The organism is uncultured Salinisphaera sp., from assembly GCF_964012375.1.
GTDB lineage: Bacteria > Pseudomonadota > Gammaproteobacteria > Nevskiales > Salinisphaeraceae > Salinisphaera.
This window is the reverse complement of record NZ_CAXGSH010000003.1, coordinates 1-99466: the sequence shown is the minus strand read 5'-3', so window position 1 is coordinate 99466 and position 99466 is coordinate 1. Positions and strand designations below refer to the sequence as shown.

Here is a 99466-nt window from a genome sequence, read left to right as displayed (position 1 = left end):
GGCCAGCGACTGGATGGCATCAGCCAGCGCCCGCACCGATTCCGGCGCACAGCCTTCGGCCTTGTTGTTGATGGTGATATACACCGGCTGATCCTGACCGGCCGTTCCGGCCGCCACGCGGGCAACGATCTCGCGCGTATGCGGGTCGGGGTCGACCATCTGGTCGAACGGGGCATAGCTCTCGCGCGCGGCCTCGTAGCCGTAGGCGCCGTGTCGGGGGTTGAGGTTCCATCGGCACACGAAGGGGCCGGGCCAGAGCTGGCGCAGAATGGGCAGTTGGTCGCCCGGAGCCGGCATCTTCGGGTGCAGCCCGAGGCAGTATGTCGCACCACTGTCCTTGAGCGCATCGACGAACGCCGGAGCCAACCACTGCGGGTTACGTACTTCGACCGCGACGACGGCATGGGGCACCCGCGCCTTGACCTGCTGCATGCGGCACAGCACCTCGTGCAGCCGGGCAATCAAGGCATCGAGATCGGCCAGCACGCGCCCCGGCAGCGGGCTGATCTGAAACACCAGCGCGCCGAGCTTTTCGCCCAGGCCCTCGCTCGCGGGCGCGGCGAACTCGTGCCAGGCCAGGTCCGCGTCCAGAAAATCGGGGTTGTCGCGTACGCCCTGGCCGCCGCTTTCACGAATAAGCGCATCGGTCACCCGGGCCGGCGCCTTGACCAGAAAGCGAAACCCGTCCGGGACCTGTTCGGCATAGGCTGCGTACTGGGCAACGCTCAGGGGCCGATAAAAGGCGCGGTCCAGGCTCACCGCCCCGAACAGCGGGTGACGGGCATAGGCCGACAAACCCGCACGCGAGAGCTGTTTTTCGCTGTACAGCCGATCCCACACGCGGTTCGCCCAGCCGGGGAAATGCCAGGACGACGTCCCCAGGCGCAGATGGGCCGGCAGCTGCACCGCCAACCGCTTGAGCGCTTCATCCGGCACGGCCGCGCCCACCCCGGCGTGGGCCGACGCCTCATCGGCAAACAGCGATCCGGTGCGCGCCGGGTCAGACGGGTGATCAGCCACCATCGATCGCCCCTGGCCGGATTCCACTCACCCCGGGCAAGTCGGCGCCCCTACGACTTGTCGCGACCGGTATAACGATCGAAGTTCGCCATGCATTCATCGAAATGGTCTTCGAACATCTTGCGGTACTGGGCCGTGAAGTACTCGATGGCGTTGTCGCGCTCCTCGGCCATATCGTCGCGGGTTTCGGCCGTGGCCGCGACCTGAAAGGCATTGAACCGCGCCGTGGCGTACATCAGCGAAGCACTGACCTGGCCGGCCGACACGCTCTGCGACTGGCGGTTGGCAATATCGATCACTTCGTCCGCGCGGCTGCGAAACGCCGGAGATAGGCTTTTTCCACTCATGGGCGCCTGTCCTGGAAGACATGAATTGGGCCGCACAGGATACCGGAGACGTTCGCTCACGAAACGCGCCCCGGGACGTACACAACAAGATCGGCCCCTGCCCGCGGGTAGCGCACAGGGCGCAGAAGGACTTTTGCGCAATGGCCAATTAAGAACCCGATTCGCGCGCCGACAAAGTAGAAGCAACCCAACCGGCCTGAAAAACCCATGAGCTATCGCTACGGCCTGGAAGATTTTCGTTCGATCGCCGTGGGGGCGGCACTGCTGGGTAGCGGTGGCGGTGGCAGCTATCACGACGCACACAACGTCATCGCCGAGCTGGGCGATAGCGGCTGGACCGGCACCGTCGAGGTGCGCGACTACGACGGCGCGACCGATGCCTGCGTACTCGCCATGATGGGCTCGCCCGACGCGGCCGAGGATCTGGCCCTGGCCGATATCGAACGCGCCATGCACAACACCGTGGACGCCTTCGGCACGCTTTGCGGCATGACGCCGCGCTGCGTGATTCCGGTCGAGATCGGGCCGATCAATTCCACCGTACCCTTGATCGCGGCGGCATTGAACAGCCAAACGATCGCTTGGGTGGTCGACGGCGACGGCGCCGGCCGTGCCGTCCCCCAACTGCCACAGACCGTCTACGGCGGTGCCGCCGGGCTGGCACCCAGCCCCTGCGTGCTGGCCGATGATGCCGCCTCGGCCGGCGCAATCCGGTCGGCCCGTATCGGCGCCGCCAGCGCTGCCGAAGTGGAGTCGTTGGCAGGCAGTCTGGTCAATGCATTTGGCAGCTATGCGGGGATCATGCTCTGGCCATCGACCCGGAGCAACGGGTTCGCATTAAAAAACAATTATTTGCCGGGCACGTTAGAACAAACGCGCAAATTGGGGCAATATCTCATGCAGGGGGACGAAAAACCGGCGACGCAGGCGGTGGTTGAACGCATTACAGCGATCACCGGCCGACGCGCGTCGGCCGCTTTAATCCAGGTTTACATCACCGACGTCAAGCAGGCGACCAGTCTGGCTTCGCTCGACGTGGGCACCATCAGGCTGGACGACCATCCGGATATCGGCCAGAGCCGCAATACGTACTTCATCTACAACATGAACGAGAATCTGATTCTGTATTCTGCGCAGCACGAAGCCCCGCTTGTCGTGGCACCGGACTCGATCTGCTACTACGCCGAGCACACGGGACGCGGCTTCTCGAACGCCTTCGACGACCTCGCGCCCTACTATGATCGAGCCAACGCACGTAGCACCGGCATCGCCCTAAGCGTCATCAAGATCGATGCTGCCCCCGCCTTTCGTCGCGCCGCCGGCGTGGTAGAGAGTTTTACCACCCTGTTGCGCGCGATCGGCTACGGTGGCCGAGTGCCCGGCTGATCACCTCAGACTGCCCGCATGGAAGAAGAAGCGCTCTATAGAAGAAGGCTGGATCTGGCGCTGGAATGTAGCGGGCTCGACCTGTGGGAGAACGACCTGCTCACCGGCGAAGTCATCTTCGGGTTGGACCGGGTCTTTTCCGACCTGGGCTACGACAAGAGCGAAGCGGCAGGCTATATCGACGACATATTCTCCTTGATGCACCCCGACGACAAACCGGCGGTGGAACAGGCCATCGCCGACCATCTCGCCGCGAAGACACAGCGCTACTACAGCGAATTCCGTATTCGAGCCAAGTCCGGCGCCTGGGTCTGGTATGCCAACTACGGCAAGATACTGGACCGCGAAGGCGAGAACCCGGGTCACCGCTTCTGTGGGGTGAGCTTCAACCTCGACATCAAGAAGCGCCAGGAAGAAGAGTTGCAGGCGCTCAACGCCAAACTGCGCGAGCAGAACGCGCTGCTCGAACGCATGAACGCAGAACTGCATGCCCTGGCCACCAGCGATTCGCTCACCGGTCTTCGCAATCGTCGCTATCTGTTGAAAGCCGGCGAAGACGAGTTTCTGCGCGCACGTCGGCTCAGGCACGAGCTGGCGCTACTGCTCATCGATATCGACTGGTTCAAACGCGTCAACGATACGCTGGGCCATGTCGCCGGCGACGAAGTCATTCGGGCGATCGCGCAGCGCTGCAGTGGGGGCACCCGCGCGCATGTGGACACGGTGGGACGGATCGGCGGCGAAGAATTTGCCATTGTATTGCCCGCAGTAGGCCTGGACGAAGCACTGGAACTGGCCGATCGACTACGACTTGAAGTGGCCCGCCAGCCGGTGGCGGTAACCGGCGGGCACAGTATCCATGTAACCATCAGCACGGGCGTCGCGACCCTGGCGCCTGAATGCCAATCGTTTCACGACCTGATGATCCTCTCCGATCGCGCCCTCTACCGTGCCAAGGATGCCGGACGCAACGCGGTCTGCGGCCCGGCGGCCTGACCGACGCCCCGCTAGGGTCAGCCCGCCAGCAGCAGCCACAGCGGTAACGTCAACATCGCGAGGGCTGTCTGCAGCGTAATCACGGCCGCCATGAGTTCACCGTCGCCGCCCAACTGGCGGGCCAGAATATAGGCGGACGTCGCCGTCGATACGCCGGTGAACAACAAAACCACGTCGCGGCTGACCGTATCGAGCCCCATCGCCCAGGCCAGCGTCATGGCAAGCGCTGGCACGAGTCCGAGCTTGACGGCGCTGGTAAGCCAGAGCGTGCGCCCGCCGTGTACGAGATAGCGCGGACGGAGCGCCACCCCGACGGCGATCAGCCCAATCGGCAACGCCGGCCGCCCGACCAGTTCGAGCAGCGGCCCGCTCCAACCCGGCAGGCCGATATGCAGGGCATTGAGCGCGATGCCGACGACGCACGCCAGGATCAGCGGGTTGCGCACCAGTTCAAGCAGGCTGCGAGCCAGGCTCCTGCGGCCCAATGTGCCCACGCCAATGAAACAGGCCACGCTCAACAGATTGACCGTCGGCACGAGCAAGGCGATTACCACCGCTGCGCTCGCCATGCCGGCCTGGCCATGCAGAGCGCCGGCCCCGGCAACCGCAACATAGGTATTGAAGCGCAGTGCGCCCTGGAACACCGAGGTGAAGGCAGCGTCGCCGCGCGCCAGATAGCGGCGCAAACACCACAGGCCGATCGCTACCGCCAATATCGTGCCCAGACACACCAACGCCAGCCGGGCTATCGGCACATCGGCGACATCCGCCGTGGCCAGCGTATGAACCAGCAGAGCCGGAAAGAATACGTAGTAGACCAGCCGCTCCGCACGCGGCCAGAAATCGCCGCCCGGATAGTTGAGGCGCCCCAGTACGGCACCGAATAAAATCAGTGCAAACAAGGGCCCCAGTGCATTCTGAATCGCGAGCATCGCGTCTAGCCTAATTCAAAAAAGGCTCACGGCGGCATAGCTGATCGGCCGCCTGCTGCCTGCCCGCGGTTGTGGCCAGCGGATCGCCATCCGCCCCCGCGCGTGCGCCAGCCAGGTTTATGCCGAGCCCAGCCACTCGCGGGCGAACACGTCGGCGGCAACCGGCATGCCCAGATGAAACCCCTGCACGCAGTGCACGGGGTACTGCTTCAGTGCGGCCAGCTGCGAGGCCTGCTCGACCCCTTCGGCCACCACCTTGAGACCCAGCTCGTGGGCCAGGCCGCTGACCGCCGCCACGATCGCCCGACTGCCGTGGGCGGTCTGCATGCGGGCCACGAAGCTGCGATCGATTTTAAGGGTGGTGACCGGCAGGTCCTGCAGGTAGCGCAGTGATGAATAGCCGGTGCCGAAATCGTCGATCGCCACGCCACAGCCGAGTTCACGCAGGGACTGAAGTATATGGGTTGCCTGCTGGCTTTCATCCAGCAGCGTGCTCTCGGTGAGCTCGACGTCGATCAGGCCGGGCGGCAGCTCGTGCTCGGAGAAAATCGCGGCAAGGCGCGCCGGCAGGTCGTTCTGCCAGAACTGCTTGGCCGACAGATTGACTGCTACCGGCACCACGGCCTGGCCCGCCGCGAGCCAGCGCTGCTGCTGTGCGGCCACCTTGCGGATCAGGCGCCGCCCGAGCGGCAGGATCAGGCCCGAGCGTTCGGCTACCGGTATGAAATCCGCCGGCGCGACGTGGCCAAAGCCGGGATGTTGCCAGCGCAGCAACGCCTCGGCCCCGCGCAGGGCGCCGCTGCGGGTATCGAAAATGGGCTGATAGTGCACGTCGAGCCCGGCGCCGGTTTCCGCGGTATCGCGCAGCGCGCTTTCCATCGCCAGGTGATGGTTTTCCTGCACATGGGTTTTCGAATTGAACAGCCGATAGGTATTGCGGCCTTCCTGTTTGGCCCGATACATGGCCGCATCGGCATTGCGCATCAGGTCGTCGATGGTCGCTGCATCATCGGGATAGAAACTGATCCCCAGGCTGCCGCCCACACGAAACTCGTGGCCGTCGATCTTGAACGGCTCGCTGATGGCCGCGATCAGCCGCCCGGCGATGTGGGTGGCCTCCGCCGGCTCGTCGAGATCGGGCAGCAGGGCAATGAATTCATCGCCGCCCAGGCGCGCGAGCGTGTCGTCCTCGCGCAGGCGTGCGCTCAGGCGCTGGGAGACCTGCAGCAGCAGCTCGTCGCCGATGGCATGGCCCAGCGAATCGTTGACCTGCTTGAAGTGGTCCAGGTCGATGAAGATCACTGCCAGACGCCGGCCGTTGCGATGGGCATGACGCATGGACAACGACAGACGGTCTTCGAGCAGGCGGCGATTGGGCAGGCGCGTCAACGCATCGTAGTAGGCCAGCCGCCGGACCTGTTCTTCGTTTTCCCGAATATGGGTGATGTCGCTGAACAAGGCCGCATAGTTAGTGGTTTCGCCGGCCTCGTCGCGAATCGCGGTCACGGTGAGCAGTTCCAGGTACAGCTGGCCGTTCTTGCGCCGGTTCCATATTTCGCCGCGCCAGTAGCCGTTGCTCTTGAGCGAATGCCACATGCGCGTGTAGAAATCCGCCTCGTGGCGACCGGAAGACAGCAGCGCGGGCGTACGTCCGATCACCTCTTCCGGTCGATAGCCGGTCATATGGGTAAAGGCGGGATTGACGAACTCGATATGGGTCTGCGCATCGGTGATGATAATGCCTTCGAGCGAGGCATCGATGACCCGCTCGGCCAGCTCCAGATTGAAGCGCGATTGCGACAGCGCCTGATCGCGCTGGGCGAGTGCCTGGCGCAGGTCTTCGATATAGAACTGCTCGTTGCCGTCCAGCATCTCGCGAAAACCGAGCAGGCCGACGACCTGCTCGCTTTCATCAATGACCGCCAGATGCCGTACCCGGTTCGCGATCAGCTGATCGCGGGCATGAATCAGCGTATCGCCCGGCGCCACGCTCAACAGCGGTCGGGTGGCCAGTTCGCCCACGCTCACCTGCCCCGGATGTGCGGCCACGAACCGCACGAGATCGCGCTCGGTGATGATGCCCAGAGCCTGCCCGGGCTGCGTGATCACCGCAGCATCGGTGTGGGTAAAGCGCATGCGCGAGGCGAGCTCGCCGAGGGTCAGCGTACCCGGCAACACCAGCGGCGTTTTGCACATGGCATGCCGCACCTCGCGCAGCCGCAGGTAGCTCTCCAGCCCCTGATTGAGCACGGCATCGCTTCGCGAAAGAATGCCCAGCGGCGCCTGGGCCTCATCCACCACCAGAAAATGATGCCGGTTTTCGGCAGCGAAACGCATCGCCGCCTCGCCAAGCGAGGCGTCGGCGGCAATCGTGGCGATGGATTCGATCATCAGGTCGCCGATCGGCTGGCGTAGCGCGCCGGGGTCGGCGAAATCCAGGTAAAGGCAGTCGTGCTCGGTCCATATGCCCACCGGCTCGTCGTTTTCCATTACCAGCATCGAGCTGCAGCGGCGTTCGGCCATGCGTGCTGCGGCCACGTCCAGCGGCGTATGCCGATCGCAGCTGAGCAGACCCGTCTGCATGATGCGTTCTACGGGCAAGTCTTGGTTCATTGGCTGGAACAGGTTGCGGCACGACAGATGACGGATCGCAGGCGGCTGCCCGAATCCTTCGGCGCAAGCGTTGCGGGGCCGATCGGGCGCCCCGCACACTGGAGCGCTTGAGTCCGGGCCGACGAACACGCTGCGCGAGCCGCCATTATCGCCCGACGCGCCTACGTTTGCATGCGCTGCATCAATCGCCAGACCGGCACGCTGCGGCCTGCCAACCAGCCCGGGGCCGCCGCGGTATCGCGATCAACGGTGCACGATGTCCAGCTGTTCGAACGCCCCGCGGGCATGATCTTCGCGGAACATCGCATGATCACGGCGTACCCGATCCGCGGCTTCCATGGCGAACTCCACCATATCGGCGACGAACAGCTCGGGCGGGCCGATCGCGTTGACGATGGCCGGCTCGATGTCGTAATCGATCTTGCCGGACTCGTCGGACAGCGCGTGCACACGGGCCAGCATACGGCCACAGATCTCGGCGTACGCCTTCCACTGACTCTTGGAGAGATCGTCGAGATCGATATCGTCGCGAAACGGGGCGCGCTCGCGGGACATATAGCTCAATCCGTCGAATTCGATATGACCGTAGAACACGTCGCCGCGTACCAGTTGCACGGTCTGGGCATGGCTGACGCGCTCGGCGCGCTCGTCCATTTCGTAGGCCGAGGGCGGCACCAGGCCCGCCAGCGCTGAGCGACGTGCCTGCTTGTATTCGATGATCAGGTCATCGGTGCCGTCGGCCTGCGGGCCTTCGATGAGCACGTAATAGCGGTTGAGACCGAGCGATGCCGTGCCCTGCCCGCGCCGGATCGCCACGTCCTTGACCCGCATGCCTCTCGCCCGCTCGGGCACGGCGATGTCGTTGTTCTTGACCAGACGATCGGTGATCTTCTGAAACTCTTTGCGCCGCGACGAGATCGGCACCAGCTCCTCGGTGGAGCGAAAGCCACGCTTCGTCTCGTCGAGATAATCATCGACCAACCACTCGGCACGTTCTTCGTGGGCCTCCTTGAACAGCTTGCGAATGAGTTTGGGCGCGTTGTCGAAACGCATCTCCTCGTTCTGTTCGGTGCCCTCGCGCGCCAGGCGCTGCATGTCTTCGATATAACCCTTGACGAAGCGACGCACGATCTTGATCTGCTGCTTGCGCTCGAGCTCGCCCTCCGCCTCGGCGGCAATCATGAAGCCGACCGCGCCGCGTTTGATGTCCCAGGTGAACGGGGCGTAATAGGCCTCGTCGAAATCGTTGACCGAAAAGATCGGCACGTTGTTCGCATTCGGCATCACGCCGAAGTTTTCCGGATGCACGTCGCCCAGGGTGAGCACGGTGGGCATCCAGGCGTCCTCGCCGGCCATGTCGCGATAGAACAGCAGGGCCGTACCGCGAAAGAACGAATACAGCGAATCCGACAGTTCGTCGAACTTGATCGCGGCATCCTCGGAGGAATCGGCGATACGTGTCTCGTGGTCCTCGCGCAGGCACTGGCGCACGTGACGGCGCCGATCGTGACCGCTGAGAATACGCGGGCGCAGTACGAACTCGCCGGCCGCCACCGACTCGGCCAGGCGCCGGAACGCATCGAAGCGGGTCGCCACGACCGGCCGCGCGTCTTCGAAGGATTCGCGCTCCAGCGCAGCCGCCAGCTCTGCCTTGCTCATCGAGGATCGCCCGTCGATGCCCTGCTGCTGTGCCTGCTCGTAGAGCGCCTTGCGCGTTTGCTCCGGTTCTTGCGTCATGCCTGCCTCGTCCCTTGGGGTTCGCCCCGATATGGATACCTGTCGCAAACCTCAGCATGCCCGACTCACCGTGCAGGCGCATGCACGCCACGCTTTAAACCCTCGCGGGCGCACCACGGCGACGTTTTGACAGCCTCGATTACTCTGGCTGACTTGCACCACAGCGCATGCAAAATCAGCGATTCTTTTCGAAATCTTCGTAATCGGCGGTTGCGACCACTACACTGACGGTAACAACCATTGCATTGGCGACCGCACCCGTCGGCCGCCCCATGTATCACCGGAGTCTGTTTTGAACGCCACCTCAACCCGACCGTCGACGGCTGGGATTCACCCGCTGCACGGCCTGCTGCTATCCGGCAGCTTTCCGCTGTTTCTCGGCGCGGCACTCAGCGATTACGCCTATGCCACGTCCTATCTCGTGCAGTGGAGCACCTTCGCCTCCTGGCTGATCGCGGGCGCGCTCGTGTTCACCGGTTTTGCCATGCTCTGTGGCTTGATCGGCCTGTTCCGCGCCAGCCATCGCGGGCCGTACATCCTCTATTTCCTGCTACTGCTGGCGACCTGGGTGCTGGGTTTCGTCAACGCGCTGATTCATGCCCGCGACGTCTGGGCCATGATGCCAACCGGCTTCATCCTGTCGATCGTCGTTGCCGTGCTGGCCTGTGCCGCAACGCTACTCGGTTTTGCCCGCCTCGGAGGCCGGTCATGAATACACGCCGCATTGTCTACGTCTGTGCCAGCGCCCTCGCGCTTACCCTGTTTACCGGCGCGGCCACGGCCGCGAATTCCGAGCAGCAGTTCGGCGCCAACCCGAACCTGCCCGAGCCGCAGCGCGGGCTGCTGCCCAACATGACGATTCCCGAGCCCGCCGAGTGGGGCGATACCAAACCCACCGTACCTGCCGGCTACACGATCACCGCCATCGCGACCGACTTGAAGGTGCCGCGCCAGACGCTGGTGCTGCCCAACGGCGATATCCTGGTCGCCGAAGGCAAGGGCGGCAGCAAGGCGCCCAAGAAACGTCCCAAGGACTTCATTGCCGGCGTCATCAAATCGCGGGGCACGACCTCGGTAAAAAGCGGCGACCGGCTCACCCTGCTGCGCGATGCCGACGGCGACGGCAGCTACGAACAGCAGAACGTCTTCGCAGACAACCTCAACGCCCCCTACGGCCTGGCACTGATCGATAACAATCTGTACGTGGCCAATCAGGACGCGCTGGTGCGTTTCGACTACCAGCCCGGCCAGACCGAAGCCAGCGGCGCGCCGGAAGTGGTCACGCCCCTGCCCGCCGAAATCAACCATCACTGGACCAAGGCGATGACCGCCAGCGCCGACGGCGAACATCTCTATGTCGGCATCGGCTCCAACAGCAATATCACCGAACGTGGCATGGAAGCCGAAGTCGACCGAGCCGAGATCTGGGAAATCGACCCGGAAACCGGCGCCCATCGCGCCTATGCCACCGGCCTGCGCAACCCCACCGCCCTGACCATCCAGCCGGGCACCGACCAGCTCTGGGCCGTGGTCAACGAACGTGACGAACTCGGCCCGAACCTGGTGCCGGACTATCTGACTACGGTTGAGGAAGGTGCGTTCTACGGCTGGCCCTACAGCTACTGGGGTCAGAACGTCGATCCGCGCGTACGTCCGAAAAACCCGGAGAAGGTGAAGGCGGCGATTGCGCCGGACTACAGCCTCGGCTCCCACCATGCCCCGCTGGGCGTGGCGTTCTCGAACGAACAGGTGGGCGGCGATTTCGCCAACGGCGTGTTCGTGGGCGAGCACGGCAGCTGGAACCGCGGCGATCCGGTCGGCTATCGGGTGGTGTTCATTCCCTTCGAAAACGACGAACCCGCGGGCGACCCGGTCGATTTCGTCTCCGGCTTTCTAACCGACGACGGCAAGACCCGCGGCCGCCCGGTGGGCGTGAGCGTGACCCCCGACGGCGCGGTGATCGTGGCCGACGATCTCACCAACGCGGTCTGGCGCATCACCCGGGACGACGCCACGTCGCAGCCGGACAACGCCGAAGACGGCACGACCGGCGACTAATCACCTGCCCAAACGATGCCCCGGCGCTGCTCTAGCGTCGGGGCGCTGCACCGCGGCGACTATTCAACGGCTCTCGGATTCCCCCGCGCTGCTCGCTGCCCATGCCTTTGCCTGGAGCGTGGCCAGGCGTACGAGATCGCCCTGGGCCACGTTGATATCGATCAGGTGCAGCCCCCAGCCGGTATTGCCGAAAAAGGCGCCCGGCAGTTTGTCGATCAAGGCATCGCTTTCGGGCGAATCGATCGAAACCGCCAGATAATGGGCGCCACCGCGTTCCACGCAGCGTCCGTGGACCCGCCCGGGCAGCGCATAGAAGGGCGTGTCGATTGCCTCGTTGCGGGCCCGGTCGCGGAACGGACCGGCGTTGGCGTCCGTGGGCTTGAGGATCAGGCGAAACACCGGCGGATAGCCGGTCGGCAGGCGCGCATCGAGGCGCGTGCCGCCGTTGACGAGTTCTGCCGGATTCACGCACAGCGCCTGAGTATTGGCAGCCTCGGTCACACCATACTTGGGCGCATCTCCCAGGGCCGGGTCGTCGCGGCTGAAACTGCTGTAGCCGACCACGCAGTGGATATCGTTCGCCGTGCGGCATGCCGGCGTATGCCGAAAGCTGGTATCCGCCTGGGCCGGTACGCGGGCCACGGCAATGTTCGCTCCCGGAATATGGGCGGCGACGAAATGCCGAGACAGATAGGCATCGGGCTCGATCACGTCGCGAATCAGGCGCATGAGCAGCTCCGAGCCCTGGGAGTGGCCGATCAGGATGAAGCCCCGCCCGTCGTTTTCGCCCACGAACTGCATGAAGGCATCGACCACGTCGGCATAGGCCATGGCATAGGCATCCTGCTTGGCGGGCGACGTCATGCGCTTGACGCCCGGCACCATGTCGAGTGCCATCAGGCTGAGCGTGGACTGCCGATAGACCGGCGCGTACACATCGCAGGCGCGTTGATACAAGGCCGCCTGGATTTTCGTAATCGCCACCGTTTCGTCGTCGGGGGTGAAGTCGGCGTTCGCGCTCATTTCCATGCTGGCGGTCGGGTACACATAGAAACAGGCCACCGCCGACGTGCGTTCAAAATCGGTATCCAGCGGCTTGAGCGTGCCGTTGGCTTCGACCGCGGTCGCCCGCGTATCGCTGCGACACACGTTATCGGCCAGCGGTTGCCCCGGGTGGCAAAGCCAATGCCTCGCCTCGTCGTAGTTGCGGCTGTGATAACCCCGATACGGGTTCTCACCCGGCGAGGCGGCCTTCGCCATAAAACGCGCTGTCGCGCCGGCCTGCTCGGCGAGGGCGGTCTTGGACGGGGCATCGTTGCCGCGTATGCACGCCGCCGGTAGGATAAGCGCCGCCAGCACGAGGGCGAGCAGCGAAGCCGAACGAATCGAGTATGGCGAGATCACGCGCGCAAAACACTCCACGCTAGAATACAAAAATGCAAGCCGCGCCGGCTTGGCTTGCCATGCCGGCATGACGAATTCGCAGCATGCGGAACCCCACCCGGTTCAGCGGGATAGTAAACGGTTATACGATGCGACGCGCTAGCCCCTGCCGTGCGGCGATCGCGCCCGTCATCGCGGGCAAGCCGCTAAAGAAACAATTGTTCCAGCCGATTGCTGTGTGCATGGTAAAACAAGCGAAAGCCGGTTTTCCTGCCGTTGACACGGCTGACCAAACCAGCCGCGGCTCGTAGCTCTGAATCAGCTCATAACGCGTTAATCGAGTCTGCGAACGCAGTATCAGGCGTTTGATCCACCGAGCGCGGAAATGCGTAGCCCGCCGTTAGCCCCGCAGGCCCCAATTGACGCGTCCCAATGCCCAGGTTTGACCCCGACACACCGCAGGCACAGCAACACACCGACATCATACGCGGTCGCCAGATCCATGCCGTGCAGCTGAGTACCCTGCGCGGGCTGGTTAGCTTTCTCGTGCCCGCTATCGTCACGGGCCTGCTGTTTTACGAACAGTGGGGGATGATCGCGATAGCTTGGGTGCTTGCCGTTCTCGTGGTATTCCCTGCCCGGATGTGGATGCTGCGCCGCGCGACGGCACGGGGGCCGGTTCCGCTGCCGCCCCGAAGCATCCGGCCGGTCATCATCGCGACAATAATCAATGCGACGCTGCTCGCAAGCTTTCCTGCCTGGGTCATCGTACACGCGGACGGGCTGGCGCTGGCCTACATACTTTCGCTCTATCTGGGCACGTACTGGTCGGCGTCATTCACGCTCACCGCACTGTTCCCCGCAGCGTTTTCATTCACGATCACGCACTGGTTGGTCACGGTCAGCGTGCTCTGCATCGCGGGCGTGGACTGGGAACGGGCCGCGCTCATCGTGCTGTTTGGCACCGGCGTTATAGCGGCGCTGACCATCACCCGCCAGCAGTCGGCGCTGTTTCGCGAGTCGGTTGTCCAGGAGCTGGAACTGGCGAAAAAAACAGAAACGATCGAGTTATTGCTCAAGGAACACGAAAATCAGTCGAGTGACTGGCTCTGGCAGACCGATGCCGCGCTGCGCGTGGACCAGCCGTCGTCGCGCTTCCTGCAGGCGATGGCGATGGACGAGCAAACCCTCGCCGGCAAAACGATTACCGACCTGTTGAAGCACTCGGGCATCGACTTCAACAGTGAAGCGCTGGCCGACCTGAAAGCCACTCTAGGCCGGCGGCGTTCGTTTCGGGACGTGGTCATCCCGCTGTCGGTGGGCTCGCGCGCGGTGTGGTTTTCGATATCGGGCCGGCCGATCTACGATACAAAGAACCGCTTCGCCGGCTATCGCGGCGTGATGGCGGATATCACGGATACACGGCTTGCCCAGGCGCGTGCAGCACACCTGGCCCAGCACGATGCCCTCACGGATCTGCCCAACAGGGCAAACTTCAGCACCCTGTTGCGCCGCTCGCTGGCACGCGGGCGTGCGTTCTCCCTGCTAAGTATTGATCTGGACGGCTTCAAGGCCATCAACGACAACTTCGGCCATACCGTCGGCGATGCCACGCTCGTCGAAGTCGCGCGCCTGGGCGACGACGAGTTCGTCATCCAGATCTGGTGCCTGGAAATCGAGCAGATTGAAACGCTGTGTCGCCAACTCATCGATGCAGCCTGTCGCCCCATGCTCGTCGATGATCAGACGGTGGTCGTCGGTGCCAGTATCGGCGTGGCCCTGGCTCCGGCCGACGGGGCGACCACCGCGGAGATTCTCAAGAGCGCGGACGCGGCCCTATATCGAGCCAAGAGTGACGGCCGGGGCACATTCCGGTTCTTCTCGCCGGCCCTCGACAGCGAACTCCAGCTTCGACAGCAGGTCATGCAAGAGCTGCGCACAGCGCTCACCCGCGACGAGCTGGTTTTGCACTACCAGCCGGTGTTCGACGCACAAAACGGCGCGATCACCGGCGCCGAAGCGCTCATCCGTTGGCCTCACAGCGAGCGTGGCATGATCTCGCCGGCCGAGTTCATTCCGCTGGCCGAAGAAAGCGGGCTGATCCTCGCACTGGGCAACTGGGTCATCGAACAGGCGTGCCGGGAAGCCGCCAGCTGGCAGAACGAGCGCCGCATATCGATCAACGTATCGCCCAGGCAATTCACCGATACCGACCTGCATACCCGTATCGTTACCGCACTCGAACAAACCGGGCTCGCGCCCAGCCGGCTGGAGATCGAAGTCACCGAGACGGTATTCATCAAGGAGCCACAGGTCGCGCTGGACATGCTGTGTCGACTGCGCGCGCTCGGTGTGCGCGTTGCCCTCGATGACTTCGGCACCGGCTATTCATCATTGAGCTATCTTCGGCTGTTCCCGTTCGACCGCATCAAGATCGACCGTGCCTTTGTACAAGAGATCGGCCAACGCCAGGATGACCAGGTCATCGTCCATGCCATCGTCGATATCGCCACCGGGCTCGGCATGAAGATTACCGCCGAGGGCATCGAGTCCCGCGAACAGGCGGACTACCTTGCAGACATCGGTTGCCACGAATTGCAGGGATTTCTGTTCGCGCGGCCGGCCCCTGCCAGCGAAACGCTACGCGCCGCGGACCGCCACGCCCGCCCGCTCGCGCAGCTCGCCACGCAGCAAACCCTGTTCAACCCGTAATACGAACCGTCAATCGCAGCGTGCTTCAAGAAATCGCTGCACAACCTGTCGGGGCCGCGCCGACGTGCTCGAACCGGCCGGCGACAACAGCCACACCGGCGGCACTGTCGTCATCAACAGCGCCGAGCCCGTGGCGATCGTAGGGCGTCTGACCGTGAACCGCGAAGGCCTGACCGTTGTCATGAATGCCAAGGCCCGTCGGCTGATCGCCACGGATACCGTCTATAACGAGGGCGGCACGCTCACGCTGGATTTCGACAGCGCCAACGCGCCAGCGGCCGGCACCCGGCTGACGTTGCCAAGCGGTGGAAACCTCGCCGGGCGCTTCGCCCGGCTCGACAGCGGCAATACCGCCGTCGGACTCAGCTATAGCGCGGACAGCGTGATCGCGACCATTCAGTAAACGGCTGCACCGCCCCATAAAGCCGGCGACGCGTGCTGCGCTGCCGGCTTTTTTGCGATCAGAACACACGCGGAAGCAGCGGCCACGGCGGGCCGCGCTAGCGCAGCCCGCGGTCGACCTTGAGCAACGCCCGTAGCCGGATGAGGTAGAGCGCAATCATCGCCCCCACCAGCACCAGGCCCACGCGCAGCGATGTCACGCCGTGCAGGGCATGCGCCAGCCCGTGCCCAACGCCGATCAACGCACTCGCCCACAGCGTGGAACCCAGCACCGTGGACACCAAGAATCGACCGAACGGCATTCGGTGCAAACCGGCGGGCACCGAGACCATCGAACGCATGCCCGGGATCAACCGGCCGACGACGATCATCGCATCGCCATAACGACGAAACAGGCCGCCCGAGCGGTCGATATCCGCCGGCTTGATCAGCAGCCAGCGACCCGGCCCGGTCAGGAATCGCTTGAGACGAACCTCGCCGACCACGCGGCCGAGAAAATACAGCGGCAGCGTGCCGAGGACCAGTCCCGCAGCGGCGGCGGCGATGGCCGTCGGCACCCGCAGCGCGTGTTGATCGAAAAGCGCCGCAGCAAACGGAATGGTGGCTTCGGCCGGCAGCGGCGGCATGAGATTGGCCGCCGCCATGACCGCAAGCAGATAGATATAGCCTTCGAGCGAGGCAAGGCCTAAAGCCGTCAAAAGCATGAGCAGAGCGCCTCGCCCGAATGGATAGGGCGCGGATTATGAACCGATTTCCGGCGCGAATCGAACCCGCACGCAGCCGAACCGACGATCGCGAGTCGTATGCCGTACCCGTACACCCTTTCAGGACCATGCACGCTCGAACTTCGCGGCCAAGCCGAGACTGCGCGCAGCAGAAGGTACTCGGTACTCAGTGCGCACGGCGTGGTGAGGTAGGCAGGCCCGATGGGTACGGACACTCATCGGTACTCGATCCGGCACCAGCACAGTCCACCGGCTCAGCCGTTTTCAACGCTATCGATAGATAAACGCCGGCGCCTGTCCGTCTTTCCTTTCAACGCTTTCAAGGCCGCTGGCCTGAGCGCGCGTGATTTCGCACACGCGTCATCAACTGAAAGAAATAATCTATTTTTAGGTCGGTTCGATAAAACACGGCTGCCTGCGGCCGATATGAACACCATCAGTTCTGCCAGCGCGCAGTCGGGGCCGGCTCCGCGTGAATGGCATTCGACGAGGCAATCCCATGGACCTGGTAATGAACGCGCGCCGCACAACCGCGCATCGTGCGTTCTGGTTAATGACCCGGCGCGTGACGATTCTCGCTGCAAGCGTGGATGCCATTTTCTTCGTGTTCTTTCTGTGGTCCGGCCCGGCCTACATGGCCTGGATCAATCTGCTCAGCATCGGGCTGTACATCACGGCCAACCGACTGCTTGCCTATCGATACAACACCCCTGCCCTGTGGCTGATCTGGCTGGAGGTCACGGGCCATGCCGTGATCGGCACGCTCGCGGTGGGCTGGAACGCCGGTTTCCACTATTACCTGGTGATGTTCATCCCGGCGATCATGGTCAGCGGCTATATCTCTCGTATCGTCGTGCCGCTGGCGGCGTTGTTCAGCATCTACGTCGGCATGTATCTGGCCTCCAGCTACTACGGCGCGCTGTCGCCGATCGCCGGCCATGCCCTGCTCATGCTCTACCTGTTCAACGTCACCGTCTTTTTCGCCATGGCCAGCTATACGGCGCGTTTTTTCTACCAGCGCGTGCGCCAAAGCGAAAACCGGCTGCGTGAGTACGCGGCCCGCGACGTACTCACCGGCCTGTTCAACCGCCGTTATCTGCTCGAACTCGCCGGGCGCGAGCAGCGTAGAGCGGAGCGCGAGAACGCGGGCCTGTCGCTGGCGATTGCCGATATCGATCACTTCAAGCAAATCAACGACAGCCACGGGCACGAAACCGGGGATCAGGTGCTGGTACATATCGCCGGCATTCTCGAACGATGCTGTCGGGCCGGCGATACCGTGGCCCGCTGGGGCGGAGAAGAATTTCTGTTCCTGCTGCCCAATACCAACGCCGACGAAGCCGCCCTGTTCGCAACGCGCGTGTGCGAAACCGTGGCCGGGCAGCCGCTGCCACGCAACGGCCAGCCGCCGCTGGCATCCACGCTGTCGCTGGGCGTGGCCTGCCTGAGCACGGATGAAACGCTCACCGAAGCCCTGGCCCGCGCCGATGCCGCGCTCTATCAAAGCAAGGCGGCCGGTCGAAACCGGGTGACCGCCCACGGCCCCGCCAACGCGCAGCCAGCCCGACGGGCATAGTGGGTCGCCGTCGTCCCGGTACCTTCGCGGCGCACGACTGCGGCTTGCAATAGCCTTCTTCCGGCCGGCCAGTACAACGCCGCGCGCCGGCACCCGACCCAGCACAAGCCCCGGCATGTCGCGGCCCGGCGCCGCTGCCAATCTTCAACCTAAGGCAAGCGCCCGTCCGACGCCCAGGCGCGTTAACTGCCACGCGATAACCGATAGTTTATATTCGCGGGCGCTCTCGCCGGCTGCTTACCGCCATGACCATCTCATTGCCTGCCCTGACCCGCACCGTCGTCGCCGGATTTATCGCGCCCGCGGCCTGTATCGTGCTTGGCATCATGGCCTGGCTGTACGCGGCGCCGGCGCCCGACGTCACCCCCGCTGTGGCCGCGAACGGTTTGCACCGCGTCCAGAGCTTGGCGGCCGGCGCGATGACGCTATTTGCCGTTTTCTGGCTGGTATGCAGCCTATATCTGCTGGTCGCCGGGCACCGGCGTGCACTGCAGGCGATGCGTGATCCGGCCCGTCTGATCCCCGCCGCGCGCTGGCTGCGCCAACAGCTGCCCGCCATCCTGGTCACCACCACCACAGCGCTGGCGGCCACGCTGGCGTCGGCCGCCGTATGGCTGGCCATCGCGCTGGGTGTGGCCGACCCGTTGCACGGCGATATGCCCATGTTGCATCACGCCGCGGTCATGGCCTGCGGCGGCCTGGCGCTGTTCGCCGGCGTCGACCTGTTCCGTTTCGTCGCCGGCACCCGTGCGCTGCGCCGAACGCTGGCCGAACAACCCGTCACCCAGCTGCCCGGACAGCTGCTCACGGCGTCGGCCGCGCCGGCACTATGGCAGTTGGTGCGTGATATCGCCAAGGCACAGGACGCACGTGTGCCGGACCAGATCGTCCTCGGTTTCGTGGAAGGCGCATTCGTTACCGCCGCCCCGGTACAGGTACAACCGGCGGGCACCGAACTGCAGGGCTGCACGCTGCATCTGCCGCTGCTTACCCTGGCCCATCTAGACGAAGCCGAGTGCACAGCGCTGATAGCCCACGAGCTGTCGCATGTCGCCAACGCCGACATCGAACAGGCGCTGACGCTGGCCGCCGACCAACGCGCCATCGGCCGCGGCCATGCGGTGCTCGAGCATAGCAGCGCCCGCGCCCAGCTGGAGGGCCTGCTTACACGCCCGGTCGCCTGTATTGCCGAGAGCGTGATGGCCGCCCTGGACCGCGCCGTGGCCCGAGATCGACGCGCGGCGGAATACCGTGCCGACCGGGCCGCCGCCGATGCCAGTTCCGCACAGGTTGCCGCCGCGACCGTGCTGCGCGTGGCGGCCACGCAGAACGTGGCCCAGCAGGCGATCGCGGCGTTTCAGAATGGCGCGATCACGCCCCCGCAGCGGCCGTTCACCGCCGCCGATGCCTGGTTGAGGGCGAATGCCATGCCGGCCGTGGCACAGGATGCCGCCGTGCCCGATCCGCATGCACGCCATCCCGGCTTCAACGAGCGGCTGGCCGCACTCGACGTCGCCAACGACCGCCGCGTATACGCCCGCGCTGAACGCACCATCACGCCGGGCCAGAACGCGCTGGCACGCTATGTCGGCCCGGATGCGCCGGTGATCGAACAGATCGATCGCGACCTCGCCAATCTGCTGACCGACGACTACGCCCGCTGGCTGCACACGCTGGTACGAGACAAACAGAACACGCCCGCCGACAACATCTACTACGCCGATATGCGGGGCGTGATCGCGGTCTGTGTCGTCGTCGGTATCGCCTGCCTGCTGGGCGGGCTGTTCCTGTTCGTCTCCGGCTATGCCACCCACGATCTGTTGCTGCCGGCCATCGTTGCCCCCTGCGTCGGCCTGTTCAGCCTTGGCCTGGCGGCATGGCGACTGCTCGGCAGGCCGCCGGCCGTGGTGCAGGTCACCGACAGCGCGATCCTCAGCCGTGCTCTGCGCGACCCCATTCCGATCGATGCCGTGGACAACGTCAGCTTCGACCGCCGCAATGGCCAGCTCAGCGTTTATCTGCAGCTGCACGAACAGGCGCCGCTGCCGCGCTGTGCACGCATCACGCTCGGGGCCGCCCAGTGCCATCCGTCCTCGCAGCACGTGGTGCTGAGGTTCGGGCCGCTGCGTACGAGTGCCGAACGCCTCACACATGAGCGCTTCGTCGAACGGTTCACCGCCGCTCTGCAGGGCCGGGCCGCAGGCTCCGTGCTCGACGAGCTCGGCGTTGAGGGTCAACAACGGTAATTCGTGATCGGCGCGCGACGATAGTCCGGCGTGCATGGCTCCCTGCAGCGACCCTGCGTCGAGTCCATGAGCGCAATATCGCGGGCCCAGGTTTGGGTGGCGTCGCATATCGTTGGCAACGCCGGTCGACAGGCATCGGATCAGTCGTTGTACAGGCGCGGTACCGGCAAGTGCCAGCCGCGCCGCATCGCCATGTACCGAACGAAAAAGCACAGCGCGGCCGCGCCGATCACGGTGGGCGCGAACGGCCAGTTGAGGGTAACGCCGGTCACGGCGACGCCGGAGCCCAGCAGCGCGGCCGTGGCATACAGTTCGGTCGGCGCCAGCACCATGGGCAGCCGGTCGATAAGCACGTCGCGCATGATGCCGCCACCGATGCCCGTGATCATGCCCATCACTGCCGCCATGACCGGCGAAATGCCGAACTCCAGCGCCCGTATCGAGCCGCCGACGGCGAACAGCGACAGCCCCGCGGCGTCGAAGACGCCCACCGGCCGGGCGATACGATCCACCCACCGATAACCGAAGAACACCACGAGCGCGGCAAGCATCGTAACCAGCCCGTAGCGCACGTCTGCAATCGCCAGCGGCGGCGTGGCGCCGATGAGCAGGTCGCGGGTGATGCCGCCCACCGTACCGGTGGCGAACGCCAGTACCGCCAGCCCGAAGATATCGAGCCGCTTCTGTGCCGCCGCCATCGCGCCACTCAGGGCGAAAACGAACGTGCCTGCCAGTTCCAGCCCGGAAAGTAACAGGTGCATAGCAGTCCAGCCGATCGGTGCATGGCGGGTGTGCAGTGCGCCCATGGTAATCGGCCGGCCCCGCCGAACGCTACGCCGCCGGCAATATCCGGCCCGCCCTGCCGCTGGCCGGGGTGTTCAAGCAAACGCAGGGCCCACCGGCAATGCTCGTGCGCGCGCAGCTCAGGCTAGATACGTAACAGCAGCCCGAACAACAGCGCCGCCGTGAGGCTTGCCACGGCGGTACGCACGATGTTCCAGCCGTTCCAACGCGACTCGAAGGCATGCCGCGCCGCACGCAGCTGCTCTGGCGTCATCGTCTCTAAATCACAGGCCTGGATGCGATTGTTCAACGGGATATTGATCAGGCCCGTGGGTAGCTGCACGCCGACGAGATACAGCGCGGCCGCAGCGGCCAACAAGGCCAGATCTGCGCCGTCTAGCACGGCGAATCCCAACGCCAGGGCTGCCAACAGCGCCACGACCGAACCGACCCACATCAGCATGAACAACGGCGCACGGGCCTGGATCACCCCGTCGATCGCACGAAACGTTTCCAGAAAACTGCGATCGGGTAAGCGGCGAATGCCCGGCATCACCACCACGGCAAACGCAAACAAAAACCCCGCGACGAGCGAACACAGCAAAGTTGAGAGCCATACCGCCGCCGTAAAAACCGCCGCCCCCATCGTGACCTCCCGTGGTCCCAAACGCACCTGATTTATAGCACGCGCTCTTTTAGGGGCCAGAGGGTGAACGCCGCGCATGAGCACTCGGCAGTCGGAAGATCACGATAACGGAGACGTTGCTATCCGCCGGCCCGCACAGACCGGCACGGCGCATGGCCTCGCCGCCGCGGTCGCCGAACGCCGCGGCGGCATCCAAGACGTCCGTTGCTGCGGCCAGATCGCCGCCGTTGACCATACGTCATGCGGGTTAAGGACGGTCGCCTGGTTCGGCGACACGCGCACGCTGCCCAGCCAGATGCCCGCGACTCGGCGGGCTAGAGCACGGGGGCTCAGGAGGCGTCTTCAGCGCTTTGTGCGCCGAGCGGGTTGCGCAGGATGCCAGTGGTGCCGCTGTTCATGGGCGACGCGAAGGCATGGCCTTCGCTGAAAGAGCCGACGCTGTAGAACTGCGGCTCCAAGACCATGCGCCCGTGGGTATCCATGAATCCCCAGCCAAGCCGTTCGAAGTCCTTGCCCTCGTTCAGGCCGCGCGCCAACTCGACGCCAAGCAAGCCTTCGTGGAATACCTGCTTCGCGTCGATCATGAACCGCCCCTCGTCATCCAGAAACGGAATCCGTGCGATGCGTTCGCCGTCGCGATCCAGCACCTCGATATACCCGTCGCTGTTATCGCTGCGTTCGCCGTCCACGGCGAACATCGTCACGCGGTCGCCGTAGCCGCGGGGTTTGTGTTCATAGCGCGCCGGCACCACAACCTCGCCGCTGTCGTCGATAATGCCCCAGCGGCCATCGCGATAGAATTTCGCCCGCCCGGCGATGAACGGGCCGACGCGTTCCATATCGTCGGGAAGTGCGAAACGGATATCGCCCTCGGTATCGATGACGGCCCACTGATAGGTCTTGGGCGTGGGCCCCGGCAGGCTGTCGTAGAGACGACTGAGTTCGTTGTCGCCCTTGGGTTCGGATACGGGCGTGGCCTGGGTGGACACCACCGCGAGCCCGTCGGAGAACGGCCCGGCCGCCGGATACGGCGCGTCGCGCAGTTTGTGCCCGTCGCGGTCGACGAAGTTGCTGCCGCCGCGTTCATCGACGATACGAAGCCAACCGTCGTGAAAATCCCCCAAAGGGTGATGCAGGTTCGGATTGTCCGCATCCACGCCGTGCCAGCGCGGATCGACCTTAAGCACGGGCTGGCCGTCGGTATCGATGAATTGCCAGTCGCCGTCCGGGGTCTTGACCGCGGCCAGACCCTCGGAAAATTCGCGGGCCTCGGCATATTGCAGATCGACCACGCGCTTGCCGTGACGATCGACATAGCCCCAGCGCATGCCGACTTCGCTGCGGTTGAAGTCGCCGACCGGTGCAAGCCCGTCATGAAAATCGCCGGCCTTGTCGTACTGCGGCTCGACGACGTATTCGCCCTGCAGGTCGAGAAAGCCGTAGCCGCCCGTGCCCCGTACGCCCGCCAGCCCCTCGGAGAAGCCGTGCGTTTCGCTCAGGCCGGTACGTGGCGCCACCGCGTAGTCCGGCTCGGCCACCGCAGGCGACGTGATCGCAGCGCAAACGAGTACGAACGTAAACAGGAATAAACGACGGGTGGCTGGCATGCGATCTTCACAGGGCAATGGCACAGGCAACGCCCCCTTACCCGAACACAGGTCAGGCAGGAGGGTCACGCAGACCGACATTATGCCCGTTCACCCACGGCCTCGCCCCGGGTCACGGCGCCGCCCGCACGCTGGGCCGGCTCCCCAAGCCTGGCGGCGCGCCGGGCGAAACCCGATCGCCGCCTTGTCGGTTAGTCGTCTGCCCTTGGCTGGCGCGCTCGGTCGCGGTCGGCGTGGGTGCGTGCCTGGGCTTTCCAACGCGGTTCGGTGGGCCGCTCAGGATCGACCGGCCAGCCTTCCCGCTGGGCGCTGCGATCGCCCTCGCCTGCTTCGGTCTGGTCGTGCCAGAGGGCAACGCGGGTTTCGTAGGGCATATCGATATGGGCTGCGTCGAGCGCCTGCTTGATTGCCCGCACCGCCTGGGCACGCACGCGCACCACGTCCGCCCGACGGCTGTCAGTCCACCAGCGGGCCCGAATGGTCACCCAGCTGGCGGCCAGATCCCAGGTGAACGCTTCGGGCGCCGGCTCGGCCTGAATCTCGTCGACTCCGGCCAGCGCCTCGCGAATGAGTTCGCAGGCCTTGTCCATATCGTCGCCGTAACCGATGCCGATATCGTACTGGCTACGCCGCTTGGCATGGGCGGTCTTGACCAGCACCGCGTTGGTATAGATATCGCTGTTGGGCATCACCACGTTCTGGCCGTCGTAGGTGCGGATGATCGTGGCACGCGTTTCGATGCGTTCCACCGTGCCCTCGTAGCCGTTGATCTCGATCTGATCGTTGATGTTGAACGGCTGGCGCAAAAGGATGAGCAGGCCCGCCAACCAGTTCTGCAGAATGTCCTTGAAGGCGAAACCGATCGCGATCGAGCTCACGCCCAGGCCTGCAATGAGATCGCCCGGGTGCAGCGTAGGCATGACGATAGTGGCCGACAACATGAAGCCGATCACCAACGTCGTCCACTTCAAGAAGCCACCCAACACCTCGCCCAGATTCTCGCGCGAGCGACGTACGCCCTGTCGTACCACCAGGCGCCGTGCAACCGAGGCCAGCACCATGAACAGCAGGAACACGATGACCGCGACCACGACATTCGGCAGCAACCGTATCGCCCCGTCGAGCCAGGTATCGAGCCGCTCCACGAGCATGCCGGGATCAATATCCAGCGTCTGCGGCTGATCGTTCGAGGAAACTTCGGGCATTGCCATAGGCGACTCGGTTGAAAAACAAGGAAAGGCGACAAGAACGGACGCGACCCAGTGCGTCCGCGCTCGCCGTATAGATAACAGAACGGGCCGGACAGCCCCATACGACGCGTGGACCCGCGTATACCCGCTGCATGGGATTGCGTCATCGACGCCCGCAGCCGAGCGTATCCGTGGATCGATCGCACGGCCATTAAGCCCGGCTGGCTAGCACAAACGGTTTGGGTTGCCGTTCGGATGCAGACAGCACCGGCGCGAGGGCACAACGCCCCGCATAGGCCGGTCATTACGCAGCGGCCACATTGCTCTCCCCGCAATTTATAACGTCCGTCTCGTTTCCAACAGCGCGCTATAAATTCGCCCGAAACTTGCCAACTATCGCGTTTTGAAGATATGAGCGGCGTTCAAATTTCATGCTCGACGCGCAACCGGAAGCGGCCACCCGCTGTGTTCAACTACGCAGCAACAATATCCGCATCCCCTACCCGGATCTGGCAGATATACGCAGACAGACTGGCCTTTGATTATCTGCTTTATTAACGTGCGTGGGGCGTCGCCGCCTGCCTTGCCGTTCGGGCGGAAATACCAGACCCGAGCCGGTTGTTTCCGGAATAGCGCCGACGCCGCGTAAACGTGATCATCAGCGTATCCGCAGGCGCGAAAGCGGGCCTGGCGTCTAGCGCTCGTTTTGACACGCCCACGCCGGGTCCATAGGCTCGGTCGGCTAACACCCGCGACTACCGCATCTTGAGCCCATGCCCGAAGGCGTGTGGATCGGTGCCGTCGCGGCCATCTGTTTTATTGGGGAAAGCATGGATAAGAGCGAACGGGTCGACGAGCTCGAAGAGCGCTATGATTTCGATTACGAGATAGGTGAAGACAATATCCACCCCTGGGGGCTGGAACTGCACAACCCGGTCTTCATCTGGAGTGCCTTGCTGATACTGGTCTTCGTGATCGGCTCGATGATCTATCCCGATATCGCCAAGAGCGGGCTTTCCGGGGCCAAAAACTGGGTCATCAACAGCTTCGACTGGCTCTTTCTCAGCGCCGGTAACGTCTTCGTTCTGTTCGCGCTGGTATTGATCGTTCTTCCGCACGGACGCATCCGGCTGGGCGGCGAAGACGCCGTACCATCTTTTTCGCGTTTGTCCTGGTTCGCGATGCTTTTCGCGGCCGGCATGGGCATCGGGCTGATGTTCTGGAGCGTGGCCGAACCGGTCGGCTACTTCACGGAATGGTCCGGCACGCCGCTTAATACACCCGGCGGCGATCAGGCCTCCAAGACGGCCGCCATGGGTGCTGTGATGTACCACTGGGCGCTGCACCCGTGGGCGATCTACGGCGTGGTCGCACTTTCGCTGGCATTCTTCGCCTATAACAAGGATATGCCGCTGTCGATCCGCTCGACCTTCTATCCGCTGTTCGGCGAGCGCGTCTGGGGCACCCTGGGCGACGTCATCGACACGCTGGCCGTCGTGGCCACCATCTTCGGGCTGGCCACGTCGCTGGGCTTTGGTGCCCAACAGGCCGCCGGCGGCATTGAGTTCCTTTTCGATATTCCGGCCAACCTGCCGCTGGAGATCGGCATCGTCGCCGGCGTGACCGCGGTCGCGCTGGTATCGGTCATCCGCGGTATCGACGGCGGCGTGAAACTGCTCAGCAATATCAATATGGGCCTGGCGGGCCTGCTGTTGCTGTTCGTCATCGTCGCCGGCTCGATCGTTGCGTTCGCCGGCAACCTGCTCACGACCTATACCGGCTACGGCGAGTATCTGCTGCCGCTGAGCAACCCGTTCGGCCGCGACGACGAAACCTTCTACCACTCCTGGACGATCTTCTACTGGGCCTGGTGGATATCCTGGTCGCCGTTCGTGGGCATGTTCATCGCCCGCGTCTCGCGTGGTCGTACCGTGCGCGAATTTCTCACCGCCGTACTGATCGTGCCCACCGTGGTCACCGGCATCTGGATGAGCGCATTCGGCGGCGTTGGCGTGGACCAGGCCCTGAACGGCGTCGGCTCGCTGGCCGGCGGTATTCAGGACTCCTCGCTCACCCTGTTCCGCATGCTCGAGAACCTGCCGCTCACCAGCATCACCTCGTTCCTGGCGATCGTGCTGGTCCTGGTGTTCTTCGTCACCTCGTCCGACTCCGGCTCGCTGGTCATCGACACGATCACCGCCGGCGGCAAGACCGAAGCGCCCACCTCGCAGCGCGTCTTCTGGTGCGCCGCCGAAGGCTTCATCGCCGCCGCGCTGCTGATGGTCGGCGGCGCCGACGCCCTGAGCGCACTCCAGTCCGCAGCCGTGACAACCGGCCTGCCCTTCACGCTGATCCTGCTGCTGATGTGCTATTCGGTCCTCAAGGGCCTGCACCACGAGTACAAGTTGCTCAAGCTCAAGGACGCGGAAACGGCTACCGGCTGAGCATTGCGCGCCAAGCTGGCATAAAGGCCGGGGCAGGTGCCTAGCGCATCTGCCCCGTTTTTTGTGCGACGCGCTGTGCTCGGAAGCAACAGGATCAGACGGATCTGACGCTTATATCCTTGCGCGCCAACGAGATGAGTATACTGTCCCTGGATTCTGGTGAGATAGAGCGTTGGATTTGGCATGCGATATTGTCGCTGCCGTAGCCGGGCCGGACTACCGCTTCAAGCCGCTGAAGGGGCTTAACTTAGCGCCACTCTGGTCTGTCCCCATTGTTCGGATATTTTTGTTCTAGCCTCAGTTTCGCAGTGGCCAATCGGGCGGTATCAAAGCCCTGCCTGAGTTACGCGTCCACCGTTCACGCGTAGCGGCCACGTAGCGAGCATCGTCCTCGAAGTAGGCATGTTCGATCAACAGCACTTGCAGATCAGTGCGCCGGCCAACTTCCTCGAAGAGGAAATCGATATGACGCCGCATTGCCTTGATATCCTCGTCCTCCTCGCCACCCGAGACTGTCTTTTCATCCTCATTGGGCGATTGCGCGGGAAAGTACGGACGGCTGAGCTGGTCGAGCACCAGAACGCCCGGCACCGGTGCGGTGACCTCTTCAAAATAGCGCTGTAGGCCAAACGCGATCGCGATGTGGATGGCGAGGTAGTTTTGATCCGACCCGACATCAGGCAGGCGCAGCATCGAGCCTCGGCTACCGGCCTCGATCACGCGGACCTCGGGCTCCTTGGAGGAGAAGTAGAGCTCCGAGCCCACGCAGGGCGCCACTGTGGGAAGAAAAGATAGCGCCTCCGAGGCATATAGTGAGACTTTACCTTCTGCACGCTTGAGGCGAATTTCTTTGCTCTCACGATCTACCTGAGCTTCTAACTGCTGGATCTCATTGCGGAGCACCGTCAGATCGGTACCCGGCTTCCTAGGATGTTCTTCGCTTGTTTGCAGAAAAAAGGAGATCTTGCCCTGAAGATGAGCCCGAGCCTGGGCGATAGTAGCAAGGCGCCGAGATTCATCCGTCTGACGAAGCCAGCTCGCTATGCTTGCATCTATCTCACGGAGGCTTCTATTGAGGTCACTGATCTCGGCGGCAAGCGCTTCATCATGCTCGATCAGCTGCGGACGTACGCGCTCTACCGCCAAGCTTTCATCTCTAACTTTGGCCAACGTTTGCGCTAGCGCCGCAGCCGTCTCGCGTCCCCGTTCGGATGGGGAATCGCACAGCGGACAAACTTGCTCGCCATCGCCGAGCTTTAGGTGCTCCGCCAGCGCCAACTTATCCCGCTGCCTAGTGACGGCATGTTCGAATCCAGTGGCGTCTGCGAGCGCGGCCCGCGCTGCCTGACTCTCGCGACGCGCCTTCCCTAGATCCGCCAATACATTTCTACGGCGGGCATGGAGCGCGCCAAGCTCGCCTTCGTTCGGATAGGTATTAGGATCAATGTCCGCCTGGACAACCTCCTTCAGTTGCTCGAGCAATTCGTCTTCGGTCGCGGCGCCGGATGGCGCTTCTGCAAGGGAAAACCGATTTGCTTCGGTAAGCAATCCGATGGCGCGATGCTTGAGAGCAGTGTCTTCCGCTTGCCGCCTACGCTCCCGGCCCTCCTCTATCGCGAGGGCTCGCTGCAGTTGGCGAAGCTTACGCTCGGCCATCGCGCTTCTCTCATCTGTCGCACGCAAAAAGTAGGGCATCGTTGCAACAATGTCCTTCGCCTTATCTTGCTGCTCCAAGCCATGCAGCAAGACCGACTCGCTGTCGATGACCTCCTTTGTCACAAAGAGATAAGGCGTGACATGACGTACGCTCGTGCGGCCTTTTGTGTCTCCCGAAGCATCCAAAGGATGACCGAGATCACCAATGCCAAAAGCCTTCTGAATAAAGTTCTTGGCTGCGTCGAGAGTGGTAGCCCCGTCGAAGTCATCAAGCTTTGAAGGCACGCCAAGGTTTTTTCCCGCAGTTGCGAACATCCGCGTGCTAGTAGCCTGGCCATCGGGAGGGATATGACGGCCGATGATCATTTCTTGCTCGGCCGCGACCCATTTCACACCAACAGCAATGGCATGCCTTCGGATGTGAACAGGCAGCTCACATTTGCTGGACCCGAGGCAATAGTCGATTGCCTTAATCACCGCCGACTTTCCAGTTCCTGACGCGCCAGTGATGATGTTGACTTCGCCAGGCGTGAAAGAGATGTTCTGCTGGCGCCCCGCCATGCCAAGAAAAAAAACATTGGCGATGTTCCAGCGATTCATACCGTCAGTCCCAGAATTCCAAAGATGTTGCGTGTCGATCCCGCCGTTGCGAGCCAGGCCCCCAGTCGCCCTGCTCGCCGGATCACGCCCGCCGAACTCGTGTCGAGGCGACCCACTGCTGCCGCCTTCACTCTCTTGGTCCCCGGCCTGAGGCGGCCATCCACTCCTAGGATGAATATCTGCGTTGAGCAACCATAGCGCACAGCGGGGGTAACGATATGGAGGCTTGCATTGACGCGCTCGCCAAACCCAAGCGACATTTGCGGCGTGCGTTCCAGCCACTCCAGGAGACCGGTTCTCTTGTTGGTACCTTTAAAGGAGCCAGCAAGGTCTTCTGACAGGGCAATGGGCAGGGCGATGTAGGCGAGCGGCATCTCAGGGCCGATCTCGTTTACCTGGACATAAGCGTTTATAAATGCCGCTAGTGCATAGACGCAGAATGCCGGATTGGTTTCGGCGTATAGGTCATGTGCGAGGGTCATTCGCCGTCCTTAAGGAGCTTTTTATAGTTTGGATGCCAACCGACCTGAAGGTCGATCGCTAGCACCTGATAGCTTCCACGCACATAGTAGGAGGCGCCGAACCCTTCTTGTATGGGCCGGATGGCCATCGGCGCCTCGTTATGGCTCCAGCGCAAAAGATCCAGGCCCGACTTGCGCTTCACTCCCTCCTCTACAGTCTCGCACTCCTCCACCATCTGATCATGCTTATCGGACCAGTGCTCGGTCAGAACCGCGTCGTAACCGCTAATCATGGTGGCCAGAGCAGGATTTTCCGTGACCCAACGGGCGCGCTGCGCTCGAGCGCGCCACTCTTCCCGGATCGCCTTGTTAATGTCGGTATTGCTGCCATTCACGAGGGCAATCTGGCGCGTGAGCATACCGTCGGGCTGATATTCGAGTGGCTTATCCACCGTTTCGAAGTCTGCTGACAATTTGCCTTGTTCCAGATCGCTGACAATCTCGCTGATCTGCGCTTGCAGTTCGGGCCGCGTGATGAGGCGCTCGCGCTTGCCGCACAGGCTGCACACAATCTGTCGATCCCACCATTCGATCAACTTTCTAGCAACCTGCGCTCGTTGTTCCACAGGCAGCAGTTTCAGCTGGGCTGAAATATGATCCTCAATCTGCGAGACAGTTGGACTCTCGATTTCCAGGGTTACCCGGCGTAGCAGGTTCAATCTTGTGGCATCGGGGCATGAAAGAAATGCCTCACAACCATCTTTGCGGTCGGCATAGGGAAGCCGGTACTTCCCGGCCGACTTGGCTGCTGCACGCGCCGCGACCACGCGGCGGGCTTCCAAAGCCATAGCGCTGACCAGCGCCTCACGGTTACTATCCGGCACGGCGAGCGCCGCAAGTGGATCTTGGTCTACGACGCCGCCCACAGTCACAAGTCGAAAGCTTGTCTCCGGCAGATTCACCTTCGGAAGCAGATCGATCCACACCTTGATCGTGCGCCAGAGAGAGCTGGATTTGATCCCAACCGAGGAAGGCTTAGCCGCGACCGAATGCTTCAATTGATAGTAGAGCCCCTGGCCATTCGCGGAGAGCTGAATATCGTCAAGAAGCTCAATACCGACAGCAGCATCATCAGAACTCTGTTCCAGCAATATGAGCAACGCATAAAGCGACTGATACCAAAAACCTAACGCAGGCCCTTCAGCGGAGTGACTCGTATTGTCGGGATCTTCCATGAAATACTCGTTCGGGACCAGATTTTGCGTTGTGCGAGTGAGACGATCTCGAACAATTTCTCTTAGTACTCTCACGACGACCTGCTGACACCTTTCTACCCAAACACGCAGCGAGCCTCAAGCACGACTCGCCCGTGGAACAAACGGCCATAAAAAAAAGCCGCTGCAAAAAGAGCGGCTTTTTCAAACTTACCGATTAGTAGCACCCTACTCCCACTCAATCGTCCCCGGCGGCTTCCCTGTCACGTCGTAGACCACCCGCGAAATCCCGCTCACCTCGTTCACGATCCGCGATGAAACATGTTCCAAAAGTTCGTAGGGCAGGTGCGCCCAGCGGGCGGTCATGAAGTCGATGGTTTCGACGGCGCGCAGGGCGATGACGTGTTCGTAGCGGCGGCCGTCGCCGGTCACGCCGACGCTCGAGACCGGCAGGTAGACAGCGAATGCCTGGCTGACCTTGTCGTACCAGCCGGATTCGCGCAGTTCGTGGATGAAGATGGCGTCCGCCTTACGGAGCTTGTCGGCGTATTCCTTTTTCACTTCGCCAAGGATGCGCACGCCCAGGCCCGGGCCGGGGAACGGGTGGCGCATGAGCATGTCGCGCGGCAGGCCGAGGGCCAGACCCAGCTCACGGACTTCGTCCTTGAACAGTTCGCGTAGCGGCTCGACGAGGCCGAGCTTCATGTCTTCCGGCAGCCCGCCGACGTTGTGGTGGCTCTTGATGACATGGGCCTTGCCCGTGGCGGAGCCGGCGGATTCGATGACGTCCGGGTAGATAGTGCCCTGAGCGAGCCAGTCGATATTCGTGAGTTCGGCAGCGTGGGCATCGAAGACTTCGATGAAGGTGTTGCCGATGATCTTGCGTTTGGCCTCCGGGTCCGCCTCGCCTTCGAGCTTGTCCAGGAACTGGCTTTCGGCGTCTGCCCGGATGACGTTCAGGCCCATATGCTCGGCGAAGGTGGCCATGACTTCGTCGCCTTCGTTGAGGCGCAGCAGGCCGTTGTCGACGAACACGCAGATGAGGTTCTTGCCGATCGCTTCATGGATGAGCGCGGCGGTCACGGAGCTGTCCACCCCGCCGGACAGGCCGAGCAGCACGCGTTGGTCTCCCACCTGTTCGCGAATGCGCTCGACCAGATCTTCGATGATGTGTTCGCTGGTCCAGAGTTCGCCGCAGCCGCAGATGTCGTGCACGAAGCGCGAGAGGATGCGCTTGCCCTGGGCGGTGTGGGTGACTTCCGGGTGGAACTGGATGCCGTAGTAGCCGCGGTCTTCGTCGGCCATGCCGGCCAGCGGCGCGCCGTCCGTGGTGGCGATCACCTTGAAGCCGTCGGGCAGCGCCTTCACGCGGTCACCGTGGCTCATCCAGACGTCGAGCAGGCCGTGGCCTTCGTCGTTGACGTGGTCCTGAATGTCCGTGAACAGCCTGGAGTGGCCGCGAGCGCGTACGCGCGCATAGCCGAATTCCTTCACCTCGGAGGTTTCCACCTCGCCGCCGAGCTGGGCGGCCATGGTCTGCATGCCGTAGCAGATGCCCAGCACCGGCACGCCCAGTTCCCATACCGCGGCCGGCGCGCGCGGGCCGTCCTCGGCCGTGGCGGACTCCGGCCCGCCGGACATAATCACGCCGTTGGGGTTGAAGTCGCGCACGTGGTGATCGGCCACGTCCCAGGCATAGATTTCGCAGTAGACGTTGGCCTCGCGCACACGGCGGGCGATGAGCTGGGTGTACTGACTGCCGAAGTCGAGGATGAGGATCTTCTCGGCGTGGATATCCTGGGTCATGCGCGGTATCGGGCTCGGCTGATGGGCGGAGGTACAGTAGACGCTGATATAGCGAACGCTCATCTAGCGGACGCTTACATAGCGCGCAGGATACCGAATCGCCGCCCGCTCGGCAGCGCTCGCGCGCCTGCATGGCCGCCGGCTAGAATGACAGCCTGATGACAGGCGGCTTGTGGGCGACGCCTTCGCTGCATGGCCCGACATTCGTGCACCATCGCGCAGCAAGCCGCGCGATCCGACCACGGCATCCGACCACGGCACGCGACGATAAACGCGCGCTGCAAGCGGCCCGCCTGCCCACCATTCAAGACAAGCCTACGAAACGATCCATGGCCGACTCCGATTCATCCATCGCCGGCGCCCGCGGGCGCAACGGTTTCGATTACCGAGCCTTTCTGCGTTTTGCCATTCCATCGCTGCTGGGCGTACTGGCGTTCCTCACGCCGATAGTCGACGACGGCCAAATCACCATCGGCCTGGCCATTCTGTCGAACGCGCTGGCGGCGCTGCTGGACGGCTGGCTTGGCCCTATCGCGGGCGTGGTGCTGAGCGTGTCGGCCGTGTTGACGCTGGCCACCAGCCTCACCCGCACCGCGCCCGAAAAGCCGGGGCTGTTCGACCAGCTGTTCAACGTAGGCATCGGCTATGTCCTGCTCCGGCTGGTGGGCGCGGTATTTGCGCTGATGACCCTGTTCGGCATGGGCCCGGAATTCGTGATCAGCGAAAACACGGGCCAGGTGGTGCTGTTCGACGTGATCGCAGCCCTTGTGGCGTTCTTTTTCTTTGCCTCCTTCCTGCTGCCGCTGCTGACGGACTTCGGCGGCATGGAATTCGTGGGCACCCTGCTGCATCGCTTCTTTCGCAAGGTGTTCGGCCTGCCCGGCCGGTCGGCCGTGGATGCGACGGCCTCCTGGCTGGGCGATGGCACGGTGGGCGTAATCATCACCTCGCGCCAGTACGAAAACGGCTACTACTCGGCACGGGAATCGGCGGTGATTGCGACGAACTTCTCGATCGTCTCCATCACCTTTGCGCTGCTGGTGGCCAACTTCACCGAAATCGGCCACCTGTTCATTCCCTTCTATCTTACGGTGACGGCCGCCGGGCTTATCGCCGCGGTGATCGTGCCGCGCCTGCCGCCGCTGTCGCGCAAGCCGGACAGCTACTGGCCGGCCGAAGGCCGCCAGGCGCCGGTCGACAAACCGCGCGAACTGTCGCTGTTCCGCTGGGGACTGAACAGCGCCATGCAGCGGGCCGCCCATGCCCCGGGGCCGACCCGGCTTCTGCGCGACGGGGCCACCACCTATGCAGAAATCCTGTTCGGCCTGCTGCCGCTGATCATGGCGATCGGTACCACCGGTATCGCCATCGCCGAATACACGCCCATCTTCAACTGGCTGACGGCCCCGCTCGTGCCCGTGCTGGAAGCCATGCAGGTGCCGGAAGCCGCCAAGGCCGCGCCCGCCCTGCTGGCCGGCTTTGCCGACATGTTCCTGCCCTCCATTCTGGCCAGCTCTATCGAAAGCGAGTTCACCCGTTTCGTGATCGCCGCGCTCTCGGTCACGCAGCTGATTTATATGTCTGAAGTGGGCGCGGTGATTCTCAAATCGAAAGTGCCGCTCAACATCTTCGAGCTGGGCGCGATCTTTCTGATCCGCACCGTGGTGACGTTCCCGATTATCGTCGCGATCGCGCACTTGCTGGTGTTCTAGGCACGGTCGGCGAAGCCTGCGCCAAGCCGGCCTCGGTTGCAGCTCGACCCCACGCCGTGACGGGCCGTCGATCCAAGCCGAGCGGCGGTCGATCGCTCGCCCGGCTCAGTACGGGGCCATCCCATGCTTTGACAAAATCCGTTCGCTTCGGCCTTATGATGCCCGAGGGCTTCTTTTGCAAAGGTTGCCATGCGGTTTCGACGCGCTTTTCCTGCCGCGGTGGCCCACGGCTGGGGCAGGCCATGAACACCAACGCCCGATGCGATGAACAGCCACCCCGCTGGCTCACCGGGCCGGCGCGGCGGCACACCCGCTTTGGCGAAACGCCGGCCTTTCATGAAGGCCTGTATGCGCTCGGCCGCCACTGCCATGCGTGGATGGTGCCGAACGGTTCCTGGGGCGAAACCAACACCGGGCTGGTGGTATGCGGCAACCAGACCGTGCTTATCGATACCTGCTGGGACGTACGCACCACCCAGGCCATGCTCGACGGCGCGGCCGATCTGCTCGGCAACGCGCCCATCGAGCACGTGATCAACAGCCATGCCGACGGCGATCACTGGTGGGGGAATCAGCTGCTGGCGGGTCGCCATATCATCGCCAGCGATGCATGTATCGCCCAGATGGACGAACTCAAGCCAAACAGCCTGCGTGCCCTGTCCACGGCCAGCCGCGGCCTTGAATTCGTGCCGGGCCTGGGGCCGTTTTCCCGCTACATGCGCGGCATGTTCGCGCCCTACGATTTTGCCGATGTACGGCTGACCTACCCCAACGACTCGTTTAGCGGCACGCATACCCTGGACGTGAACGGGGTCACCCTCGAGCTGATCGAACTCGGCCCGGCCCATACCGAAGGCGACTGTGCGGTGTTCGTTCCAGACGAGCGCGTGGTGTATGCGGCCGACGTGCTGTTCGTGGGCGCCACGCCGCTGGCCTGGGCGGGGCCGATCGCCAACGTGGTGGACGCACTCGAACGCCTGCTGGCACTCGAGGCCGATGTGTTCGTGCCGGGCCACGGGGCCATCGCCGGCCACGCCGACATACAGCAGACCCTCGATTACTGGGATTTCATCCAGACCGCGCTACACGCGGAAAAAACGCGCGGTCGCCCGCCGACACAGGCAGCGCACGCCGTGGCACAAAGCGCGGCCTTCAAGCGCCAGCCGTTCGCGGCCTGGGACTCGCCCGAGCGTATCGTCACCAACGCCTTCACGCTGTATCGGGATTGGGGCGTATCGCTACGCGATCTGCCCGAACCACTGGGCCGGCTGGATATCCTGCGCCGCCAGGCCGACCTGGCCCGTGCCATGCCGGGCGCCTGCCCGGCCTGCATGCACGGCGCCATGAAGGCGGCGACACGAAAGCCGTGACGCCGCCTGCCGGATTCTAGTCCACGCGGTAGTTGGGTGCTTCCTTGACGATATGCACGTCGTGGACGTGCGATTCCTTCACGCCGGCCGCAGTGATCTGCACGAAGTTCGGCTGGGTGCGCATTTCGCTGATGTTGTGGCAGCCGGTATAGCCCATGGCGGCACGCAGGCCACCGATGAGCTGGTGCACGATGCCGCCCACCGGGCCCTTGTAGGGCACCCGGCCTTCGATGCCTTCCGGCACGAGCTTCTGGATTTCTTCGGAGGGGTCCTGGAAGTAGCGGTCGGCCGAGCCGGAATCGCCGCTCATGGCGCCCAGCGAGCCCATGCCGCGATAGGCCTTGTAGGAGCGTCCCTGATACAGCTCGATATCGCCCGGCGCTTCTTCGGTGCCGGCAAACATGCCGCCGATCATCACCGCATAGGCGCCCGCGGCAATGGCCTTGGCCACATCGCCGGAGTAGCGAATACCGCCATCGGCAATCAGCGGCACGTCGGTGCCTTCCAGCGCCGCGGCCACGTTGGCCACCGCCGAAATCTGCGGCACGCCGATACCGGCCACGATACGGGTGGTGCAGATCGAGCCCGGGCCGATGCCCACCTTCACGGCGTCCACGCCGGCTTCGACCAGCGCCTTGGCGCCTTCTGCCGTGCCGACGTTGCCGCCGATGATCTGCAGATCGCCAAAGCGCTGCTTGAGCTGGCGCACGGTATCGAGCACGCCGGAGGAATGGCCGTGGGCGGTATCCACCACCACCACGTCGACGCCGGCTTCGGCCAGGGCCTGAACACGGGCGAAGGTTTCCGGGCCGGGGCCGACGGCCGCGCCCACGCGCAGGCTGCCGTGCGCGTCCTTGCAGGCGTTGGGGAAGTCGGAGGACTTCTGGATGTCCTTGACCGTGATCATGCCGCGCAGCTCGAAGTCGTCGTTGACGACCAGAACCTTCTCGATGCGGTGCTGGTGGAACAGCCCCAGGATTTCGTCGCGGTCGGCGCCTTCGCGCACGGTGACGAGTTTTTCCTTGGGCGTCATCACGCTGGTGACCGGGGCGTCGAAACGGGTTTCGAAGCGCAGATCGCGGCTGGTGACGATGCCTACCGGCACGCCCTTGTCGACCACCGGCACGCCGGAGATGCGGCTGCGGCGGGTGAGTTCCAGCACCTCACGGATAGTGGCATCGGGGCCGGTGGTGATGGGGTCGGAGATCACCCCGGATTCATATTTCTTGACCGTGCGTACGTGCTGCGCCTGCATTTCCGGCGGCATCGATTTGTGGATGATGCCGATACCGCCTTCCTGCGCCAGCGCGATTGCCAGCCCGGCCTCGGTGACCGTATCCATCGCCGCCGAAATCAGGGGCAGATTCAGCGTGATGTTGCGGGTCAGGCGCGTGGACAGGTCGACGTGGCGCGGCAGTACGTCGGAGTAGGCGGGCTGGAGCAGGACGTCGTCGAACGTCAGGGCTTGCTCGCTGATTCTCAGGGTCATAGGCTCGCCGGCAGTGGGCGGCTTTACGTGACCCGTATCGCCGCCGCAAAGACCGCGGATTATAAAGCAACATCTGCGCCTTTCATATAAGCCGACGTCGATGCGATCGTGGCCGAATCGTGCCGACGCCCGCCGTGCCGGGGTTGGCCACAGGTACAGCGATCGTTGTACCGTCACGTTGAATTGCCCACGAGGAACCCGCGCCGCGCGGCGCGGTCCATGCCCCAACCCGGATCACCGATATTTCATGAGCCGTACCGCCTCCGATTCGCGCATTGTGTTCAGCGTCAGCGAGCTGAATGCCTCGGTACGCCAGCTTCTCGAACACAGCTACGGGCTGCTCTGGGTCGAGGGCGAGATATCCAACCTCGCCCGTCCACGATCGGGGCATATGTATTTCAGCCTCAAGGACGGCGATGCCCAGGTGCGCGCGGCGCTGTTTCGCGGCAAGGCACGCCTGATGCGTACGCCGCTGGCCGACGGCGATCAGGTACGCGTACGTGCCCGGGTGAGCCTGTATGCCGCGCGCGGCGATTATCAGCTCATCGTCGAGCACGTCGAGCCCGCCGGCGACGGCGCACTACGGCGGGCCTTCGAGCAGCTCAAGGCCAAACTCGACGCCGAGGGCCTGTTTGCCGCAGAGCGCAAGCGTGCCCTGCCCGCGGCCCCGGCCCGCATCGGCGTGATCACCTCGGCCACGGGCGCGGCCATTCGCGACGTGCTCAGCGTGGTTTCGCGGCGTTTTCCGCTGGGCGCGGTACGCGTCTATCCGGTGCCAGTCCAGGGCGATGCCGCGCCGCCGGCCATCGTGAAAGCGCTCGCGCGCGCCAGCGAACGCGCCGACTGCGATGTGTTGCTGCTGGTGCGTGGCGGCGGCTCGCTCGAGGATTTATGGGCGTTCAACGACGAAAACGTCGCCCGTGCCATCGTTGCCAGCCGCATCCCCGTGGTGTCGGGCGTCGGCCACGAAGTCGACGTGACCATCGCCGATTTCGCCGCCGACGTACGTGCTGCCACGCCCTCGGCCGCGGCCGAACTGGTCTGTCCGGATCTGGGCGCGCGCGCACAGGCGCTGCCGCGGCTGGCCGAGCAGCTCAATCGACGCATGGCCCAGCGCCTGCACCACGCCCGACAGCAGCTGGCCGGACTCGACGCGCGCCTGGCGCGCCAGCACCCACGGCGCCGCCTGGAAGTGCCCATGCAGCGCCTCGACGTGGCCGAACAGCGCCTGCACCGCGCGCTGCGCCAGCACATCGAGCAGGCCCGGCTACGCCTTTCAACGCTCACGCGGCGCCTGCATCTTGCCTCGCCGCAGCGCCAGCTCACAGCACAGCAGAGTGCGCACGATGCGCGTGCAAGACGCCTGGGCCAGGCCATGCGCAGGCGCCTGGAGCAGGCCGATAGACGGCTCGCCAATGCCGGGCGTGGCCTGCATGCCGTGAGCCCGCTGCAAACGCTCGAACGCGGGTATGCTATCGCCCGCGATGACCATAACCATGTCGTTCGTTCGGCCGATACAGTCAATGCGGGCGATTCGATCCAGGTGGTTCTGGCCCGTGGTCGGCTGGATTGCGAGGTCCGCGAAATTCATACCGACTCGGGCGCGGGTATTACCTGAGTCATGCCGCAGTGTGCCGGCGGCGCGTGACGCGAGGGGTACGTGTAGGCCGGCCTTTCATAACGACCCAATACTAAATCAAGGGGTTTTCGATCTATGCTGTTACCTCCGCACGCCGCGATCCGCGGCCGCTCCTTCGCTTTCGCCGTGTGCGTTACGGCGCTGTTACTGCTCGGTGGCTGTGCCGCCGGCCCGCGTATTGTCACCCCGGAACCACCGCCCATACCGGAAGGCGGCGACGCCGTCCCCGAAAGCAACGAGATCGTGTTGGCTGATGGCACGCAGATCGTGGCCGACGCGCCCTGGGGCCGTATCAAGATCGAGGCCGGCCCGGGCCTGCGCCGCGTCTATACCTGGCGCGGCAATCGTCGCGGCGTGATTCTGGAGCCGCGCAAGGAACGCTTCGCCGGCAGCATGGGTATTCAGTACGAAGGCCAGCCGCCAGTCTGGGAGGCCGCCGACGGGATCACCAAGGTGGACGTCGAGGAAGGCCAGCGCCGCTTCGAAACCGTGGACGACGCCATGATCTGGATGCAGATCCGGCGGCTGCGCTATGCCTACACCAACGACGGGCTCGTGGTCGGCTGGAAGACCAAGGGCGATACGCTCACGGTTGAGGTCTGGCAGTTCTATATCGATGGCCAGAAGCCCACCAGCCTGCCCGGTGCCGACAACACCCGCGTGGCCGTAGGCCCGCTCGAGGTCGTACCCCAGCAGATGAAGCCGTATCTGGTATTCGCGGACGGTCATACCGAGCCCTACAACACCGAAACGGCGGCACAGCATTCGGGTGCCCGTGCCGAGAGCAAGGCCAGCGCTTCCGTCATCTCCTGTAACTGGTTCCAGCGCACCTTTACGGATTGCAGTGAGCGCGCTGAAGCCGCGGCGAAAGCGAAGGCCCAGGCTGAAGCCGAGGCAAAAGCACAAGCCGAAGCTGCGGCGGCCGCCCAAGCCGAACGCGCTGCCGCCGCCGAGGCGGAGACCCCGGCGGAGCCTGAGTATCCGTCGGCGACGATCAGCGGTAGCACGGTCAATATCCGTGACGGATCGAGCACGAATTCCAAGGTCCTGTTCCAGGCCAAGGAAGGCGACGCGGTCGACATCCTGAAAGCGGATAAAGGCTGGCGTTACGTGAAGTTCGAAGACGACCGTAAAGGCTGGGTGGCTGACTTTTTGCTCAAGAAGTAGCGAGGCAGTCATTGCACCGCCAGCAGGGCGTCAGCCTGGCTGGCAGAAAAACCCGCGTCGCGTGACGCGGGTTTTTTATTGCGGAATGCTCTGCGGGTCGAATCGCGGGCACGTTGACGATTCGAACGCATGCGATGAGCCGCCGTCCCGCTTGCGCACTGAACAGCCGTGCCCGTGACGCCAAAGCAGAAAAACGCATCGCGGCTGTCCTTCGACCGGCGCTTGTCGTTCCTCCGCCAGCGCACGGCACCGCCACGCGCCCACACCGTTCACAGAACGGCCGCGCAGACTGACAAGGCCGCCCAAGCCGCCCTTGCGAGCGCCGTGCCACGTGCCAGTCGCACAAGAAATTCTTACCCCGGGGCTGTGCGCCCGGAGGAATGCGCCGATGAGGCGGGACATGCACCGTTCGATCAACCGTGCCGCAGCCGGCTGACCACGGGACATGATCCACTCGCGCCGGTAATACCGGTCAGGAGCGTTTGCGCTTGCTGCCGCGTTGCACGTAGGGATTATCGCTGTTCTTGAACACCAGATGGATCGGTGTGCCGAACAGGTCGAACTTCTCCCGGAAACGGCGCATGAGATAGCGCTTGTACTCGTCGGATAGCCGCTGGGTCTGGTTACCGTGGATGACGATCGTCGGCGGATTGCGCCCGCCCTGATGGGCATAGCGCAGCTTGATCCGGCGGCCATGAATCGCCGGCGGCGAGTGGCCTTCTACCGCGTCTTCGAGCGTACGCGAGAGCGCGTTCGTGCTCAGTTCGGCAAAGGCGGCCCGGTGCGAGGCCTGGATGGCGTCCATGAGGTCGCGCAGGCCGGACCCCTGCAGCGCGGAAATGAATAACAGCGGCAGATAGTCGAAGGCGCCGATGCGTTTGACCAGTTCGGCGTGCAGCTTCTCGCGCTGCTTGTCTTCGAGGCCGTCCCATTTGTTCACCGCGATCACCGCCGCACGGCCGCGTTCGACGGCCATGTTCAACAGGCGGATGTCCTGGGTCGACAGGCCGCTGGCCGCGTCGAGCATGACAATGACAACCTGGGCGGCTTCCATGGCCTGCATGGCCTTGACCACGCTCACCTTTTCCACGTCGTCGTCGATACGCGCCCGGCGCCGGATACCGGCGGTATCGACAATCACATAGGGCTTGTCGTCAAAGCTGAATTCGCTGGCCACGGCATCGCGCGTGGTGCCCGGCGCATTCTGGGTGAGCATGCGGGTTTCGCCGAGCAGGCGGTTGACCAGCGTGGACTTGCCCGCATTGGGCCGCCCCAGCAGGGCCAGGCGAATGGCGCCGCGATGATGCGGCAACACCTGCGCACGCGGCGGCGGCAGATGCTCGAAAACGTGGGCGAGCAACAGCGAGATACGATCGCCGTGCGTGGCCGAGACCGCCCAGGGGTCGCCAAAGGCCAGCGCATGGAATTCCGCGACCGCGCTGGCGCCGACCTGCCCTTCGCTTTTGTTAACCACCACATGAACCGGGCGATCGATACGGCGCAGCTGCTCGGCGATGGTTTCGTCGCCGGCCATGAGGCCCTGGCGCGAGTCGACCACGAACAGCACCACGTCGGCTTCTTCCAGCGCGGCCCGGGTCTGGGCCAGCGCCTGGGCGTCGATATCCTCGTCGTCCTGGCCGATACCGCCGGTATCCACCACGATGTAACGCTGGCCGTCATAGGTCGCGAAACCGTAGTGGCGATCGCGGGTCACGCCCGGCTGGTCGGCCACCAGCGCATCGCGGGTCCGCGTAAGCCGGTTGAACAGCGTGGACTTGCCGACGTTGGGGCGGCCCACCAACGCGAGCACCGGCAGCACCGTGGGCGCCGGTGTATCGCTGACGTCTTCGAAGTCGGGTTCGTCGGTAGTAATGGCTAGCGCTCGTCGCGGGCGGTGAAGCGTAGTGCAGCGACTTCACCATAGGCGCCGACCACGATCACGCGATCCCCCACCACCAGCGGCTGCGAGCGGATCGGTTCCTTGAACGGGCGCCCGCGTGCGATCACGCGGCCGTCGTCGGCCGACAGCCAGTGTACGTAGCCGTCGTAGTCGCCGACCACCAGGTCACCGGCCAGAAGCGCGGGCCCGGAGAGCTTGCGATATTCGAGGCCGTCCTGCTGCCAGCGTTCGTTGCCGGTCAGACGATTGACCGCCCAGACCACGCTGTCACGATCGACGGCGTAGATGTTGCCTTCGTCTAGCGCCAGCGCCTTTTCCGAGGCCAGCTCGTGACGCCAGCGTACGCGCCCCGACGTGGTGGCCAGCGAAGCCAGCTGCCCGCCCGCGCTCACGGCATAGAGTTCGTTGTTGACCACCAGCGGGTCGGCGTCGATATCGACGATACGCTCCAGCTCCGAGCGACCGCTCGGAAAGGCAATGGTCTGCGACCAGCGTTCTTCGCCGGTGGCGACGTCCAGCGCCAGTACGTTGCCGTTGTCCAGGCCGGCATAGACCGTGTCGCCGACGATGACCGGCGACGAGGTACCGCGCAGGGTCAGCGTCGGCACGTTGCGCTCGATGCTCCAGCGGCGCTTGCCGTCGGCCATGTCGAGTGCCACGAGCCGGCCGTCGAGCGTACGCGCGACCGCGGTGTCATCGGTGGCCGCCGGCGCGGAAATGATTTCGCTCGACAGCGCCGCGGTCCATTCGCGTTCGCCGGTCTCGGCCGACAGCGCCACGACCTGGCCGTCGCGCGTGCCGAGCAACAGCCGGCCACCGGCCAGCGACGGCCCGGAGATCAGCCGGTCGCCGGTGCGTGAACGCCAGATCTTGCGGCCGGTGGCCAGATCGAGCGCCATGACGTAGCCGTCCTTGTTACCGACATACAGGCGTTCGCCTTTGACTACCGGCTCGAAGCCGCTTACGTAGTCGCCGGCGCCTTCGCCCGCGTCGGTCTTCCAGACCGTCTGCATGCGATAGGCCGGCGACTCGAGCGTGGCCAGCGGCGTCGGCTCGGCCACGTTCGCACCGCCGCCACAGGCGGTCAGCACTGCGCTGCTCACGGCCAATACGACGGCCGCACCGGTGGTCTTGAGGAACGTATTGTTTCGATGATTCATGATGAAGCGCTGTTCGAGTCGGTCGGCGCGTCGGCGGCATCGGCCGGCGCGTTGTCGGCAATCTTGGTTTCGAGCGCCCGGGTGGCGATATCCGGCGGCAGGCTTTCCAGGGCGATCTGATACGCCTTGTAGGCGCCTTCACGATCGCCCTGGGCGGCCAGAATATCGCCCCGCGTTTCGGCATAGAGCGCATCGAAGGCCGCCGGGTGCTCGCTATCGAGCAGGCTCAATGCCTCGTCCGGCTTGTCCTGGGTCCACAACAGACGGGCCGCGCGAACGCGGGCGATATGCGCCACGCCCTCGTTGGCGGCGTTTTCGCTCACCCAGACCAGCTGCTCGCGGGCCTTGTCGTAGTCCTGCTGTTGTACGTACTGGCTGGCCAGCCGCATGGCGGCATCTGCGGCATAGGGCGTGTCCGCATAGTCGTTTTTCAGGCGCTCGACGGTTTCCAGGGCCTTGTCGTCGACGCTGTCACCGGCCAGGGCCGGTTCGATCTGCTGGTAGATATCGGCAGCCTTGACGGCCTGGCGATCCTGGTACCACTGCCAGCCCTGCCAGCCGATGATCACCACCAGCCCGAGCACGACCCCGATGACCAGCGCCGAACCGTTGCCTGCCCAGAATCTCTTCAGGCGGCTCATCTCGTCGTTATCGAATTCGGCCATGCGTTGCGCTTTGCTTTGTTATTGATTGGAAAACACGAAGATACAGACTGCGAATCGGCGGCGTCGTTCCCGACTAGCCGGCCAGTAGCGTGGCGATACGTTCGGCTGCGGCGTCGATGGCCACGCGTTCCTGTTCGCGCGCATCGGTCAGCGGCTTGATCTGGATCTCGTCGGCCGCGGCCTCGTCGTCGCCGAATATCAGCGCCAGCTGCGCGCCGCTCTTGTCGGCCCGCTTGAACTGCGACTTCATGCTGCCGCCGCCGGCGTGCACCCGCAGGCGCAGCTCGGGCAGCGCGTCACGCAGCGCCTCGGCCAGCGCCGGCACGCGTGCAGATGTGCTATCGCCGGTATGGATGAGATAGACCTGCGGCTTGAGGTCGTCCAGGGGCACGTTCTGATCGAGCATGAGCGCAATCAGGCGCTCCACACCGAGGGCAAAGCCCATCGCCGGCGTCGCGCTGCCGCCCAGCTGTTCGACCAGACCGTCGAAGCGCCCACCGGAGCAGACCGCGTCCTGGGCCCCGAGATCGGCGGTGATCCACTCAAACACCGTACGCGTGTAATAGTCCAGGCCGCGTACGAGGCGGGGGTTGATCGTGTAGTCGATACCCAGCGCTTCCAGCCCCTGGCACAGCCCCTCGAAGTGGGCACTCGACTCGGCGCCGAGATATTCGCGCAGCGTGGGTGCTTCGGCCACAAGATCGGCCATGGCCGGGTTCTTGGTATCGAGAATACGCAGCGGATTGCGATCCAGGCGGCGCTTGCTGTCTTCGTCGAGCCGCTCGTGATGCGCGCTGAAGTAGGCATGCAGCGCGTCGCGATAATCGGCGCGTTCTTCGGGGGTGCCTAGGGTGTTGATCTGCAGGCGCATGCCGGTGACGCCGAGCGCGGCGAACAGGCGTGCGGCCATGGCGATCTGTTCGATATCCACATCCGGCCCGATCTGGCCGAAGGCCTCGACACCGAACTGATGGAACTGGCGATAGCGGCCCTTCTGCGGTCGCTCGTAGCGAAACATCGGGCCGGTATACCAAAGACGCTGGGTGGCGTTGTGCAACAGGCCGTGCTCGATACCGGCACGCACCGCGCCGGCCGTACCCTCGGGGCGCAGCGACAACGATTCGCCACCGCGATCCTCGAAGGTGTACATCTCTTTTTCGACGATGTCGGTCACTTCGCCCACCGCCCGCTTGAACAGGCCCGTGCGCTCCATGATCGGCAGCCGGATCTGTTCGTAGCCGTAGCCGGCGAACACGCGCGCGGCCACGCGTTCGAGGGTGGCCCAGGCGGCGTTGTCGGCCGGGAGGATGTCGTTCATCCCGCGGATGGACTGAATACGCTGGCTCATGGATCGAACGAACTTCTTTAGCTGTCGCGGGCTTCGACGGTCAGTCGGGCGGTGCTGTTGCTGGTGGTCTGCGACTTGATATCGACGTCTTCGCCGCCGATCGTCATGGATACCCCCGGCGCATAGCCGAGCGTGATCCGATACGGCGCTTCGCCATCGAACTCGCGGCTGTCGCCGGCATCGTAAATGCCGGTGAGCAGACGCGACCCGCTGGCATCCCGGATATCCACCCAGGAGCGGTCGGTAAAGGTCACCACCAGATGATTGGCAGCCACCTGCGGCTGCGGCGGCGGGGCCTGATCGCGCTCACGGCGCTCGGCTTCGCGGTCGATGCCGAGCGTGTCGTTGACGTTGCGCCCGCCCATGCGCTGACCGGTGCTGGCACCCGCAGACCCGGCGGACGCATCGCTGCCGGAGCGCATGCCGTTGCCGGAGGCGCCGGTACCCGGCGATACGCGCAGACTGGTGCCGGAATCACGCGAGCTGCGGGGCATGCCGCCGCCGGTCGCACTGCTGTTACCGCTGCCCACCGTCGGGCGTTGCGTGCTTTCGGAAATACCGGCGGTGCCGGTGCCGCTGGCGGCGCCGTTTTCGTCGGGCAGATCGGCGTCGGGCATGAAGATAAACACCGCGCCTACCACGGCGAGCAGCACCACCACGCCGATCGCGCCGAAGGCGCGCCAGTTGGGCGGCGTGACGTCCTGCGGCACCACTTCCACCGCGGCCGGCTGTGCCGTGGCCGACGAGGTTTTCTTGCCGCCCCAGGCGGCATAGGCCGCCATCATGCGCTCGGTGTCGATATCCAGCACCTTGGCGCACTGACGATAGTAGCCGCCGGCGAAGATGGGCTGCGAGAGCTCATCGAACTGGTTGTTTTCCAGCGCATGGACGGCTTTTTCGGACAGCTTGGTTTCCGCGCAGAGGTCCTCTACGGACCAGTCGTGGGCAAGCCGTCCTTCGCGCAGAATCTCGCCCGGCGATTGCATGTCCGAACGGCTACGGCCGGCGCGCTCGCCTGCCTGTTCTTCGGAAGACTGTGTCGGTTCGTTCATCAGCGCGATTGCTCCAGTTGGCGCAGCGACAACGTCGCACTTGGTTCGCGGGCATTATGGCGCTCGATATAGGCTGCGGCCGCATCGCGATCGCCGAGCGCGAGTTCTATGCGCGCGGCCAGCAGCAGCTGATCGGCGTCGAGCTGGGCGACGCTGTCGGCGCGCTCGTTGAAGGCCCGGGCACGCAGGAAATCGCCCTGCTCGAACTGCAGCCGGGCCATGCCCGTAAGTGCCGTGAGCTGCTCTGAATCCATGGCGAGCGCCTGGCGATAATACTGCTCGGCGCTCTTCGCCTGCCCCGCTCGGTGCAGGCACAGCCCGGCGTTGGCCATGGCATCCGCACGCCCCGGATAGCGCTCGTCGTTTGCCGAGCGTTCGAAATAGCGAACGGCGCGATCGACGTCGCCCTGCTTGCACAGGAACGCCGCATAGCTGTTGTAGATCGCCGCATTCGGCTGCAGGCCGAGCGTTTTTTCGTAGTAGCGTTTCGCGTCCTCGTCCTCGCCAAGGCGCTCGCTGACGATGGCCATGCCCCAGTTCGCGGTCGTATTGCTGCTGTCGTAATCCAGGGCGCGCTTGAAACGCGACAGGGCATTCTCGTTGTCCTGCTTGCGCAGGAAATCGGCGCCGAGGCTGGCATTGGCTTCTGCCGCACGCTGGTTGTCGACGGCGTTTTTGCCACCGGCACAGCCGGCCAACGCTACGAGCACGGACAGCAGCGCGATAACCGCCCCCGAACGCAGCCTGCTCATACCGGTGTGGCCCGTTTGCTCTCGACCCGTATCGGCACGTCGCGAAAATGGCGCTTCTGCTTGCTGCGTACGCGCCCGACCAGCTGGCCGCAGGCCGCGTCGATATCGTCGCCGCGGGTGCGCCGCACCGTCGTACGCAGCCCCTTGTTGTGCAGGATGTCCTGAAACTGGCGAATACGGGCTTCGTCGGGCCGGCTGTAGCCGCTGCCTTCAAACGCGTTGAACGGGATGAGGTTGATCTTGGCCGGCCGATCGGCCAGCAGTTTGACCAGCCCGCGCGCCTGCTCGGGGTTGTCGTTCACGCCGTTGAGCAGCACATATTCGTAGACGACGTGGGCACGACGCTGCTTGCCTTCGACATAGCGATCGCAGGCGCCCATCAGCTCGGCCAGCGGATACTTGCGATTGATCGGCACGAGCTCGTCGCGCAGCGCGTCGGTGGGCGCATGCAGCGACACGGCCAGGGCAACATCGACTTCTTCTCGCAGGCGATCCATAAACGGCACCATACCCGAAGTCGACACCGTAACCCGCCGTTTCGACAGGCCAAAGCCGTAGTCGTCGAGCAGGATTCGAATCGCCGGCACCACCGCTCGGTAGTTGGCCAGCGGCTCGCCCATGCCCATGAACACGATGTTCGACAGTGCCCGCTCGCCGTGCACCATGCCCTGGGCACGCAGGTCATGCTCGGCCATCCACACCTGACCGACGATTTCAGCCGTAGTCAGGTTGCGGTTGAGCCCCTGCTTGCCGGTGGCACAGAACGAACAATCCAGCGCGCAGCCGATCTGCGACGAAATACACAGCGTCGCGCGATCGGCTTCGGGGATATAGACCGCCTCGATGGCATTGTCCGGATCCAGATCCTCGGTGACCGCGAGCAGCCATTTGCGGGTGCCATCGCTGGCTTTCTGCTCGCGGATCTTGGCCGGCGGCCGAATCTCGGCGATGTCGGGCAGACGCTCACGCAGCGCCTTGGACAGATCCGTCATCGCCGAAAAGTCGGTCACGCCGCGGGCATAGATCCACTGCATGACCTGCTTGGCCCGAAACGCGGATTCGCCATGTTCACGAAAAAAGGCCGACATGGCCTCGCGATCCAGACCGAACAGGTTCACGCGCGCGGTTTTGGCCGGCGTTGTGGCAGTGTCGGTGGTGTCGCTGACGATCGTACTCATGAGCGAATAGCGCGGTTGCGAACTAGCGCGGGCAGAGGCCGTCCTGCCCGAAGAAGAAAGCGATTTCCTGTTCCGCGGTTTCCGGCGCGTCCGAGCCGTGTACGGCGTTGGCATCGATGGACTCGGCGAAATCGCCGCGGATGGTGCCGGCTTCGGCTTCCTTGGGGTTGGTCGCGCCCATCAGGTCGCGGTTCTTGGCGATGGCGTTCTCGCCTTCAAGCGCCTGCACCATGACCGGACCGGAGATCATGAACGACACCAGGTCGTTGAAGAAACCACGCTCGGAGTGCACGGCATAGAATTTTTCTGCGTCCTCGCGGGACAGCTGCACCATACGCGCGCCGATAATCCGCAGGTCGGCCTTCTCGAACCGGCTGAGAATCTCGCCGATTACGTTCTTGGCGACGGCATCGGGCTTGATGATGGACAGGGTGCGCTCAACGGCCATGGGTTCTCCCTAATGGAACTACAAAATCGATTAAAAACGTCGCGCCAGCAGCGCGCTGGTGCGAAAGCTAACCTCCCATTGTAGCGTTTGGAAGCGCGGCTTGTCAGGCGGGCCGCGTTCGAGGCGCTATACGGTGAACGACTCGCCGCAACCGCAGGCGTTCTTGGCGTGGGGGTTTTCGAATCGAAACATGCGGTTAAGCCCTTCCGACCGAAAATCCAGCGTGGTGCCCTTGAGTACCGGCAGATGCTTGCGATTGACCACCACTTTGGCACCGTAGCCTTCGAAGACGTCGTCCTCGGCGCCGATTTCGTCGGCGTAGTCCATGGTGTACATATAACCGCTGCAACCGGACTTGCGCACACCCACGCGCAGCCCGATACCGCTGCCGCGCTTGGACAGCTGGTTTTTGATGCGCTCGGCCGCGGCCGGCGTCAGCGTGATCTCTTCGGGTTCGACTAGCGTTTCACTCATGAGCTCATCATCCCAGATAAACCAAGCATTGTTCTAGGGGCCCCAGTCCGCCAGCGCTGCGCTGAGTGCGTCGAGCACCAACAGCGCGGCATAGCGTTCGGCGGGCGCCAGGCACAGGGCCTTGTCAAAATCCTTGCTATTAAGACTTCGTGCGGTCTCGATCGTTCGGCCCTGCAACCATTCGCAGGCCCAGTCCGCGCAGGCAATCGCCACCGGCGGGCCGAACACCGCGAACGCTGCCTGCGCGATATATTCCGAGCCGGCCTCGCCCTGCGCTGCCAGACAGAGCTGGCAATGCGCGTCGGCTGCCGGCGTATCGGCATGCCCGGAACCTTGCCATTGCATGATGACACAATCCGCCAACGCGTGCTGCGGCCTCAAAAATCGTGCCTGCCAGAGCGGCACTGCCGGCTGCCTCATGCCGCGTCCGCAATACGCCGCAGACGCATCACCTCGTCGATGAATCGATTCGCGGCGGCCTCGACCTGTGCCAGCGTGGTCGATACGCCCAGCGTAAAACGAATACTTGCCCCGGCCTGACGCGGCGTACGCCCCATGGCGCGCAGCACGTACGACGACTGACCCTTGGCCGCGCTGCAGGCGGCCCCGGACGATACCGCCAGCGCGGGCGTACCGGCAGTCAGCCCCATGAGCAGCGCATCGCCGTGCACGCCGGCAACGCTGACGTTGAGAAACGCCGCAGCCGTATGGGCCGGCGCGCCGTTTCTTACAACGCCATCAATTCCGGCAAGCGCGTCGGCCAGATGTTCGCGCAGTACCGCGAGGCGCTTTTGTTCGCTATCGCGTATCGCTGCGACATGAGCCGCTGCCGCACCGAACCCGGCAATCTGATGCGTCGCCAAGGTGCCGGAACGCAGCCCGCGCTGCTGGCCGCCGCCGTGCAGCTGGGCCGCCAGGCCGGTGCGGGGGCGCACATACAGCGCCCCGATGCCCTTGGGCCCGCCGATCTTGTGCGCCGAAAGCGACAGCAGGGCGATATTCATGGCCTGCACGTCGATGACCAGCCGCCCCAGGCTCTGGGCCGCATCCACATGCAGGGCCACGCCGTGTGCGTTGCAGCGCTCGCCCACGGCGGCAATATCCTGAATCACCCCGGTTTCGTTGTTCACGTGCATGATGGAAACCAGCGTCGCGCCGTCTGCGAGCGCTGCCTCGAGCGCCTCGAGATCGATACGCCCATCCGCCTGAACCGCCAGCCGCGTCACCCGCGTGCCGTGTTTCTCCAGCCAGGCGAGCGTATCGAGAGTGGCACTGTGCTCGGTGACCACGCTCACAATATGGGTGTCGGCACCGCCAAACGCGGCCGTGCCCTTGAGCGCGAGGTTGATCGACTCCGTGGCGCCCGAGGTCCAGACCAGATCCTTTGCCTGCGCATTGATCAGCCGGGCCAGGTCTTCGGCCGCGGCATCGATCAGCCGCGCGGCGTCGCGACCGGGCCCGTGCGGTGATGCCGGGTTCGCATCCGTGGCCACCAGCGCCTGCTGCATGATTTCGATCACGCCCGGCGACAACGGCGCGGTAGCGGCATGATCGAGATAGATCGTCGAATCTGCCGTAGTCATCCCATCACGGAGGCGCTGATACGCCCCGGCATGGCACCGCCGCCGTCTGCCAGGCGACCCAGAGCGAGCAGAAACTGCTGAATTTCCGCCAGCGTGTTCTGCGGACCGAGGCTGACCCGAATGGCGCCCTGGGCCACATCCGGGGCGATACCCATGGCAAGCAGTACCGGGCTGGGCTCGCCCGTGCCGGCCGCGCAGGCCGAGCCCGAGGACACCGCGATATCCTCGCGGTCGAGCAGCATGAGCAGGCCTTCGCCGTCGTAGCCGGCCACCGCGAACTGGCAGGTGTTCGCCAGCCGTTCGGCTTGCGCCGAAAACCGGGTAATGCCGGGCATGGCATCGAGCCCGATTTCCAGCTGCTCGCGCAGATCGCGCATATGCGCGATTTCCGATGTGCGCTGGTTCATCAGGCGCGCGGCCGCCGCGCCGAAGCCCACGATGCCCGCCACGTTATAGCTGCCCGAACGCAGGCCCTGCTCGTGACCGCCGCCATGCACCAGCGGCGCCATGTCCATATGCTTGTCCACGATCAATGCGCCCACGCCCTTGGGGCCCTGGATCTTGTGCGACGACAGGCTCGCGCAGTGCGCGCCGCTGGCCGCAAAATCGAACTCCAGCTTGCCCATCGCCTGTACGGCATCGGTATGCAGCCAGGCACCGGCCGCGCGTACCAGGCGCGCGATCGCAGGCATGCCCTGCAGCACGCCGGTTTCGTTATTGGCGACCATGATCGACACCAGCGCGACATCGCCCTCGTCGAGCTGGCGCTGAAGGTCGGCGAGGTCGACCCGGCCCTGGCCGTCGACCGCGACCCGATCGATACGCCAGCCGTCGCGCTCCAGCGCCCCCGCGGCGTCGGTGATGGCCGGATGTTCGATCGGCGAAATCAGCATCCGCCCCGGCGCACGCATGGCGGCAACGCCCTTGAGCGCCATGTTGTCGGCTTCGGTGCCGCCGGCCGTGAAGATGACCTGAGACGGATGCGCGTTGACGCAGTCGGCGACCTGGCCCCGGGCAGCATCGACGGCGGCACGGGCTTCACGCCCGGCACGGTGCAACGACGAGGCATTGCCGTGGCGTTCGGTCAACCACGGGCGCATCGCCTCGAAGACCTCCGGATGTAGCGGTGTGGTCGCGTTGTGATCGAAATAAATCGTCATGACGGCTCGCGGCCTCTGCCGCGCTTTGGTCGGAAAACGCCCGTCGCGCTCAGGCCTTGTCGGTCTGGCGCTCGGCCAGCTGCTCGGACAGCCGTTTGGTCAGCGATTCCAGTTCGTCCTGGCGGCGCTCGAGCGAATCGATATGATCAAGCATCGCATCGATGCCGGTGGCGACCGGGTCTGGCATGTCCTGGGATACGCCATAGGTGGAAAAACCGATTCGATCGGCGGTTTCACGGCGCCGGTCGGCCGGCGTGGCGTTCTTGCACTTGACCAGCTTGGCCGGCACGCCGACCGCGGTGCAGCCGGGCGGGACTTCCTTGACCACCACTGCGTTGGAGCCGATGCGAGCGCCGGTGCCCACCGTGAACGGGCCCAGCACTTTCGCGCCGGCGCCGACCACGACATCGTTTTCCAGCGTGGGGTGGCGCTTGCCGGGGTTCCAGCTCGTGCCACCCAGGGTCACGCCCTGATAGAGGGTGACGTCGTCGCCGATGATGGTGGTTTCGCCGATGACCACACCAAAGCCGTGGTCGATGAAAAAACGCCGGCCAATGGTCACGCCCGGATGAATCTCGATCCCGGTCAGCCAGCGCGAGATATGCGATACGAAACGGCCCAGCCAGGTCAGCCGATGCGTCCAGCACCAGTGCGCCAGCCGGTGCCACCACAGCGCATGCAGGCCCGGATAGGAAAAGATCACCTCCCACACGCTACGCGCGGCCGGGTCGCGCTCGAAGATGGTGTGGATGTCCTCACGCATGCGCGAGATCATGAGATGCTCCGCGCCTGGAGGCGCCCGTCGTTATTTCGATGTGGATGCATGCCGATATCCTCGTGCCGGTCGAGCATTATTCCTGCGATATGCACTATTTCGGGTTTATACGCTAGGGATCAAGTGCCGAGTCGTCGCGCGTGTCATCGTCATTGCCAATCGCACCGCGCAGCGGGCGTCGGCGCGGGTCCAGCGAGCGTAGCGCGCCACGCAGGATATTCACCTCGATACGATCCGGCGCCGCTCGATTGAACAGTCGGCGCAGTCGCCGCATGAGATGGCCGGGATTGGCCGTATCCAGAAAGCCGCTGGCGCCGAGCACGTCCTGCCAGTGGCCGAAAAGCCCTTCCATATCGGCGGTGGTCACCGGCTCGTGCGCCGGCTCGGCTTCGGGCGCGTCGCCGGCGGCCATGCGCAGTTCGTAGGCCACGACCTGCACCGCCGCCGCGAGATTGAGCGAGCGATACTCGGGATTGGTCGGCACCTGCAGATGCAGCTGGCACAGATCCAGCTCGGCGTTTTCCAGCCCGCTGCGCTCGCGTCCGAACACCAGCGCCACATTTTGATCCTGGGCGAGCTCTATCGCGCGCACCGCGGCAGTGCGGGCATCCACCAGCGGCCAATGCATATGCCGCCGACGCGCGCTCGCGCCAATGGCCAGCGTACAGTCGCCGATGGCCTCTTCGAGCGTGTCGTACACCTTCGCGGCTTCGAGCACGTCATCCGCGCCCGAGGCGCGTGCCAACGCTTCCGGGTCCGGATAACGCTCGGGCGCGACCAACGCAAGGTCGTGCAGCCCCATGACTTTCATCGCCCTCGCCGCGGCCCCGATATTGCCCGGATGCTGGGCGCCGACCAGCACGATACGCAGACGGGCCAGACGGGATTCGTCGAAAACGGGGGATTGTTGGTCAGCCACCGGCACGCTCATGGTCGGCTCTCGTATCAATACGGCGTGCAGATGGTACGCTACCCGGCTTTTCATGGCTCGCCCGGCCCGATCGCGCCGGGTTCGACAAGGACTGTCCGATGCAACCGTTGACCAATGTCGCCGTTACCGCCGCCCGCCGGGCCGGCGGCGTGATTCTGGAATACTACCGGCGCGGCGATACCGGCGAAGTCACGGCCAAGAGCGGTCGCAACGACTTCGTCACCGAGGCCGACCAGCGCGCCGAGAATACGATTATCGATACCATCAGCCGGGCCTACCCCGACCATGCCTTCATGGCCGAGGAATCCGGCGAAACCGGCGGCGAGTCCGATACCGTCTGGATCATCGACCCGATCGATGGCACCGCCAACTTCATGGCCGGCATCCCGCACTTCTGTGTCTCGATCGCCTGCCAGATCAACGGCGTCACCGAACACGCGGTGATCTACGACCCGGTCAAGGACGAGCTGTTCACCGCCGATCGCGGCGCCGGTGCCAGCCTGGACGGCAAGCGTATTCGCGTGACCCGTACCACGCGCCTGCGTCAGGCCCTGCTCGCCACCGGCTTTGCCTATCGCAAGAAGCAGGACATCGCCACCCACATGCCGGTATTCAACCGCCTGCTGTCGTCCAGCGCGGATATCCGTCGTGCCGGTTCGGCCGCGCTCGATCTGGCCTATGTCGCGGCCGGGCGTCTGGACGGCTTCTGGGAAATGGGCCTGTCGCCCTGGGATATGGCCGCCGGCCTGCTTCTGGTACGCGGCGCGGGTGGTATCGCCGGCGATATCAAGGATCAGGACCCGCTGAAAACCGGCAACGTGATCGCCGCCAACCCCAAGCTCTATCCGCAGCTCATCGAAAAGATCGAACGCACCCCGCAGGGCGGCAGCTAGGGCCTGTTGAAACAAGCGGCAACGCAGGAGTTGATGTCCGCGTTGCTCGGCCCTGGCTCGAAAGCCGCGATAGGCGCATGATCGAACGCCGTTAAGAACACAGGGTCGATCCATGCGTTTCGGCTTTCTCATCTTCGGCGGCGTAGAAGAGCTGGACCTGCTCGGGCCGTGGGAACCCGTCGGCGTGTGCAGTGAGTACTTCGACGGGCCGGACGAGCGGATGCTTGTGTGGCCGCGCAACGCGGCCCCGTGCGTTGCGCCACGGCCCTGGCCCTCGCAGCCGTATTGAGCCGCCGCGCGCTACCTACGCGCTAGAATCCCGAGCCAGGCTCCATGCGTTCTCGGCACGCGCCGTCGTTCCAAGACCATTCTTCCGACGTGATCGCATAGCGTTCGTGGTCGCGCCACTCGCCGTTAATCTTCAGGTAGCGCGGCGAATAGCCTTCCAATCGAAAACCCAGTGACTGCACCAGGCCGATAGAGCGTTCGTTGGCGGGTTGGATATTGGCCTCCAGTCGATGCAGCGCGTGAACGCCAAAGCTGCGCGACACCACGGCGGTCAAGGCTTTTTTCATGAGCCCCTTGCCTGCGTTCGGGCTGAATGCGTAGTACCCAAGGTAAGCGGATTGCAAGGCACCGCGCACGATTTCGTTCAGGTTGATACAGCCCACCAGCATGCCGTTGGTGGCCATCGCCAGATAACTGCGATGCGTATCGCCTGCGTAGCGCGCCAGGTACTGCGCGTATTTCTCTGGCGTGTCCGGCGGCGACACCCAGCGTTTCAGTTCGGGTTGGCTGCGCCGGACAGCGGCCAGGAACGCCGACTGGTGTTCTTCGCCGGGTGGAAAGACTTCGATATCCATTATCTTCACGATCAGCTACACGCGCATCTGTGGCGTGTTTCGATGGGGCTGGCCGCGGTTTAGGCCAACTCGTGGCGCAATGTACATCGGGCGTAGGGCTCGAAATCTAACGGTTCGGGCCACGAGTCGCGCGGCACTCACGACTTCATCGAAGCTTTGGGTCCGCGCTGCTGTGCGACCCACTTTCGTTTGCCTGGCTAAACGAACGTAGGCAAAGGGAAAGACACCCGGGTCAGCGCGTCGGCGCAATGCGCCGGAAACCCTTCGGCCCTGCGCTTCTCGTTCGCTCCACACGGGGTTGAATACAGGACGTGACCGTAGGGCCGAGTCGAGGCGGCTACCAACCGAAATCAGGGCACGTGGCTGCGTTCTTGTCGGCTTACGCTCCGCTAAGCCAACCTACAAAAAACCGTGCCCTTCAGCGAGCGCCAGCGACGCTTGTCTGTATTCGGGTCCCTTGGGCGTAGCGCCGAGCATCGCAGCCGGCAAGCGGCAAAAGACGGCCGGATGTTTGAGCGCAGCGAGTTTCCGGCCGTCCCGCTTGCTGGCTGCGATGGGAGGGCATCGGCGCGCAGCGCCGGCGCAAGACAGGGTGTCTTTTGCTTTGGTTACTTACCTGGACAAGCAAATGAAAGTGACTCGCGCAGCAGCGCGAAACCCCAAGCCGAAATTAACCCGCGCAGTTGATTCAGAACTAGCGGGCCTGTAACCGACGACTAACGCGTGACCCGAGACGCCTTCTCGGCATCCTCTTCCTTGGGCGGGAACAGGTCCTGGCTGGTGATCTTCAGCCGCAGGGCAAGCGCACTGGCAACGAAGATCGACGAGTAGGTACCGATGAAGATACCGATCAGCAGCGCGGTGGCGAAGCCGTGGATGACCTCGCCGCCGAGGAAGAACAGCGCGAGCAGGGTCAGAATGGTCGTGCCCGAGGTCATCAAGGTGCGCGACAGGGTCTGGTTGATGGAGGCGTTGACCACCTCGGTGGGCGTGGCCTTGCGCATGCGCCGGAAATTCTCGCGAATACGGTCGAACACCACGATGGTGTCGTTGAGCGAATAGCCGATCACCGCCAACAGTGCGGCCAGCACGGTCAGATCGAAATCCAGATGGAACAGCGAGAACACGCCCAGCGTGATGAGCACGTCATGCACCAGGGCGGCGACCGCGCCGGCGGCGAGCTTCCAGTGGAAACGCACGATGACGTAGATGAGAATCGCGATCACGGTATAGAGCAGCGCCAGCCCGCCCTTGTTGATCAGCTCGTCACCGACCTGGGGACCGACGAATTCCACGCGGCGCAGTTCCGCTGCGCTGTTGTCGGCATGCAGCGAATCCATGACGTGGGTGCTCACTTCCGAGCTGTCGGCGCCCTCTTCGCTGGCCAGCCGGATCATTACCGCGTCCGATGCGCCAAAGTGCTGCACCGTGGCACCGGGGTAGCCGCCTTCATCAAGCGCACCCCGCACCTCGTCGAGGGCGACCGCGTCCGGATAGCCGACTTCGATGACCACGCCGCCGGTGAAATCGACGCCGAACGACAGCTTTTCCATCGAGAACGATACGAACGACACCAGAATCAGCAACGCCGAAAAGATGATGGCGTACTTGCCGTAGCTGATGAAGTCGATCGATGTGTTGGATTTGATCAGGCGCATTCGAGACTCGACATGGGGCAAAAACGCAGACGGAAAGTCCGCATGCTAGATCGACAATTTCTGTAGACGGCGTTTGCGACCGTAGACGAGATTGGCGATCGCACGGGTACCGACGATGGCCGTGAACATCGACGTGATGATGCCCAGCGACAGGGTTACGGCAAAGCCCTTGATCGGCCCGGTGCCGAAACCGAACAGCACGACCGCCGCGATCAGCGTGGTGACGTTGGCGTCGGCAATCGAAGAAAACGCCTTGTCGTAGCCGGATTTGATCGCCGACTGGGGCGTGTTGCCGGCATCGAGCTCTTCACGTATTCGCTCGAAGATCAGTACGTTGGCGTCGACCGCCATACCCACGGTGAGCACGATGCCGGCAATGCCCGGCAGCGTGAGGGTGGCCTGCAGCAGCGACAGCAGCGCCACGATGAGCACGAGATTCATCATCAGCGCGGCGTTGGCGAACAGGCCGAAGCCGCGGTAGTAAACGGTCATGAACACGATCACAAGCAGAAAGCCCACGATCACGGCTAGACGCCCCTGGGCGATGTTGTCCGCACCCAGGCTCGGACCGATGGTGCGTTCTTCGACGATGTTCACGGGCGCGGCCAGCGCGCCGGCGCGTAGCAGCAGGGCCAGGTCGTGGGCTTCGCCACGTTCCAGGCCGGTGGTCTGGAAACGCTTGCCGAAAGCGCTGCGAATATTCGCCACGCTGATGACTTCCTCGACCTTCTTGCGTTCGCGGATCTCCTCGCCGTTCTCGTAGCGCGTGTCGATCCGGTTTTCGATGAACAACACCGCCATCGGGTCGCCAACATGGGCGGAGGTGGTATCGAACATCTTGCTGGCGGCCTGGCCGTCGAGGGTGACGAACACGGCCGGGCTACCCGACTGCTGATCGAATCCCGAGGAGGCATCCACGAGCTGATCGCCCGAGGCGATCACGTCCTGCTCGAGCAGAATCGGGCGGCCGTCGCGGGTGTGATAAAGCTCGGTGCCGGCGGGTATGTTGCCGGTGCGTTCTGCCGCCTGGGCGTCCTGGCCCTGGGCGACGAGACGGTATTCCAGGGTCGCGGTCTTGCCGAGCAGGCGCTTAGCTTCGGCGGTGTCCTGTACGCCCGGCAGTTCGACGACGATACGCGACTCGCCCTGGCGCTGGACCAGCGGTTCGGCCACGCCCAGCTCGTTAACGCGATTACGCAGGGTGGTGAGGTTCTGCTGCAGCGCGAAGTCGGCGATGCGTTTCTGTTCGGTTTCGGTCAGGGTGGCGACGAGCGTGTTGTCGGCGTCCGGCGCCTCGTTGAAGCGCAGCACGTCGAACTCGCTGGCGAGCGCATCGGAGGCTTCATCCATGACCTGGGCATTGGGGAACTGCAGCCGTACCGAGTCGCCCTCGCGCGATGCGCGGCTGTAGCGAATGGATTCGTCGCGCAGAAAACGCGGAATGTCGCGCGCATAGCGGTCGTAGGTCTCGTTGAAGACCGTTTCCATATCCACTTCAAGCAGGAAATGCACGCCACCGCGCAGGTCCAGGCCCAGCGCCATCGGCTCGGCGCCGACGGCACGCAGCCAGTCGGGCGTGCTCGGTGCCAGGTTCAGGGCCACCGTGTAATCGTTGCCCAGCTGACGCTTGAGCACGCCGGCGGCCCGCAGCTGCGCTTCCGTACTCGGGTAGAGCGCGAGCAGGCGCCCGTCTTCGAGGGTAATGTCCTCGGGGGCCACGTCGGCATCGGTAAGCGTGCTGCGCACCCGCTGTACCAGGGCCGGGGTCGCGGCCTCACCCTCGGCGTTGGACACCTGAACCGCCGGCTGCTCGCCGTAGAGGTTGGGCAACGCATACAGCACGCCTGCCGCGAGCACGAGCAGCAGCAGGAGATATTTCCATAATGGGTAGCGATTCATAGGGCCCCGATCAACGGTCTACAGCGGGCGACGGCCGCACTGGGCGGGCAGGCGTGTCGATACCGCCGCGAAAATACGCTTACAGCGAGTCCAGCGTGCCTTTGGGTACAACACTGGCCACGGCGTTTTTCTGGATGCGAATCTCCACGCCTTCCGACACTTCCACCACGATGAAGTTTTCACCGACCTGGCGGATCTTGCCGGCCACGCCACCCGAGGTGACGACCTCGACGCCCTTGTCCAGGCTTTCGAGCAGCTTCTTGTGTTCTTTCTGGCGCTTCATCTGCGGGCGGATGATCATGAAATACATGAACACGAAGAAAAGCCCGACCATGATCAGGGTGGGCATGATGCCGCCCGCCTGGCCGCCCGCCTGCGCATAGGCCGGCGAAATCAGAAAATCCATAATTTACCTCGATTGAAAACGGAGGTTGGCGCGTGCGCGCTCGACCGAGCGGCGTAGTATGCCACAGCAGTCGGGGCCTTCAGGACACGAGTTATACAAAGCCACGCCGGCCAGGGCGTGTCGTCATGAGATATGACGACACACCCTAGACCCCGTAACCGAAATAGGCCGCCTGCGCGGTCCCCGAACCCTCGGGTCCGGTAAAGAACTCGCGCATGAACGCTTCGTAGCGATCCGATTCGATCGCCGTGCGAATACGCTGCATAAGCGTCTGATAGTAATACAGGTTATGCCAGGTATTCAGGCGCGCGGCGAGAATTTCGCCACAGCGATAGAGGTGATGCAGATAGGCGCGGCTGTAGTTCTGACAGGTGGGGCAACCGCAGTTGGCGTCGAGCGGCCCGGTATCGTGCTTGTGTACGGCGTTCTTGATCTTGACCACCCCTTGCGAGGTAAACAGGTAGCCGTTGCGGGCGTTGCGGGTGGGCATCACGCAATCGAACATGTCGATCCCGAACGACACCGCGGCCACCAGATCCGAGGGCGTGCCCACGCCCATCAGATAACGCGGATAGTCCGCGGGCGTGACCGGCAGCACGCCTTCGAGCACGGCGGCCTTGTCGTCCCAGGCCTCGCCTACCGAGACACCGCCGATGGCATAGCCGTCGAAACCGATATCCACCAGCGCGGCCATCGACTCGGCGCGCAGATCCGCGAACACGCTGCCTTGATTGATGCCGAAAAGCAGGTTGGCGCTGTCGCCGTGGGCGGCCCGACAGCGCGCGGCCCAGCGCATGGACAGCTGCATCGAAGCCGCGGCATCCTGCTTGGGCACCGGGTAGTCCGTACACTCGTCCAGGCACATGACGATATCCGAGTTCAGCGCGTGCTGAACTTCGATCGAACGTTCCGGCGACAGATACTGGCGCGAGCCGTCCAGCGGCGAACGAAACGCGACACCGTCCTCGGTGAGTTTGCGCATTTCCGCCAGGCTCCACACCTGAAACCCACCCGAGTCGGTGAGGATCGGCTTGTCCCAGTGCATGAAGCCGTGCAGGCCGTCATGCTGCTCGATAATCTCGGTACCCGGGCGCAGCATTAAATGGTAGGTGTTGCCGAGCACGATTTGCGCGCCGAGGCTTTCGAGTTCCTCTGGCGTCATACCCTTCACCGTGCCGTAGGTGCCCACCGGCATGAAGGTGGGGGTGTCCACCACCCCGTGCGGCAGGGTGAGGCGCGCGCGACGCGCGGCGCCGGATTGGTTAAGCAGGTTTAGCATGGCCGCGCAGTTTAGACACGCCAACGCATGCCGTCGACGGCTGGGCCTACGGTAATCGTCAAATTGAGTCCGTACCCGCGCTGGCTCTACACTGGCGCCTTTCGTCGCGCGCTCAGGGATAAGATGTTCATCGTTCGTAACTCGGGCCGAAGCCGGTCGTCGTCCGGCCGGGTGGTCGCGACAGCGCTCATGGCCTGCCTGCTCTTCATCGCCCTGCCGGCCAATGCGGCATCCTATCTCGATTCGTTGCGGTCGCTGTCCAGCCAGGCCCAGGTCAGCGCCATGGTGATCCGCCTCGACGACATGGCGGTCATCGACGAGATCAACGCCGACCAGCGGCTCACGCCGGCGTCGGTCAGCAAGCTCTTCGCCGCGGCCGCGGGGCTCGAGCAGTTCGGCCCGGCCCATCGCTTCACGAGCCGCTTCAAGAGCAGCGGCAGCGTCTCCGGCAATACCCTCAACGGCAACCTGGTGTTCGTGGGCGGCGGCGATCCGGCGCTCGACAATGCCCGCCTGTGGCGGCTGATCAACGGCCTGCGGGAACGCGGGATTACCCGGGTCAACGGCGACCTGGTGGTCGACGACGGTCTGTTCGGCACCGTCCCGTGCCTGACCAAGGATCGCTGCGATGCCCAGCGCGTGGCCTCGCATGCCTACAGCGCGCCGCTGTCGTCGGCAGGGGTGAACTTTGCCACCGTGCAGACCAACGTCTATGCCGGCGAACGCGCCGGCGACCCGGCCCGGGTCGCGCTGTTGCCACGCGGTCTGACCGGCTACCGCATCGCCAATGATGTCAGCACCACTCTGCCCGGTACGCGTCCGAGCCTGAGTGTCTGGCGCAGCTACGACAACGGCATGTCCACCCTGCACCTACGCGGCTCGGTGCCGATGGGCACCGGCCCTTACAAGGTCCATCGCGCAGTCACCGGGCCCGCCGAGGATACCGCGCGCGTGCTCTCGGCCATGCTCGCCGACATGGGCATCACCGTGACCGGCAGCACGCGCGTACAGGGCAATGCCGGCAACGGCGAAACACTCGCACAGGTAGAAAGCGAAACGCTGGCCGAGCAGCTGATTCCGCTCATGGCCTATTCCAACAACTACATGGCGGATGTGCTCACGCTCGATCTCGCCGCCGACAGCGGCTACAACCGGCCGCTCACCCTGCCGCTGGCCTCCCAGTCGCTGGAAGCGCTCGCCGATCGCGCGCTGCGCGAAAGCTTCCCCATGCAGGCCAATGCCGGCAACGGTGCCCTTCTCGACAGCGGCAGCGGTCTGGCGGTGAGTAACAAGCTGTCGGCACGGGACCTGGTGGCCCTGCTGTCGTATATGTACCGGCAGCCGTCGTTGTTCCCGGCGTTCTACGGCAGTATCCCGGTGCCGCTTTCGGCGCCATCGCGCACGCTCAAGCAGGGCAACTTCGACTGGCTCACGCGTATCAACGCCAAGACGGGCACGCTCAGCGAACCGGTCACGGTGCGCGCGCTGGCCGGCTATTTCCGTCTGCAGAACGGCGGCTACGGCGCCTTCGCCTTCGTCATCAACGGCACCTCGGCTCGGCCGTCGCTGAGCTATCGCCAGACGGTAACCGCGTATCAAACCGATATGGAATCGATTCTCGCCGATTATTGAGCGCGTTCAGCACGGCCATGCATTGGTCACATGCCGCGACAGCGGTATACTGCGCGCCCATCACCTGCCCGGGTGGCGGAACTGGTAGACGCGCCGGACTCAAAATCCGGTTCTGGCAACAGAGTGCGAGTTCGATTCTCGCCCCGGGCACCATCGCTCCCGCGCGCACGCCTTCATGTGCGCCGCCCTGATCGGTCGATTTGCGCGACGAGCTCCGCGCTGACCTCGACGCGGCATCACGCCTGTCTGCGCCCATGCATTCCGTTTTTCAGCGGACCGGGCACACACCGCATATCCGGCGACACGCACCATGGACATACCGACCGCGATCGCAAGCTTTGCTTTAGCTGCCGGGTTGATGACCCTCACGCCCGGCATCGACACCGCGCTGGTGCTACGCACGGCCGCCGTCGACAACGCCCGCGATGCGCTATACGCGGCGATCGGCATCGTGGCCGGGGTTTTCGTCTGGGGACTGGTGGCGGCCTGCGGTCTGGGCGCGCTGCTCGCGGTGTCCGATAGCGCGTATCGCCTCGTCAAGTTCGCGGGGGCGGCCTATCTCGTCTGGCTTGGCGTCGGCATGCTGCGTTCGGCCATGACCGGCCACGAGCGTGGCGAGGGCACTTCCGGCACGAGTCCCCGCGAGCGCGGCCAATCGGCGCGCGGCTGGCTGCTGCGCGGCCTGGGCACGAACCTGCTCAACCCCAAGGTGGGCGTGTTCTACGTGAGCTTTCTGCCGCAGTTCATGCCGGCAGGCGTCGACGTCGTGGCTTTCAGCACGCTATTGGCCGCGATCCATGCGGTATTGACCCTGGCTTGGTTCGTACTGCTGATCGCGGCCACGCGCCCCTTTGCCCGTGCGCTGGCAAAGCCGTCCGTCACACGCTCGCTCGATGGCATCACCGGCACGGTGATCATCGGCTTCGGGCTGCGGCTGGCGCTTTCACCCTCGGCACGCTGAAGCGCGTTCAGACCGCCAGGTCGGCGCCGCGGCGGGCCGGGGAATCCTTTTCCTCGGCTCTCGGGAACAGGGCCACGCCGACGGTAATCGGCCCCAGGCGGCCGATGAACATCATGGCGATCACGACCCATTTGCCGGCCGCGCTGAGTTCGGCCGTGGCGCCCAGGCTTAGACCGACGGTACCGATCGCCGAGGCCGATTCGAACATGAGCATCAGAAAGTCCTGATCCTCGACCAGCATGAGCGCGGCCATGCCGACAACGAGCGCGCCGATATAGAAGCCCGCCGCTGCCACCGCCATATGAATGCGCCGACGGCTGATCGTCTCGCCCAGCAGCCGGATCGAGTCGCGGCCGGCCAGCGCGCCGCGTACCGCGCCGTAGAAGATCGCCACCGTGGTCGACTTGATACCGCCGCCCGTGCCGGACGGTGAGGCGCCCATGACCATGGCGACCAGAAGCAGCAGGATCGATGCCGAGCCCAGGTTCGCGATCGGCACCGTATCGAAGCCGACCGTGGTCATCGCCGTCATCACCTGGAAGAACGCCGCCAGCACCCGCTCATCCCACGGCATTTCGGCCAGATGGGCGTCGGTGATTGCGATCGACACGGTACCGATCAGCGCCAGCCAGAACGTCACGCGCAGAATGATGCCCGAGGTCAGCGACGGACCACGCCGGCGCGTGATCCAGCGCCACCAGTCGCTCATGACGATGAAGCCGATTGCACCCAGATAACTCAGGCTGGCAACCACAATGACGATGCCGGCGTTCGCGCGATAGTCTTCAAGGCTGGTATCGAACAGGCTGAAGCCCGCAGTACAAAACGCCGACACCGCGTGAAAGACCCCGTTCCAGACCGGATCGGGCGTGCCTGCCTGTGCAAACAGCGCGATCAACAGCACCGCACCGATGCATTCGATGGCCAGCGTGAACAGCACCACCGCCCGGATGAAGGCGCCTACGTTCATATCGCGCGGCAATACGAACGCGCTGCGCGCCACGCCTTGATGCATGGCGTCCAGGCGTTGGCGCAATGCCAGGATCACGAACGAGCCCAGCGTCATGTAGCCGATACCGCCGAGCTGGATCAGCCCGAGAATGGTCAGCTCGCCGAAAAAGCTGTAGCTACCCGACGGACTGATGGACACCAGCCCGGTCGTGGATACGGCCGAGGTCGCCGTGAACAGATGGTCGAGCCAGGACAGGCCGGTACGTTCGTGCGCGAACGGCATGCATAACAGGGCAAAGCCGCAGGCCACGTAGAAGGCGTAACCCCAGAGCACCAGCGTGACCGGGCGGCGACGGCGCACGAACGCGGGAAGACGTAACGACCAGATCTTCAAGTAAGAAACAGGAGACCGATTTGGCGAACGCTAATAATTAAGCACAAACCGCAACGGCGCGCTACCGCTAGCGAAGATAAAGCATGTAGTAGGCGCCAAAGCCCGCGGCAACCAGCGCCAGCACGATCCAGAAATACCGGTTCGAAATGAAGGCGAAAATAAACATCACCACCACAACCGCAAAGCCGGCCATCAACAGGCCTGACCAGCCACCGCCCTGAATCACGTCGATCCAGCCCCTGATTGCGTCCATCGTTCCCCCCGATTGAAATCTACCGGCCGCCCCCTGGCCGGCCGTACCCTGTCGATCTTATACAATGAAGCGCGCGGCGCGGATAGCGCCGATCGTTTTGTACCCAGAGCCCAACCGAATGCACATCGACGAACAACTGCTGACCGACTGCCATGTACTGGGCAGCCTTGAGCGGGCGAGCGTTCTACTCCACCGCAACGCCGCCGTCGGCTGGCTGATACTGGTCGTGGATACAGCCGCCATCGACTGGCACCAGCTCGATGACGACGAACACGCGCGCGTTAGCGCCCAGGTGCGCGCCCTCTCACGCTTCGTGGCCGGCGAATTCGAGGCCGACAAGCTCAACGTGGCGACCCTGGGCAATCAGGTTGCCCAGATGCATATCCACGTTATTGCCCGCCACCAGAACGACCCCTGCTGGCCGCGCCCGGTCTGGGGGAATCTCGATAAATCCAGCGACTACAGCCCGACCATGATCGCCACGCTACGCGATCGCCTGGCGGGCGACCTGGGCCTCGATCCCGCGGGGCTGGCATGAGCGCATCGAGCATCGAAACGCTGGAAATGCGTATCGCCTATCAGGACGCCACCATCGAACAGCTCAGCGATCTGGTCTATGCCCAGAGCCGAGAAATCGATCGTCTTAACGCGCGATACGAACAGCTCGAATCGCGTATGGGCGCGCTGGCAGAGTCCGAAGGCGGCGACGTCCCGAACCTGGACGAAACGCCGCCGCACTACTAGGCGTTCGCGATCGCGACTAGAACTGGATACGACCGCCGCCGCCCTGCTGGCCGCCACCAAAGCCGCCCTGGCCACCGCCGTAGCCGCCCTGGCCCGGCACCTGGATCTGCTGGCTTTGCTGGCGCTGCATTTCCTTGAGTTCCTCGATCGCGCGTTCGGCCGCGGCGTTGACCGCATCCGGGAACTGATCGATCGCGCCCGCCAGCGTGTCGGCTTCGAGTTCGAACGACAGCGGCAGGCTGCCGGCCGGCGTCATCAGGCTGGCCGAGCCTTCGTAGCGGGTTTCGCGCGAGCTGTCGTCGTCGCCTTCCTTGGTCACGGGCACCAGGCGGCGGATGCTGCCGACTTTAAGATCTGTGAAAGACTCTTCGCGATAGAGACTGTCGGCATCGACCTGGATCTCGGGCATTTCGTTTTCGGCCATGACGGTTTCCTTGGAACGTCAAAAAACAATAACGCCAAGGATAACAGCGCGCAGCGACAAGGCTAAGCGCCGGCCTCGAACGCGCCGCTACTTGAGCGCCTCTGCGTTCTGAAAGGCAGAGGCGATTCGTGTCTGCAACTCCTGCTTGAACGCCTCGCGCAGCTTTTCGCGGGCACGCGTCACGTCCGGCCCCTGGACCAGCGTCTGTTGCAAGCCGTTGTAGATGGAAAACGTCTGCGGGCCGCCGTCGCCTTCGTTGGCCGTACGCAGCAGCTCGGTCGATGCGGCCACGGCCGCGGTCACGCCGGTGTCGTCTTCCTGCTGATGCACGATATACATGATGCGCAGCACGCGCACGCCGGCAGGCAGGTCCTCGCCGGCCATGCGAATCGTGGCCTGGCGTGCATCGGACAGAGCCTCGCGGGCCAGCGAGGTGACCAGCTCTTCGGGCAGCATGGAGTAGCGCGCATCGGCCACCGGCACGATATCCAGATAGACCGGGCGCTGGGGCGGCGTATCGTCGGCGCTCGCCTGGTCACCGGCGTTCGGGTTTTGGTTCTGGGCAAAGGCGTGCGACGCAAACAGGCACAGGCACACAGCCAGATACGAGACAAGCCGCAAGGCAGGAAAAAATCGGCCGTTCATGGTTTGATTCTCACTATCGATCACGCGAAAAAGCATCAGCCAGTATTGCGCATACCGGCCGCGATCGCGTTGATCGAACGCAACACGGGGTCGAGCCATACGCGATCGCCGCCTTCACGATAACGCGTGAGCGCGGTGATCTGAATATGGTTGAGCGGGTCGAGATAGGGCCGGCGCCGGTCCAGCGAACGTTTGAGCACCGCATCGTCGTCCAGCAGCTCGGCCTCGCCGGTGATTGCGAGTATACGCTCGACGGCACGATCGTATTCGCTGCGGATGGCCTCGAATATCGCGGCCTGCTCGGGCACAAGCTCGGCATAGGTGGCCGCGATGGGCATGTCGGCCTTGGCCAGCGACATCTGCACGCTGTCGATGATGGTGCGGAAATACGGCCAGTCGCGATAGAGCGCCACCAGCTCGTCGTTGTCGATACCGGCATCGGCCAGGGCCGTGCCCACGCCGAGCCAGCCCGGCAGGGTATGGCGTGACTGTGCCCAAGCAAACACCCAGGAAATGGCGCGAATCGAGGATTTGCCGCGGACCGCCTTGCGATGACCGGGGCGCGAGCCGATGTTCAACGCGCCGATTTCTGCGGTGGGCGTGGCGGCATAGAAATAATCGAAGAAGCCGTCGGTATCCTCGGTCAGGCGCCGATAGAATGCTTCGCCGGTATCCGACAGCGACGCGGCGATACGCGAGTGATCGGTATCGTCGGTAGCAAACCCGCTGGCCTTGAGCGTGCCGGTGATACCAAGGGTGAGCTCGTGGACCGCGGTTTCCGGGTTGCTGTACTTGGCGAAGATCATTTCGCCCTGCTCGGTGAACTTGATACGCGAGCGCACCGTGCCCGGCGGCTGCGACACGATGGCCTGATGGGTGGGCCCGCCGCCACGGCCGACGGTGCCGCCACGACCGTGAAACAGCAGGCTGTCGACGTCGTGCTTGTCGCACACGGCCACCGCCAGCTGCTGGGCTTTGTAGAGCTGCCAGCGCGACGCCATGATGCCGCCATCCTTGCAGGAGTCGGAATAGCCCAGCATGACTTCCTGACGGCGCGTGCCGTCGTGGGCCTGGGCCTCCAGGAAGGCGCGGTAGGCCGGCTGGCCCAGCAGGCCGTCCAGCACCGGCTCGATATGTTCCAGATCGGCCACCGTTTCAAACAGCGGCGCGATCGCCAGCGGCGGCGTGCCGGCGCCCGGCTCATAAACCCCCGTGGCACGCATGAGCCAGAGCAGCGCCAGCATGTCCGAGACATTGTGCGTCATCGAGATCACGTAGCTGCCGAAGGCATCGACGCCCAGCGTGCGGGTGAATTCACGCACCACCGCCAGGCTTTCGAGCGTATGGCCGACGTCCGCCGAGACATCGACCCGGGCCACTTCGGGCACCTCGTCGACGGCGAGCTGGGCGGCGAGCAGCTCGGTACGCGCGCCGTCGTCGAGCGATTCGTAGTCCGCACAGATATCCAGCGCGGCAAACAGCTCGTGAATACACTGGGTATGACGGGTGGATTCCTCACGCAGATCGAGCCGGGCCAGATGAAAGCCGAAGGTCTGCACCAGCCGCTGCAGGTCTTTTATCTCGTCGTCCGCGATGGCCTGGTCGCCGTGACCGGCCAGCGATTCGCGCATGATGCGCAGCTCGTCGACCAGCTCGGCTGCGCTGTCGTAGGCCAGCGGACTGCGCTCGCTGCGTTCGGCGCGCAGGCGCAGCTCGGTCTGCAGCTGATCGACCATGGCCGAAATACGCTGGCGCATCAGATAGAGCTTGCGCCGATAGGGTTCGGCCGCGAAACGTTCCGCGCGTACGCCGGTATGTGCGGCAATGCGTTGTTCGTCGTCGGCCAGGCTTTGCCAGAACGTATCGCTGGGCGTGCACCAGCGCGCAGAAAACGACAGCCGGCTGGCCAGATGATCGATCCGGCGCAGGTATTCGGAGAGCACCTCGCGGGCCTGCATGCGCAGCGCGTAGCGGGTTTCGCGCGCGGTGACATAGGGATTGCCGTCGCGATCGCCGCCGATCCAGGAGCCGAAATCCAGCACTGTCGGCGGCTCGACGCGTTCGCCGTAGGCGTTGAACAGCGCGCGTTCCAGGTTGCGATAGATCACCGGCACGCTGGAGAACAGCGACGCCCGGAAATAATAGAGGCCGTTGCGAATCTCGTCGGCCACGGTCGGGCGCGAGCCGCGCAGCTCCTCGGTCTTCCAGAGCACCTGAATGTTCTGGCGGATATGCTCCTCGATTTCGGCATGACGACGCGCGTCGGGCGTATCGAAGGCCAGTTCGCGAAACCATTCGAACAGCCGGCGCAGGGCATCCAGCACGGCGCGCGGCTTGGCTTCGGTGGGATGGGCAGTGAAAACCGGCATGAACGACAGCCGCTCGAGGCGCGCGAGCGCCTGTTCCAGGCTCACCCCCTCGGCGGCCAGGTCGGTGAAGCTGCGGTTGAACGAACCGATCCACTGCGGGTTGCCCTCGGCCGCCAGCGCGCGCCGGGTACGGTGCGCATGCAGTTCTTCGAGCAGATTGGCCAGGTTGAAATAGATCGCGAAGGCGCGGGTGACCTCGGTCATGGTTTCGGCCGGCAGCCCGGCCACCAGCGCCTGCAGCTCGGCGCGTTTTTGCGCATCGTCGTGCTCGCGCAGCGCGATATAGCCACGCCGCAGCGTTTCCACGGTATCGAACACGCCCTCGCGGGCCTGCGATCGCAGTACGTCGCCCAGCAGCGTGCCGGCAGCGCGTACCTGTGCCCGTAGCGCTTCGTCGTGGGCAGCGACGTCGGTCGCACTCATGGCCGGGTGTTTTTCGTTGATCGACGGATTCATGTTCTCAGCCGTTGCATGGTTCGTGCCGAATCGCAGAATAGCAGCGCACGGATTACCCCTCGTTGTCTGCTAATCTTGCCCGATGCCCAAGCCCATGACGTACTGCCCCAACTGCGGCGCGCCGACCGAATTCAAGATTCCGCCGGGCGACGACCGCAAGCGCAATATCTGCACCGCGACCGGCGAGATCTTCTACGACAATCCGCGCAACGTCGTCGGCTGTATCGTCGAGCACGAAGACAAGATCCTCATGTGCCGCCGGGCGATCGAGCCGCGGCTGGGCTTCTGGACGCTGCCGGCCGGTTTTCTGGAGCTCGGCGAGACCATCTACGAGGGCGCGGCCCGCGAAACCCGCGAAGAAGCCCAGGCCGAGGTGAGCGACGCTGAGCTGTTCGCCATGATCGACGTCACCCATATCGGTCAGGTGCATATCTTCTATCGGGCGCAGCTGTCCGGCAGCCACTACGCGCCCGGCCAGGAAAGCCAGATCGTGACCCTGCAGCGCGAGGACGAAATCGAGTGGTCGCAGCTGGCGTTTCCGACCATTCATCGCGCCCTGTCGCATTATTTCGCCGATCGCGCCCGTGGGCGCTTCGAGCTGCACACCGACAGCCTCGGCGCCGACGACTGGCGCGAAATGAACCTCGATCGCGTGGCGCGCGTACAGGACGGCTCTGCCTGAGGCTGCGCGCGGCTGACCCAGATCAAGGCGCCACATGGCGTGATCGGCTGCAATATCCGGACGCGATCTCCCGCGTTGGTCAGCGGGCGCTCGCACAGCACGGACAGCTGATAAACTGTCGGGTATCTGAGGTTTTTGTTACGAGGCTCGATCCACGATGACGTTCGTTGTCACCGAGAACTGCATCAAGTGCAAGTACACCGACTGCGTGGAAGTCTGTCCGGTCGACTGTTTCCACGAAGGCCCGAACTTCCTGGCCATCGACCCGGAAGAGTGCATCGATTGCACGCTTTGCGAGCCCGAATGCCCGGTCGAGGCGATTCTGTCGGAAGACGATCTGCCGGCCGATCAGGCGCATTTCCTTGAGCTCAACGCCGAACTGGCCGCCAAGTGGCCGGTGATCACCGAGATCAAGGACGCCCCGGCCGACGCCGACGAATGGGCCGACAAGCCGGACAAGCTCAAGCTGCTCGAGCGCTAGTTATCCGCCGGTGGCGCGCTCGCCGGCCTCTATGAGGTCGATATAGGCGCCGTCGACCAGCGCGTTCGGCTCGATTTCAAGCTGTTGCATGAGCTGGCGGGCTTCGGCCTCGCCGGTTTCGCTCGCCTCTTCGGGCGCGAGCACCACCTCCAGCTCCATGTACTCGCCCAGCCCGGCGACATGGTCGAGATGAATACGCGTGCGCCCGACCAGATAAAGCGTGCGGGTCTTTATGACTTCGCCGCGCAGGCCGTTCGCCCGTTCCAGCACGCGCCGCAGGCTGTTCGGGTCGGCCACCGGACTGCGCTCGTATTCGCTGGCTTTCGGCCCCGCCGTATCCACACGGCGATAGAAGATCAGTTCCCCCTCGCCGTTATCGAAGCAGCGCAGTTTGAGCCGCGCCTGTGCGCAGTTGAAGAATATATCGTGCTGCTCGATACGCCACGGCCCCTCGTCGGCGAGCTCTGCCACGCGCGCTTTGAGCGCTTCGGCATCGGCGACCCGCGCCTTGATCTCGATATTGCATGCCATCGGTTCAGCCTCGTGGGTGGTGTTCGGCGTGCAGCGCCTGCAATCGAGCGCGTGCCACATGGGTATAGATCTGGGTGGTGGACAGATCGGCATGGCCGAGCAGCATCTGCACGGCCCTCAGATCCGCCCCGTGGTTGAGCAGATGCGTGGCAAAGGCATGGCGTAGCGCATGCGGCGATATGTCGCGGCGTACCCCGGCCTGCTCGGCATAGCCGCGAATCCGGTGCCAGACGTTCTGGCGCGTCATGCCCCCGCCGCGCCCGGTCACGAACAGGGCATCGCTCTGGTTCGCGCCCAGCAGAATGCCGCGGGCTTCGCGCATGTACTGCTCCAGCCATTCGACCGCCGCCAGGCCCAGCGGCACCAGCCGCTCGCGCCCGCCCTTGCCGGTCACGCGGATCACGCCCTGACGCGTGTTCACCTGGGCGCGGGTCGCGCCGACCAGCTCCGAAACCCGCAGGCCTGCGGCATACATGAGCTCCAGCATGGCGCGGTCGCGCAGGCCGATATCGCTATCGGTATCCGGCGCCCGGAGCAACGCCTCCACATCGGCTTCGGTGAGTGTTTTGGGCAGGCGTCGGCCCTGGGTGGGCATATCGATGAGCGCGGTGGGGTCTTCGTCGATCGCGTTCGCGCGCAGCTGGTAACGATAGAACTGGCGCAGGCTCGACAACAGCCGTGCTGCGCTGCGCGGGCTCGAGCCCGGCGTGTTGCGCGCGGCCAGATAACTTTGTAGATCGCCGCGCTGTGCCTTCACCAGAGGTGTGCGTTGATCCAGCCACTTGGCGAAATGGGCCAGATCGTTGCGATAGGCGCCCAGCGTGGCATCGGACAGCCCGCGTTCGGCCCAGAGCCCGTCGATAAAGGATTCGATGACCCGGGCGGTGTCGTCGTCGAGCGCGTCGATAGCAGCCATGGTGAGAAGCGTATAATAAATGGGTTTTAAAGCACGAGATGTTGCATGGCTGATACTGGTTTTACGGCCGACCGCGCCGCCGGCCCGCGCGCGCGCTACGACGCCGATCTCGAGCGCGAGGATTTCGTCCGCGATCCCGAACAGGAAAAGGCGGTCGACGCGCTGCAATCGATCCACGAGGCGCTGCTCGACAACCCCACCAGCAAACGCCTGTTCGGCAAGGACAAACGTGAACCGGTCAAGGGCCTCTACCTATGGGGCGGCGTCGGTCGCGGCAAGACCTATCTGATGGACTGCTTCTTCGAGAACCTGCCCTTCGAGGAAAAATCGCGGCTGCATTTTCATCGCTTCATGCAGAAGGTGCACGAGGCGCGAAAGAAATACGCGAACAAGTCCGACCCGCTCAAGCTCATCGCCAAGGAATGGGCCAGCGACCGCGTGCTGTGCTTCGACGAGTTTTTCGTCTCGGACGTGGCCGATGCCATGATCCTCGCCCGCCTGACCGAAGAGCTGTTCGAGCGCGGCGTGACGCTGGTCACCACTTCCAACGTGGATCCGGACGATCTGTACAAGGACGGGCTGCAGCGCGAGCGCTTCAAGCCGGCGATCGAGCGCATCAAAAAGTACTGCACGGTCATGCATCTCGAAGACGGCACCGATTATCGGCTGGATCGTATCGACGAAGCCGCGACCTACCAGACGCCCACCGGCGACGAAGCCGACGCGGTGCTGGCCAGCCATTTCGAACGCCTGGCCACCGGCCGCGATGTCGAAGGCGGCAACGTAAAGATCCTGGGCCGCAAGATTCCGGTATTGCGTCGCGCCGACAGCGCGGTCTGGTTCGATTTCGAGGATCTGTGCCGCGGCAATCGCTCGGCCAACGACTATATCGAGATGGCGCGCGAATACTCGACCATCATGGTTTCGAACGTGCCCGTATTCGACGACAACGAAAACAACGCCGCACGACGCTTCATCAACGCCGTCGACGAATTCTACGACCGCCGCGTGAACCTGTTCTGTACCGCCGCGGCCGAACCGGACGACCTGTATCAGGGCACGCGGCTGGAATTCGAGTTCGAACGCACGGCGAGCCGCCTGCACGAAATGAGTTCAAGCGAGTATCTCGGCGAGCCGCACCGCACCTGAGGCACGGCGCGGCCCGCCGGCTGATACGAATCAGCCGGGTTCGCGTCGCGCCAGCATCGAGGTCGACAATAAGCTCATCACCACCACATCGTCCTGATTACGCGTTTCGACCTCGAACTGCACCAGCCCCATTTCGGGGCGCGATTCGGACAGGCGCTTGCTGGCCACCGTGACCTGCGCGGTGAGCTGGTCGTCCGGGTAGACCGGCTTGCGCCAGCGCAGGTTTTCGAAGCCGGGCGAGCCGAGGCTGGCCAGCGGCTCGTCACGGCCGGTCATCATAAGCCGCATGGTCAGTGCCGCGGTATGCCAGCCGGAGGCGGCCAGGCGCCCGAAATAAGTCTTCGCCGCGCCCTCGTCGCTCAAATGAAACGGCTGCGGGTCATAGCGTTTGGCGAACGCGATCATCTCATCCGCGCTGGCGCTGGTCGGGCCCAGTTCCACCGTATCGCCTACATACAGATCTTCGTAATGAATCATGCCGACGCGTCCTCGGCTTCGCGCCGTGCGAACAAACCGTTCGAGGCGATATCGCAGACCACCTCGTCGTGCTGGTTGAGCACTTCGAAGCGGTTTTTCACCAGCCCCATCTCCGAGCGGCTTTCCAGCACGCGCTTGGATAGCGCTTGCTGACGTACCGACAGCGTATCGCCGGCATAGACCGGTTTGAGCCAGCGCACCTGATCCACGCCGGGCGAGCCCAGCGAGGCCGCGTCCAGCAACAGGTGATCCACCAGTAGCCGCATGAAGATCGAACAGGTCAGAAGCCCGGGCGCGGTCAGCGCGCCGTAGGGGCTGTCCTTGGCGGCTTCCGGATCGGTATGAAACGGCAGCGGATCGTAGGCCTTGGCGAATTCGATGATCTCGGCTTCGGTCACCTCATAGGCGCCGTAGCGTTCGGTCTCGCCGACCTCGAAGTCCTCCCAGTAACGCATACGCAATCTCTTGATGGATTATTGCGCAGCACTATACTGCGACGTGTTTGCCGCGCGCGGCTAGCACACGGCTTTCACCAGCGCGCTGCTCGATATATGCGCGCCGAACACGCCGCCTTCGCGCTCGATACCCGCGAGTGTGGCTTCGTGCAACGCGGGCGTGGCCGCACGACAGGCGTCCGAGATCAGCAGCACGTCATAGCCGCGATCGTTGGCCTCGCGCATGGTCGAAGAGACACAGACATCGGTGGTCACGCCGAGCAACCAGAGGTTGCGGATACCGTTGGCGCGCAGGATCTGGTCGAGGTCGGTGGCATGAAAGGCGCCGTTGCCGCATTTGTCGACCACGATCTCGTCGCCGACCGGCGCCATTTCGGCAACCGAGTCCCAGCCCGGCTCGCCGCGTACCAGCAGGCGCCCCAACGGGCCCGCGCTGCCAATCGGCGCGCCCATGGCCTGGGCCCGGGCACGCTTGGTTTCGTTGAGATCGGCCAGATCGGGGCGATGCCCTTCCCGGGTATGGATCACGCGCATGCCCAGCTCACGGGCCAGCATCAATACCTGCGCGGCGGGCGCGACCGCATCACGCAGCTCGCCCGCGTTCTCGCCCAGCGCGGCGAAATAGCCGTCCGGGTCGAGAAAATCGCGCTGCATGTCGATGACCAGCAGCGCGGTATCCACGGCGCACCAGTTGCCGCCCACCGGCCAGGCATACGGGCAGGCGTCGGCCAGCCTCGGCAGCGACCCACTCACGGCGCGCTCTGTTTGGCCGCCTCGGCGAGCCATGCACTGGGAAAACGCAGGCGCACGTTGTCGGCATTGCCGATGATATCGTCGTGCCCGTTTTCGATGCCGATAAAGTCGGCGCTCGGCAGCCCGTCGCCGAGCAAACCGTGCTTGAACGCGAACTCGGCGATACGCCGCTGCGTGGCGTCGAAATCCTCGCTCTGGATCAACTCGATGGCCTCGTCCGGGCTGAAGAAGTCGATGGTGGCGAGCTGGCTCTGCACGCTTTCGATATCGGTACTCAGCGTATCCGCGGCGATCGCCAGCAAGCGCTCGTGTTCGGGATGTGCCGGGTCGAGCGCGGCCGTGGCTTCAAACCAGGCGCCGGCCAGCGCGCGCGCGAACTCGGGATGTTCAGCCAGCTTGTCGGTCGGCGCGATCACCACGTCGACAATCTCGCCGTAGATATCCGACGAGTCGTACACCAGATGGGTATCGTCGTACTGATCGAGAATGGTGGTGAGCTGGGGTTTCCATGTCACCACGGCCTGGGCCGAGGCATCTTCCATGACTGCGCCGATATAGGCGTCCGAGGTGTTGATGACGGTCACGTCCGGCTCGGCGAGGCCGACCGAGTCCAGCGCGCGTGCCAGCAGATAGTGCGAACCGGACAAGGCCACGAGATTGATCTGCTGGCCTTTAAGATCGGTCAGCTGCGGGTCGTCGCCGCGCATGATCAGCCCGTCGCTGCCGGCCGAGGTGCTCAACGGCGCGATCACCGTCGTATCCATACCGGAGGACGCCGGGATGGTGAGCGCATCCAGCGACATGCAGATCACGGCATCGAACTGGCCCAGCGAAAACTGGGTGACCGCTTCGATGTAGTCATTGATCTGGACGGTTTCGATATGGATGTCGTAGCGATCCGCCCAGCGATCGAGCAGACCGCTCTGCTCGGCATAAACCAGCGGCACGGAACCGGCATAGATCGTCCATGCCACACGGTAGGTGGGCTCGGCGCGAGCCACGCTCGGCTGACAGAAGATGGCGAGAAGCACGCCCAGCACGATGAAACGGCGCATGGATTCAGTCCGGTTTTCGAGGGTGCGTTTCACGTTAGCGCGCACGCCCAGCGGCTTACATGACGCGTTCCGCAGGTTCACGTGTATCGGCCCCGCGTTCGCATAGAAGGGCCAGAAATTCGGTGACGACGGCACGCGAAGTGCTGTCGCGATGGATCGCGGCCTTTAGGGTCGAGCGGCGCGCATAACGGGCCGGATCGATGCGGCACAATGTGCCGCTTTCGACCCACGGCTGGGCATAGTGGGTCGGCATGAAGCCGACGTACTGGCCGGACAGGATCAGCGCCAGCAGCGCTTCCAGATTGCTCGCGTGGCTGACTCGGGTACGGATATCGAGGCCGAGCAATGCTCGCTCGGCGTCGTCCAGAAAACTGCGTGAGGCAAAGCGCGCGGTCGCCAGCACCTCGGCCAGCGCAGGTGCATCGTCGCCGATCGCGCAGGCGGGGTGCCGCGCCGCCGCATAGAGATAATCGGTTTCGCGGTAGAGCGGCGTGTATTCGAGCAGATCATGCGGTGACTCGAATACGCCCAGCGCCAGATCGATGCGCTTGTCGAGAAGCTGCTTCTCCATGGCCTGGGGCGCGAGTACGTTCAGGCTGTAGTCGATATCGCGACCCGCCTGCGGCTGCATGAAATCCCGTAGCGTGGCCACTAGCGGGCACTGGTTATCGGCGACTATGTTGTCGATGATCGCCAGGCGCAGCGTGCCACCGCCAATGCCGCGCACGCTGTCGACGGTCTGTTCGAAGCCGCGGAGCGACATGAACAGTTCCCTCGCCCGGGCGTGTACCGCCCGGCCCTCGGGCGTGAGGGCAAAGCCTTGCCGCCCTCGTTCACACAGGCGAAGCTGCAGACGTTCTTCGAGCTGGGTGAGCGCTCGACTGATCGTCGATGCATCCTTGTTGAGCACGCCCTGCGCGTTGGCAATGCCGTTGGCCTGAACGATGGCGAAGAAAACGCGCAGCCGTTCCAGATCGCCGCTGTTGAGATTCATCGATTGCGTGGTTCGACATGGGGTTTGCCGCTACATGCCAAGGCCGTGCCAGTTGTTCAGCCGGTCGACGAAACAACACTCTCTGGCACGTTCAAGCCGCGCGTACTGCTGCGTTCGGCGCCGGCGAAATCCGTGCCCTGTATCAGCGCGCCGGTGAAATCGGCCTCGGCCATCGTCGCGTCGGCGAACGTTGCGTCGCTCAGATCGGCCTGAGTGAAATCCGCCGCCGCTAGCCGCGCGCCACTCAGCTGCGTTTGCCTGAGCGTCGCTCCCGACACATTGGCGTTGGAAAGATCCGCACCGGCCAACCAGGCGTGGTCGAGGTTGGTGCCGATGAGGCTGGCGCCTTCGAGGCACGTATTTTCCAGCCGTGCCTCGCTTAGATTCGCACCCGCCAGGTTGGCGCCCGACAGATCCATGCCGGACAGATCGAGATAGCGCAAATCATGACCGGAAAAATCGGCCGGCTGTTCCGGCGTGGCGGCATCCAGCTCGGCCTGCACCTCATCGACGGTCAGATCGCCGGCCATTACGCCGCCGGCATGGCCGATCGCGAGCGCGGCGGAAACCAATACGGACAACAGACGCTTATTCATAGCCATACCCCTTCTTCATTCCGAATCGAGCGTTACGCATTGCGCAGACAATCGACTTGCTCCGAGCGTACGCTTGAGAACGTATGGCAGCTGAACGGGTCGCCGTGTTCCGCCGCCGGCCGATCAAAACCCCGTTTCACGCGGGCTCGCACGCCGCCCTGCCACCGCGGGCATTTCCAGACTGGCGTTTCGGAATATCGGTATAGGCCAACGAAGATGGACGCTGCGACCGCGCCAATGCGATGCTCGTAGAGGCAAGTAGAACAACGCCGTATACCGGCGCCAACCTTTGTTAGAGGAGATCCCATGCAATCCACGATGATGGACCGTCCGCTGCTGCTCGACGATATTCTCGAGCGCGCGGGCACGCAGTTCGGCGATGTCGAAATCGTCACCCACCAGCCGGACAAGAGCCTGCACCGCTACACCTATGCCGACATGGTCAAGCGCGCCAAGCAGCTCGCCCAGGCGCTGATCGAGTCCGGCATCAAGAACGGCGATCGCGTGGCGACCTTTTCGTGGAACACTTACGCGCATCTGGAAGCCTATTTCGGTATCCCGATCACCGGCGCGGTACTGCATACGCTCAATCTGCGCCTGCCGCCGGACGACGTGGCCTGGATCGTCAACCACGCCGAAGACCGCATCCTGATCATCGACGACGTGCTGCTGCCGCTCTACGAGAAGTTCGCCGACCAGGTGAATTTCGAAAAGATCATCGTCGTACCGCTGGCCGGCAAGCCGGTACCGGACGGCATGATCGGCTACGACGACTTCCTGGCCTCGGCCCAGGGCGAATTCGAGTATCCGGAAAAGAGCGAATACGACGCCTGCGGCATGTGCTACACCTCGGGCACCACCGGCAAGCCCAAGGGCGTGGTCTATTCGCATCGATCGAGCGTGTTGCACGCCATGGCTTCGGCCACCCCGGACACGCTGAACCTGTCGTACAACGACGTGATTCTGCCGGTTGTGCCGATGTTCCACGTCAACGCCTGGGGCCTGCCCTATGTATCGACGCTGACCGGCGCCAAGCAGGTCTTCCCGGGCCCGCATATGGACGCAGAAAGCCTGCTCAATGTGTATGAATCCGAACAGGTGAACGTGACCGCCGGCGTGCCCACGATCTGGATGGGCATCATCAACGCCCTGGACGCCGAACCGAACCGCTGGAAGCTGCATCCGGAAATGCGCATGACGGTGGGCGGCTCGGCGGTGCCGGAAGCCATGATCCGGCGCTTCGACAAGTACGGGCTGACCGTGATCCAGGCCTGGGGCATGACCGAAACCTCGCCCCTGGCCTCTGCGGCACGCCTGAAACCCAAGGTGCAGAAGCGCTCGGAAGACGAGCAGTACGCGATCCGCGCCACCGCGGGTGCGCCGGTACCGTTCGTGGATACCCGCATCGTGGGCGATGAAGGCCAGCCGCTGCCCTGGAACGGCAAGGAAATGGGCGAGATTCAGGTTCGCGGCCCCTGGATCACGGGCAGCTACTATCGACTGGAAAACAGCGAAGACAAGTTCACCCCCGATGGCTGGCTGCGTACCGGCGATATCGCCACCATCGACGAAGACGGCTATATCAACATCACCGACCGCACCAAGGACGTGATCAAGTCCGGCGGCGAGTGGATATCCTCGGTGCAGCTGGAAAACGCCATCATGGGGCATGAAGACGTGGCCGAGGCCGCGGTCGTTGCCCAGCCCGACGAGAAATGGGGCGAACGCCCGCTGGCGGCGGTCGTGCTGCGCGAAGGCCGCGAGCTGTCGTCCGAGGATCTGGCCAACTTCCTGCGCGAACGCATGGAAAAGTGGATGGTCCCGGAAAACTATGTTTTCGTTGACGAGATTCCGCGCACCTCGACCGGCAAGTTCAGCAAGCTGGACCTGCGCCGGCAGCTGCTCCAGAACAGCTGATCGACGACGCTTGCCGTATTGAGCCCGGCCTGCATCGCAGGTCGGGCTTTTTCGTTTGCTGCGGCGCTACGCCGGCCCCCGCGCTCGCTCACTGGATACGCGGCGGTTGACCTGCAACCGGTAACAGCCGAACGTGTCCCAGGATTTTCCACCGTGGCTTTCGGAGCTTTCGCTGCATGCGCGTATTCACCAACCCGGTCGGTTCCGGTTCACTCTGGTTCGACAACCTCACCACCGCCGAAGGCACCCCGGTCGCCTACGACCCGCAGGCACGCGCCTTCGTGCCGATGCCGCCCTTCTGTATCAACCGCGAGGTGATCGGCTGCAACTGGATCGCCCCGGAACAGGGGGCCTTTTGTCGCTCCTGTGCCATGACCGCGCTCGCGCCGGATCCGGCCATCGACGGCGCAATGGCAAACTGGGCCGAAACCGAGGCCGCCAAACGCTGGGCGCTGGATAATCTCGGGCGCTGGCACTGGTTCCGCCCGGAAGACCCCGGCACACGCCCGGTATTCCACATGCTCGCCGAAGACACGGCGCCGGTGCCCATGGGCCATGCCCAGGGTGTGGTCACCATCAGCGTGACCGAGGCCGACCCGGTGGTACGGGCCACCCGCAGCCAGGCGCTCCAGGAACGCTATCGCACCATGATCGGCCATATGCGCCACGAGATCGCACACATGCTGTGGTGGCGGCTGAGCCTGCGCGATGACTTCCTGGATGCATTTCGCGACATGTTCGGCGACGAACGCGCCGATTACCCCGCCGCGCTGCAACGCCATTACGAAAACGGCCCGCCACCGGACTGGTCGCTGCGTTTTCTGACCACCTATGCCTCTGCGCATCCGCACGAGGACTGGGCCGAAACCGTGGCCCATCTGCTGCATCTGACCGATATCACCGACAGCTTCGTGGCTGCGGGACTCTCGTCGCCGGATCTGCCCGACCGCGGCTGGGATCCGTACGCAGAGCCGGATTCCGAGCGGCTGATTCATATCGCGGCCTCGCTTGCCATTGGCGTAAACCACATCAACCGCTCCATGGGGCTAGCGGATCTGTATCCGTTCGCGCTGTCGGAGGCGGCACGGCGCAAGCTCACCTTCGTGCACGACTGGCTGCGTCGGGGTGCCCAGGGACTGTAAGCCATACCTGAATGACGGCGTGCCGGGTCGCCCGCGACACAACCGCTACACGCGTTATTGACTCATTCGATAATCCGTATATGCTATTTTTCGTATATACGGATTATCGAATGTAATGGCTGCGCAAACCGAACGAGTGGCGAACGAACCGGTCGCCCACGAAATATTTCAGGCACTGGCCGACGACACACGGCTGCGCTGCCTGATGCTGCTGTCGACGCACGGCGAGCTGTGCGTATGTGAGCTGGTGCATGCGCTCGAGTTGTCCCAGCCCAAGATCTCGCGCCACCTGAAACTGCTGCGCGATGCCGGCGTGCTCGCCGATCGCCGCGAGCGCATCTGGGTGTATTACCGCATCCGTGAACAGCTACCGGCCTGGATCGGCGATGTGATCAACAGCACATGGCAGGCCAACGCCCAGCGCGAACCCTTCATCAGCGATACACAACGCCTGGCCACCATGGCCGATCGCCCCGGCGATCGCTGCCCCGGCTGATCGGAAATCATTACGCATGAATATTCTTTACGTATGCACCGGCAATAGCTGTCGCTCGCAGATGGCCGAAGGCTGGACCCGACACCTGGGCGGCGAACGCGTGGCCGTGCGCTCGGCCGGCCTCGAAGCCCACGGGCTGAATCCGAACGCCGTGGCGGCCATGCAGGCGGCCGGCGTCGATATTTCGGCCCAGCCGTCCTCGATTCTGGCGGATGCGGATATCGACTGGGCGGATATCGTGGTCACCGTCTGCGGCCATGCCGACGAGCACTGCCCGCTCATGCCCGCCGGTACGCGCAAGCTGCACTGGGCGTTTGACGACCCGGCCCGTGCCGAGGGCGGCCCCGAACAGATCACGCATGTCTTCGCCACGACACGCGACGCGATTCGCGAACGCGTCGAGGCCTTGCTGGCTGAACTGCCAACCGACTGACTTGCCGCCCAAACCCGCCTGCGAAATGCTCATGGCCTCCGGCATGAGCGAAGTGCCTGCCCAACCGCCGTTTCTTGCATGACAATTCTCGCCATTCTCATCTTTGTCGCCACGCTCACACTGGTGATCTGGCAACCGCGCGGGCTGGGCATCGGCTGGAGTGCATCGGCCGGCGCGTTGGTTGCGCTGGCCACCGGCGTGGTGGATATCGGCGATATCGCCACGGTCTGGGGCATCGTCTGGAATGCGACGTTCACCTTCGTCGCCATCATCCTGATCAGCCTGGTACTCGACGAAGCCGGTTTCTTTGAATGGGCCGCGCTGCATGTGGCGCGCCGCGGCGGCGGGCGCGGGCCGCGACTGCTGGTCCTGGTCATGCTGCTGGGCGCGCTGGTTTCGGCGGTGTTCGCCAACGACGGGGCCGCGCTCATCCTCACCCCGATCGTGTTCGAAATGCTTTTGGCACTGGGGTTTTCTGCCGGGGCGACGCTGGCTTTCGTGATGGCCGCGGGCTTTATTGCCGATACCGCCAGCCTGCCGCTGGTCATTTCCAACCTGGTCAATATCGTCTCGGCGGATTTCTTCGGCCTGGGCTTTGGCAGCTATGCCGCGGTCATGGCGCCGGTATATATCGTGTCCGTGGTCGTTTCCATTGCGATCGTGTACGCCTATTTCCGTCGCGAAATTCCGGCGCGCTTCGACCCCGGCCAGCTGCGTGAGCCGCGCGACGCCATCAAGGACCTGGCCGTTTTCAAGGCCGGTTGGTGGGTGCTCGGCCTGCTGCTGGCGGGCCTGTTCGTTGCCGAACTGGTCGGCATACCGGTCTGCGTGGTCGCGGGTATCGGCGCGGCCGTACTGCTCGCTATCGCCCAGCGCGGACCGGTGGTGGACAACATGAAAGTCGTTCGCGGTGCGCCCTGGGATATCGTCGTGTTCTCGCTGGGCATGTATCTGGTGGTCTATGGGCTGCAGAACGTCGGGCTGACCGCCTATCTGGCGGGTTTGCTGAACGCCCTCGGCGAGCAATCGCTTTGGGTCGCCACCGTGGGCACCGGCTTTCTGGCCGCCTTCCTGTCGTCGGCGATGAACAATATGCCCACCGTGCTGGTGGTCGCGCTGTCGATCGACGCCAGCCATGTCTCCGGGCTGGCCCAAGAGGCGATGATCTATGCCAACGTCGTAGGCAGCGACCTGGGGCCCAAGATCACCCCGATCGGCAGCCTGGCGACGCTACTCTGGCTGCACGTGCTCTCCCGCAAAGGGCTGACCATCGGCTGGGGCCAGTATTTCCGGATCGGCATCGTGCTTACCCTGCCGGTTTTGCTGGTAACCCTCACCGCGCTGGCCGGCTGGCTGGCGCTCATCGGCCGCTGATTTCGCCTTGGAAGCTCTGCCATGAATGACGATGCCCTGAACGATCTGCCGAATGTCGCCCGCGAACATCTCACCCTGGGCGCGCGCCTGCCAAGCCCGGCGCCGCGCATCCTGCTGCTGTACGGCTCGCTGCGCGAACGCTCCTACAGCCGTTTTCTGACCGAGGAAGCCGCACGCCTGCTGCAGGCGTTCGGCGCCGAGACGCGGATATTCGACCCGCGCGGCCTGCCCCTGCCCGACGAGACCGATGCCGAGCACCCGAAGGTGGCCGAGCTGCGCGAGCTGTCGTTCTGGTCGCAAGGCCAGGTGTGGTGCAGCCCGGAACGCCACGGCAATATCACCGGCGTGTTCAAAAGCCAGATCGACTGGCTGCCGCTATCGATCGGCGGCCAGCGCCCCACCCAGGGCCGTACCCTTGCGGTGATGCAGGTCTGCGGCGGCTCGCAGTCGTTCAACGTGGTCAACAACCTGCGCATACTCGGGCGCTGGATGCGCATGGTCACCATTCCCAACCAGTCGTCGGTGCCCAAGGCCTTCAACGAATTCGACGAGGCCGGACGCATGAAGGCCTCGCCGTTCTACGACCGCGTGGTCGACGTCATGGAAGAACTGATCAAGTGCACCCTGCTGCTGCGCGACCACAACGACTACCTCACCGACCGCTATTCCGAACGGGTGGAAAGCCCCGAAGCGCTTTCGAAGCGGGTCAACCAGCCTTCGCTCTGAGCGCGCGCACTGCCAACGCGCCGGTCAGGCTTCGTGGGCAGATCGATGCCGATCAGAACGCGTTGAGCGGAATCTTCAGATAGGCGGTCCCGTTGTCTTCCGGCTCGGGCAGCCGACCGCCCCGGATATTGATCTGCAGCGCGGCAAGCATGAGCGCTGGCAAAGGCAGCTCGGCGTCGCGACGATTGCGCAGTTGCACATAGGCGCGCTCGTCCATGTTCTGCAAATGCGGGTTGTTCGCACGCTGTTCGGCCACGGTGGACTGCCAGCGCGGCTCGCGCCCATCCGGCATGTAGTCGTGGCCGGTAAACAGGCGCGTATCGTCGGGCAGCGCGAGTATCTGCTCGATCGAGCGATAGAGCGTGGCCGCATCGCCGCCGGGGAAATCGGCACGGGCGGTGCCGAAATCGGGCATGAACAGGGTGTCGTGCACGAAGGCCGCGTCGCCCACCACATAGGTGATCGAGGCCAGCGTATGCCCGGGCGAGAACATCACTCGTGCGTCCATGCCGCCGATCTTGAAACGATCACCGTCGTCGAAGAGGCGATCCCACTGGCGACCGTCGGCGTAGAAATCGTCGCCGAAGTTGTAGATGTCTTTCCAGAGCTTCTGTACCTCGACCACCTGTCGGCCGATAGCACGGGGCGCATCGAAGCGTTGCTGTAGATAGATCGCAGCCGATAGATGGTCGGCATGGGGATGGGTGTCCAGAACCCAGTCGACCGTCAGCCCGCGGCGTCCGATGAACTCAATGATTTCATCAGCCGAGTCGGTTCGCGTACGTCCGGCGTTTTCGTCGTAGTCGAGCACCGGATCGATGATCGCACAGCGATCGGTGGCAGGGTCGATACAAACATATTGCACGCTAAAGGTTTTGTGATCGAAGAAACCGACTACCTCGGGTTGATCCATATCCATTGACAAGCTCGCTTCGCTGATAACATTCCGGCGCTTTAGAGCCGTTTTTAATAACTTAAAGTATTTAACTCATAACCAAACTGCAGGAATTGTAGCCCTGCATCACCCGCTCAGCAGAAGACTTCGCCATGATCGACGCCCCGAATGCCCCTGCCGCCCACCACCGCGTTCTCATAGCCGGCGGGGGCACCGCCGGTCTGTCGGTGGCCTCGGCGCTGCTACGTCGCTACCCCGAACTCGACGTCAGCGTGATCGAACCGAATACCGACCATTACTACCAGCCCGGCTGGACGCTGGTCGGCGGCGGCGACATGCCGCAACGACATACGCGCCGGGCCCAGGCGGACGTAATGCCCGAGGGCGCCCGCTGGATACAGGACACGATCACCGGCTTCGAGCCCGAGGCAAGCCGCGTCACGCTGGCCAGCGGTGCCCAGCACGGCTACGACGTCCTGGTGGTCGCGCTGGGCCTGCAGTTGAACTGGGATGCCATCGACGGGCTTGTCGAAACCCTGGGGCGCAACGGCGTCACCTCGAATTACCATTACGACTACGCCCCCTACACCCACGAGCTGGCCAGCACGCTCGCCGGCGGGCGCGCGCTGTTCACCCAGCCGGCCATGCCCATCAAATGCGCCGGCGCACCGCAGAAGGCGCTTTATCTCACCGCGGATACGCTGCGCCGGCGCCGGGTGAATGCCAGCGTCGAGTTCTACAATCAGGGCGCGAGCATGTTCGGGGTTCCGGTCTATGCCCGCGAACTGGACAAGGTGATCGCCGGCTACGGGGCGACGCCCTATTTCGGCCACGACCTGATCGCGGTGGACGGCGAGCGCCAGCAGGCGACGTTCAAAACCGCCGAGGGCGAGGTCACACGTGATTTCGACATGCTCCACGTGGTGCCGCCTCAGTCCGCGCCCGCAGTGATTCGCGACAGTTCACTCGCAGGCGCCGCCGGCTGGGTCAGCGTGGATCGCCACCGTCTGGCGCATACCGCCTACGACAACGTCTTCGCCCTGGGCGACTGCACCGATACGCCCAACGCCAAGACGATGGCCGCCGTACGCCGACAGGTACCCACGGTGGTCGACGGCGTGTTGAACGCGCTCGAACTCGGCGGCAAAGCGCCGTTGTACGACGGCTATGGCGCCTGTCCGCTCACGGTCGAACACGGGCGCGTGCTGCTGGCGGAATTTCGCTACGACCAGGAAGTGGTATCCAGCTTTCCGCTCGACCCGCGCCAGCCGCGGCGCCTGCACTGGCTATTCAAGCGCCACGTCTTCCCTATGATGTACTGGCAAATGATGCTGCGCGGCCACGACTGGCGCCGGCCGCATCCGCGGTCACTGCCCGAACTCAGCCAGTAGCGCCTGAATCGATACAGGGCGCCGCGTGCCGGCCGATGCCTCGTGCCGGCACGCGCCCGCCCGGTTTAGAGATGGCGCTGGGCGTCGACGCTGTCGATGGCGTCCGGGCCGCCCTCGACCATGGCCGCATAGCCGCGCGCCTTGGGCAGGATCTGGCGTACATAGAAACGGGCACAGGCCTGACGGGCTTCGTAGAAGTCGGGCTCGTCGGTGCCGTTATCCAGCGCCTTCTTCGCCACGTCCGAGATACGCGCGGCATACCAACCGCCGAACACCGTGCCGCAGAGCATGAGGTAGTTGAAGGCATTGGCCATGGCCGCATCGCGCCCGGCTTCAAGCAGAGTGTTGGTCGCGGTTTCAAGCAGGTCCAGGGCATCGGACAAGGCCGGATGCTCGTTCGCGCCCTCGGCGCTGCCGTCAGCGGTGGCGCGGATATCGGCGATGAGCGCACGCATGCCGCGGCCTTCGTCGCGAATAAGCTTGCGCCCGACCAGGTCGATGGCCTGAATACCGTTGGTGCCCTCGTAGATGGGCGCGATACGCGCATCGCGCAGGTACTGGGCGGCGCCGGTTTCTTCTACGAAGCCCATGCCGCCGTGCACCTGGATACCGGTATTGGCGATATCCACGCCCAGTTCCGTGCCCCAGGCCTTGACCACGGGAATCATCACGTCCGCCCGGGCCTGGGCGGCGGCGCGCTCGTCGTCGTTGTCGCTGCGCTCCGCGATATCCAGGGCGCTGGCCGAGTCCAGGCACATCGCACGCAGCACGTCGGTCTGGGCACGCATGGACAGCAGCATGCGCTTGACGTCGCCGTGTTCGGCGATGGCACGCCCGCCCTGCTGGCGATCCCGGGCATAGGCCAGCGCGCGCTGGTAGGCGCGATCGGCGATGCCCAGGCCCTGTACGCCCATGGCATGACGCGCGGCGTTCATCATCGTGAACATATGCGCCAGGCCCTTGTTCTCTTCGCCGACGAGATAGCCGAGCGCGCCTTTGCCCTCTTCGCCGAAGGTCATGGTGCAGGTCGGGCAGGCATGAATGCCAAGCTTGTGCTCGACCGAGGCACAGCGCATGTCGTTGCGCTCGCCGGGGTTGCCGTTCTCGTCGAGAATGTATTTCGGCACCAGAAACAGCGAGATGCCTTTCACCCCGGCGGGCGCGTCGGGCAGCCGCGCGAGCACGAAATGGATGATGTTGTCGGCCATGTCGTGCTCGCCCCAGGTGATATAGATCTTCTGGCCGAACAGCCGATAGGCGTCACCGTCGGCTTGCGCCTTGCTGCGCACCTGGGCCAGATCGGAACCGGCCTGGGGCTCGGTCAGATCCATGCAGCCGGTCCACTCGCCGGTCACGAGCTTGTCGAGATAGGTCTGCTTGAGTTCGTCGTTGCCGTGGTTTTCCAGCGCTTCGACCGCGCTTGCGGTGAGCAGCGGGCACAGGGCGAACGACATGTTTGCGGCGTTCCACATTTCCATGGCCGCAGCCCCCAGCACCCGCGGCATGCCCATGCCGCCGTGATCGGCCGAGCCGGTCAGCCCGTTCCAGCCGCCTTCGACATACTGGCTGTAAGCCGCAGCAAAGCCCTCGGCCGCAGCGATGCCGTCTTCGCTCCAGTGGACACCTTCCCTGTCACCCGGCCAGTTGAGCGGCGAGAGTACGTCGGAGGCGAAGCGCGCGGCCTCGTCGAGCACCGCCGAGATGGTTTCCGGCTCGTAGTCGTCGTAACCGGGCAGGTTGCGGATGCGCTGGTCGTCCAGTACTTCGTTGAGCACGAAGAGCATGTCGCGGGTGGGTGCACGGTATTCGGCCATAGTGAGTCTCGCGGTTGAAACGAAGAAGACGACCCGCCGGCCGTCGACCAAAGCCGGCATTTTAGGGGAAAGCGCCGTTACGGGCAGCCTGTCGCAGGCGATATGACGGCGCCGCCCGCCATACGACTTGATGCGAGCCGGTCGGTTTGCGCTAAGCTATACGTATTCGAACCTGGGTTCGAGGCACGATCGGGGATCAAGACAAAGCGCGCGTCGAGCGCGTGTTCGGCTGTGCGGCTATCCATATCGCTCAGCGTGTCGCTACCAGTATCCTTGCCCGCCGGTTATCGGCGGCTTCGCCATGAGGCCGTGCCTTGCCCCGTAAACGAACCATCGCGCTGTCGCTTGCCCTTGCGCTGCTGCTGTATTTCACCCTGATCGCCGGTATCGACGCCGAGCGCACCTTCGCGGCCATGCACAAGCTGGCGGCGCACTGGTGGCTGGCGATTCTCGCCTTGTCGCTGTTCAACTATGCCCTGCGCTTCGCGCGCTGGCACGGCTATCTGTACTGGCTGGGCGACCGCGTAGGGCTTTGGCGCGACGCCTTCATCTATATCGCCGGCTTCGCGCTGACCACCACGCCCGGCAAGGCCGGCGAAGGCATGCGCTCGGTCTATCTGGTGCGTCACGGCGTGTCCTACGCCCACAGCCTGGCGGCCTTCTTTGCCGAGCGTTTCATCGATCTGCTGGCGATTGCGCTGCTGTCCACGCTGGTGCTGATCGCCTTTTCCAACTACATCTGGTGGGTCGTCGTGCCCCTGGCCGGACTGGCCGCGCTGCTGATAGCGATTCGACAGCGCCGGCTGCTCGTCTACATGCAACGGCGCACCGCCAACCCCGAGGGCAAGCTGCAGAACCTGCTGCACGGCGCGGTGTCGGCCTGGGATCAGGCCTTTGCCCTGCTCGGGCATAAACCACTCTATGTCGGGCTTTTGATCGGCCTGGTGGCCTGGGCCGCGGAAGGCGTGTCGCTGTACGTCATCGCCCATGGGCTGGATATCGAGCTGGCGTTCTTTACCGCCATCGGCATCTATGCCGTGAGCATGCTGGTGGGCGCGCTGTCGTTCATCCCCGGCGGGCTGGGCAGCACCGAGGCGGTGATGGTGCTGCTGCTCAAACTCTCCGGCGTCGATGCGACCACCGCACTGGCGATTACGCTGATCGCGCGGGTGGCCACGCTCTGGTTTGCGGTCCTGCTCGGGCTGATCAGCCTGGCCGCGATCGAACTCGACCGCCGTCGTGCGGTCTTGCCTAGCTAACCGACGCACAAAGCGCTCCATTTTTAACAGGGTCTTTCGAATGAGTTCGCAGGCTTTTTCCGAATCAGCGGCCGAAACACAGATTGCCGATATCCCGCTGGTGGTCGATATCGACGGTACGCTGGTGCATTCCGACTTGCTGGTGGAATCGGCGTTCGTGCTGGCCAAAAGCTCGCCGCAAAGCCTGGTCAGGCTGCCCGGATGGCTGCGCGCCGGCCGTGCCACGCTCAAGGCAGAAATCGCCGATCGCGCCGATCTCGGCATCGAACATCTGCCCTACAACGAAACCCTGATCGCCTATCTGAAGGAAGAGAAAGCCAAAGGCCGGCAATTGATCCTGGCGACCGCGGCGAACGAGAAATACGCCCATCAGGTGGCCGACCATCTGCAGCTGTTCGACGTGGTGCTCGCCAGCGATGCCCGCACCAATCTATCCGGCAAGGACAAGCTGGCGGCCATCCAGGCCGAAGTCGGCAACAAGCCGTTCGACTATGCCGGCGATCACGAAGTCGATAACGCCATCTGGGCCCATGCCCGCCAGGCGGTGCTGGTCAACGCCAGCGACAAGCTCGAGCGCAGCGCGAATGCCGCCTACGACGTCGGCGCGAGCTTTCCACCGGAAAAGACCAGCTGGCGGACCTGGACCAAGGCCCTGCGCGTGCATCAGTGGGCCAAGAACGTGCTGATCTTCGTACCGCTACTGGCGGCACATCAGTATGCAGACGCGACCATGGTCGGCATGGCGGTGCTGGCTTTCATTGCCTACAGCCTGCTCGCCTCGAGCGTCTATATCCTCAACGATCTGGTCGATCTCGGCGACGATCGCCAGCACCCGCGCAAGCGCGAGCGCCCGTTTGCCTCAGGGCGTATTCCCATCGCACAGGGGGTGATGGCGATTCCCGTATTGCTTGGCGCTGCGGTGGTCATAGCTGCGTTTCTGCCGCCGTTCTTCTGGCTGGTGCTCGGCTGCTACTACCTGGTCACCCTGGCCTATTCGCTCGGCCTGAAACAGCTGGCGCTCATCGACGTGCTGACCCTGGCCGCCCTGTATACGCTGCGCATCATCGCCGGCGGCGCGGCCACCGGCATTCCCCTGTCGTTCTGGCTGCTGGCGCTGTCGATGTCCATATTCCTGAGCCTGGCCATGGCCAAGCGCTGTACCGAGCTGCTGGTGATGGAAAAACACAGCGGCGATGCGCCGCTCGGGCGCGGCTATATCGCCGACGATCTGCCGCCGCTGCGTAGCCTGGGCACGGCCGCCGGCTACACCGCGGTGGTCATCCTGGCGCTGTATATCAACAGCCCCGATATCACCGATCACTATGCGCACCCGGCGCGTATCTGGCTGCTGTGCCCGGTGGTGCTGTACTGGATCAGCCGGATCTGGCTCAAGACTCTGCGCGGGCAGATGCACGACGACCCGATCGTATTCGCCGCCAAGGACAACGGCAGCCGTGTGTGCGTACTGCTGGGCGCGCTGATCATGTTCTCGGCGATCTGATGAACTTATAGGCTAGCGACATGACCGCATCGAGCCATCCATCCTGGGGTCGCTACCCGGCCAGCCGCCCGGCACAGGTCCAGCGGCCGGGCGCGCGCCCGTCTGTGCTGCCGGCCACGGATACGCCGTTGCTGGCCTACGGCAACGGTCGCAGCTACGGCGACAGCTGTCTGAACAACGACGGCACGCTGCTGGATATGGGCAGCCTCGACCGTTTCATCGCCTTCGATCCGGCCACGGGCGTCATCGAATGCGAGGCGGGCGTGCTGCTCGCCGATATTCTCGAACTGGTGGTCCCGCAGGGCTGGTTTCTACCGGTTACGCCGGGCACCCAGTTCGTCTCGGTGGGCGGCGCGATCGCCAACGACGTGCACGGCAAGAATCATCACGTGGCCGGTACCTTCGGCTGCCATGTGCGCGAACTGGAACTGTTGCGCTCCGATGGCAGCACGCTTGTCTGCACGCCGGATGACAACCCCGAATGGTTCGCGGCCACCGTGGGCGGACTGGGCCTGACCGGCCTGCTCACCCGGGCCACGATCGCGCTCAAGCGGATCGAAGGCCCGTACATGGACGTGGACACGCTGCGCTTTTCGAACCTGGACGAATTCTTCGCGCTATCCGCGGCCTCGGATCGCGACTACGAATACACCGTGGCCTGGGTGGATTGCAGCGCGCGCGGCGCCAATCTCGGCCGTGGCTGGTTCATGCGCGCCAATCACAAGCCGGCGCTCGGCCAGCAGCCGGACCCGCGCAAACGCGGCGGACCGACGTTTCCCTTCGTCACCCCGGTGTCGATGATCAATCCGCTGACCCTGCGTCCGCTCAATACGCTCTACTTCCGGCGCAAGTTCAAGGCGCGCAGCCGCGATACGCAGCACTACCAGCCGTATTTCTATCCGCTCGACGGCATCAAGCACTGGAACCGTGCCTACGGCCCGAACGGGTTTCTGCAGTACCAGTGCGTGGTTCCGCATGCGGATGCCCGCACCGCCGTGGCCGAACTGCTCGAACGTATCGCCGCCGCCGGTGCCGGGTCGTTCCTGTCGGTGCTCAAGGTGTTCGGCGATGTGCAGTCGCCGGGGCTGATGTCGTTTCCACGCCCCGGCGTGACCCTGGCGCTGGATTTCCCCAACCGCGGACGCGAGACGTTCGAACTGCTGGAGGCGCTCGACGATGTCGTACGCGCGGCCGGCGGGGCGGTGTATCCGGCCAAGGACGCGCGCATGAGCGCGGCCGCGTTCAGCGAGTATTTCCCCAATCTGGAACGCTTCCGGGGATTCGTCGACCCGGCGTTTTCCTCGAATTTCTGGCGACGCGTGACGTCGACAACAACGAGCCCTTCATGAGAAAGATCCTGATCGTCGGCGCGACCTCGACCATCGCCGAACAGACCGCCCGTCGTTTTGCCGCCAGCGGCGATGCGCTGTTTCTGACCGGGCGCAACGAAGCCCGGCTGACCGCTATCGCCGACGACCTGAAAGTACGCGGCGCAGCCACCGTGGCCACGCAGGTGATGGACGCCGACGACCTGGCCGCCCATGCACCGATGATCGATGCCGCCGAGGCCGCGCTTGGCGGCCTGGATACGGTGCTGGTCGCCTATGGCACCCTGCCCGATCAGCAGGCCTGCGCGGCCGATCCCGCCGCCGCTGTTGCCGCCTGGCATACCAATGCGGTGAGCGTTGTTGCCCTGCTCACCGATATCGCCAATCGTTTCGAGCGCCAGGGCCACGGCACGATCGCCGCGATCTCCTCGGTGGCCGGCGATCGCGGCCGCGCCAGCAACTATGTCTATGGCAGCGCCAAGGCCGGCCTGAACGCGTTCATGGACGGCCTGCGCCATCGGCTGTTCAAGGCCGGTGTGCAGGTGGTGACCATTCGCCCGGGCATGGTCGACACACCCATGACGGCCGATTTCGACAAGGGCCCGTTGTTCGCCAGCCCGGAAAAGGTCGGCGGCGATATTCACCGGGCCATCGAGAAGGGCACGGCGGTGTGCTACACGCCGGGCTTCTGGCGTTTGATCATGACCATCATCACGGCGCTCCCCCGCGCGATCTTTCATCGAACCGGGCTATGAGTGGGCCCATGAAGAAAGACGCGTTTCATTACCCGTCGACCAAGCCGGCACTCTGGCTGGTCGGCCTGTATGCGCTGTCGCGGCTTTGCTTCTACGCGGCCGGCGTGCGCTTCGACCTGGAGCCGATCGCGACCTCCTGGCAGATCCTCGATCCGGTACTGCTACGCGAGAATCTGGCCGAAAGCCTGTTCTACATGCCGGGTCAGCCGCCGCTGTACAACCTCGTCATCGGACTCGTGCTCAAGCTCGGCGACGATCCGCTCACGCTCACCATCGCGTTTCGTACGCTCTATAGCGCCCTGGCCATCGCGAGCGTGCTGCTGCTGTATTCGCTGGTACGCAAGCTCACCGACAACGCAAAGCTGGCGTTCGGCGTGGCCGCGTTGTTCATGCTCACCCCGGCGCTCGTACTTTACGAAGCGATCCCCTATTACACGCTGATGATTCTGGCGCTGCTGGGCACCATCGCCTGGCTGTTTCATCTGTGCATGGAGCGCTTCACGTTCGTCCGGGCGCTGGCCATGTTCTTTGCCATGGCGGCGCTGATCTACACGCGCTCGATGTTTCAATGGCAGTGGTTCGTGGTGCTCGCCCTGTTCTGTGGCCTGGTACTGCCGGGCTATCGCAAGGCGGTGTTCGCGGCGGCGATCGTGCCGCTGGCGCTGGTGTTCGCGCTTTACGGCAAGAACGTCATGGTGACCGGTCATTTCGCCACGTCGGACTGGATGGGCATGAGCCTGTCCAAGCTCACCACGCTCGCCATCGACAAACCCGAACGCCAGCGTCTGGTCGAGGCCGGCGAACTCTCCGACATGGCGCTGATGGACTTTCCCTTCAACACGCCCGAGGCCTATGCCGACATCTTCGACGATGTGGCGCCCACCGGCATTACCGTGCTCGATCAAAGGCGCAAGTCCACCGGCCACGTGAACTACAACCACCTCGCCTATGCGGATGTATCCGAACAGGCGCTGGAAGACGCGATTGCCTCGGTACGCATCCACCCCGAGGTGTATCTGCGATCCATGGGCACGGCCTGGCTGATGTTCATGCGCCCCTCCAGCGACTACCCGTTCCTGAAGAACAACCGCGCCGCGATCGAGCCCTACAGCCGTGCGTTTTCGCTGCTGCTGGCCGGCCAGCCCGAGTACCCGGCCGAGCCGGAATTCGATCTCGAAACCGGCCAGATCGGTATCTTGATTGCCATCGGCTATACGCTGGCGGTGCTTTACGGGCTGTTCATCCTGCTGCGCTGCCTGCTGCGACGCAGGGTCAGCGCCGTGGATGCCACGCTGATCTTTCTGTGGCTGAACATCATGTACGTGAGCGTGATCGGCAACGCCTTCGAAGTGGACGAGAATCAGCGTTTTCGTTTTTCCGTGAACCCGTTCATCGCCGCCACGCTCGCGGTGATGGCCGCGCGGGCGCTGCACTGGCTGCGCGGCCGCGGGCGGCGGGAACAACCGGAACGGCTGTAGACGCTACAACGCGTCCCGGATACCAATGAAGACCGGCTTCAAGCGGTTATAGAGACCGGTGAATACGTCGCGGTAGAGGCGTTCATAGAGGGCGACCGCGCCCGGCTCGGGCTCGAAGCGCTCGCCCTCGTGCACCATCGCTCGCGCCGCGCTGGCATGATCGGCGTACCAGCCCAGGCCCACCGCGGCGTTGATCGCGGCCCCCAGGCCGCTGGTTTCATGCGTATGCGTGCGCTCGGCCGGTAATGCGAAGACGTTGGCCAGTATCTGCATGGCCTGATCGGACTGGGAACCGCCACCGGAAACCCGCAGCCGCGTGATCGGCGTGCGGCTGCGCTTTTCGATACGTTCGCGGCCTTCGCGCAGGGCAAACGCCAGGCCTTCGAGGATTGCCCGGTAGACATGGGCACGGCTGTGGGCATCGGTAAAGCCGATGATCGCACCGCGTGCCTCGGGCCCGGGTATGCGCACACCCGGCGACCAGGTCGGCAGCACGATGAGTCCGTCGCTGCCCGGCGCGATGGGCGCGATACGCTCGTCGAGCAGCGCCTCGGCGGCGCGCTGTTCGCGGGCGGCCGCATCGACGGTATCCGGCGCGAATTCCTGCTTGAACCACGACACCAGCCAGAAGCCACGATAAATCTGGATTTCATCGGTGAAATGGCCGGGCATGGCCGCCGGATAGGCCGGCACGAAGCGCGTGACCTCGCGATAGACGTCGCGACAGGTATTGATGGTCGCGGTGGTACCCAGCGATACGCAGGCCGTTTTAGGCGTAATGGCGCCGCAGCCAAGCACTTCGCAGGCCTTGTCGGCGCCCGCGCTGAACAGGGGCAGCCCGCGTGCAAGCCCCAGGGCCTCGGCCGCCGACGCGCTGAGCTCGCCGAGGGGTTCGCCCGGCTCGACCAGCTCGGGCAGCTGTTCTCGTTCGACGGCCACGGCCTGCCATTTCCAGTCGCGCGCGGCGGCCCAGCGTCGCCGCTTGTAGTCGAACGGCAGATAGCCCACCTGCGCGCTTACGCTATCGCGCCATTCGCCGATCAGCCGGTGGACCAGATAACCCGACAACAAGACCGCCCGGCGCGTGCGCCGATGCGCTTCCGGTGCATGCGCCGCACGCCAGTTCGCCGGGGCGGCGCGCTGGAAGGCATCGATGGTGGCAGTCAGCCCCAGGCCGGCGAACAGCCCCCGCCACAGCCACGGCAGGGACGGGACATGCGCTGCGCGACGCTTGTCGAGCCAGGAGATGGCCGGGCCGATGGGCTCGTCGTCGGCGTCCACGAACACGCTGGTGGCACGTTGCGCCGTCAGTGCGAGGCCCGCAATCCGGCCGGCGAGCGCGGGATCGTTCGCATGCAGCTGCTGGCAGGCCGAGACCATGGCCTGCCAGAAAACGCGCGCATCCTGTTCGGCATGGCCTGGCTGCGGCGCGTGATAAGGCGGCTCGATCGGGATCTGGGCACGCGCATGCAGCCTGCCCTGACCGTCGAACACCAGCGCGCGCACGCTCTGGGTGCCGACATCAATGGCCAGCAGTCGGTCGCCATCGCTCATACCGGCGCGTGTACCCGGTGCCAATGGGCTCGATAGCGCTCGACTTCGTCGTTCCAGCGCGCCGCGTCCCAGCCGAGCGTATCGCGCACCAGCGGTTCCAGAGCGGGCAGTTCGGCCAACCCGCCCTGCTCGAGCAGCAGCCCGGCGCGCGTACGCCGCAGCAGCAGATCGTCCAGATGGGCGACTGCTTCGTGACTCAACGCAAACCGCAGCTCACGAAAACGATAGTCGGTGGTCCCGAGCGCGCGCGCGTCGTCGGCCCGTGCGAACATCCCGGCGAACGCTGGACCATGGCGCACGCCTCCGCGCGTCTGCGCGTCGGCGCCCACGGCATGGATAATCGGTGCCTTGTCGTTGCGCACGAAGCGCCGGCCGAGAGCCTGGCCGACCTGTTCGAGCACGTCGTTGGCGGTTACACGAAAGGTCGTCAGCTTGCCGCCGGTAACGGTAATCAGCCCCCGTTCGCGCTCGATCGAGGATTCGCGCGATTCCTGCGAGGCCGAGGCACCCGGCTCGCCGCGCACGATCGGCCGTACTCCGGCAAAACAGGACAGCGCATCGGCTGCCTGCATATTGCGGGCAGGAAAATAATGCCGGGCGGCAGCGATCAGATAATCGGACTCGGCCGCGCTCATGCGGGGCACCTCGTCCATCGGCTTCTCGTGATCGAGATCGGTGGTACCGAACACGGTCGCGCCCTGCCAGGGAATGGCGAAAAGCGGGCGGCGATCGTCCGGATGAAACAGCGTGATCGCCCGCCCGACCGGCAACACATGGAACGGGAATACGAAATGCGACCCGCGCAGCGGGCGCAGCTGGGCCGCACCTTCGACCTGGGCACGCAGCCGATCGCTCCAGGGCCCGGTGGCATTCACTACCACCGCGGCCCGTATATCGAAGCAGCGACCGGTTTCGCGATCGGCCACGCGGGCGCCGTTGACGGTATCGCCGTCGAAAAGCAGCTGCTCGGCCCGGACATAGTTGGCCGCCAGTACGCCGTGGCTGCGTGCTTCGATAAGTACGCGCAGGGTCAGCCGGACATCGTCGGTGAGCGCATCGCGATAGACGAAGCCGCCCTTCAGGCCATCGCGGTTGAGATAGGGCATATGGGCGCCGAACTCGGCCGGCTTCATGTAGTGCGAATAGCGCTTGCGCGCCATGAAGTCGTAGGCGCCCAGCGCGGCCTGCAGCGCCCAGCGCCCCGGCTTGTCGTGGGCATAGACCGGCAGCATGAAATCGAGCGGGGTGACCAGCCCCGGCAGGTCATGCATCAAGCGCTGGCGCTCCTGCACCGACTCACGGGTGAGCCGCCAGTCGCCGCTGGCCAGATAGCGCAGGCCGCCGTGTACGAGCTTCGACGACCAGCTCGAGGTGCCCGAGGCAAAGTCGTTCTGTTCGATCAGCGCGACGCGCAGGCCGGCACGCGCAGCCTGCAGCGCCACGCCGGCGCCGGTGATACCGCCGCCGACAATCAGCACGTCGAATGCCCGCTCGGCGGCCGCCTCGAACTGCGATCGCCAGTCTTGTGTCCACATACGCTAGGCCTGTTTCGCGATCAGTTTATGCGGGTTCATCATGCCCTGCGGATCCAGTTCGGCAAGGGCCGCGCGAATCAGGTCGATACCGGCCTCGCCCTTCTCGGCGGCCAGATACGGTGCATGATCGGTGCCAACGCCGTGCTGATGACTGATGGTGCCGCCGCAATCCACGATCGCCCTGCTCACCGCCTGCTTGAGCGCACGCCAACGGCCCATATCGGTGGCGTAATCCGCGCCGCGACGCCAGACCACCGTCATATAGATACTGCAGCCGCTGCCGTAGACGTGGGACAGATGCGCGAACGCCAGTGCCCGTTCGTCGAAGGCCTGCAGCGCCGTATGCGCGGCCTGCTGCATGGCGCTCATCGTGGTCGTGGCCTGGGACCAGGGCACCGCGGTTTCCATGGTGTCGACGGCAAAGCCGGCGTCCCAGAGACCGTTGCGCAGATAGGCGCCGGCGAAGCGATTCTTCGCCCAGATACGGCCCATCGCCCGACCGACGTGCACGCCACCAGCACGCCGGGCCAGCGCCAGCACATCGGCACGCAGCCGATATGCCTGACGACGATCGCCGGTCACCCCGATCATCATCAGCGCCGGGCGGTTACCGATGCCGCGCACGCCAAGATAGCGGCGCAGCCAGGCGATCGCCGAATCGTGGCCGGCGATACGCAGCTGGGTATCGGTTTCTTCTTCGTTGGAAACACGCAGCATCGAGACCGCCAGCCCGGACTGGGTAATCGTGCGCGCTGCCGTGAGTGCCGAGGGCCAGTCGGCAAAAAACACGGCATGAAACGCTTCACGTTCGGCCACGGGCATGATGTGCACTGCGGCTTCGGTGACGATACCCAGCCGGCCTTCGCTGCCCAGCACCAGCTGACGCAGATCCGGACCGGCCGACGAGGCCACCGCCCCGCCGACGTCCAAATCCGTCTTTGGACAGACCAGCCGTGCCCCGTTGAGCAGATTCTCGATACGGCCGTAGCGGCGCGACTGTTGCCCGGCAGAGCGCGTGACCACCCAGCCGCCCAGCGTGGAATAGTCGAACGATTGCGGGTAGTGGCCGAGCATGAAGCCGTGCGCGCGCAGCTGTGCTTCGAGCACCGGCCCGGCGGCCCCGGCGCCGATGCGTGCCGTTCGGTTGATGACGTCGATATCGAGCAGACGCGCATGCCGGCTCATGTCCACGCTCAGCACCGGACGCCCGTCGTCGACCACCTTCAGGTGACCAACCACGCTCGTACCGCCGCCGTAGGGAATGACCACGGCGCCGGCTTCGCGCGCGGCATCGACCACCGACCGGGTCTGTTCATGCGTTTCCGGACACGCCACCGCATCCGGAAACGGGCCGACATGACCATGACGAAGCGCGGCCCAGTCGGCAAAGCTCTGGCCGTGCGCATGGCGCAGCCGCGCCTCGGCCGAGCAGTCGAAGCCGGGAATACCTGCCAGGCGCGACTCGGGCACCTGGGCACAGGCATTGGCCAGGCTCTCGTCCGGCGGCACCTGCCCCCGCCCCAGCCGCGATTCGAGAAAAGCGCGGGCCGTGGTCGGCAGCTCCTTGGCAACGGTGTCGTCGCCCCATCCATTCCATCGCCTCATGCGAGTCGTGCCGGTTGTCGATCAATATGTCGAAAGTAGCTAAATTTCGCGTCAAAAAAATTGACTCTAAACGCAACCCGGCCACAATACGCATGGCGCAAACCCGGGAACATCGCATGCCAGCCACGGTCGCCGCATCGCTGATTCGCGCCCTGCTCGATTATCTGCAAGCCCAGGGGCTCGATCGCAGCCGGCTGCTTGAACACGTCGCACTCGAGCCGGCCGGGCTCGTATCGCCCCAACGCAGTATCGAGGCCGTTTATTACGAGCGGCTCCTGGCTGAGGGCATGGCACGACTGCACAACCCCCTGCTCGGACTCGAATTCGGCATGGCCGCCGAGCCTGCCCGCTGGGGCCGCCTGGGTTTTCTGCTGCGCCATTGCGCCACCCTCGGCGAGGCATTGTCCTATCAGGCGCGGTTTGCACACCTGGTCAACGCGATCGGCGAAGGACGTCTGCTGCAGCGCGCCAACGATGTGGTTATCGAATGGCATAGCAGCCGGCGCGTCATGCCGGCAGTGATCGAGGAAGCCTTTGCCGCCTGGTTGGGCTTCGCGCGCTGGGCACGAGGTGAAAACGAATCGCCGCAAAGCGTCGAGTTCAGCCATCGCGCCCAGGGCGATCCCGCGATTTATCGCCGATTCTTCAATTGCGAGGTACGCTTCGACCGTGACGCCTGCCGGATCTGCTTCGATCCAGCCCTGCTGGCTCTACCGCTGCGGCGGGGCGATTCCGAATTGACCGCCCATATACGCGCCGAGTTCGACCAGAGCCTGCGCCGGGCCGCCTCGCTCGACACCCTGCAGGCGCTCAACGCCTGGTTGCAGAAGCGTATCGGCTCGCCGCCGCCGACGCTCGGCGAAGCCGCCATCGCGCTGGCTCTCAACGAACGTACGCTTCAACACCGCCTGCAGCTTGAGAACACCACCTTCCGGCGCAGCCTTGACGAAGCCCGGCATACGCTTGCCCTGCGTCATATGGCCGACGCCGGGCTATGCATCGGC

General features: G+C 64.2%; 87 protein-coding genes and 1 tRNA gene. 35 read left to right on the top strand and 53 right to left on the bottom strand.

The annotated features are described in order from the left end of the window. A partial coding sequence (locus ABNU97_RS01395; protein ID WP_348764955.1) for a DUF72 domain-containing protein occupies window positions 1-1023 on the bottom strand: 1023 nt, incomplete at its 3' end. A 47-nt stretch (window positions 1024-1070) separates the two neighbouring features. Continuing rightward, a complete protein-coding gene (locus tag ABNU97_RS01390; protein ID WP_293626800.1) occupies window positions 1071-1367 on the bottom strand; it encodes a DUF3144 domain-containing protein in 297 nt (98 codons plus the stop codon). Window positions 1368-1574: 207 nt separating this feature from the next. Between ABNU97_RS01390 and ABNU97_RS01385 the strand changes: the two genes are divergently transcribed. Both ABNU97_RS01385 and ABNU97_RS01380 read left to right on the top strand, forming a co-directional pair. Beyond that, window positions 1575-2753, top strand: a complete 1179-nt coding sequence (locus ABNU97_RS01385) for a DUF917 family protein (RefSeq protein WP_348764954.1) — start codon at window positions 1575-1577, stop codon at window positions 2751-2753. 18 nt (window positions 2754-2771) lie between these two features. Beyond that, window positions 2772-3749: a sensor domain-containing diguanylate cyclase gene (locus ABNU97_RS01380; RefSeq protein WP_348764953.1), complete on the top strand. Its 978-nt coding sequence runs from the start codon at window positions 2772-2774 to the stop codon at window positions 3747-3749. A 17-nt stretch (window positions 3750-3766) separates the two neighbouring features. Here ABNU97_RS01380 and ABNU97_RS01375 read toward each other — a convergent pair whose 3' ends face one another. From ABNU97_RS01375 to ABNU97_RS01365, 3 genes are all read right to left on the bottom strand, one after another. Beyond that, the gene (locus tag ABNU97_RS01375) at window positions 3767-4681 is read right to left on the bottom strand and encodes an AEC family transporter (RefSeq protein WP_348764952.1); all 915 of its coding nucleotides are present in this window, start codon (window positions 4679-4681) and stop codon (window positions 3767-3769) included. Between the two features lie 117 nt (window positions 4682-4798). Next, window positions 4799-7282: an EAL domain-containing protein gene (locus tag ABNU97_RS01370; protein ID WP_348764951.1), complete on the bottom strand. Its 2484-nt coding sequence runs from the start codon at window positions 7280-7282 to the stop codon at window positions 4799-4801. A gap of 255 nt (window positions 7283-7537) precedes the next feature. Further along, window positions 7538-9031 carry a DUF2252 family protein gene (locus ABNU97_RS01365; RefSeq protein WP_348764950.1) on the bottom strand — a complete coding sequence of 498 codons (1494 nt, stop codon included), beginning with the start codon at window positions 9029-9031 and terminating at the stop codon, window positions 7538-7540. Between the two features lie 292 nt (window positions 9032-9323). Between ABNU97_RS01365 and ABNU97_RS01360 the strand changes: the two genes are divergently transcribed. Together ABNU97_RS01360 and ABNU97_RS01355 are read left to right on the top strand one after the other, a co-directional pair. After that, the gene (locus ABNU97_RS01360) at window positions 9324-9743 is read left to right on the top strand and encodes a DUF2231 domain-containing protein (RefSeq protein WP_348764949.1); all 420 of its coding nucleotides are present in this window, start codon (window positions 9324-9326) and stop codon (window positions 9741-9743) included. Next, window positions 9740-11089, top strand: a complete 1350-nt coding sequence (locus tag ABNU97_RS01355; RefSeq protein WP_348764948.1) for a sorbosone dehydrogenase family protein — start codon at window positions 9740-9742, stop codon at window positions 11087-11089. Before ABNU97_RS01360 ends, ABNU97_RS01355 begins: the two co-directional genes overlap by 4 nt. A gap of 63 nt (window positions 11090-11152) precedes the next feature. Here the strand turns inward: ABNU97_RS01355 and ABNU97_RS01350 are convergent, their stop codons facing one another. Then, entirely contained in the window at window positions 11153-12511 is a 1359-nt protein-coding gene (locus ABNU97_RS01350; RefSeq protein ID WP_348764947.1) for a DUF3089 domain-containing protein, read from the bottom strand. A gap of 393 nt (window positions 12512-12904) precedes the next feature. Between ABNU97_RS01350 and ABNU97_RS01345 the strand changes: the two genes are divergently transcribed. Further along, window positions 12905-15184 (top strand): EAL domain-containing protein, encoded by a 2280-nt coding sequence (locus ABNU97_RS01345; protein ID WP_348764946.1) that lies wholly within the window; start codon window positions 12905-12907, stop codon window positions 15182-15184. Window positions 15185-15248: 64 nt separating this feature from the next. Continuing rightward, window positions 15249-15587: a hypothetical protein gene (locus tag ABNU97_RS01340; protein ID WP_348764945.1), complete on the top strand. Its 339-nt coding sequence runs from the start codon at window positions 15249-15251 to the stop codon at window positions 15585-15587. Between the two features lie 97 nt (window positions 15588-15684). On the opposite strand, the gene ABNU97_RS01335 is transcribed toward ABNU97_RS01340, so the two are convergent. Continuing rightward, window positions 15685-16290 (bottom strand): DedA family protein, encoded by a 606-nt coding sequence (locus tag ABNU97_RS01335; RefSeq protein WP_348764944.1) that lies wholly within the window; start codon window positions 16288-16290, stop codon window positions 15685-15687. A 520-nt stretch (window positions 16291-16810) separates the two neighbouring features. Here ABNU97_RS01335 and ABNU97_RS01330 point away from each other — a divergent pair. Together ABNU97_RS01330 and ABNU97_RS01325 are read left to right on the top strand one after the other, a co-directional pair. After that, entirely contained in the window at window positions 16811-17887 is a 1077-nt protein-coding gene (locus ABNU97_RS01330) for a GGDEF domain-containing protein (RefSeq protein WP_348764943.1), read from the top strand. A 245-nt stretch (window positions 17888-18132) separates the two neighbouring features. After that, window positions 18133-20133 (top strand): M48 family metalloprotease, encoded by a 2001-nt coding sequence (locus ABNU97_RS01325; protein WP_348764942.1) that lies wholly within the window; start codon window positions 18133-18135, stop codon window positions 20131-20133. A gap of 140 nt (window positions 20134-20273) precedes the next feature. Here the strand turns inward: ABNU97_RS01325 and ABNU97_RS01320 are convergent, their stop codons facing one another. The 4 genes from ABNU97_RS01320 to ABNU97_RS01305 all read right to left on the bottom strand — a co-directional run bounded on the left by ABNU97_RS01320 (window position 20274) and on the right by ABNU97_RS01305 (window position 24380). After that, complete coding sequence (locus ABNU97_RS01320) at window positions 20274-20894, bottom strand: trimeric intracellular cation channel family protein (RefSeq protein ID WP_348764941.1); 621 nt, start codon at window positions 20892-20894, stop codon at window positions 20274-20276. Window positions 20895-21061: 167 nt separating this feature from the next. Continuing rightward, the gene (locus tag ABNU97_RS01315; protein WP_348764940.1) at window positions 21062-21562 is read right to left on the bottom strand and encodes a DUF1772 domain-containing protein; all 501 of its coding nucleotides are present in this window, start codon (window positions 21560-21562) and stop codon (window positions 21062-21064) included. 329 nt (window positions 21563-21891) lie between these two features. Then, window positions 21892-23169: a WG repeat-containing protein gene (locus ABNU97_RS01310; protein ID WP_348764939.1), complete on the bottom strand. Its 1278-nt coding sequence runs from the start codon at window positions 23167-23169 to the stop codon at window positions 21892-21894. Between the two features lie 191 nt (window positions 23170-23360). Continuing rightward, a complete protein-coding gene (locus ABNU97_RS01305) occupies window positions 23361-24380 on the bottom strand; it encodes a mechanosensitive ion channel family protein (RefSeq protein ID WP_348764938.1) in 1020 nt (339 codons plus the stop codon). Between the two features lie 809 nt (window positions 24381-25189). Here ABNU97_RS01305 and ABNU97_RS01300 point away from each other — a divergent pair. Continuing rightward, complete coding sequence (locus ABNU97_RS01300) at window positions 25190-26803, top strand: BCCT family transporter (protein ID WP_348764937.1); 1614 nt, start codon at window positions 25190-25192, stop codon at window positions 26801-26803. A gap of 297 nt (window positions 26804-27100) precedes the next feature. Here ABNU97_RS01300 and ABNU97_RS01295 read toward each other — a convergent pair whose 3' ends face one another. The 4 genes from ABNU97_RS01295 to guaA form a co-directional block, all read right to left on the bottom strand. Further along, window positions 27101-29059 carry a DUF3732 domain-containing protein gene (locus ABNU97_RS01295; protein WP_348764936.1) on the bottom strand — a complete coding sequence of 653 codons (1959 nt, stop codon included), beginning with the start codon at window positions 29057-29059 and terminating at the stop codon, window positions 27101-27103. Then, on the bottom strand, window positions 29056-29541 hold the full coding sequence (locus tag ABNU97_RS01290; RefSeq protein ID WP_348764935.1) for a three component ABC system middle component: 486 nt from the start codon (window positions 29539-29541) through the stop codon (window positions 29056-29058). The genes ABNU97_RS01295 and ABNU97_RS01290 overlap by 4 nt, the downstream gene beginning before the upstream one ends. Continuing rightward, entirely contained in the window at window positions 29538-30755 is a 1218-nt protein-coding gene (locus tag ABNU97_RS01285; protein ID WP_348764934.1) for an ABC-three component system protein, read from the bottom strand. The genes ABNU97_RS01290 and ABNU97_RS01285 overlap by 4 nt, the downstream gene beginning before the upstream one ends. Window positions 30756-30962: 207 nt before the next feature. Then, complete coding sequence (gene guaA / locus ABNU97_RS01280) at window positions 30963-32540, bottom strand: glutamine-hydrolyzing GMP synthase (protein ID WP_348764958.1); 1578 nt, start codon at window positions 32538-32540, stop codon at window positions 30963-30965. A 329-nt stretch (window positions 32541-32869) separates the two neighbouring features. Between guaA and ABNU97_RS01275 the strand changes: the two genes are divergently transcribed. Both ABNU97_RS01275 and ABNU97_RS01270 read left to right on the top strand, forming a co-directional pair. Next, a complete protein-coding gene (locus ABNU97_RS01275; protein ID WP_348764933.1) occupies window positions 32870-34252 on the top strand; it encodes a YjiH family protein in 1383 nt (460 codons plus the stop codon). A gap of 242 nt (window positions 34253-34494) precedes the next feature. Beyond that, window positions 34495-35622 carry an MBL fold metallo-hydrolase gene (locus ABNU97_RS01270; protein WP_348764932.1) on the top strand — a complete coding sequence of 376 codons (1128 nt, stop codon included), beginning with the start codon at window positions 34495-34497 and terminating at the stop codon, window positions 35620-35622. A gap of 16 nt (window positions 35623-35638) precedes the next feature. Here the strand turns inward: ABNU97_RS01270 and guaB are convergent, their stop codons facing one another. Next, window positions 35639-37105, bottom strand: a complete 1467-nt coding sequence (gene guaB / locus ABNU97_RS01265) for an IMP dehydrogenase (RefSeq protein ID WP_348764957.1) — start codon at window positions 37103-37105, stop codon at window positions 35639-35641. Between the two features lie 253 nt (window positions 37106-37358). On the opposite strand from guaB, the gene xseA reads away from it, so the two are divergent. Next, entirely contained in the window at window positions 37359-38729 is a 1371-nt protein-coding gene (xseA, locus tag ABNU97_RS01260; protein WP_348764931.1) for an exodeoxyribonuclease VII large subunit, read from the top strand. Between the two features lie 96 nt (window positions 38730-38825). Next, window positions 38826-39917, top strand: a complete 1092-nt coding sequence (locus tag ABNU97_RS01255; RefSeq protein WP_348764930.1) for an SH3 domain-containing protein — start codon at window positions 38826-38828, stop codon at window positions 39915-39917. A 472-nt stretch (window positions 39918-40389) separates the two neighbouring features. Here the strand turns inward: ABNU97_RS01255 and der are convergent, their stop codons facing one another. The 14 genes from der to ABNU97_RS01185 form a co-directional block, all read right to left on the bottom strand. Then, window positions 40390-41736, bottom strand: coding sequence for a ribosome biogenesis GTPase Der (der, locus tag ABNU97_RS01250; RefSeq protein WP_348764929.1), 1347 nt, complete (start codon window positions 41734-41736; stop codon window positions 40390-40392). A 56-nt stretch (window positions 41737-41792) separates the two neighbouring features. After that, entirely contained in the window at window positions 41793-42977 is a 1185-nt protein-coding gene (bamB, locus tag ABNU97_RS01245) for an outer membrane protein assembly factor BamB (RefSeq protein WP_348764928.1), read from the bottom strand. Beyond that, window positions 42974-43642 carry a tetratricopeptide repeat protein gene (locus ABNU97_RS01240; protein ID WP_348764927.1) on the bottom strand — a complete coding sequence of 223 codons (669 nt, stop codon included), beginning with the start codon at window positions 43640-43642 and terminating at the stop codon, window positions 42974-42976. The genes bamB and ABNU97_RS01240 overlap by 4 nt, the downstream gene beginning before the upstream one ends. 73 nt (window positions 43643-43715) lie before the next feature. Then, window positions 43716-44990: a histidine--tRNA ligase gene (gene hisS, locus ABNU97_RS01235; protein ID WP_348764926.1), complete on the bottom strand. Its 1275-nt coding sequence runs from the start codon at window positions 44988-44990 to the stop codon at window positions 43716-43718. A gap of 17 nt (window positions 44991-45007) precedes the next feature. Then, window positions 45008-46042, bottom strand: a complete 1035-nt coding sequence (locus ABNU97_RS01230; RefSeq protein WP_348764925.1) for a helix-turn-helix domain-containing protein — start codon at window positions 46040-46042, stop codon at window positions 45008-45010. Then, the gene (gene pilW / locus ABNU97_RS01225) at window positions 46042-46794 is read right to left on the bottom strand and encodes a type IV pilus biogenesis/stability protein PilW (RefSeq protein WP_348764924.1); all 753 of its coding nucleotides are present in this window, start codon (window positions 46792-46794) and stop codon (window positions 46042-46044) included. Before pilW ends, ABNU97_RS01230 begins: the two co-directional genes overlap by 1 nt. Further along, the gene (rlmN, locus tag ABNU97_RS01220) at window positions 46791-47972 is read right to left on the bottom strand and encodes a 23S rRNA (adenine(2503)-C(2))-methyltransferase RlmN (RefSeq protein ID WP_348764923.1); all 1182 of its coding nucleotides are present in this window, start codon (window positions 47970-47972) and stop codon (window positions 46791-46793) included. Before rlmN ends, pilW begins: the two co-directional genes overlap by 4 nt. Before the next feature lie 22 nt (window positions 47973-47994). After that, window positions 47995-48420 carry a nucleoside-diphosphate kinase gene (gene ndk, locus ABNU97_RS01215; RefSeq protein ID WP_348764922.1) on the bottom strand — a complete coding sequence of 142 codons (426 nt, stop codon included), beginning with the start codon at window positions 48418-48420 and terminating at the stop codon, window positions 47995-47997. A 126-nt stretch (window positions 48421-48546) separates the two neighbouring features. After that, window positions 48547-48894 carry an iron-sulfur cluster assembly accessory protein gene (locus ABNU97_RS01210; protein WP_348764921.1) on the bottom strand — a complete coding sequence of 116 codons (348 nt, stop codon included), beginning with the start codon at window positions 48892-48894 and terminating at the stop codon, window positions 48547-48549. A 33-nt stretch (window positions 48895-48927) separates the two neighbouring features. Further along, window positions 48928-49239, bottom strand: coding sequence for an iron-sulfur cluster assembly scaffold protein (locus ABNU97_RS01205; RefSeq protein WP_348764920.1), 312 nt, complete (start codon window positions 49237-49239; stop codon window positions 48928-48930). 71 nt (window positions 49240-49310) lie between these two features. After that, window positions 49311-50477 carry a cysteine desulfurase family protein gene (locus tag ABNU97_RS01200; protein WP_348764919.1) on the bottom strand — a complete coding sequence of 389 codons (1167 nt, stop codon included), beginning with the start codon at window positions 50475-50477 and terminating at the stop codon, window positions 49311-49313. After that, window positions 50474-51637: a cysteine desulfurase family protein gene (locus ABNU97_RS01195; RefSeq protein ID WP_348764918.1), complete on the bottom strand. Its 1164-nt coding sequence runs from the start codon at window positions 51635-51637 to the stop codon at window positions 50474-50476. Before ABNU97_RS01195 ends, ABNU97_RS01200 begins: the two co-directional genes overlap by 4 nt. A 49-nt stretch (window positions 51638-51686) precedes the next feature. Next, window positions 51687-52412, bottom strand: a complete 726-nt coding sequence (gene cysE, locus ABNU97_RS01190; RefSeq protein ID WP_348764917.1) for a serine O-acetyltransferase — start codon at window positions 52410-52412, stop codon at window positions 51687-51689. Between the two features lie 112 nt (window positions 52413-52524). Beyond that, complete coding sequence (locus ABNU97_RS01185; protein ID WP_348764916.1) at window positions 52525-53343, bottom strand: RNA methyltransferase; 819 nt, start codon at window positions 53341-53343, stop codon at window positions 52525-52527. A gap of 98 nt (window positions 53344-53441) precedes the next feature. On the opposite strand from ABNU97_RS01185, the gene ABNU97_RS01180 reads away from it, so the two are divergent. Beyond that, window positions 53442-54236, top strand: coding sequence for an inositol monophosphatase family protein (locus ABNU97_RS01180; protein WP_348764915.1), 795 nt, complete (start codon window positions 53442-53444; stop codon window positions 54234-54236). Between the two features lie 311 nt (window positions 54237-54547). Here the strand turns inward: ABNU97_RS01180 and ABNU97_RS01175 are convergent, their stop codons facing one another. From ABNU97_RS01175 to tgt, 5 genes are all read right to left on the bottom strand, one after another. Further along, window positions 54548-55099 (bottom strand): GNAT family protein, encoded by a 552-nt coding sequence (locus ABNU97_RS01175; protein ID WP_348764914.1) that lies wholly within the window; start codon window positions 55097-55099, stop codon window positions 54548-54550. A 716-nt stretch (window positions 55100-55815) separates the two neighbouring features. Beyond that, a complete protein-coding gene (gene secF, locus ABNU97_RS01170; RefSeq protein WP_293624237.1) occupies window positions 55816-56757 on the bottom strand; it encodes a protein translocase subunit SecF in 942 nt (313 codons plus the stop codon). A gap of 45 nt (window positions 56758-56802) precedes the next feature. Continuing rightward, window positions 56803-58656, bottom strand: coding sequence for a protein translocase subunit SecD (gene secD, locus ABNU97_RS01165; RefSeq protein WP_348764913.1), 1854 nt, complete (start codon window positions 58654-58656; stop codon window positions 56803-56805). Window positions 58657-58735: 79 nt separating this feature from the next. Then, complete coding sequence (yajC, locus tag ABNU97_RS01160; protein ID WP_006913368.1) at window positions 58736-59062, bottom strand: preprotein translocase subunit YajC; 327 nt, start codon at window positions 59060-59062, stop codon at window positions 58736-58738. Window positions 59063-59207: 145 nt separating this feature from the next. Next, window positions 59208-60341 (bottom strand): tRNA guanosine(34) transglycosylase Tgt, encoded by a 1134-nt coding sequence (gene tgt / locus ABNU97_RS01155; RefSeq protein WP_348764912.1) that lies wholly within the window; start codon window positions 60339-60341, stop codon window positions 59208-59210. A 123-nt stretch (window positions 60342-60464) separates the two neighbouring features. On the opposite strand from tgt, the gene dacB reads away from it, so the two are divergent. From dacB to ABNU97_RS01140, 3 genes are all read left to right on the top strand, one after another. Further along, window positions 60465-61973, top strand: coding sequence for a D-alanyl-D-alanine carboxypeptidase/D-alanyl-D-alanine-endopeptidase (gene dacB, locus ABNU97_RS01150; protein ID WP_348764911.1), 1509 nt, complete (start codon window positions 60465-60467; stop codon window positions 61971-61973). A 66-nt stretch (window positions 61974-62039) separates the two neighbouring features. Further along, window positions 62040-62126 (top strand) — tRNA-Leu (locus tag ABNU97_RS01145). 157 nt (window positions 62127-62283) lie between these two features. Then, window positions 62284-62934 (top strand): LysE family translocator, encoded by a 651-nt coding sequence (locus tag ABNU97_RS01140; protein WP_348764910.1) that lies wholly within the window; start codon window positions 62284-62286, stop codon window positions 62932-62934. Window positions 62935-62941: 7 nt separating this feature from the next. On the opposite strand, the gene ABNU97_RS01135 is transcribed toward ABNU97_RS01140, so the two are convergent. Both ABNU97_RS01135 and ABNU97_RS01130 read right to left on the bottom strand, forming a co-directional pair. Beyond that, window positions 62942-64279: a potassium transporter TrkG gene (locus tag ABNU97_RS01135; protein WP_348764909.1), complete on the bottom strand. Its 1338-nt coding sequence runs from the start codon at window positions 64277-64279 to the stop codon at window positions 62942-62944. Between the two features lie 67 nt (window positions 64280-64346). After that, window positions 64347-64532, bottom strand: coding sequence for a hypothetical protein (locus ABNU97_RS01130; protein ID WP_293624288.1), 186 nt, complete (start codon window positions 64530-64532; stop codon window positions 64347-64349). Window positions 64533-64650: 118 nt separating this feature from the next. On the opposite strand from ABNU97_RS01130, the gene ABNU97_RS01125 reads away from it, so the two are divergent. Together ABNU97_RS01125 and ABNU97_RS01120 are read left to right on the top strand one after the other, a co-directional pair. Further along, window positions 64651-65070 (top strand): HIT family protein, encoded by a 420-nt coding sequence (locus tag ABNU97_RS01125; protein WP_348764908.1) that lies wholly within the window; start codon window positions 64651-64653, stop codon window positions 65068-65070. Continuing rightward, window positions 65067-65276 carry a SlyX family protein gene (locus tag ABNU97_RS01120; protein WP_348764907.1) on the top strand — a complete coding sequence of 70 codons (210 nt, stop codon included), beginning with the start codon at window positions 65067-65069 and terminating at the stop codon, window positions 65274-65276. The genes ABNU97_RS01125 and ABNU97_RS01120 overlap by 4 nt, the downstream gene beginning before the upstream one ends. A gap of 16 nt (window positions 65277-65292) precedes the next feature. Here ABNU97_RS01120 and ABNU97_RS01115 read toward each other — a convergent pair whose 3' ends face one another. From ABNU97_RS01115 to ppc, 3 genes are all read right to left on the bottom strand, one after another. Continuing rightward, window positions 65293-65700 carry a hypothetical protein gene (locus ABNU97_RS01115; protein WP_348764906.1) on the bottom strand — a complete coding sequence of 136 codons (408 nt, stop codon included), beginning with the start codon at window positions 65698-65700 and terminating at the stop codon, window positions 65293-65295. An 87-nt stretch (window positions 65701-65787) separates the two neighbouring features. Then, window positions 65788-66345: a hypothetical protein gene (locus tag ABNU97_RS01110; RefSeq protein ID WP_348764905.1), complete on the bottom strand. Its 558-nt coding sequence runs from the start codon at window positions 66343-66345 to the stop codon at window positions 65788-65790. A gap of 35 nt (window positions 66346-66380) precedes the next feature. After that, window positions 66381-69170, bottom strand: coding sequence for a phosphoenolpyruvate carboxylase (ppc, locus tag ABNU97_RS01105; RefSeq protein WP_348764904.1), 2790 nt, complete (start codon window positions 69168-69170; stop codon window positions 66381-66383). A 94-nt stretch (window positions 69171-69264) separates the two neighbouring features. Here ppc and ABNU97_RS01100 point away from each other — a divergent pair, with 94 nt between their 5' ends. Next, window positions 69265-69852 (top strand): NUDIX hydrolase, encoded by a 588-nt coding sequence (locus ABNU97_RS01100; RefSeq protein ID WP_348764903.1) that lies wholly within the window; start codon window positions 69265-69267, stop codon window positions 69850-69852. A gap of 157 nt (window positions 69853-70009) precedes the next feature. Continuing rightward, a complete protein-coding gene (gene fdxA, locus ABNU97_RS01095; RefSeq protein WP_293624302.1) occupies window positions 70010-70333 on the top strand; it encodes a ferredoxin FdxA in 324 nt (107 codons plus the stop codon). On the opposite strand, the gene ABNU97_RS01090 is transcribed toward fdxA, so the two are convergent. After that, window positions 70334-70864: a class IV adenylate cyclase gene (locus ABNU97_RS01090; RefSeq protein WP_348764902.1), complete on the bottom strand. Its 531-nt coding sequence runs from the start codon at window positions 70862-70864 to the stop codon at window positions 70334-70336. A gap of 4 nt (window positions 70865-70868) precedes the next feature. Beyond that, complete coding sequence (gene xerD, locus ABNU97_RS01085) at window positions 70869-71780, bottom strand: site-specific tyrosine recombinase XerD (RefSeq protein WP_348764901.1); 912 nt, start codon at window positions 71778-71780, stop codon at window positions 70869-70871. A gap of 45 nt (window positions 71781-71825) precedes the next feature. Here xerD and zapE point away from each other — a divergent pair, with 45 nt between their 5' ends. Continuing rightward, a complete protein-coding gene (gene zapE / locus ABNU97_RS01080; protein ID WP_348764900.1) occupies window positions 71826-72929 on the top strand; it encodes a cell division protein ZapE in 1104 nt (367 codons plus the stop codon). Window positions 72930-72959: 30 nt separating this feature from the next. Here zapE and ABNU97_RS01075 read toward each other — a convergent pair whose 3' ends face one another. The 6 genes from ABNU97_RS01075 to ABNU97_RS01050 are packed head-to-tail and all read right to left on the bottom strand — an operon-like array spanning window position 72960 to window position 77259. Continuing rightward, a complete protein-coding gene (locus ABNU97_RS01075; RefSeq protein ID WP_348764899.1) occupies window positions 72960-73406 on the bottom strand; it encodes a MaoC family dehydratase in 447 nt (148 codons plus the stop codon). Next, complete coding sequence (locus ABNU97_RS01070) at window positions 73403-73861, bottom strand: MaoC family dehydratase (RefSeq protein WP_348764898.1); 459 nt, start codon at window positions 73859-73861, stop codon at window positions 73403-73405. The genes ABNU97_RS01075 and ABNU97_RS01070 overlap by 4 nt, the downstream gene beginning before the upstream one ends. A 60-nt stretch (window positions 73862-73921) precedes the next feature. Next, the gene (locus tag ABNU97_RS01065; RefSeq protein ID WP_348764956.1) at window positions 73922-74602 is read right to left on the bottom strand and encodes an isochorismatase family cysteine hydrolase; all 681 of its coding nucleotides are present in this window, start codon (window positions 74600-74602) and stop codon (window positions 73922-73924) included. Between the two features lie 8 nt (window positions 74603-74610). Next, window positions 74611-75669: a putative urea ABC transporter substrate-binding protein gene (locus ABNU97_RS01060; RefSeq protein ID WP_348764897.1), complete on the bottom strand. Its 1059-nt coding sequence runs from the start codon at window positions 75667-75669 to the stop codon at window positions 74611-74613. A gap of 55 nt (window positions 75670-75724) precedes the next feature. Beyond that, on the bottom strand, window positions 75725-76663 hold the full coding sequence (locus ABNU97_RS01055; protein ID WP_348764896.1) for a LysR family transcriptional regulator: 939 nt from the start codon (window positions 76661-76663) through the stop codon (window positions 75725-75727). A 56-nt stretch (window positions 76664-76719) separates the two neighbouring features. Next, a complete protein-coding gene (locus ABNU97_RS01050) occupies window positions 76720-77259 on the bottom strand; it encodes a pentapeptide repeat-containing protein (protein ID WP_348764895.1) in 540 nt (179 codons plus the stop codon). A gap of 306 nt (window positions 77260-77565) precedes the next feature. Here ABNU97_RS01050 and ABNU97_RS01045 point away from each other — a divergent pair, with 306 nt between their 5' ends. The 6 genes from ABNU97_RS01045 (at window position 77566) to arsH (ending at window position 83347) form a co-directional block, all read left to right on the top strand. Then, the gene (locus tag ABNU97_RS01045) at window positions 77566-79176 is read left to right on the top strand and encodes a long-chain fatty acid--CoA ligase (RefSeq protein WP_348764894.1); all 1611 of its coding nucleotides are present in this window, start codon (window positions 77566-77568) and stop codon (window positions 79174-79176) included. 176 nt (window positions 79177-79352) lie between these two features. Beyond that, window positions 79353-80318, top strand: a complete 966-nt coding sequence (locus ABNU97_RS01040; protein WP_348764893.1) for a putative zinc-binding metallopeptidase — start codon at window positions 79353-79355, stop codon at window positions 80316-80318. Window positions 80319-80433: 115 nt separating this feature from the next. Beyond that, window positions 80434-80814, top strand: a complete 381-nt coding sequence (locus ABNU97_RS01035; RefSeq protein ID WP_348764892.1) for a metalloregulator ArsR/SmtB family transcription factor — start codon at window positions 80434-80436, stop codon at window positions 80812-80814. A gap of 16 nt (window positions 80815-80830) precedes the next feature. Beyond that, on the top strand, window positions 80831-81247 hold the full coding sequence (locus tag ABNU97_RS01030; protein ID WP_348764891.1) for an arsenate reductase ArsC: 417 nt from the start codon (window positions 80831-80833) through the stop codon (window positions 81245-81247). Between the two features lie 78 nt (window positions 81248-81325). Further along, entirely contained in the window at window positions 81326-82621 is a 1296-nt protein-coding gene (locus ABNU97_RS01025; RefSeq protein ID WP_348764890.1) for an arsenic transporter, read from the top strand. A 21-nt stretch (window positions 82622-82642) separates the two neighbouring features. Then, window positions 82643-83347, top strand: coding sequence for an arsenical resistance protein ArsH (gene arsH, locus ABNU97_RS01020; protein ID WP_348764889.1), 705 nt, complete (start codon window positions 82643-82645; stop codon window positions 83345-83347). Window positions 83348-83399: 52 nt separating this feature from the next. Here arsH and ABNU97_RS01015 read toward each other — a convergent pair whose 3' ends face one another. Then, window positions 83400-84266 carry an MBL fold metallo-hydrolase gene (locus tag ABNU97_RS01015; protein ID WP_348764888.1) on the bottom strand — a complete coding sequence of 289 codons (867 nt, stop codon included), beginning with the start codon at window positions 84264-84266 and terminating at the stop codon, window positions 83400-83402. Window positions 84267-84394: 128 nt separating this feature from the next. Between ABNU97_RS01015 and ABNU97_RS01010 the strand changes: the two genes are divergently transcribed. Further along, entirely contained in the window at window positions 84395-85633 is a 1239-nt protein-coding gene (locus tag ABNU97_RS01010; RefSeq protein ID WP_348764887.1) for an FAD/NAD(P)-binding oxidoreductase, read from the top strand. Between the two features lie 65 nt (window positions 85634-85698). On the opposite strand, the gene ABNU97_RS01005 is transcribed toward ABNU97_RS01010, so the two are convergent. Beyond that, window positions 85699-87447 (bottom strand): acyl-CoA dehydrogenase, encoded by a 1749-nt coding sequence (locus tag ABNU97_RS01005; RefSeq protein WP_348764886.1) that lies wholly within the window; start codon window positions 87445-87447, stop codon window positions 85699-85701. A 314-nt stretch (window positions 87448-87761) separates the two neighbouring features. On the opposite strand from ABNU97_RS01005, the gene ABNU97_RS01000 reads away from it, so the two are divergent. From ABNU97_RS01000 to ABNU97_RS00980, 5 genes are read left to right on the top strand one after another with little or no spacing between them, the layout of a single operon-like run. Next, on the top strand, window positions 87762-88706 hold the full coding sequence (locus ABNU97_RS01000) for a lysylphosphatidylglycerol synthase transmembrane domain-containing protein (protein WP_348764885.1): 945 nt from the start codon (window positions 87762-87764) through the stop codon (window positions 88704-88706). Window positions 88707-88746: 40 nt separating this feature from the next. Beyond that, on the top strand, window positions 88747-90207 hold the full coding sequence (locus ABNU97_RS00995; RefSeq protein WP_348764884.1) for a UbiA family prenyltransferase: 1461 nt from the start codon (window positions 88747-88749) through the stop codon (window positions 90205-90207). Window positions 90208-90227: 20 nt separating this feature from the next. Continuing rightward, entirely contained in the window at window positions 90228-91556 is a 1329-nt protein-coding gene (locus ABNU97_RS00990) for an FAD-binding oxidoreductase (RefSeq protein WP_348764883.1), read from the top strand. Then, on the top strand, window positions 91553-92290 hold the full coding sequence (locus ABNU97_RS00985; protein ID WP_348764882.1) for an SDR family oxidoreductase: 738 nt from the start codon (window positions 91553-91555) through the stop codon (window positions 92288-92290). The genes ABNU97_RS00990 and ABNU97_RS00985 overlap by 4 nt, the downstream gene beginning before the upstream one ends. An 8-nt stretch (window positions 92291-92298) precedes the next feature. Then, entirely contained in the window at window positions 92299-93768 is a 1470-nt protein-coding gene (locus ABNU97_RS00980) for a hypothetical protein (RefSeq protein WP_348764881.1), read from the top strand. A gap of 3 nt (window positions 93769-93771) precedes the next feature. Here ABNU97_RS00980 and ABNU97_RS00975 read toward each other — a convergent pair whose 3' ends face one another. Genes ABNU97_RS00975 through ABNU97_RS00965 form a run of 3 tightly spaced genes read right to left on the bottom strand, consistent with a single transcriptional unit; the run spans window position 93772 to window position 98462 of the window. Then, a complete protein-coding gene (locus tag ABNU97_RS00975) occupies window positions 93772-95322 on the bottom strand; it encodes an FGGY-family carbohydrate kinase (protein WP_348764880.1) in 1551 nt (516 codons plus the stop codon). Continuing rightward, entirely contained in the window at window positions 95319-96857 is a 1539-nt protein-coding gene (locus tag ABNU97_RS00970) for a glycerol-3-phosphate dehydrogenase/oxidase (RefSeq protein WP_348764879.1), read from the bottom strand. Before ABNU97_RS00970 ends, ABNU97_RS00975 begins: the two co-directional genes overlap by 4 nt. Before the next feature lie 3 nt (window positions 96858-96860). Then, the gene (locus ABNU97_RS00965) at window positions 96861-98462 is read right to left on the bottom strand and encodes an FAD-binding oxidoreductase (RefSeq protein ID WP_348764878.1); all 1602 of its coding nucleotides are present in this window, start codon (window positions 98460-98462) and stop codon (window positions 96861-96863) included. 116 nt (window positions 98463-98578) lie between these two features. Here ABNU97_RS00965 and ABNU97_RS00960 point away from each other — a divergent pair. Beyond that, window positions 98579-99466, top strand: an 888-nt coding sequence (locus ABNU97_RS00960) for an AraC family transcriptional regulator (RefSeq protein ID WP_348764877.1), incomplete at its 3' end; no start/stop codon positions are given.

Bases quoted from the DNA above. Each gene is read 5' to 3' on its own strand.
- ABNU97_RS01375 (WP_348764952.1), bottom strand. From the start codon at position 4,681: ATGCTCGCGATTCAGAATGCACTGGGGCCCTTGTTTGCACTGATTTTA.
- ABNU97_RS01385 (WP_348764954.1), top strand. From the start codon at position 1,575: ATGAGCTATCGCTACGGCCTGGAAGATTTTCGTTCGATCGCCGTGGGG.
- ABNU97_RS01005 (WP_348764886.1), bottom strand. From the start codon at position 87,447: ATGGCCGAATACCGTGCACCCACCCGCGACATGCTCTTCGTGCTCAAC.
- ABNU97_RS01075 (WP_348764899.1), bottom strand. From the start codon at position 73,406: ATGATTCATTACGAAGATCTGTATGTAGGCGATACGGTGGAACTGGGC.
- ABNU97_RS01060 (WP_348764897.1), bottom strand. From the start codon at position 75,669: ATGCGCCGTTTCATCGTGCTGGGCGTGCTTCTCGCCATCTTCTGTCAG.
- ABNU97_RS01355 (WP_348764948.1), top strand. From the start codon at position 9,740: ATGAATACACGCCGCATTGTCTACGTCTGTGCCAGCGCCCTCGCGCTT.
- ABNU97_RS01390 (WP_293626800.1), bottom strand. From the start codon at position 1,367: ATGAGTGGAAAAAGCCTATCTCCGGCGTTTCGCAGCCGCGCGGACGAA.
- ABNU97_RS01035 (WP_348764892.1), top strand. From the start codon at position 80,434: ATGGCTGCGCAAACCGAACGAGTGGCGAACGAACCGGTCGCCCACGAA.
- ABNU97_RS00965 (WP_348764878.1), bottom strand. From the start codon at position 98,462: ATGAGGCGATGGAATGGATGGGGCGACGACACCGTTGCCAAGGAGCTG.
- bamB (WP_348764928.1), bottom strand. From the start codon at position 42,977: ATGAATCATCGAAACAATACGTTCCTCAAGACCACCGGTGCGGCCGTC.
- ABNU97_RS01330 (WP_348764943.1), top strand. From the start codon at position 16,811: ATGGACCTGGTAATGAACGCGCGCCGCACAACCGCGCATCGTGCGTTC.
- ABNU97_RS01310 (WP_348764939.1), bottom strand. From the start codon at position 23,169: ATGCCAGCCACCCGTCGTTTATTCCTGTTTACGTTCGTACTCGTTTGC.
- ABNU97_RS01180 (WP_348764915.1), top strand. From the start codon at position 53,442: ATGCAACCGTTGACCAATGTCGCCGTTACCGCCGCCCGCCGGGCCGGC.
- ABNU97_RS01100 (WP_348764903.1), top strand. From the start codon at position 69,265: ATGACGTACTGCCCCAACTGCGGCGCGCCGACCGAATTCAAGATTCCG.
- secF (WP_293624237.1), bottom strand. From the start codon at position 56,757: ATGCGCCTGATCAAATCCAACACATCGATCGACTTCATCAGCTACGGC.
- ABNU97_RS00990 (WP_348764883.1), top strand. From the start codon at position 90,228: ATGACCGCATCGAGCCATCCATCCTGGGGTCGCTACCCGGCCAGCCGC.
- ABNU97_RS01300 (WP_348764937.1), top strand. From the start codon at position 25,190: ATGGATAAGAGCGAACGGGTCGACGAGCTCGAAGAGCGCTATGATTTC.
- ABNU97_RS01255 (WP_348764930.1), top strand. From the start codon at position 38,826: ATGCTGTTACCTCCGCACGCCGCGATCCGCGGCCGCTCCTTCGCTTTC.
- ABNU97_RS00995 (WP_348764884.1), top strand. From the start codon at position 88,747: ATGAGTTCGCAGGCTTTTTCCGAATCAGCGGCCGAAACACAGATTGCC.
- xseA (WP_348764931.1), top strand. From the start codon at position 37,359: ATGAGCCGTACCGCCTCCGATTCGCGCATTGTGTTCAGCGTCAGCGAG.
- ABNU97_RS01125 (WP_348764908.1), top strand. From the start codon at position 64,651: ATGCACATCGACGAACAACTGCTGACCGACTGCCATGTACTGGGCAGC.
- ABNU97_RS01365 (WP_348764950.1), bottom strand. From the start codon at position 9,031: ATGACGCAAGAACCGGAGCAAACGCGCAAGGCGCTCTACGAGCAGGCA.
- ABNU97_RS01240 (WP_348764927.1), bottom strand. From the start codon at position 43,642: ATGGCCGAATTCGATAACGACGAGATGAGCCGCCTGAAGAGATTCTGG.
- cysE (WP_348764917.1), bottom strand. From the start codon at position 52,412: ATGATCTCGCGCATGCGTGAGGACATCCACACCATCTTCGAGCGCGAC.
- ABNU97_RS01320 (WP_348764941.1), bottom strand. From the start codon at position 20,894: ATGCACCTGTTACTTTCCGGGCTGGAACTGGCAGGCACGTTCGTTTTC.
- ABNU97_RS01325 (WP_348764942.1), top strand. From the start codon at position 18,133: ATGACCATCTCATTGCCTGCCCTGACCCGCACCGTCGTCGCCGGATTT.
- ABNU97_RS01380 (WP_348764953.1), top strand. From the start codon at position 2,772: ATGGAAGAAGAAGCGCTCTATAGAAGAAGGCTGGATCTGGCGCTGGAA.
- ABNU97_RS01195 (WP_348764918.1), bottom strand. From the start codon at position 51,637: ATGACGATTTATTTCGATCACAACGCGACCACACCGCTACATCCGGAG.
- ABNU97_RS00980 (WP_348764881.1), top strand. From the start codon at position 92,299: ATGAAGAAAGACGCGTTTCATTACCCGTCGACCAAGCCGGCACTCTGG.
- ABNU97_RS01055 (WP_348764896.1), bottom strand. From the start codon at position 76,663: ATGAATCTCAACAGCGGCGATCTGGAACGGCTGCGCGTTTTCTTCGCC.
- rlmN (WP_348764923.1), bottom strand. From the start codon at position 47,972: ATGAGTACGATCGTCAGCGACACCACCGACACTGCCACAACGCCGGCC.
- ABNU97_RS01345 (WP_348764946.1), top strand. From the start codon at position 12,905: ATGCCCAGGTTTGACCCCGACACACCGCAGGCACAGCAACACACCGAC.
- ABNU97_RS01070 (WP_348764898.1), bottom strand. From the start codon at position 73,861: ATGCGTTACTGGGAGGACTTCGAGGTCGGCGAGACCGAACGCTACGGC.
- dacB (WP_348764911.1), top strand. From the start codon at position 60,465: ATGTTCATCGTTCGTAACTCGGGCCGAAGCCGGTCGTCGTCCGGCCGG.
- hisS (WP_348764926.1), bottom strand. From the start codon at position 44,990: ATGAGCCAGCGTATTCAGTCCATCCGCGGGATGAACGACATCCTCCCG.
- ABNU97_RS01010 (WP_348764887.1), top strand. From the start codon at position 84,395: ATGATCGACGCCCCGAATGCCCCTGCCGCCCACCACCGCGTTCTCATA.
- ABNU97_RS01120 (WP_348764907.1), top strand. From the start codon at position 65,067: ATGAGCGCATCGAGCATCGAAACGCTGGAAATGCGTATCGCCTATCAG.
- ABNU97_RS01185 (WP_348764916.1), bottom strand. From the start codon at position 53,343: ATGAGCGTGCCGGTGGCTGACCAACAATCCCCCGTTTTCGACGAATCC.
- arsH (WP_348764889.1), top strand. From the start codon at position 82,643: ATGAATGACGATGCCCTGAACGATCTGCCGAATGTCGCCCGCGAACAT.
- pilW (WP_348764924.1), bottom strand. From the start codon at position 46,794: ATGAGCAGGCTGCGTTCGGGGGCGGTTATCGCGCTGCTGTCCGTGCTC.
- ABNU97_RS00970 (WP_348764879.1), bottom strand. From the start codon at position 96,857: ATGTGGACACAAGACTGGCGATCGCAGTTCGAGGCGGCCGCCGAGCGG.
- secD (WP_348764913.1), bottom strand. From the start codon at position 58,656: ATGAATCGCTACCCATTATGGAAATATCTCCTGCTGCTGCTCGTGCTC.
- ABNU97_RS01090 (WP_348764902.1), bottom strand. From the start codon at position 70,864: ATGGCATGCAATATCGAGATCAAGGCGCGGGTCGCCGATGCCGAAGCG.
- ppc (WP_348764904.1), bottom strand. From the start codon at position 69,170: ATGAATCCGTCGATCAACGAAAAACACCCGGCCATGAGTGCGACCGAC.
- ABNU97_RS01025 (WP_348764890.1), top strand. From the start codon at position 81,326: ATGACAATTCTCGCCATTCTCATCTTTGTCGCCACGCTCACACTGGTG.
- ABNU97_RS00975 (WP_348764880.1), bottom strand. From the start codon at position 95,322: ATGAGCGATGGCGACCGACTGCTGGCCATTGATGTCGGCACCCAGAGC.
- ABNU97_RS01115 (WP_348764906.1), bottom strand. From the start codon at position 65,700: ATGGCCGAAAACGAAATGCCCGAGATCCAGGTCGATGCCGACAGTCTC.
- fdxA (WP_293624302.1), top strand. From the start codon at position 70,010: ATGACGTTCGTTGTCACCGAGAACTGCATCAAGTGCAAGTACACCGAC.
- ABNU97_RS01110 (WP_348764905.1), bottom strand. From the start codon at position 66,345: ATGAACGGCCGATTTTTTCCTGCCTTGCGGCTTGTCTCGTATCTGGCT.
- ABNU97_RS01210 (WP_348764921.1), bottom strand. From the start codon at position 48,894: ATGAGTGAAACGCTAGTCGAACCCGAAGAGATCACGCTGACGCCGGCC.
- yajC (WP_006913368.1), bottom strand. From the start codon at position 59,062: ATGGATTTTCTGATTTCGCCGGCCTATGCGCAGGCGGGCGGCCAGGCG.
- ABNU97_RS01305 (WP_348764938.1), bottom strand. From the start codon at position 24,380: ATGGCAATGCCCGAAGTTTCCTCGAACGATCAGCCGCAGACGCTGGAT.
- ABNU97_RS01030 (WP_348764891.1), top strand. From the start codon at position 80,831: ATGAATATTCTTTACGTATGCACCGGCAATAGCTGTCGCTCGCAGATG.
- xerD (WP_348764901.1), bottom strand. From the start codon at position 71,780: ATGGCTGCTATCGACGCGCTCGACGACGACACCGCCCGGGTCATCGAA.
- ABNU97_RS01275 (WP_348764933.1), top strand. From the start codon at position 32,870: ATGGCCGACTCCGATTCATCCATCGCCGGCGCCCGCGGGCGCAACGGT.
- ABNU97_RS01335 (WP_348764944.1), bottom strand. From the start codon at position 16,290: ATGCTTTTGACGGCTTTAGGCCTTGCCTCGCTCGAAGGCTATATCTAT.
- ABNU97_RS01045 (WP_348764894.1), top strand. From the start codon at position 77,566: ATGCAATCCACGATGATGGACCGTCCGCTGCTGCTCGACGATATTCTC.
- ndk (WP_348764922.1), bottom strand. From the start codon at position 48,420: ATGGCCGTTGAGCGCACCCTGTCCATCATCAAGCCCGATGCCGTCGCC.
- ABNU97_RS01015 (WP_348764888.1), bottom strand. From the start codon at position 84,266: ATGGATATGGATCAACCCGAGGTAGTCGGTTTCTTCGATCACAAAACC.
- ABNU97_RS01295 (WP_348764936.1), bottom strand. From the start codon at position 29,059: ATGAATCGCTGGAACATCGCCAATGTTTTTTTTCTTGGCATGGCGGGG.
- ABNU97_RS00985 (WP_348764882.1), top strand. From the start codon at position 91,553: ATGAGAAAGATCCTGATCGTCGGCGCGACCTCGACCATCGCCGAACAG.
- ABNU97_RS01040 (WP_348764893.1), top strand. From the start codon at position 79,353: ATGCGCGTATTCACCAACCCGGTCGGTTCCGGTTCACTCTGGTTCGAC.
- ABNU97_RS01315 (WP_348764940.1), bottom strand. From the start codon at position 21,562: ATGGGGGCGGCGGTTTTTACGGCGGCGGTATGGCTCTCAACTTTGCTG.
- ABNU97_RS01270 (WP_348764932.1), top strand. From the start codon at position 34,495: ATGAACACCAACGCCCGATGCGATGAACAGCCACCCCGCTGGCTCACC.
- ABNU97_RS01140 (WP_348764910.1), top strand. From the start codon at position 62,284: ATGGACATACCGACCGCGATCGCAAGCTTTGCTTTAGCTGCCGGGTTG.
- ABNU97_RS01050 (WP_348764895.1), bottom strand. From the start codon at position 77,259: ATGAATAAGCGTCTGTTGTCCGTATTGGTTTCCGCCGCGCTCGCGATC.
- ABNU97_RS01285 (WP_348764934.1), bottom strand. From the start codon at position 30,755: ATGGAAGATCCCGACAATACGAGTCACTCCGCTGAAGGGCCTGCGTTA.
- ABNU97_RS01200 (WP_348764919.1), bottom strand. From the start codon at position 50,477: ATGACTACGGCAGATTCGACGATCTATCTCGATCATGCCGCTACCGCG.
- ABNU97_RS01290 (WP_348764935.1), bottom strand. From the start codon at position 29,541: ATGACCCTCGCACATGACCTATACGCCGAAACCAATCCGGCATTCTGC.
- tgt (WP_348764912.1), bottom strand. From the start codon at position 60,341: ATGCTAAACCTGCTTAACCAATCCGGCGCCGCGCGTCGCGCGCGCCTC.
- ABNU97_RS01130 (WP_293624288.1), bottom strand. From the start codon at position 64,532: ATGGACGCAATCAGGGGCTGGATCGACGTGATTCAGGGCGGTGGCTGG.
- ABNU97_RS01230 (WP_348764925.1), bottom strand. From the start codon at position 46,042: ATGAACGAACCGACACAGTCTTCCGAAGAACAGGCAGGCGAGCGCGCC.
- ABNU97_RS01205 (WP_348764920.1), bottom strand. From the start codon at position 49,239: ATGCAATGGCAAGGTTCCGGGCATGCCGATACGCCGGCAGCCGACGCG.
- zapE (WP_348764900.1), top strand. From the start codon at position 71,826: ATGGCTGATACTGGTTTTACGGCCGACCGCGCCGCCGGCCCGCGCGCG.
- ABNU97_RS01175 (WP_348764914.1), bottom strand. From the start codon at position 55,099: ATGGATATCGAAGTCTTTCCACCCGGCGAAGAACACCAGTCGGCGTTC.
- guaA (WP_348764958.1), bottom strand. From the start codon at position 32,540: ATGACCCAGGATATCCACGCCGAGAAGATCCTCATCCTCGACTTCGGC.